The 94,488-nt window shown below is 67.6% G+C and carries 74 protein-coding genes and 1 riboswitch; of the genes, 34 read left to right on the top strand and 40 right to left on the bottom strand.

Annotation, left to right across the window (positions count from 1 at the left end):
• Positions 1-121: 121 nt before the first annotated feature.
• Positions 122-982 (bottom strand): pyridoxal kinase PdxY, encoded by an 861-nt coding sequence (gene pdxY / locus VK92_RS29690; RefSeq protein ID WP_042977705.1) that lies wholly within the window; start codon positions 980-982, stop codon positions 122-124.
• A 173-nt stretch (positions 983-1,155) separates the two neighbouring features.
• On the opposite strand from pdxY, the gene VK92_RS29685 reads away from it, so the two are divergent.
• Positions 1,156-2,217, top strand: a complete 1,062-nt coding sequence (locus VK92_RS29685; RefSeq protein WP_042977701.1) for an alpha/beta fold hydrolase — start codon at positions 1,156-1,158, stop codon at positions 2,215-2,217.
• A gap of 27 nt (positions 2,218-2,244) precedes the next feature.
• On the opposite strand, the gene VK92_RS29680 is transcribed toward VK92_RS29685, so the two are convergent.
• Positions 2,245-3,243 (bottom strand): LLM class flavin-dependent oxidoreductase, encoded by a 999-nt coding sequence (locus VK92_RS29680; RefSeq protein ID WP_048024384.1) that lies wholly within the window; start codon positions 3,241-3,243, stop codon positions 2,245-2,247.
• 639 nt (positions 3,244-3,882) lie between these two features.
• On the opposite strand from VK92_RS29680, the gene hpnI reads away from it, so the two are divergent.
• From hpnI to VK92_RS29600, 16 genes are all read left to right on the top strand, one after another.
• Entirely contained in the window at positions 3,883-5,058 is a 1,176-nt protein-coding gene (hpnI, locus tag VK92_RS29675; RefSeq protein WP_048024386.1) for a bacteriohopanetetrol glucosamine biosynthesis glycosyltransferase HpnI, read from the top strand.
• Positions 5,059-5,194: 136 nt separating this feature from the next.
• On the top strand, positions 5,195-6,637 hold the full coding sequence (gene hpnJ, locus VK92_RS29670) for a hopanoid biosynthesis associated radical SAM protein HpnJ (protein ID WP_309301883.1): 1,443 nt from the start codon (positions 5,195-5,197) through the stop codon (positions 6,635-6,637).
• Positions 6,638-6,640: 3 nt separating this feature from the next.
• Positions 6,641-7,525 carry a hopanoid biosynthesis-associated protein HpnK gene (gene hpnK / locus VK92_RS29665; RefSeq protein WP_048024388.1) on the top strand — a complete coding sequence of 295 codons (885 nt, stop codon included), beginning with the start codon at positions 6,641-6,643 and terminating at the stop codon, positions 7,523-7,525.
• Positions 7,522-8,571, top strand: a complete 1,050-nt coding sequence (locus VK92_RS29660; RefSeq protein ID WP_048024390.1) for an HpnL family protein — start codon at positions 7,522-7,524, stop codon at positions 8,569-8,571. The genes hpnK and VK92_RS29660 overlap by 4 nt, the downstream gene beginning before the upstream one ends.
• A gap of 87 nt (positions 8,572-8,658) precedes the next feature.
• Positions 8,659-9,216, top strand: coding sequence for a lipoprotein (locus VK92_RS29655; RefSeq protein ID WP_048024392.1), 558 nt, complete (start codon positions 8,659-8,661; stop codon positions 9,214-9,216).
• A 270-nt stretch (positions 9,217-9,486) separates the two neighbouring features.
• Positions 9,487-10,176, top strand: a complete 690-nt coding sequence (locus VK92_RS29650) for an ABC transporter permease (RefSeq protein WP_021163190.1) — start codon at positions 9,487-9,489, stop codon at positions 10,174-10,176.
• Complete coding sequence (locus VK92_RS29645) at positions 10,173-10,886, top strand: ABC transporter permease (RefSeq protein WP_048024394.1); 714 nt, start codon at positions 10,173-10,175, stop codon at positions 10,884-10,886. Before VK92_RS29650 ends, VK92_RS29645 begins: the two co-directional genes overlap by 4 nt.
• Before the next feature lie 20 nt (positions 10,887-10,906).
• Entirely contained in the window at positions 10,907-11,707 is an 801-nt protein-coding gene (locus VK92_RS29640; RefSeq protein WP_021163192.1) for an ABC transporter ATP-binding protein, read from the top strand.
• 22 nt (positions 11,708-11,729) lie between these two features.
• Positions 11,730-12,770: a GlxA family transcriptional regulator gene (locus VK92_RS29635; RefSeq protein ID WP_027787973.1), complete on the top strand. Its 1,041-nt coding sequence runs from the start codon at positions 11,730-11,732 to the stop codon at positions 12,768-12,770.
• A gap of 1,058 nt (positions 12,771-13,828) precedes the next feature.
• Positions 13,829-15,061 carry an aspartate aminotransferase family protein gene (locus VK92_RS29630; RefSeq protein ID WP_048024396.1) on the top strand — a complete coding sequence of 411 codons (1,233 nt, stop codon included), beginning with the start codon at positions 13,829-13,831 and terminating at the stop codon, positions 15,059-15,061.
• A gap of 30 nt (positions 15,062-15,091) precedes the next feature.
• Positions 15,092-16,144 (top strand): arginine/ornithine succinyltransferase subunit alpha, encoded by a 1,053-nt coding sequence (gene aruF / locus VK92_RS29625; RefSeq protein ID WP_048024398.1) that lies wholly within the window; start codon positions 15,092-15,094, stop codon positions 16,142-16,144.
• Positions 16,141-17,175 (top strand): arginine N-succinyltransferase, encoded by a 1,035-nt coding sequence (astA, locus tag VK92_RS29620; protein ID WP_048024400.1) that lies wholly within the window; start codon positions 16,141-16,143, stop codon positions 17,173-17,175. Before aruF ends, astA begins: the two co-directional genes overlap by 4 nt.
• A gap of 7 nt (positions 17,176-17,182) precedes the next feature.
• The gene (astD, locus tag VK92_RS29615; protein ID WP_048024402.1) at positions 17,183-18,646 is read left to right on the top strand and encodes a succinylglutamate-semialdehyde dehydrogenase; all 1,464 of its coding nucleotides are present in this window, start codon (positions 17,183-17,185) and stop codon (positions 18,644-18,646) included.
• Between the two features lie 14 nt (positions 18,647-18,660).
• Positions 18,661-20,001, top strand: coding sequence for an N-succinylarginine dihydrolase (gene astB / locus VK92_RS29610; RefSeq protein ID WP_021163198.1), 1,341 nt, complete (start codon positions 18,661-18,663; stop codon positions 19,999-20,001).
• Between the two features lie 7 nt (positions 20,002-20,008).
• Positions 20,009-21,052 (top strand): succinylglutamate desuccinylase, encoded by a 1,044-nt coding sequence (gene astE / locus VK92_RS29605; RefSeq protein ID WP_048024403.1) that lies wholly within the window; start codon positions 20,009-20,011, stop codon positions 21,050-21,052.
• A 365-nt stretch (positions 21,053-21,417) separates the two neighbouring features.
• A complete protein-coding gene (locus VK92_RS29600) occupies positions 21,418-22,212 on the top strand; it encodes an ABC transporter substrate-binding protein (RefSeq protein WP_048024404.1) in 795 nt (264 codons plus the stop codon).
• Positions 22,213-22,312: 100 nt separating this feature from the next.
• On the opposite strand, the gene VK92_RS29595 is transcribed toward VK92_RS29600, so the two are convergent.
• A complete protein-coding gene (locus VK92_RS29595) occupies positions 22,313-23,812 on the bottom strand; it encodes an HDOD domain-containing protein (protein ID WP_048024406.1) in 1,500 nt (499 codons plus the stop codon).
• 25 nt (positions 23,813-23,837) lie between these two features.
• Positions 23,838-25,580: a cyclic di-GMP phosphodiesterase CdpA gene (cdpA, locus tag VK92_RS29590; protein ID WP_194290282.1), complete on the bottom strand. Its 1,743-nt coding sequence runs from the start codon at positions 25,578-25,580 to the stop codon at positions 23,838-23,840.
• A 279-nt stretch (positions 25,581-25,859) separates the two neighbouring features.
• Between cdpA and VK92_RS29585 the strand changes: the two genes are divergently transcribed.
• Complete coding sequence (locus tag VK92_RS29585) at positions 25,860-26,411, top strand: peroxiredoxin (RefSeq protein WP_021161764.1); 552 nt, start codon at positions 25,860-25,862, stop codon at positions 26,409-26,411.
• Positions 26,412-26,511: 100 nt separating this feature from the next.
• On the opposite strand, the gene VK92_RS29580 is transcribed toward VK92_RS29585, so the two are convergent.
• The gene (locus tag VK92_RS29580; RefSeq protein ID WP_027787962.1) at positions 26,512-27,141 is read right to left on the bottom strand and encodes an NAD(P)H-binding protein; all 630 of its coding nucleotides are present in this window, start codon (positions 27,139-27,141) and stop codon (positions 26,512-26,514) included.
• 239 nt (positions 27,142-27,380) lie between these two features.
• Here VK92_RS29580 and VK92_RS29575 point away from each other — a divergent pair, with 239 nt between their 5' ends.
• Entirely contained in the window at positions 27,381-28,865 is a 1,485-nt protein-coding gene (locus VK92_RS29575) for an NYN domain-containing protein (RefSeq protein WP_048024408.1), read from the top strand.
• Positions 28,866-29,024: 159 nt separating this feature from the next.
• On the opposite strand, the gene VK92_RS29570 is transcribed toward VK92_RS29575, so the two are convergent.
• The 8 genes from VK92_RS29570 to VK92_RS29535 all read right to left on the bottom strand — a co-directional run bounded on the left by VK92_RS29570 (position 29,025) and on the right by VK92_RS29535 (position 43,063).
• Positions 29,025-29,417 (bottom strand): VOC family protein, encoded by a 393-nt coding sequence (locus VK92_RS29570; RefSeq protein ID WP_048024410.1) that lies wholly within the window; start codon positions 29,415-29,417, stop codon positions 29,025-29,027.
• 105 nt (positions 29,418-29,522) lie between these two features.
• On the bottom strand, positions 29,523-32,831 hold the full coding sequence (locus tag VK92_RS29565; protein ID WP_048024411.1) for an efflux RND transporter permease subunit: 3,309 nt from the start codon (positions 32,829-32,831) through the stop codon (positions 29,523-29,525).
• A gap of 104 nt (positions 32,832-32,935) precedes the next feature.
• Complete coding sequence (locus tag VK92_RS29560; protein WP_048024414.1) at positions 32,936-36,049, bottom strand: MdtB/MuxB family multidrug efflux RND transporter permease subunit; 3,114 nt, start codon at positions 36,047-36,049, stop codon at positions 32,936-32,938.
• A 15-nt stretch (positions 36,050-36,064) separates the two neighbouring features.
• Positions 36,065-37,432 (bottom strand): MdtA/MuxA family multidrug efflux RND transporter periplasmic adaptor subunit, encoded by a 1,368-nt coding sequence (locus VK92_RS29555; protein WP_048024416.1) that lies wholly within the window; start codon positions 37,430-37,432, stop codon positions 36,065-36,067.
• Between the two features lie 254 nt (positions 37,433-37,686).
• Positions 37,687-38,511 carry an IclR family transcriptional regulator gene (locus VK92_RS29550; RefSeq protein WP_048024418.1) on the bottom strand — a complete coding sequence of 275 codons (825 nt, stop codon included), beginning with the start codon at positions 38,509-38,511 and terminating at the stop codon, positions 37,687-37,689.
• Between the two features lie 635 nt (positions 38,512-39,146).
• On the bottom strand, positions 39,147-41,111 hold the full coding sequence (locus VK92_RS29545; protein ID WP_048024420.1) for a PhoX family protein: 1,965 nt from the start codon (positions 41,109-41,111) through the stop codon (positions 39,147-39,149).
• Positions 41,112-41,270: 159 nt separating this feature from the next.
• Positions 41,271-42,464: an ammonium transporter gene (locus VK92_RS29540; protein ID WP_048024422.1), complete on the bottom strand. Its 1,194-nt coding sequence runs from the start codon at positions 42,462-42,464 to the stop codon at positions 41,271-41,273.
• 263 nt (positions 42,465-42,727) lie between these two features.
• On the bottom strand, positions 42,728-43,063 hold the full coding sequence (locus VK92_RS29535) for a hypothetical protein (RefSeq protein WP_048024424.1): 336 nt from the start codon (positions 43,061-43,063) through the stop codon (positions 42,728-42,730).
• A gap of 193 nt (positions 43,064-43,256) precedes the next feature.
• On the opposite strand from VK92_RS29535, the gene VK92_RS29530 reads away from it, so the two are divergent.
• The 4 genes from VK92_RS29530 to VK92_RS29515 all read left to right on the top strand — a co-directional run bounded on the left by VK92_RS29530 (position 43,257) and on the right by VK92_RS29515 (position 45,716).
• A complete protein-coding gene (locus tag VK92_RS29530) occupies positions 43,257-43,685 on the top strand; it encodes a hypothetical protein (protein ID WP_021159399.1) in 429 nt (142 codons plus the stop codon).
• A gap of 90 nt (positions 43,686-43,775) precedes the next feature.
• Entirely contained in the window at positions 43,776-44,231 is a 456-nt protein-coding gene (locus VK92_RS29525; RefSeq protein ID WP_021159400.1) for an Rrf2 family transcriptional regulator, read from the top strand.
• A gap of 128 nt (positions 44,232-44,359) precedes the next feature.
• Positions 44,360-45,001 carry an NAD(P)-dependent oxidoreductase gene (locus tag VK92_RS29520; RefSeq protein WP_048024426.1) on the top strand — a complete coding sequence of 214 codons (642 nt, stop codon included), beginning with the start codon at positions 44,360-44,362 and terminating at the stop codon, positions 44,999-45,001.
• A 244-nt stretch (positions 45,002-45,245) separates the two neighbouring features.
• Positions 45,246-45,716 carry an Lrp/AsnC family transcriptional regulator gene (locus VK92_RS29515; protein WP_006484401.1) on the top strand — a complete coding sequence of 157 codons (471 nt, stop codon included), beginning with the start codon at positions 45,246-45,248 and terminating at the stop codon, positions 45,714-45,716.
• Positions 45,717-45,758: 42 nt separating this feature from the next.
• Here VK92_RS29515 and VK92_RS29510 read toward each other — a convergent pair whose 3' ends face one another.
• From VK92_RS29510 to VK92_RS29500, 3 genes are read right to left on the bottom strand one after another with little or no spacing between them, the layout of a single operon-like run.
• The gene (locus tag VK92_RS29510) at positions 45,759-46,532 is read right to left on the bottom strand and encodes an ABC transporter ATP-binding protein (protein ID WP_048024429.1); all 774 of its coding nucleotides are present in this window, start codon (positions 46,530-46,532) and stop codon (positions 45,759-45,761) included.
• Between the two features lie 4 nt (positions 46,533-46,536).
• Positions 46,537-48,225, bottom strand: a complete 1,689-nt coding sequence (locus VK92_RS29505) for an ABC transporter permease (RefSeq protein WP_048024430.1) — start codon at positions 48,223-48,225, stop codon at positions 46,537-46,539.
• The gene (locus VK92_RS29500) at positions 48,215-49,258 is read right to left on the bottom strand and encodes a Fe(3+) ABC transporter substrate-binding protein (RefSeq protein ID WP_021163380.1); all 1,044 of its coding nucleotides are present in this window, start codon (positions 49,256-49,258) and stop codon (positions 48,215-48,217) included. Before VK92_RS29500 ends, VK92_RS29505 begins: the two co-directional genes overlap by 11 nt.
• A 255-nt stretch (positions 49,259-49,513) precedes the next feature.
• Between VK92_RS29500 and VK92_RS42105 the strand changes: the two genes are divergently transcribed.
• Entirely contained in the window at positions 49,514-49,675 is a 162-nt protein-coding gene (locus tag VK92_RS42105; protein ID WP_006476417.1) for a hypothetical protein, read from the top strand.
• A 148-nt stretch (positions 49,676-49,823) separates the two neighbouring features.
• On the opposite strand, the gene VK92_RS29495 is transcribed toward VK92_RS42105, so the two are convergent.
• Positions 49,824-51,191: an amino acid permease gene (locus VK92_RS29495; protein WP_048024431.1), complete on the bottom strand. Its 1,368-nt coding sequence runs from the start codon at positions 51,189-51,191 to the stop codon at positions 49,824-49,826.
• Positions 51,192-51,482: 291 nt separating this feature from the next.
• Positions 51,483-53,774 carry an FUSC family protein gene (locus VK92_RS29490; RefSeq protein ID WP_048024433.1) on the bottom strand — a complete coding sequence of 764 codons (2,292 nt, stop codon included), beginning with the start codon at positions 53,772-53,774 and terminating at the stop codon, positions 51,483-51,485.
• Positions 53,775-53,955: 181 nt separating this feature from the next.
• Here VK92_RS29490 and recC point away from each other — a divergent pair, with 181 nt between their 5' ends.
• From recC to arfB, 4 genes are read left to right on the top strand one after another with little or no spacing between them, the layout of a single operon-like run.
• Positions 53,956-57,300: an exodeoxyribonuclease V subunit gamma gene (gene recC / locus VK92_RS29485; RefSeq protein ID WP_048024434.1), complete on the top strand. Its 3,345-nt coding sequence runs from the start codon at positions 53,956-53,958 to the stop codon at positions 57,298-57,300.
• Positions 57,297-61,007, top strand: coding sequence for an exodeoxyribonuclease V subunit beta (recB, locus tag VK92_RS29480; RefSeq protein WP_048024435.1), 3,711 nt, complete (start codon positions 57,297-57,299; stop codon positions 61,005-61,007). Before recC ends, recB begins: the two co-directional genes overlap by 4 nt.
• On the top strand, positions 61,004-63,295 hold the full coding sequence (locus VK92_RS29475) for an AAA family ATPase (protein WP_048024436.1): 2,292 nt from the start codon (positions 61,004-61,006) through the stop codon (positions 63,293-63,295). Before recB ends, VK92_RS29475 begins: the two co-directional genes overlap by 4 nt.
• A complete protein-coding gene (arfB, locus tag VK92_RS29470) occupies positions 63,292-63,696 on the top strand; it encodes an alternative ribosome rescue aminoacyl-tRNA hydrolase ArfB (RefSeq protein WP_021162067.1) in 405 nt (134 codons plus the stop codon). Before VK92_RS29475 ends, arfB begins: the two co-directional genes overlap by 4 nt.
• Before the next feature lie 58 nt (positions 63,697-63,754).
• Here the strand turns inward: arfB and VK92_RS29465 are convergent, their stop codons facing one another.
• The 5 genes from VK92_RS29465 to thiC all read right to left on the bottom strand — a co-directional run bounded on the left by VK92_RS29465 (position 63,755) and on the right by thiC (position 69,394).
• Complete coding sequence (locus VK92_RS29465; RefSeq protein WP_021162066.1) at positions 63,755-65,035, bottom strand: sensor domain-containing phosphodiesterase; 1,281 nt, start codon at positions 65,033-65,035, stop codon at positions 63,755-63,757.
• Positions 65,036-65,495: 460 nt separating this feature from the next.
• Positions 65,496-66,422 (bottom strand): DMT family transporter, encoded by a 927-nt coding sequence (locus tag VK92_RS29460; protein ID WP_048024438.1) that lies wholly within the window; start codon positions 66,420-66,422, stop codon positions 65,496-65,498.
• 143 nt (positions 66,423-66,565) lie between these two features.
• Positions 66,566-66,805 (bottom strand): hypothetical protein, encoded by a 240-nt coding sequence (locus VK92_RS29455; protein WP_021162064.1) that lies wholly within the window; start codon positions 66,803-66,805, stop codon positions 66,566-66,568.
• Between the two features lie 195 nt (positions 66,806-67,000).
• Positions 67,001-67,213: a glycine zipper 2TM domain-containing protein gene (locus tag VK92_RS29450; RefSeq protein WP_021162063.1), complete on the bottom strand. Its 213-nt coding sequence runs from the start codon at positions 67,211-67,213 to the stop codon at positions 67,001-67,003.
• Between the two features lie 249 nt (positions 67,214-67,462).
• On the bottom strand, positions 67,463-69,394 hold the full coding sequence (gene thiC / locus VK92_RS29445; protein WP_048024440.1) for a phosphomethylpyrimidine synthase ThiC: 1,932 nt from the start codon (positions 69,392-69,394) through the stop codon (positions 67,463-67,465).
• 124 nt (positions 69,395-69,518) lie between these two features.
• A riboswitch (TPP riboswitch) is annotated at positions 69,519-69,635 on the bottom strand.
• A 269-nt stretch (positions 69,636-69,904) separates the two neighbouring features.
• Between thiC and VK92_RS29440 the strand changes: the two genes are divergently transcribed.
• The 3 genes from VK92_RS29440 (at position 69,905) to VK92_RS29430 (ending at position 71,723) form a co-directional block, all read left to right on the top strand.
• Complete coding sequence (locus VK92_RS29440; protein ID WP_027787940.1) at positions 69,905-70,180, top strand: pentapeptide MXKDX repeat protein; 276 nt, start codon at positions 69,905-69,907, stop codon at positions 70,178-70,180.
• Between the two features lie 92 nt (positions 70,181-70,272).
• Entirely contained in the window at positions 70,273-70,905 is a 633-nt protein-coding gene (locus VK92_RS29435) for a cytochrome b/b6 domain-containing protein (RefSeq protein ID WP_027787939.1), read from the top strand.
• A gap of 29 nt (positions 70,906-70,934) precedes the next feature.
• Positions 70,935-71,723 (top strand): molybdopterin-dependent oxidoreductase, encoded by a 789-nt coding sequence (locus VK92_RS29430; RefSeq protein ID WP_021162060.1) that lies wholly within the window; start codon positions 70,935-70,937, stop codon positions 71,721-71,723.
• Positions 71,724-71,763: 40 nt separating this feature from the next.
• Here the strand turns inward: VK92_RS29430 and VK92_RS29425 are convergent, their stop codons facing one another.
• Together VK92_RS29425 and VK92_RS29420 are read right to left on the bottom strand one after the other, a co-directional pair.
• Complete coding sequence (locus VK92_RS29425; protein ID WP_021162059.1) at positions 71,764-72,045, bottom strand: helix-turn-helix domain-containing protein; 282 nt, start codon at positions 72,043-72,045, stop codon at positions 71,764-71,766.
• The gene (locus tag VK92_RS29420; RefSeq protein ID WP_042976757.1) at positions 72,042-72,395 is read right to left on the bottom strand and encodes a type II toxin-antitoxin system RelE/ParE family toxin; all 354 of its coding nucleotides are present in this window, start codon (positions 72,393-72,395) and stop codon (positions 72,042-72,044) included. Before VK92_RS29420 ends, VK92_RS29425 begins: the two co-directional genes overlap by 4 nt.
• Before the next feature lie 504 nt (positions 72,396-72,899).
• Between VK92_RS29420 and VK92_RS29415 the strand changes: the two genes are divergently transcribed.
• Positions 72,900-74,072, top strand: coding sequence for an EamA family transporter (locus tag VK92_RS29415; RefSeq protein ID WP_048024442.1), 1,173 nt, complete (start codon positions 72,900-72,902; stop codon positions 74,070-74,072).
• 21 nt (positions 74,073-74,093) lie between these two features.
• On the opposite strand, the gene VK92_RS29410 is transcribed toward VK92_RS29415, so the two are convergent.
• From VK92_RS29410 to VK92_RS29370, 9 genes are all read right to left on the bottom strand, one after another.
• The gene (locus VK92_RS29410; protein ID WP_048024444.1) at positions 74,094-75,293 is read right to left on the bottom strand and encodes an MFS transporter; all 1,200 of its coding nucleotides are present in this window, start codon (positions 75,291-75,293) and stop codon (positions 74,094-74,096) included.
• Between the two features lie 235 nt (positions 75,294-75,528).
• Positions 75,529-76,353: a phosphodiesterase gene (locus VK92_RS29405; RefSeq protein ID WP_021159580.1), complete on the bottom strand. Its 825-nt coding sequence runs from the start codon at positions 76,351-76,353 to the stop codon at positions 75,529-75,531.
• Positions 76,354-76,440: 87 nt separating this feature from the next.
• Positions 76,441-77,472 carry an ABC transporter ATP-binding protein gene (locus VK92_RS29400; RefSeq protein ID WP_048024446.1) on the bottom strand — a complete coding sequence of 344 codons (1,032 nt, stop codon included), beginning with the start codon at positions 77,470-77,472 and terminating at the stop codon, positions 76,441-76,443.
• A gap of 13 nt (positions 77,473-77,485) precedes the next feature.
• The gene (locus tag VK92_RS29395) at positions 77,486-78,394 is read right to left on the bottom strand and encodes an ABC transporter permease (RefSeq protein ID WP_048024448.1); all 909 of its coding nucleotides are present in this window, start codon (positions 78,392-78,394) and stop codon (positions 77,486-77,488) included.
• A 10-nt stretch (positions 78,395-78,404) separates the two neighbouring features.
• A complete protein-coding gene (locus VK92_RS29390; RefSeq protein WP_048024450.1) occupies positions 78,405-79,229 on the bottom strand; it encodes an ABC transporter permease in 825 nt (274 codons plus the stop codon).
• Between the two features lie 16 nt (positions 79,230-79,245).
• Positions 79,246-80,274: an ABC transporter substrate-binding protein gene (locus VK92_RS29385; RefSeq protein WP_021159576.1), complete on the bottom strand. Its 1,029-nt coding sequence runs from the start codon at positions 80,272-80,274 to the stop codon at positions 79,246-79,248.
• Between the two features lie 60 nt (positions 80,275-80,334).
• The gene (locus VK92_RS29380) at positions 80,335-81,360 is read right to left on the bottom strand and encodes a LacI family DNA-binding transcriptional regulator (protein ID WP_021159575.1); all 1,026 of its coding nucleotides are present in this window, start codon (positions 81,358-81,360) and stop codon (positions 80,335-80,337) included.
• A gap of 911 nt (positions 81,361-82,271) precedes the next feature.
• Entirely contained in the window at positions 82,272-83,915 is a 1,644-nt protein-coding gene (locus tag VK92_RS29375) for a serine hydrolase domain-containing protein (RefSeq protein WP_048024452.1), read from the bottom strand.
• A gap of 19 nt (positions 83,916-83,934) precedes the next feature.
• The gene (locus tag VK92_RS29370; RefSeq protein ID WP_048024453.1) at positions 83,935-86,316 is read right to left on the bottom strand and encodes a TonB-dependent receptor; all 2,382 of its coding nucleotides are present in this window, start codon (positions 86,314-86,316) and stop codon (positions 83,935-83,937) included.
• A 263-nt stretch (positions 86,317-86,579) separates the two neighbouring features.
• Here VK92_RS29370 and VK92_RS29365 point away from each other — a divergent pair, with 263 nt between their 5' ends.
• A complete protein-coding gene (locus VK92_RS29365) occupies positions 86,580-87,572 on the top strand; it encodes an ATP-binding protein (protein ID WP_048024465.1) in 993 nt (330 codons plus the stop codon).
• 126 nt (positions 87,573-87,698) lie between these two features.
• Positions 87,699-89,165, top strand: a complete 1,467-nt coding sequence (locus VK92_RS29360; protein WP_048024455.1) for a M81 family metallopeptidase — start codon at positions 87,699-87,701, stop codon at positions 89,163-89,165.
• A gap of 33 nt (positions 89,166-89,198) precedes the next feature.
• On the opposite strand, the gene VK92_RS29355 is transcribed toward VK92_RS29360, so the two are convergent.
• From VK92_RS29355 to VK92_RS29330, 6 genes are all read right to left on the bottom strand, one after another.
• Positions 89,199-90,866 carry a serine hydrolase domain-containing protein gene (locus VK92_RS29355; RefSeq protein ID WP_048024457.1) on the bottom strand — a complete coding sequence of 556 codons (1,668 nt, stop codon included), beginning with the start codon at positions 90,864-90,866 and terminating at the stop codon, positions 89,199-89,201.
• A gap of 9 nt (positions 90,867-90,875) precedes the next feature.
• Positions 90,876-91,895, bottom strand: coding sequence for a dipeptide epimerase (locus VK92_RS29350; RefSeq protein ID WP_048024458.1), 1,020 nt, complete (start codon positions 91,893-91,895; stop codon positions 90,876-90,878).
• A gap of 22 nt (positions 91,896-91,917) precedes the next feature.
• Positions 91,918-93,279 (bottom strand): MFS transporter, encoded by a 1,362-nt coding sequence (locus VK92_RS29345; RefSeq protein WP_048024460.1) that lies wholly within the window; start codon positions 93,277-93,279, stop codon positions 91,918-91,920.
• 24 nt (positions 93,280-93,303) lie between these two features.
• Positions 93,304-93,732 carry an ExbD/TolR family protein gene (locus VK92_RS29340; protein WP_048024461.1) on the bottom strand — a complete coding sequence of 143 codons (429 nt, stop codon included), beginning with the start codon at positions 93,730-93,732 and terminating at the stop codon, positions 93,304-93,306.
• 28 nt (positions 93,733-93,760) lie between these two features.
• Positions 93,761-94,192, bottom strand: a complete 432-nt coding sequence (locus VK92_RS29335) for an ExbD/TolR family protein (RefSeq protein WP_048024462.1) — start codon at positions 94,190-94,192, stop codon at positions 93,761-93,763.
• Positions 94,193-94,195: 3 nt separating this feature from the next.
• Positions 94,196-94,488, bottom strand: a 293-nt coding sequence (locus VK92_RS29330; RefSeq protein ID WP_048468214.1) for a MotA/TolQ/ExbB proton channel family protein, incomplete at its 5' end; no start/stop codon positions are given.

Raw genomic sequence — 94,488 nt, 5'->3', positions numbered from 1 at the left:
AGGAAAGCAGGAAAGCAGGAAAGCGGGAAAGCGGGAAAGCGGGAAAGCAGGAAAGCAGGAAAGCAGGACAACGGGACAACGCGGAATGCACGCCGCTGAAGCGGTGGGCGATGCCGCTACGTCAGGCGTCCGTCACCCACGCGCCGAACCATTCGCTCGGGCGTGCGATCTCGTCCTGCGCGGCGACGAGCTCGAGCTCGTAGCGGCGCGCATCGTAGGTCGCCTTCACGACCGCATGCACGGCTGCGAGCGTGTGCTCGAACGCGGCGCGCACGGAGTCGCCGCGCAGCCGGCATGCGACGAAGATCGCGCTGGTCAGGTCGCCGACGCCGACCGGATGGCGCGGAAACGCGTACAGCGGGCGCTGGCCGATCCATGCCTCGGTTTCGGTGACGGCGAGCATGTTGAAGCGATCGGCCGGGCTGTTGCGGTCGTGCAGGTGCTTGACGAGGATGATTTGCGGGCCGCGGCGGATCAGCGCGCGGCACGCTTCGACGGCTTCGGCGACGGTTTCGATGCGTCGCCCGGCCAGCTTCTGCAGTTCGGTGTGGTTCGGCGACATGCCGTCGGCGAGCGCCGGCATTTCCTGGACCATGAATTCCTCGACGCCGGGTTCGGGCCGGATGCCGCCCGTCTGGCCCATCGCCGGATCGCAGAAGTACCACGCGTTCGGGTTCATCGCCTTCACCGAGCGGACGATCTCGACGGCCGCGCGCGCCTGCGGCGGCGAGCCGAGGAAGCCGGACAGCACGGCGTCGCAGCGCTTGAGCGCGCCGATCGCGGCGATGCCGTCGACGAGCTGCTCCATCTTCGCGGCATCGATCGCGCTGCCCGCCCAATGGCCGTACTGCATGTGATTCGACAACTGGACGGTATTGAGCGGCCAGACGTTGACGCCGAGGCGCTGCATCGGGAACACGGCCGCACTGTTGCCGGCATGGCCGTAGATGACGTGCGACTGAATGCTGAGGACGTTTTTCATGGGAATCGCCTGCACGCGTTTCAGGGTCACGTCACACGATACCCGAGTTCGTCGCGCGCGCGGAAGTCGCGCGGCCCCGGAGTGTTGCGCGCCGTCGTCAGCGCGACCGCGTAGAATCGCGGGGCGCGAGGCGGCCCGGCTGCCCGCGTGCGTCTCCAATCACCGTGATCGCCATGCTTTCGATTCGCAAGATGTTGTATGCCGTGCGCGCCGTCGTGCTCGGCGCGGGTGTCGCCGCCGCGTGCGCCATGCCTGTCGCGGCGGCCGCCGCATCGGCCGCCGGCAACGACGGGCCCGTGTACGGCCCGCGCCTGGAAGGGTTCACCTATCCGGCACCCGTGCATGTGTATACGTTCGTGTCGCAACGCGAAACGCTCGAGATGGCCTATCTCGACGTGCCGCCGGCGCACCCGAACGGCCGCACCGTCGTGCTGCTGCACGGGAAGAACTTCTGCGCGGCGACCTGGGAGGACACGATCGGCGTGCTGAGCCGGGCCGGCTATCGCGTGATCGCACCGGACCAGATCGGCTTCTGCAAGTCGTCGAAGCCCGATCGCTACCAGTACAGCTTCCAGCAACTGGCGCGCAACACGCACGCGCTGCTCGAATCGGTGGGGGTGAAGTCGGCGACGATCGTCGGCCACTCGACGGGCGGGATGCTCGCGATGCGCTACGCGCTGATGTATCCGAAGGCGACCGAGCAGCTCGTGCTCGTGAACCCGATCGGCCTCGAGGACTGGAAGGCGCTCGGCGTGCCGCCGCTGCCGGTCGACTACTGGTATGCGCGCGAGCAGAAGACCACGGCCGACAGCATTCGCCGCTATGAGCAGGGCACGTACTACGCGGGCAAGTGGTCGCCGTCGTACGAGCGCTGGGTGCAGATGCTGGCCGGGATGTACCGTGGCGCCGGCCGCGACGCGGTCGCCTGGAACTCCGCGCTGATCTACGACATGATCCTCACGCAGCCGGTGGTCTACGAACTCGGCGCGATCCGCGTGCCGACGCTGCTGATGATCGGCGACAAGGACACGACCGCGATCGGCAAGGACGTGTCGCCGCCCGACGTGCATGCGAAGCTCGGCCGCTACCCGGAACTCGCGAAGCGGACGCAGGCCGCGATCCCCGGCGCGCAGCTCGTCGAATTCCCGGCGCTCGGGCACGCGCCGCAGATCCAGGATCCGGACGCGTTTCACAAGGCGCTGCTCGACGGGCTGGAGGCCGCGCACCCGCAGTGACGCGGGGGCGGCTGCGGGCGTGTGCCGTCAGCGCACCTCGCTCGCGAGCTCGTCGCGGATCTGCGCGGTCAGTTCGAACGAACGCAGCCGTGCCGCGTGATCGTAGATCTGCGCGGTGACGATCAGCTCGTCGGCCCCCGTCTGCGCGATGCGGTCGCGCAGCTTGTCGCGCACGGTGTCGCGCGAGCCGACCGCCGCGAACGACAGCGAATGCGCGACGGTCGCGAGCTCGAGTTCGTTGGCCTCGAGCACGTCGACGGGCGGCGGCAGCTTGCCCGGCGTGCCGCGCCGCAGATTGATGAACTGCTGCTGCAGCGACGTGAACAGGCGCCGCGCCTCGTCGTCGGTATCGGCGACGAACACGTTGACGCCGACCATCGCATGCGGCTTCGGCCACGCGGCCGACGGCCGGTACTGCGCACGATAGATCTCGAGCGCGCGCATCAGGTAATCCGGCGCGAAGTGCGACGCGAACGCGAACGGCAGCCCGAGCATCGCCGCCAGCTGCGCGCTGAACAAACTCGAACCGAGCAGCCACACGGGCACGTCGAGCCCCGCGCCGGGCACCGCGCGCACGCGCTGGCCGGGCACCGGCTCCGCGAAGTAGCGCTGCAGCTCGGCGACATCGTCCGGAAACGAATCGGCGCTGCCGATCAGGTCGCGGCGCAGCGCGCGCGACGTGGTCTGGTCGGTGCCGGGCGCGCGGCCGAGGCCGAGGTCGATGCGCCCCGGATACAGCGACGCGAGCGTGCCGAACTGCTCGGCGATCACGAGCGGCGCGTGGTTCGGCAGCATGATGCCGCCCGAGCCGACGCGGATCGTCTGCGTCGCGCCCGCGACATGACCGATCACGACGGCGGTGGCCGCGCTCGCGATGCCCGGCATGTTGTGATGCTCGGCCAGCCAGTAGCGCTGGTAGCCCCACCGTTCCGCGTGCTGCGCGAGATCGACGGTGTTGCGGAACGCCTGGGAGGCGTCGGCGCCGGCCGGAATGGGGGCGAGATCGAGTACGGAAAACGGAGTCATCGGTTGGCCTTCGAACAGGGGGGCTGGGTGATGCGCTTACGCAACAAATGCCAGGGATTTTGCCAAAGGGTTCCGGAACGTGCTGGGAGCGGCGCGATACCCATGCGCGTTTCAGGGGTGCAGGGCCGAATCCGGCGATCGTTGCAAAAATCAATCTAATCGGCGATTAATTACCAATCTTTACGGCGATTGGATGTGAATCCGCATCGACGTACAAATTTGCACGAAACGATTGATTTTCAAGACTGCAATACGCCTGCAAACCGCTTACGCTAACGTGAACGCGGGTGCGCTCAAATGGTTCGCCGACTGCGCAGCTTTGCCGGAAATGCACAAGTCCGTTTCTCGTAGCGCCGAGCGCGGGGTGCCGCAGACTGCTAAAATCCGGCGCCTGCCCATGTTGTGCCGAAGGTAGCCATACGAGTCTTCCCGCATCTCGCCCGGGTTTCCCGCGGAGGTGCACCACGCGAAACCGGGCATGGCCATACCCGAAGGATGGGTCGAGCCTTCCTCATATACAGACGCTGCTGGAACAAGGAGTCGGGTCGTGCCCGCGTTCGTCGTTGTCGGAATACCGAATCACGCTCAATCGCGTTCAAGCGTTCTCCATGGCGTTCAGGTCGCCGGGAGGCGTCGCGCATGACGGCAACCGCAACGATGCTCGACTGGCTCCTGATCGTCTTCACGCTGGCCGCGGCCGGTTATGCGCTCGTCGCCGCGTTCGCGCCGCGGCCGCGTACGCCGCGCACGGCCGCGCGCGACGGCTTCGAGCCGGTCAGCGTGCTCAAGCCGCTGTGCGGCGCGGAGCCGCACCTGTACGAAAACCTCGCGACGTTCTGCGAGCAGCGCCATCCGCGTTACGAAGTACTGTTTGGCGTCGCGTCGGCGGCCGATCCGGCCGTCGCCGTGGTCGAACGGCTGCGTGCCGATTACCCCGAGTGCGACATCACGCTCGTGATCGATGCGCGCGTGCACGGCAAGAACCTGAAGGTCAGCAACCTGGTCAACCTCGCCGAACGCGCGAAATACGGCCGCATCGTGATCGCGGACAGCGACATCGCGGTGACGCCCGATTATCTGGAGCGCGTGACGGCACCGCTCGCCGACGTGTCGGTCGGCGTCGTCACGTGCCTGTATCATGCGCGCAGCGTCGGCGGGTTCTGGACGCGAATCGGCGCGCAGTTCGTCGACGCCTGGTTCGCGCCGTCGGTCCGGATCACGCATCTCGGCCGCTCGAGCCGCTTCGGCTTCGGCGCGACGCTCGCGCTGACGCGCGACACGCTCGACCGGATCGGCGGTTTTCCCGCGCTGAAGGACGAACTGGCCGACGATTTCTGGCTGGCCGAGCTGCCGCGCCGCCTCGGGCGCCGCACCGTGCTGTCGGAGGTCGAGGTCGCGACCGACGTGATCGAGCCGTCGTTCGGGCCGCTGTGGCACCGCGAGACGCGCTGGCTGCGCACGATCCGTTCGCTGAACCCGGCCGGTTTCGCGTTCCTGTTCATTACGTTCACCGTGCCGTGGCTCGCGATCGGCGCGGCGCTCGCGCTGCGCCTCGACGGAACCTTCGCCGGCTCGCTGGCGGGCGGGGCGGCCGTGGTGGGCGCGTTCGGGCGGCTCGTGCTGCACGCGCGCGGCGAGGACGGCTGGCGCGCATTCTGGCGCGACTTGCCGCTCGTCGCGGTGCGCGACACGCTGCTCGCGCTCGAGTGGCTCGCGGCCGTGTTCGGCACGCATGTCGTGTGGCGCGGCGCGAGGATGACGGTCGTCGGCGGCGAGCGCGCGACGGCGGCCGTGGAAGCAGTGGACGGCCGCTAGGGCCGTTCCGGTCGAACCCGGCCCGAGGGCCGACACGCGCTGCGCGGCGAGGCCGCGCGGCGCGACATGACAGAGAGGCGGGCGCCGGCAAGGCGGCCCGCGGTTTTTTGACTGAATCGTTGTAACGAAACGAACTATGCAGGCTACCGGAGCATTCATGAAAACGCTGTTCTTGCAGGCCCCTTCGTATGACGGCTTCGACGGCGGAGCCGGCTCGCGCTATCAGGCGAAGCGCGAAATCCGTTCCTTCTGGTATCCGACCTGGCTCGCGCAGCCGGCCGCGCTCGTACCGGGCAGCCGCGTCGTCGACGCGCCGGCCGACGGCCTGTCGGTCGAGGAAACGCTGAAGATCGCCAACGACTACGATCTCGTGATCATCCACACGAGCACGCCGTCGTTCCCGACCGACGCGATGTTCGCGCAGGATCTCAAGAAGATGAAGCCGTCGATGCTGGTCGGCATGGTCGGCGCGAAGGTGATGGTCGATCCGCACAACTCGCTCACGGCGAGCGAGGCGATCGACTTCGTGTGCCGCGAGGAATTCGACTACACCTGCAAGGAAATCGCCGAAGGCAAGCCGTTCCCCGAGATCAAGGGCTTGAGCTGGCGCGCGAAGGACGGCTCGATCGAGCACAACGAAGCGCGTCCGATCCTCGAGAACATGGACGAACTGCCGTTCGTCGCGCCCGTCTACAAGCGCGACCTGAAGATCGACAACTACTTCATCGGCTACCTGAACTACCCGTACGTGTCGATCTACACGGGCCGCGGCTGCAAGTCGCGCTGCACGTTCTGCCTGTGGCCGCAGACGGTCAGCGGCCATCGCTACCGCACGCGCTCGGTCGAGAACGTGCTCGCGGAAGCGAAGTGGATCCGCGACAACATGCCGGAAGTGAAGGAACTGATGTTCGACGACGACACCTTCACCGACGACCTGCCGCGCGCCGAAGCGATCGCCATCGGCCTGGGCAAGCTCGGCATGACGTGGTCGTGCAACGCGAAGGCGAACGTGCCGTACAAGTCGCTCAAGATCATGAAGGAAAACGGCCTGCGCCTGCTGCTGGTCGGCTTCGAATCCGGCGACGACCAGATCCTCGTGAACATCAAGAAGGGCGTGCGCACCGATTTCGCGCGCCGCTTCAGCGCGGACTGCAAGAAGCTCGGCATCAAGATCCACGGCACCTTCATCCTCGGCCTGCCGGGCGAGACGCAGGAGACCATCAAGAAGACGATCGAGTACGCGAAGGAAATCAATCCGCACACGATCCAGGTCTCGCTCGCCGCGCCGTATCCGGGCACGACGCTCTACAAGCAGGCCGTGGAAAACGGCTGGATGGAAGAGAACAAGACCATCAACCTGGTGAGCAAGGAAGGTGTGCAGCTCGCGGCGATCGGCTACGCGCACCTGTCGCGCGACGAGATCTACCACCACCTCGAGCAGTTCTATCGCCAGTTCTACTTCCGTCCGTCGAAGATCTGGGAAATCGTGCGCGAGATGCTGACGAGCTGGGACATGATGAAGCGTCGCCTGCGCGAAGGCGTCGAGTTCTTCCGCTTCCTGCGCGCGCACGAGGCGTAAACCGTGGCGACGCAGCGGGCGGCGCGGGCGCTGATCTTTACCGCGGACGACTTCGGGCTGCACCCGCGCGTCAACGCGGCAGTCGAACGCGCGCACCGCGACGGCGTGCTGAACGCCGCGAGCCTGATGGTCGGCGCGAGCGCCGCACCGGATGCGATCGAGCGTGCGCGGCGCCTGCCGTCGCTCGCGGTCGGCCTGCATCTCGTGCTCGCGGACGGGCCGGCCACGCTGCCCGCGCATGAGATTCCCGCGCTCGTTGGCCCCGATGGGCGGTTCGGCGACGCGATGGCGAAGGACGGCTGCCGCTTCTTCTTCCTGCCGCACGTGCGGGCGCAGCTGCGCCGCGAGATTCGCGCGCAGTTCGACGCGTTCGCGGCGAGCGGCCTGCCGCTCGACCACGTGAACGCGCACAAGCATTTCCACCTGCATCCGACCGTGCTGTCGCTGATCATCGAGATCGGCCGCGACTACGGGTTGCGCGCGGTGCGGCTGCCGTACGAGACGAGCGCGCCCGCGCTGCTCAAGCCGTGGATCGCGCTCGTGCGCGCGCGGCTCGACCGGGCGGGGCTCGCGCACAACGACTACGTGGTCGGGATCGAGCATACGGGCGCGATGGACGAGGCCGTGCTGCTCGACGCGCTGGCCAAGCTGCCGCCGGGCGTCGGCGAGATCTACTGCCATCCGGCCGAGGCCGGCGATGGCCCGATCACGCCGACGATGGCCGGCTACCGTCCGGTGGACGAACTCGATGCGCTGCTGTCGCCGCGCGTCGCGGCCGCGCTGAAGGCCGCGGGCGTCGCGACCGGCGGCTTTGCCGACGTGTTCGGCCAGCTCGCGGCGCAGCGCGGCGGGCTGGCGTCGCGCGCACCGGGAGCGCAGCCGTCATGATCAAGTGGATCAAATGGCTCGGCTGGCCGCTCGGCATCGGCATCCTGCTGGCGCTGGGGCTGCACGAAGGCATCGGCGACGTGTCGCAGATGCTCGCGCGCGCCGGTTACGCGCTGCTGTGGCTCGTACCGTTCCACGCGCTGCCGCTGCTGCTCGACGCCTACGCGTGGCACCTGCTGCTCGACAGGCGCTCGTCGCTGCCGTTCCTCTGGTGGATCGCGACCGTGCGCGAAGCGGTGAACCGGCTGCTGCCGGTGGTCGGGATCGGCGGCGAGCTGGTCGGCATCCGGCTCGCGCGCTGGCAGGTGCCCGACGCGAGCCGCGTGACGGCGTCGGTGATCGTCGAGGTGCTCGTGACGATCGTCGTTCAGTACGCGTTTGCCGCGCTCGGCCTCGTGCTGCTGCTCGCGACGACGGACAACATGGGCGGCGGCACGATCGGCCTCGCGCTGCTGCTGACGCTGCCGCTGCCGGTGCTCGGCGTCGTGCTGATGCGCCGCGGCGGGATCTTCCATGCGATCGAGCGTTTCGCGGGCCGCCTGCTCGGCGATTCGCACCGGCTGCTGCAGGGCGTCGACGGCAAGCGGCTCGACGCCGACATCGATGCGCTGATGTCGCGCACGGGCCTGTTGTTCAGCGCGTTCTTCTGGCAGCTGGCCGGCTACGTGCTCGGCGCGCTCGAGATCTACTGGGCGCTCGCGCTGCTCGGCCATCCGGTGTCGATCGGCGGCGCGATCGCGATCGAGGCGATGACGCAGGCCGTGCGCCATGCGGCGTTCATGGTGCCGGGCGGCCTCGGCGTGCAGGAGGCGACCGTCGTGCTGCTCGCGCAGATGTTCGGCGTCGACCGCGAGACGGCGCTGTCGCTCGCGCTGGTCAAGCGTGGCCGCGAGGTGCTGTTCGGCTGCCTCGCGCTCGGGTCGTGGCAGCTTGCCGAACTCGTGCGCACGCGCCGCAGCATCGGTGCGCCGCCGGCCGTGCCGCGCGCGCCGCAAGCGACGGGCCGCGTGGCCGAAACCGAATCCGAAACCGAAACGATGCATTGACCACCAGACGGGCCGCGCGCCCGTCTCGCGCTTTTGGCGTCGCGCGGGTATCCTTGCCGCGTGTTTTCTCGACGCGCATTTCTTCCGATGAATTTCCGTTTCCGGCTGCTCCCCGTGACGATGCTGGCCGCCGCGCTGGCGCTGACCGGCTGCGACGACAAGCAAGGCGACCTCGACGTGCAACGTATCAGGGACTTCTTCAACGCGATCAAGCCCGCGCCGCTGCTGCTGAAGGGGCTGAAGGCCGGCGAATCGACCGAGGCCGACGTGCGCGGCACGATGGGCAAGCCCGAGACCGAGCGCGACTTCACCGACGGCTCGAAGCGTCTCGAATACCCGCGCGGCCCGATGGGCAACCAGACGTGGTTCGTCGACCTCGATGCGAATGGCCGCTACACGGGCGCGACGCAGGTGCTGACCGCCGAGAATTTCGCGAAGGTGCGCCCGGGGATGAACGAGGACGAGGTGCGCCGCCTGCTCGGCAAGCCCGGCGACATCGCGCAGTATCCGCTCAAGCCCGAGACGGTCTGGAGCTGGCGCTGGCTCGAGGACGGCGTCAACACCGACGCGTTCTTCAACGTCCATTTCGGCCCGGACGGGCTCGTCTACACGACTTCGCGCTCCGACATCCTGAAGGGGCGGTAAGCCCGACCGTCTTCGGCGCTATATCGAAAAAGCGACCGGAAAATTGCAAAAAGTCCGCTTCCCCGGCCGTTATCCGGTTGTCAGGGAGCGGCTTTTTTCCTTTTGAAACAGCGGTGTAGGTCGCGGTTGAAAATGATGGGGCGGATTGTTGCGACGCAGCAATCACGTGCCGGGTGATTTGAGGCAATCAATTTCGCTTGCGACTATCCGCGTCAGCCCGGCGCGGGACAGGCAGACGCGTCGGCATCCATTCCAACTCTGGAGACGCGCGTGTTCCTTTACGGCTTTGGTCCTGTCCTCTGGGCCGGCACCGTGCAGACCATCGAGCTGTCGGTGCTGTCGCTCGCCACTGCGGTGGCGCTGGGGCTGATCGGCGCGGTGGCGAAGCTGTCGCACAACCGGGTGCTGCGAGCGATCGCGACCGGTTATACGACGCTGATCCGCTCGGTGCCCGATCTCGTCCTGATGCTGCTGCTGTTCTACAGCATCCAGATCTGGCTGAACCAGTTCACCGACTTCGTCGGCTGGGACCAGATCGACATCGACCCGTTCGTGGCCGGCGTGCTCACGCTCGGCTTCATCTATGGCGCGTACTTCACCGAGACGTTCCGTGGTGCGTTCCTGTCGGTGCCGCGCGGCCAGCTCGAAGCCGGTGCGGCTTACGGGATGAGCGGGATGCGCGTGTTCGTGCGGATCATGTTTCCGCAGATGATGCGTTTTGCGCTGCCGGGCATCGGCAACAACTGGCAGGTGCTCGTGAAGGCCACCGCGCTAGTGTCGATCATCGGTCTCGCGGACGTCGTGAAGGCCGCGCAGGACGCCGGCAAGAGCACGTTCAACATGTTCTTCTTCATCCTCGTCGCGGCGCTGATCTATCTCGCGATCACGACCGTTTCCAACCTCGTGCTGATCCAGCTCGAGAAGCGTTATTCCATGGGCGTGCGGCACGCAGAACTATGATCGAGATCCTCCAGGAATTCGGCCAGGCGTTCCTTTACTGGGACGGCCAGCGCCTCTCCGGCCTCGCGGTGACGCTGTGGCTGCTCGTCGCGTCGATTTCGCTCGGCTTCGTGTGCGCGGTGCCGCTCGCGGTCGCGCGCGTGTCGAAGAACAGGTGGGTGTCGACGCCGGTGCGGTTCTACACGTACGTGTTCCGCGGCACGCCGCTCTACGTGCAGTTGCTGCTGCTGTACACGGGCATGTACAGCCTCGAGTTCGTGCGTTCGCATTCGCTGCTCGACGCGTTCTTCCGCAGCGGCTTCAACTGCGCGATTCTCGCGTTCGCGCTGAACACCTGCGCGTACACGACCGAGATCTTCGCGGGTGCGATCCGCGCGATTCCGCACGGCGAGGTCGAGGCGGCGCGGGCATACGGGATGTCGCCGTTCACGATGTACCGCCGCGTGATCCTGCCGTCGGCGCTGCGCCGCGCGCTGCCGCTGTACAGCAACGAGGTGATCCTGATGCTGCACGCGACCACCGTCGCGTTCACGGCGACCGTGCCGGACATCCTGAAGGTCGCACGCGATGCGAATTCCGCGACCTACATGGCGTTCCAGTCGTTCGGAATCGCCGCGCTGATCTATCTTGCGGTATCGTTCGCACTCGTCGCGGCGTTTCGCCGCGCGGAGCGCCACTGGCTCGCGTATCTCGCGGCCGCCCGTCATTGATTCACTTCGAGGAGAGCCAGTTGGCCGAGATCACTCAAACGAGCGCGTCCGCTTCCACCAAGCTTGCCGCGGTCGACATTCACAAGCGCTACGGCGACAACGAGGTGCTCAAGGGCGTATCGCTGAACGCGAAGGCCGGCGACGTCATCAGCATCATCGGCGCGAGCGGCTCGGGCAAGAGCACGTTCCTGCGCTGCATCAATTTTCTCGAGCGGCCGAATGCGGGGCAGATCGTCGTCGACGGCGAGACCGTGCGCACGAAGACCGACCGCGCCGGTGCGCTCGAAGTCGCCGATCACAAGCAGCTTCAGCGCATCCGCACGAAGCTCGCGATGGTGTTCCAGCACTTCAACCTCTGGGCGCACATGAACGTGCTCGAGAACGTGATGGAAGCGCCGGTGCACGTGCTCGGCATTTCGAAGAAGGAAGCCGAGGAGCGCGCGCGCGAGTACCTGGAGAAGGTCGGTTTGCCGCCGCGCGTCGAGAAGCAGTATCCGTCGCATCTTTCCGGTGGCCAGCAGCAGCGCGTGGCGATTGCGCGTGCGCTGGCGATGCATCCGGACGTGATGCTGTTCGACGAGCCGACGTCGGCGCTGGACCCGGAACTGGTGGGCGAAGTGCTGAAGGTGATGCAGAAGCTCGCCGAGGAAGGCCGCACGATGATCGTCGTCACGCACGAGATGGGTTTCGCGCGCAACGTGTCGAATCATGTGATGTTCCTGCATCAGGGGCGGACCGAGGAAGAGGGCGATCCGAAGGAAGTGCTGGTACGCCCGCAGAGCGAGCGGCTGAAGCAGTTCCTGTCGGGCAGTCTCAAGTAACGCGACAGGGCGGGTTTCATACGTGGTACCGGTGTCTCGTCCCGCAGGCGCCACCCGCACGATGCAGGTGGCGATCGTTGCATTGCCGCCCGTGTCGATGTCGGGCGTGGGTCCGATCGTCGATGCGCTGAACCTCGCGAACGAGATCGACGGGCGGCTGCTGTATCGCTGGCAGGTGTGTTCGTGGGACGGGCGGCCCGTGCCGCTTGCCGGCGGTGCGCAGTGGCATGCCGATGCGGCGTTCAACGATGCGATCGCATGCGACTGGGTCATCGTCGTGTCGGAGCGGTTTCAGCAGTTTGCCGACTATCGGTTGTTTCTCGCGAGTCTCGCGCGGGTCGGGCAGCGCACGCCGCTCGTGACCGGAATTCATCATGGCGTGTGGTGGCTGGCGATGGCCGGGCAGCTTTCCGGGTACCGGGTGAGCGTGAACTGGGAGACGTATCAGCAGTTCGCCGAACAGTTCGAGCGGTCGATCGTCACGCAGCAGATCTTCGAGATCGACCGGGACCGCGCGACGTGCGCGGGTGGGCAGGCTACCGTGGATTTCATGCTGGCCATGATTGGCCGGGAACATGGGGCGGACCTCGCCGAGCGGATTGCCGACGCACTCGGGGTCGGGACTTTGCGGAGCGGCGAAGAGCGGCAGCGGATTCCTTTTGTGACTGCGCCGGGCGAGCGGCATCCTCGGTTGAACGATGCGTTGCTGCTCATGGAAGCCAATGTCGAGGATCCGTTGACGACCGACGAGATCGCCGAACTCGTCGGCGTTTCACGCCGGCAGCTCGAGCGGCTCTTTCGACAGTATCTCGGGGCGATGCCCTCGAAGTATTACCTCAACCTCCGGTTGCTCAAGGCCCGGACTCAGTTGCAGCGGACCAGCAAGTCGGTTGTGCAGGTTAGCCTCGCCTGTGGGTTTTCTTCCGCTGCGCACTTTTCCAACGCGTATCGCGAAAGGTTCGGGGTCACGCCTCGGGAGGATCGGCGAGCGTGGCTCGAGAAGCAGACCGGCGGGGGCAGTGAACCGCGGGGTGGGGCGCTCGTCGAGCGCGGGAAGGATTGATTTCAGGTTTTTTGCGGTGTGCTTGCCTTTTTCGTCGTGAAGCACCTGTGATCTCGTCGGTCTATTAGCGTCGCCCCTGCGCGGGGCGGCGGTTACTTTTCTTTGTCTTGCCAAAGAAAAGTAACCAAAAGAAAGGCGCCCGGAAAACGCATGACTTCCCGGTGCCGTGGTCGTCAGAGTGGTTCGCACCTAAGTGTCCGCGCCAGTCAGGAGACCGGAGTGGTTCGAGCAATGGTTCTGACACCACTCCCTACCCAACAGAGCGGTATACCGCCCGCCAGCTCCATCCTCGCTTCGCTCGGCTGCAAGGTACCTCCCGTCGCGTTTCATGCGCTTGCTGCTTTTGCCAGCGCTGATCAGCAAATCGACACTCTTTACTCACACCATTCGTACCTGTCGGACTGCTTGTCATCGGTACTTGTTTGATAACGACCGTGGCCGTGTGTTTTCGTGATTGATTGCTGCGTCCCTTTTTCCTGCGAACGCATGTGTCCTTGATTTGCTGAATTCGGGGTACTTGCGCGCGCGATTGCCGGGAGGATTGACCTTATGCGCTGCTGGAGGGGGTGTACCTGTCGGCCGAGCGAAGCGAGGGCGGAGCTGGCGGGCGGTATACCGCTCTGTTGGGTAGGGAGTGGTGTCAGAACCATTGCTCGAACCACTCCGGTCTCCTGACTGGCGCGGACACTTAGGTGCGAACCACTCTGACGACCATGGCACCGGGAAGTCATGCGTTTTCCGGGCGCCTTTCTTTTGGTTACTTTTCTTTGGCAAGACAAAGAAAAGTGACCGCTGCCCCGCGCAGGGGCGACGCTAATAGACCGACAAGATCACAGGTGCTTCACGATCACAGGTGCTTCACGACGAAAAAGGCAAGCACACGCCCCCAAGCCGCAAAACCAGCGACGCTTCCACGAAACCACCCGCCCGGAGAGAGGGCAAAATAAAGCGCACTATCCGCTTCCGATAGAACCCGTCGCAATTCCGCAAGACGCTTGCGTCACCCTTACCTAAACTTGATCCTGTTGAACCCTCTTACGAAACCGAAAGGAACGACCATGACGACCTCGACCGTGACCCGCCAGACATTCGACGAAGTGATGGTGCCGGTATTTTCTCCCGCGCCGTTCGTGCCGGATCGCGCAGAGGGCTCCCGCGTGTGGGACACGGCCGGCCGCGAGTACATCGATTTCGCGTGCGGCATCGCGGTGACGTCGCTCGGCCACGGCCACCCGGAACTGCTGAAAGTCCTGGACGAACAAAGCCGCAAGCTCTGGCACATCGGCAACGGCTACACGAACGAGCCGGTGCTGCGCCTCGCAAAGCGCCTCGAATCGCTGACCTTCGCCGACCGCGCGTTCTTCGCGAACTCGGGCGCGGAAGCGAACGAAGCCGCCCTGAAACTCGCGCGCCGCGTCGCGTTCGACCGCCACGGCGCCGACAAGGCGGAAATCATCTCGTTCGTGCAGTCGTTCCACGGCCGCACGTTCTTCACGGTCAGCGTCGGCGGCCAGCCGAAGTACTCGGAAGGCTTCGGCCCCGTGCCGGCCGGCATCACGCACCTGCCGTACAACGACATCGAAGCCGCGAAAGCCGCGATCGGCCCGCAAACCTGCGCAGTGATCGTCGAGCCCGTGCAAGGCGAAGGCGGCGTGATCCCGGCCGATCCGGCATTCCTGAAGGCACTGCGCGAAGCCTGTGACGCGCACGACGCACTGCTGATCTTCGACGAAGTGCAAACGGGCGTCGGCCGCACGGGCCAGTTCTACGCGTACATGGACACGGGCGTCACGCCGGACATCCTCACGACCGCCAAGGCGCTCGGCAACGGCTTCCCGATCGGCGCGATGCTGACGACCAACGAACTGGCCGCGCACTTCAAGGTCGGCGTGCACGGCACGACGTACGGCGGCAACCCGCTCGCATCGGCGATCGCCGACAAGGTCGTCGAACTGATCGGCGACCCGGCACTGCTCGAAGGCGTGCGCGAACGCAGCGTGCGCCTGAAAGGCGCGCTCGAGCGCATCAACGCACGCTTCGGCATCTTCAAGGACGTGCGCGGCAAGGGCCTGCTCGTCGGCGCGGAACTCACCGCCGCATTCGATGGCCGCGCGAAGGACTTCGTCACCGCGGCAGCAGAAAACGGCCTGATCATGCTGATCGCCGGCCCGAACGTGCTGCGCTTCGTCCCGTCGTTGGTGATCCCGTTCGACCTGCTCGACGAAGGCGTCAAGCGCTTCGAGAAGGCCGTCGAACAAGTGCTCGCCGCCCAGGAAGCCACCGCGCGCTGATCGGCGCACCCATCGCAGACAGGAACGACGATGCTATTTGTTCGCCCCGGCAAACTCACGGATCTCGATGCGCTCGCGCACATGGCGCGCACCGCGCAACCGGTCCTGCACTCGCTGCCGCACGACCGCGCGGCGCTCGAAGCGCGCGTGGCGCTCTCGGAGGATTCGTTTCGCGCGGACGTCGACTTCGCCGGCGAGGAGTTCTATCTCTTCGTGCTCGAGGATTCGTCGACGGGCAAGTTGCTCGGCACGGCGAGCATCGTGGCCGCGGCCGGTTACTCGGAACCGTTCTACGCGTTCCGCAACGACGCCCTGATCCACGCGTCGCGCGAGCTGCACGTGAACCGCAAGATCCACGCGCTCACGATGTCGCACGAGCTGACCGGCAAGAGCCGGCTCGCGGGCTTCTACGTCGATCCGTCGCTGCGCGGCGACGCGGCCGCGCACCTGATCTCGCGCGCCCGGATGATGTACATCGCCGCGAACCGCCGCCGCTTCACGCTGGAAGTGTTCACGCTGCTGCTCGGCGTGAGCGACGACACGGGCGCGTCGCCGTTCTGGGAAGCGGTGGGCCGCAAGTTCTTCGGCCGCAACTTCACCGACGTCGACATCGCGTCGGGCGGCCGCAGCCGCACCTTCATCGCGGAAGTGATGCCGGCGTATCCGCTCTACGTGCCGCTGCTGCCGGAAGCCGCGCAGCGCGTGCTCGGCGAGCCGAACCAATCGGCACTGCTCGCCTACGACATCCATCTCGAGGAAGGCTTCGAGCCCGACCGCTTCGTCGACATCTTCGACGCGGGCCCGGTGCTCACCGCGCAGGTCGACCGCACCGCGTGCGTGAAGCACGGCACGGAGCGCGTCGTGCGCGAAGCCGCGCACCAGCAGGGCGACGTTGCGTACATGGTGTCGACGGGCAGCGGCGAATCGTTCCGCTGCGTGCTGGCCGACCTGCCGGGCGATGCGGCCGACGCGCCGCTCGCCGGCGACGTGCGCGCGGCGCTCGATGTGAAGGATGGCGATGTCGTGCGCTGCGTGCCACTGCACCGCCGCGACGATGAAGATTTGAAGGGAGACGCAGCATGATCGTCGTTCGGGTCGTACAAACGGGCGACGTCGACGCGCTCGTGTCGCTCGCGAAGGAAACCGGGCCGGGCCTGACCACGTTCAAGCCCGACCGCGACGCGCTCGCCGCGCGCATCGAGCGCACGCGCCGCACGCTCGAGGGCGAGGCAGCGCCCGGCGAGGCCGGCTACTTCTTCGTGATGGAAGAATCGAAGACGGGCGACATCGCGGGCGTATGCGGGATCGAGTCGCAGGTCGGCCTCGAACAGCCGTTCTACAACTACCGCGTGAGCACGGTCGTGCACGCGAGCCAGGAGCTCGGCGTGTGGACGCGCATGCACGCGCTGAACATCTCGCACGACCTGACCGGCTACGCGGAAGTGTGCTCGCTGTTCCTGAGCCCGCGTTATCGCACGGGCGGCGTGGGCGGCCTGCTGTCGCGCTCGCGCTTCATGTTCATCGCGCAGTTCCGCGAACGCTTCCCGGAACGCATCTGCGCGGAACTGCGTGGCCACTTCGACGAAGACGGCACGTCGCCGTTCTGGCGCGCCGTCGGTTCGCACTTCTACCAGATCGATTTCAACGCGGCCGACTACCTGAGCTCGCACGGCCGCAAGTCGTTCCTCGCGGAACTGATGCCGCGCTATCCGGTGTACGTCGACCTGCTGCCGCAGGACGCGCAGGACGCGGTCGGCCTCACGCACCGCGATACGCTGCCGGCCCGCAAGATGCTCGAGGCGGAAGGGCTGCGCTACCAGAACCACGTCGACATCTTCGACGCGGGCCCGGTGCTCGAATGCCACGTGAACGACCTGCGCACGGTGCGCGAGAGCGTCGTCGTGCCGGTCGCGATCGGCGTGCCCGACGCGCAGGGCGACCATCCGCCGACGTCACTCGTGTCGAACACGTCGCTCGCCGATTTCCGCGTCGGCGTCGCGCCGGGCGTGGTCGCGAACGGCTCGTTCGTGCTGTCGGCCGACGATGCCGCCGCGCTCGACGTGAAGGCCGGCGATCCGGTCCGCGTGCTGCCGCTCAAAGTCAAACAGGGATAAACGAATCATGACGGAACTCTTCATCGACGGCGCCTGGGTCGCAGGCTCGGGCCCCGTGTTCGCTTCGCGCAACCCGGGCACCGACGAGATCGCATGGCAGGGCGAAAGCGCGTCGGCGGCCGACGTCGACCGTGCGGTCGCGAGCGCGCGTCGCGCATTCGCCGGCTGGTCGGCGCTCGACTTCGAATCGCGCTGCGCGATCGTCAAGCGCTTCGCCGCATTGCTCAACGAACGCAAGGAAGCGATCGCGACCGCGATCGGCCGCGAGACGGGCAAGCCGCTGTGGGAAGCGCGCACCGAAGTCGCGTCGATGGCCGCGAAGGTCGGCATTTCGATCCAGGCCTACCAGGAACGCACCGGCGAAAAGCGCCAGGACATGGCCGACGGCGTCGCGGTGCTGCGCCACCGCCCGCACGGTGTCGTCGCGGTGTTCGGCCCGTACAACTTCCCCGGCCACTTGCCGAACGGCCATATCGTGCCCGCGCTGATCGCCGGCAATGCGGTCGTGTTCAAGCCGTCGGAGCTCGCGCCGGGCGTCGCGCGCGCGACGGTCGAGGTGTGGCAGGAAGCCGGGCTGCCGGCCGGCGTGCTGAACCTCGTGCAGGGCGAGAAGGACACGGGCATCGCGCTCGCGAATCACCGGCAGATCGACGGGCTGTTCTTCACCGGCAGCTCGGACACCGGCACGCTGCTGCACCGGCAGTTCGGCGGCCGTCCGGAAATCGTGCTCGCGCTCGAGATGGGCGGCAACAATCCGCTCGTGATCGGCGAAGTCGAGGACATCGACGCGGCCGTCCATCACACGATCCAGTCGGCGTTCCTGTCGGCCGGCCAGCGCTGCACGTGCGCGCGCCGCATCTTCGTGCCGCAGGGCGCGTTCGGCGACCGCTTCCTCGCGCGTTTCGCCGACGTGACGTCGAAGATCACGGCCGACGTGTTCGATGCCGATCCGCAGCCGTTCATGGGCGCGGTGATCTCGGCGCGCGCGGCCGCGAAGCTCGTCGACGCGCAATCGCGCCTGATCGAGCGGGGCGCGAAGCCGATCATCGCGATGACGCAGCGCGATCCGCGCCTGGGCTTCGTGAACGCGGCGATCGTCGACGTGACGGGCGTGGCGAACCTGCCCGACGAAGAACACTTCGGCCCGCTCGCGCAGATCGTCCGCTACGCGACGTTCGACGAAGCGATCGAGCGCGCGAACGACACGGCATTCGGCCTGTCCGCCGGCCTGCTCGCCGACGACGCGAACGCATGGGACCACTTCCGCCGCACGATCCGTGCGGGGATCGTCAACTGGAACCGTCCGACCAACGGCGCATCGTCCGCCGCACCGTTCGGCGGCACCGGCCGCTCGGGCAACCATCGCCCGAGCGCGTACTACGCGGCCGACTATTGCGCGTATCCGATGGCGTCGGTGGAAAGCACGCAACTGACTTTGCCCGCGAGCCTGTCGCCGGGCCTGCACTTCTGATCGAGGGAACGACGATGAACGCACAAGAAGCCAATTTCGACGGGCTCGTCGGCCCGACCCACAACTACGCCGGCCTGTCGTTCGGCAACGTGGCGTCGCTCAACAACGAGAAGTCGGCCGCGAACCCGAAGGCCGCCGCGAAGCAGGGGCTGCGCAAGATGAAGCAGCTCGCGGATCTCGGCTTCGCGCAAGGCGTGCTGCCGCCGCAGGAGCGGCCGTCGCTGCGCCTGTTGCGCGAGCTCGGCTTCTCGGGCAAGGACGCGGACGTGATCGCGAAAGCCGCGAAGCAGGCGCCCGAACTGCTCGCCGCCGCGAGCTCGGCATCGGCGATGTGGACCGCGAACGCGGCCACCGTCAGCCCGTCGGCCGACACGAGCGACGGCCGCGTGCACTTCACGCCGGCGAACCTCTGCAGCAAGCTGCACCGCGCGATCGAACACGAAGCGACGCGCCGCACGCTGTCGACGCTGTTCGCCGATCCCGCGCACTTCGCGGTGCACGAAGCGCTGACCGGCACGCCGGCACTCGGCGACGAAGGCGCGGCGAACCACACGCGCTTCTGTGCCGAATACGGCAAGCCGGGCATCGAGTTCTTCGTGTACGGCCGCGCGGAATATCGCCGCGGCCCCGAGCCGAAGCGCTTCCCGGCACGCCAGACCTTCGAGGCGAGCCGCGCGGTCGCGCATCGCCACGGGCTCGCCGAAGAAGCGACGGTGTATGCGCAGCAGGACCCGGACGTGATCGACGCGGGCGTGTTCCACAACGACGTGATCTCGGTCGGCAACCGCGACACGCTGTTCACGCACGAGCGCGCGTTCGTCAACAAGCAGGCGATCTACGACACGCTGACCGCCGCGCTCGACGCACGCGGCGCGCGCCTGAACGTGATCGAGGTGCCCGAAGCGGCCGTGAGCGTGAACGACGCGGTCACGTCGTATCTGTTCAACAGCCAGCTGCTGTCGCGCGCGGACGGCTCGCAAGTGCTCGTCGTGCCGCAGGAATGCCGCGAGAACGGGAACGTCGCGGCTTATCTCGACGAACTCGCGGCCGGCAACGGCCCGATTCACGACGTGCTCGTGTTCGACCTGCGCGAAAGCATGAAGAACGGCGGCGGCCCGGCATGCCTGCGCCTGCGTGTCGTGCTCAACGACGCGGAACGCGCGGCCGTCACGTCGAACGTGTGGATCAACGACACGCTGTTCACGTCGCTCGACACGTGGATCGACCGGCACTATCGCGATCGCCTCGCACCGGAAGACCTCGCCGATCCGGCGCTGCTCGACGAATCGCGCACGGCGCTCGACGAGCTCACGCAGATCCTGCGCGTCGGTTCGCTGTATGACTTCCAGCGCTGAGGCACGGATGCCGGCCAACGTGCTGCTCGACGACTTCCTTGCGTTCACGCTGGCCGGTAGCGCGCCGTCCGTGACGGACGGCACCTGCGCGGCCGGCGCCGTGCGCTGGTCATGGCGCGGCGACGGTCTGTTCGCGCTCGAACCGGCCGCGGCCGCCGGCGCGGCGCGCCCGAGCGTGCTCGTGTCGGCCGGCGTGCACGGCGACGAGACGGCGCCGATCGAGCTGCTGTCGATGCTCGTGCGCGATCTCGCATCGGGCGCGCTGCCGCTCGCGTGCCAGCTGCTCGTCGTGCTCGGCAACGTGCCGGCGATGCGTGCCGGCGAGCGTTATCTCGACGACGACCTGAACCGCCTGTTCAGCGGCCGTCATGCGCAGGTGCCCGCCAGCCGCGAAGCACCGCGCGCCGCGCAGCTGGAAGCGGCCGCCGCCGCGTTCTTCGCGGACGCGCCGGCCGGCGCCGCGCGCTGGCACATCGACATGCACACGGCGATCCGCGCGTCGGTGTTCGAGCAGTTCGCACTGCTGCCGCACACGGGCACGCCGCCGACGCGCACGATGTTCGAATGGCTCGGCGACGCGCGCATCGCGGCCGTGCTGCTGCATACCGCGAAGGGCAATACGTATTCGCATTTCACGGCCGAGCACTGCGGCGCGCTCGCGTGCACGCTGGAACTCGGCAAGGTGCGTCCGTTCGGCCAGAACGACCTGACGCGCTTCGCATCGGCCGATCGCGCGGTGCGCCAGCTCGTGTCGGGCGCGGGCGGAGATGCGGTCGCGCAGGGCGATCATCCGCCGCTGCCGCGCGTGTTCACGGTGATCGACCAGATCACGAAGCAGAGCGACGCGCTGGAGCTGTTCGTCGCGGCCGACGTCGCGAACTTCACCGCGTTTGCACGCGGCACGGTGCTCGCGCAGGACGGCGACTACCGCTACACGGTGACGCACGACGAGGAACGGATCGTCTTTCCGAACCCGACCGTGAAGCCGGGCCTGCGCGCGGGCCTGCTCGTCGTCGACACGACGCGCGAGACGATCGCGGCGCTCGTTTGAGCGCATGTCCCGACCGGCTGCCGATTGCGCTGCTGCGACGGCACGCGGCCCGTGCCTGACCCGCAACCCGTCGGTATCCCGTCGTCGCCCGCATGCCGGGGCTGACGGCACGCGCCCCCGGCTTGCGTATTTGCGACACCGTTTTGCAAGTTCGGCGGATCGCCTGACCGGCGCCGCGCGCGCAGCGCAGCATCGCGCGACGTCGCCCGCTTTGCCATATCGGGCCGCGCGGATTGGTACAATCGCGGCCTTGCGGCTGTTGCGCCGCATCACGGCGTGGCATCGCGATTGTCGTGGTCATCCGACCCTGCAATGATGCAAGCGCCCGTAGTTCCGGAACATTCGAGTATCGAGGAGAGCACCTGATGAAGTTGGATTGGCGTAAAGTGGCCGCGCATGCGGTGGTGGCGGCATCGGCGGTGGCGGCAGGCAGTGCGGTTGCCGCGGATCTGAAGGAGATCCGGTTCGGCGTCGAGGCCTCGTACGCACCGTTCGAATACAAGACGCCCGACGGCAAGCTGACCGGCTTCGACATCGACATCGGCAACGCGGTGTGCGCGAAGCTGAAGACGAAGTGCGTGTGGGTCGAGAACGACTTCGACGGCCTGATCCCGGCGCTGCAGGCGCGCAAGTTCGACGCGATCAACTCGGACATGACGATCACCGACCAGCGCAAGCATGCGATCGCGTTCACCGATCCGATCTACACGATTCCGAACCAGCTGATCGCGAAGCAGGGCAGCGGCTTGCTGCCGACCCCGCAATCGCTGAAAGGCAAGCGCGTCGGCGTGCTGCAGGGCACGATCCAGGAAGCGTACGCGAAGAAGAAGTGGGCGCCGGCAGGTGTCGAGGTCGTGCCGTACCAGACGCAGGACCTGGCCTACGCCGACCTGAAGTCCGGCCGTCTCGATGCGACGTTCCAGGACGCGGAAGCCGGTTCGAAGGGCTTCCTGGCGAAGCCGCAGGGCCAGGGCTTCGCGTTCGCGGGCGGCACCGTGAGCGACGCGGAGATCCTCGGCTCGGGCGTCGGTTTCGGCCTGCGCAAGAACGACGCGGCGCTGAAGACCGCGCTCGATCAGGCGCTGAAGGACCTGAAGGCCGACGGCACGATCGACAACCTCGCGAAGAAGTACTTCAGCGTGCCCGTGACGCTCAAGTAAGCGTTGCGCTCGATCGCACGACGCAAGCAAACCGGCCGCTCATGCGGCCGGTTTGCTTTTGGAGGCGGGAAGGGGAGGAAAGCGGCGGGGGGCCGCCGCGTCACGCCGGAAAGAACCGGCCCAGTTCGCGCGCGAGCTCGTTGAGCACGCCCATCTCCTGCTGCGTGATCTTGCGCGCGGGCTGCGCGCCGGCCCAGTCGCCGTACAGCAGCGCGACGGTCGTCGTGCCGACGCGCACGGGCAGCAGCACGAACGCGCGCGTGTCGTCGAACGCGTCGAGATACCACGCGGGCAGGCGCTTGAGCATCTTCGGCTCCCGTGCCTGCTCGATGAAGATGCCGACCGAGTTCGAGATCGCGAGATGAAACACGTCCGGCTCGAAGCGCTCGTCGAAGCGCAGCCGGTCGAGCATCGTGTCGACGCCGGGGCCGAAGCCGAGGCGCGCGGCGAACATGCCGTCGTCGTGACGCACGAACATCACGGTGCGCGTGAACGCGAGGCCGGCCAGCAGGCTTTCCGACGCGAGCGCGAGTACCGGCGTCAGCACGTGCTCGGACGGCAGCGCGCGCAGGTCCGCGAGGCCGGCTTCGAGGCACGCCTCGGGTTCGGCTTGCGCGCGCGCGATCGCATCGGCGTTCGCGCGCAGCTCGACGATCTCGCGCATCATGGTGTCGCTCGCTTCCTCGCGCGCGAGCCGCTCGGCGATCTCGACGAGCGCGTCGGGTTCCATGCCGAGTTCCGCGCCGTAGTGCTGCGCGAGCGCGGCGATGCGCGCGTCGCGCTGCGGGCTCGCGGGCATCACGAGCGCACCCGCGACGTCGGTCGAGCAGCGGCTGATCTCGCGCAGCCAGCGGACGCGCTCGGTCGGGCCGTCGTCGGACACCTCGCCCGCATCGAGGTCGTCCTCGTCGTGGCCGAACGCGTCGGTGCGGACCAGGTGGTCGTGGTCGGCCATCCCCGCGCGGATCACGTCGGGCAGCCGCCAGCGCGCGGCCGCCTCGAGCCCGATCTCGTCGAAACCGACACCGAGCACGTCGATGCAGGCGGCCGCTTCGTCGCCGTTCAGTTCGGCCGCGCGGCGGCGGATCCGGTCCCATTCGCTGTCGAGATAGCAGACCACGAGCAGCTTGCCGACCTGGCGCATCAGCGTGCAGACGACGGCTTCCTCGCCCGCGCGCAGCTCGACGCGTTCGGTAAGCTTGCGTGCGACGCAGCCGGACAGCAGTGCGCGGTTCAGTTCGAGCTTCGCGTCGATGCGCCGCGGCGTACTGTGGTGGAAATGGTCGACGAGCTTGAGCCCGACGACCAGGTGGCCGACGGCATCCATGCCGAGCACCATCAGTGCGCGGGTCACGGTCGTGATGTTGCCGCCGAACGCCATGTACATCGCGGAATTCGCGAGCCGCAGCACTTTCTGCGTGAGTGCGAAGTCCGACAGCACGACGCGCACGAGCGCGGTGAAGTCGAGGTCGTCGTTCTTCATCGCGGCCATCGTCGCGCGCAGCGATTCCGACAGCAACGGGAAATCGCCCCGTTCGTTCATCCGGGCCCACAGCTTGTCGAGCAGCGCGGTGCGGGGCAGGTGTTCGGTGATTGACATACGGATCTGTCCGGTTCGCCGCGCGTCAGGCGGCGGCGTGCAGGTGCAGCTGATGGGCCTCGAAGCGCCGCGCAAGCTCCTCGGACGGCAGCGCCTGGCAGACGAGCCAGCCCTGGATATGGTTGCAGCCCATTTCCGTCAGCAATTCGCGCTGCGCTTCGGTCTCGACGCCTTCCGCGACGAGCTCGAGATCGAGCGTCTGCGCGAGGCCGACCACGGCCGACACGATCGCGCGGTCATTGCGCGAGGTCAGCAGGTTCTCGACGAAACTGCGATCGATCTTCAGCTTCGCGAGCGGGAAGCGCTGCAGATACGCGAGGCTCGAATAACCGGTACCGAAGTCGTCGATCGCGAAGCGGATGCCGAGATCGGTCAGCTCCTCGAGCAGGCCCTTCGCCTGCGCGGGATCGTGCATCAGCAGGCTTTCGGTGATCTCGAGCACGATGCGGCGCGGGTCGATGCCCGTCAGCGCGATCGCCTCGCGCACGCTTTGCGTGAAACGCGGGTCGCGGAACTGCTGCGGCGACACGTTGACCGCCACGTACTGCAGTGCGAGCCCCTGGCGATCCCACGCGACGAGCTGCATGCACGCGGCCTTGAGCACCCAGTTGCCGAGATAGTTGATCAGGCCGATCGATTCGGCGAGCGGAATGAAGGTCGCCGGCGGCACGAGGCCGTGCACCGGATGGCGCCAGCGGATCAGCGCCTCGACGCCGACCACCGCGCCCGACTGGCTGCGCGTGATCGGCTGGAAATGGAGCGAAAACTCGCCGTTGCGCACGCCGTCGTACAGGTCGGCCTCGAGCTTCAGCCGTTCGGCATCCGCCGGGTCGTCGACGGGCGCGTGGAACGCGAGCGCGTTGCCGCCCGACGCCTTCGCCTGCGCGAGCGCGTGGTCGGCACGGCGCAGCAGCGGGCTGTGGTGCTGCGCGCGATGCGGGGCGGCACGCTCGTCAGGGTAGAGCGCGATGCCGATGCTCGCGGACAGGTGCACGGTCTGCCCCTGGTACACATAGGGCTGGCGCACCGCGGCCTGCAGCCGGCGTGCGAGTGCATCGGCGGCATTGCTCGCCTGCGTGCGGTCAGGCGCACTGAGCACGACCGCGAACTTGTCGCTCGCGACGCGCGCGAGCTGTTCGTTCTGCGTGACGAGCGCCTTCAGCCGCTGCGCGGTTTCGCGCAGCAGCGTGTCGCCCGCGTCGTAGCCGAGCGCGCGGTTGATCCGCTGGTAATCGTCGAGGTCGAGCAGCAGCAGTGCCGCGCAGGTGCCGCCTTCGTCGGCGGCCTGCTGCGCGCGCATCAGCGCGGGCACGAGCGCGGACAGGTTGTCGAGGCCCGTCATCGGGTCGTGGTGCATCTCGTAGGTCAGGCGCGCCTCGAGCGCGCGCCACGACGACACGTCGAACGCCGCGATCGCGAACCCGTCGACGCCATGGTGGCGGCTCTTGAACGCGCGGATCTCGACGTCGAGCGGGTAGGTCAGCGATTTCACGATGCACATCGTCGCCTTCTCGACCTGGCCGGAACGCGCGGCGCGCGCAAGCAGGCCTTCGAGCGCCGCGGTATCCTGTTCGGCGATCAGGTCGCGCAGCGTCAGCGTGTGCAGGTAGTCGCGGTGGTAGCCGATGAAGCGCAGGCTTGCGTCCGACACGTAAAGAAAACGCAGTTCGCGGTCGACATGGGCGAGGAAATCCACCGTGCCAACCGTCTGTTCCAGCCAGTTGCGTACGGAGTCGTCGCGGCGCGGGGCGCCGGCGCGCGCGGGCATCAGCGCGCCGCCCGACCAGGCGAAGCGGCGCAGCGTATGCAAGGCGCTGCGCCAGGAGCCCTTGCGTGACGTCTGTTTCCTGTTGGCTTCCATGTTTCTCGCTGACGTGAAGGGCTGGAACCGGTTGTCCGGAAGGAATAACGGCAGACTGTGCGGAATCTTTAACGGGCCGGGCGCGGGTGGCGCTGCCGCGGCTCCGAATCGGCCACGCAAGTGTTCGACAGGCGAACGCCAGCGTGACCCACATCGAGGCTGACTTTATAAGAAATGAGGATGCAGATGAAGCGAAAACTGTTGCTGGGCGCCGCCGTGGCGGCGCTGGTGGCCGGTCATGCACTGATGGCGCAGGCGGAACTGAAGCCGGGCGCCGCGGCGCCCGATTTCACGACGCAGGCGTCGCTGGGCGGCAAGACCTACACGTACGCGCTCGCGGACGCGCTGAAGCAGGGGCCGGTCGTGCTCTATTTCTACCCGGCCGCGTTCACGAAGGGCTGCACGATCGAGGCGCACGCGTTCGCGGACGCGGTCGACCGTTACAAGGCTTACGGCGCGACGGTGATCGGCGTATCGGCCGACAAGATCGACACGCTGACGAAGTTCTCGGTGAGCGAGTGCCGGAGCAAGTTCCCGGTCGCGGCCGATCCGGACGCGAAGATCATCCGGGAATATGACGCGAAACTGCCGGCGATCGACCGCGCGAACCGCGTGTCCTACGTGATTTCGCCGGAAGGGAAGATTCTCTACGAATACACGAGCATGTCGCCCGACAAGCACGTCGAGAACACGCTTGCAGCCGTGAAGGCGTGGGCCGACGCCCATCCGAAGCAGTAAACGGGCACCGGGGAACCGGGGCACCGCGTGCGTCAAGCGTCGAGGCGGCCCGTCGTGCGGGCCGCCGGTACGGATCGACGCGGCGGCGCGCGTGAGGGCGCTAGGCGCGCAAGGCCTGCTCGATCGGCACGCTGCCGCCGACGAAGCCGACGATCTTGCGCGAGATGCCAAGCTTGATCGCCTCGATCGCGGCCCAGGCGACATCCTGGCGCGACACGGGCGGGGCGCCGTCGAACCACGCGTCGGTCAGCGCGATCTTGCCGACGCCCGGATCGTCCGTGAGCGGACCGGGGCGCAGGATCGCGTAGTCGACGCCCGATGCGATCACGCGATCGTCGCCTTCGCGCTTCATCTGCGAATAGTGGCGCAGCGCGTCCGGGCCGAGTTCGGGCCGGTACGCGGACAGCGAGCTGATCACCACGAGCTTCTGTGCGTTGTAGGCCAGCGTGTATTCGGCCGCACGGGCGACCGCGTCGCGGTCGACCTGCTCCTCTTCGGCCGCGCCTTCCGATTCGGCCGATCCGGCTGCGTAGATCACGTGCGTGATGCCCTGGAATGCGTGCGAGAAATCGTTCGTCAGATCGGCCTCGACCACCCGCGCGCCCGCCAGCGCATAGCCGTGCCGGCGCACGAGCGCCGTGACCTCGAACTCCGGCTGCTTGAGCAGCAGATCCGCGCAGGCCTGGCCCGTTCGGCCGGTCGCGCCAATCAGCAGTACCTTCGTCGTCATGAAACCGCTCCTTGCTCGATGCGTCGTCCTCCCAGATAGGGACGGACGACCGATAACTCAAGTGTAATGTCGATTTGCCCGTGCGGCGGGTGTGTATTAAGGGGCGTACCGGCGGCGGGCCTTCCTGCGGTCATTCGTTCACACGGATGCGGGAATGACGCGCCGACCGGCTATCATGTGCGCGATGCATTTTTCGCCGCTATGTCATACAACGCAGCGGCCCACCGGTTGGAGTACACATGGCATTACCCCTGGACAACGTCAGCATGGCCGTGTTCTGCGACTTCGAGAACGTCGCGCTCGGCGTGCGCGACGCGAAGTACGAGAAGTTCGACATCAAGCCCGTGCTGGAGCGCCTGCTGCTGAAGGGCAGCATCGTCGTGAAGAAGGCCTATTGCGACTGGGATCGCTACAAGGGCTTCAAGGCGTCGATGCACGAAGCGAGCTTCGAGCTGATCGAGATTCCGCACGTGCGCCAGTCGGGCAAGAATTCGGCCGACATCCGGCTTGTCGTGGACGCGCTCGACCTCTGTTACACGAAGTCGCACGTCGATACGTTCGTGATCATCAGCGGCGATTCGGATTTTTCGCCGCTGGTGTCGAAGCTGCGCGAGAACGCGAAGAAGGTGATCGGCGTCGGCGTGAAGAAATCGACGTCGGATCTGCTGGTCGCGAACTGCGACGAATTCATCTTCTACGACGATCTGGTACGTGAGCAGCAGCGCACGCTCGCGAAGCGCGAACAGCAGCAGCGCGCGGGCAACGGCGGCGCGAAGCGGCCGGACGAGCCGTCGGCGTCGCGCAAGCACGACCTGGACGCGCGCAAGGCCGAGGCGATCGCGCTGGCCGTGGAGACGTTCGACGCGCTCGCGTCGGAGCGGGACGACGTCGGCAAGATCTGGGCGTCGGTGCTGAAGAGCGCGATCAAGCGTCGCAAGCCGGATTTCAACGAGTCGTACTACGGATTCCGCGCGTTCGGCAACCTGCTCGACGAGGCGCAGGCGCGCGGCCTGCTCGAAGTGGGGCGTGACGACAAGTCGGGCGCGTTCGTGTCGCGGGCACGCCAGTCGGTGGCCGCGGAGCAGGTGGCGCACGCCGGCGAAGGCGGGGCCGCACACCACGGCGGTCACCACGGCGCGCGCGCGGCGGAGCCGGCGCGGGCCGGCCGCGAGCCGCGACGTCGCGAGCAGCGGGCGGACGCCGTCGTGCACGAAACCGCGCAGGTCGACGCGGACGACGCGGCGATGGCCGAATCGGCCGGAGCCGCCGAAATCGCGGCAGTCGTGCCGGCTGAAACGACCCAAGCCGTGGAAGCGGTGGAAGCAGCCGAGGCGCACGGCGACGCGAAGGATGGCCGCAAGCGTGCGCGCAAGAGCGCGGCGAAGAAGACCGGCGCGAAGAAGGGCGCCGCCGCGAAGAGCGCAGGCCGTGAGTCGGCCGGGAGGCCGGACGACGCCGGGCATGGCGCGGCGAAGCACGGCGGCGACCAGCACGCGCACGGCAAGCATGCGGGCGACACGCATCGCGACCCGGAGCAGGGCGACATGTGGCCCGCCGCGGTGACGCACACCGAGCCGTCGGCCGGCGACGTCGGCGGCGAGGTGGCTGCCGCGCCGGCCGAGGCGGCTGTCGAGGCGCCCACCGAAGCCAAGCCGAAGAAACCGGCCCGCAAGGCGGCACCGCGCGCGCGGCGTCCGCGCAAGACGGCGGCAGCGGCCGAGTAATGGTCGAGTAGTGGCCGAGGTAACGGCCGAACAACGGCCGAGCCGGGTAATGGCCCGTTAATGGCCCGGTAACGGCCGCCGGCCGGGTGTCGTCCGAAGCAGGTCGGCACGCGGGCCGGTTTCTCGCAGTGCAACAGCGGCCGGCGCAATGCCGGCCCTTCAGCCGAGCTGACCGTTCAGCGCATAAGGCTGCGTCATCACTTCGAGGAAGTGGCCGTCCGGATCGTCGAAATACACGCCGCGGCCGCCGTTGTGGCGGTAGATGTCATCGGGTTGCCGTTTCGCGGGATCGGCCCAGTACGGCAGCCCGCGCTCGCGGATGCGTGCCAGCACACGATCGAAGCCGGCTTCGTCGAGCAGGAACGCGTAATGCTGCGACCGGATGTCCCCCGCCTGTTCGTAGAAATCGAGCGACACGCCGTTGTCGAGCGGCACAACCAGCATCGCGCCGAACGGCGTCGGCGGCGGCAGTTCCAGAAGCTGGGTTAGGAAGCGGCTCGACGCACGCTTGTCGCGACACCAGACGATCGTATGGTTGAGCTGGACGTTCATGGCGTGTCCCCGTGAAGGGTCCCGCGGTGGGCATGGACTCACGATAGCCGATCGCTGCCGATGCGCAAGCGCGGCAAGCGGCCGCCCGGCGGGCGGCCGCTTCCGTCACTCCCCGGCGACGGCCGGCCCGCCGGAATTCCCGCGGCGGTTGCGCCGCTTCTCGGCCCAGACGCGGAAACGGTCCATGTACAGGTAGACGACCGGCGTCGTATAGAGCGTCAGCACCTGCGACACGATCAGGCCGCCGGCGATCGCGATCCCGAGCGGCGCGCGCAGCTCGGCACCGTCGCCGCTGCCGAACGCGAGCGGCAGTGCGCCGAACAGCGCGGCCATCGTCGTCATCATGATCGGCCGGAAGCGCAGCAGGCACGCCTCGTGGATCGCGTCGAGCGACGATTTGCCGTAGTTGCGCGTCTGGTCGATCGCGAAGTCGACCATCATGATCGCGTTCTTCTTCACGATACCGATCAGCAGGATCACGCCGATCAGCGCGATGATGCTGAACTCGGTCTTGAACAGCAGCAGCGCGAGCAGCGCACCGACACCGGCCGACGGCAGCGTCGACAGGATCGTGATCGGGTGGATGTAGCTCTCGTACAGGATCCCGAGCACGATATAGACGGCCAGCAGCGCCGCGAGGATCAGGATCGGCTGGTCGTTCAGCGACTGCTGGAACGCCTGCGCGGTGCCCTGGAAGCTGCCGACGATCGTCGGCGGCACGCCGACCTGCGCCATCGTCTGGTAGATCACCTGCGTCGCCTGCGACAGCGACACGCCGGGCGGCAGGTTGAACGAGATCGTCGTCGCGACGAACAGCCCCTGGTGGTTGACCGACAGCGGTGTCGTGCTCGGCCCGAACGTCGCGATCGCCGACAGCGGGATCATCGTCGACTTCGACGTCGACACCGACGCACCCGACGACGCGCTCGACTTGCCGCTCGCCGCGATCGCGTTGAGCGCCTGGTTGCGCGCGGAGTCCGACGCGATCGCCGCGGCGCTCTGCGCGGCCGTGCCGGCGCTCGACGTGCCGGCCGACGTCGCGACGTAGGTGCCGGCCGCCGCGTTGGTGGTCTGCGAGCCGTTCGCACTGCCTCCCGACGTGCTGACCCACACCTGGTTCAGCATCTCGGGGCTCTGCCAGTATTTCGGCGCGACTTCCATCACCACGTGGTACTGGTTCAGCGGGTTGTAGATCGTCGAGACCTGGCGCTGGCCGAATGCGTCGTACAGCGTATTGTCGATCTGCGCGGGCTTGATGCCGAACCGCGCGGCCGTCGCGCGGTCGATCGTCACCATCGCCTCGAGGCCGCCTTGCTGCTGGTCCGAATTCACGTCGGTCAGCTCGGGGCGCTTCTGCAGCGCCTCGGTCAGGATCGGCCCCCACTTGTACAGGTCGGCGCTCGAATCGCCGAGCAGCGTGAACTGGTACTGCGCGTTGCTCTGCCGGCCGCCGACGCGGATGTCCTGTGCCGCCTGCAGGAACGTGCGCGCACCCGCGACGTCCGCCAGCGGCGGGCGCAGTTGCTGGATCACCTGGTCGGCCGTCAGCTTGCGCTCGGTACGATCCTTCAGCGTGACGAACATGAAGCCCGAGTTGGTCTGCGTGCCGCCGGTGAAGCCCGCGACGCTCTTCACGTTCGGGTTGCCCTGCACGATCCGCATCATCTCGGAGAACTTCAGCTTCATCGCCTGGAACGACGTCGACTGGTCGGCCTGGATGCCGCCGATCATCAGCCCGGTGTCCTGCTGCGGGAAAAAGCCCTTCGGCACGACGACGTACAGGTAGGCGTTCAACACGATCGTTGCGACGAGCGTCAGCAGGATCAGCAACGGCCGGCGCAGCGCCCACGACAGCGAGCGTTCGTAACCGCGCTGCATGCGGCTGAAACAGCGTTCCAGGAATCGCGCGAAGCGGCCTTCGCTCTGCGGTTCGTGCGACTCGGGGAGCAGGCGCGCGCACATCATCGGCGTGACGGTGAGCGACACCGCGAGCGACACGGCGATCGCAAGCGACAGCGTCAGCGCGAACTCGCGGAACAGGCGCCCGACGATGCCGCCCATCAGCAGGATCGGGAGGAACACCGCGACGAGCGAAATGCTCATCGACAGCACCGTGAAGCCGACCTCGCGCGCGCCGTCGAACGCGGCCTGCATGCGCGACTTGCCGTTCTCGATATGCCGCGAGATGTTCTCGAGCACGACGATCGCATCGTCGACGACGAAGCCTGTCGCGACGATCAGCGCCATCAGCGACAGGTTGTCGATCGAGAAGCCGAGCAGGTACATCGCGCCGAACGTGCCGACGATCGAGATCGGCACCGCGACGCTCGGGATCAGCGTCGCGCGCCAGTTGCGCAGGAACAGGAACACGACCATCACGACGAGGCTGATCGCGATCAGCAGCGTGTGCTCGGTGTCTTTCAGCGACGCGCGAATGGTGGTCGAGCGGTCGAGCACGGGCGTGACCGTGATGTCGGCCGGCAGCGACGCGGTGAGCTGCGGCAGCGCCGCGCGCACGCGGTCGATCGTGTCGATGATGTTCGCGCCGGGCGAGCGGTAGAGGATCACGAGCACCGCGCGCTTGCCGTTCGACAGGCCGAGGTTGCGGAGATCCTCGACCGAATCGACGACGTCGGACAGGTCGGACAGCCTCACGGCCGCGCCGTTGCGATACGCGACGACGAGGTCGCGGTATTGCGACGCCTCGGACGCCTGGTCGTTCGTATACAGCTGGTAGCGCTGCGGGCCGAACTCGATCGCGCCCTTCGGCGCGTTGGCGTTCGCGGAGGCGAGCGCCGCGCGCACGTCCTCGAGGCCGATCCCGTAGTGGAACAGCGCCTGCGGCTCGAGCTCGACGCGCACGGCCGGGTTCGCGGAGCCGCTCACCGACACCTGGCCGATCCCGTCGATCTGCGACAGCGACTGCTGCAGCACCGTCGACGCGGCGTCGTACAGCTTCGCGGGCGACGAGGTTTCCGACGTCAGCGACACGACCATGATCGGCGAGTCGGCCGGGTTGACCTTGCGGTAGGTCGGGTTGCTCTTCAGCGCGGCGGGCAGGTCGGCGCGCGCCGCGTTGATCGCGGCCTGCACGTCGCGGGCGGCGCCGTCGATGTCGCGGTTCAGGCCGAACTGCAGGATGATCCGGGCATTGCCGACCGTGCTCGTCGACGTCATTTCGGAGACGTCGGCGATCGAGCCGAGGTGCCGCTCCAGCGGGCTCGTCACGCTGGTCGCGACGGTCTCGGGGCTCGCGCCGGGCAGCGACGCCTGCACCGAGATGGTGGGGAAGTCGACCTGCGGCAGCGGCGACACCGGAAGCTTGACGAACGCGAACAGGCCCGCGAGCGCGACGCCGATCGCGAGCAGCGTCGTCGCGACGGGGCGCGTGATGAAGGGGCGCGACAGGTTCATGTCGGCACTCGCTGGGCCGCCGCGTGTTCCGACGGATGCGTTTTCGGGAGATGGGAGGGCTGCGCCCCCCCACGCGAACGAAGTGTGCGTGAGGGTCGTGTCATTTACGCATCCGTGCGCGTGCCGGCTTGCGGGCCGTGGCGCTCGAACCAGCCGCGCACGCGGCGCGCGAGCGAGTCGAAGCCGAGGTAGATCACGGGCGTCGTGAACAGCGTCAGCACCTGCGACACGATCAGGCCGCCGGCGATCGCGACCCCGAGCGGCTGGCGCAGCTCGGAGCCCGCGCCGGCGCCGACGATCAACGGCACCGCGCCGAGCAGCGCGGCGAGCGTCGTCATCAGGATCGGCCTAAAGCGCAGCAGGCATGCCTGGTAGATCGCCTCGCGCGGCGGCTTGCCTTCGACACGTTCGGCCTCGAGCGCGAAGTCGATCATCATGATCGCGTTCTTCTTCACGATACCGATCAGCAGCACGATGCCGATGATCCCGATGATGTCGAGGTCGTGCCCGGTGATCATCAGCGCAAGCAACGCGCCTACGCCGGCCGACGGCAGCGTCGACAGGATCGTGATCGGGTGGATGTAGCTCTCGTACAGCACGCCGAGCACGATGTACATCGTGACGACCGCCGCGAGGATCAGGAACAGCTGGTTCGACAGCGATGCCTGGAACGCGAGCGCCGCGCCCTGGAAGCGCGTCTGGAACGACGCGGGCAGCCCGATGTCCTTCTCGGCGGCGTCGATCGCCTTGACCGCCTCGCCGAGCGACGCACCCGCCGCGAGGTTGAACGAGACGGTGGTCGACGGGAACTGCGACAGGTGCGCGACCAGGAGCGGCGACGGCCGTTCGTGGAACGACGCGATCGACGCCAGCGGCACCTGGCCGCCGCCCGCCGACGGCAGGTAGATGTCGTTCAGCGATTGCGCGTAGTGCTGCTCCTTCGGCTCGGACTCGAGAATCACGCGGTACTGGTTCGACTGCGTGAAGATCGTCGACACGATGCGCTGGCCGAACGCGTCGTACAGCGCGTTGTCGACGGTCGCCGGCGTGATGCCGAAGCGCGCGGCGCTCGCGCGGTCGATCTCGATGTAGACGGACTGGCCGTTGCTCTGCAGGTCCGTCGCGACGTCGGCAAGCGACGGCTCCTGCTGCAGCCGCGCGACGAGCTTCGGCACCCAGGTCGCGAACTCTTCCGAGTTCGGGCTCGTCAGCATGAACTGGTACTGCGTCGGGCTGACCGTCGAGTCGATCGTCAGATCCTGCACCGGCTGCATGAACAACGAGATGCCGGTGATGTTCGCGACGCGCTGCTGCAGGTCGCGGATGATCTGCGCGGCCGTTTCGGAACGTTCGTCGCGCGCCTTCAGGTTGATCAGCATCCGGCCGCTGTTCAGCGTGATGTTGCTGCCGTCGACGCCGATGAACGACGTGAGGCTCGCGACGTTCGGATCCTTCAGGATCTCGGCCGCGAGCGTCTGCTGGCGCTCGGCCATCGCGCCGTACGAGATCGACTGCGGCGCCTGCGTGATCGCCTGGATCACGCCGGTGTCCTGCGCGGGGAAGAAGCCCTTCGGCACGTACACGTACAGCAGGCCCGTCAGCGCGAGCGTCAGCAGCGCGACGACGAGCGTCGAGCGCTGGCGGTTCAGCACCCATTCGAGCGCGACCGCGTAGCGCGCGATCACCCAGTCGATCGCCTGGTGCACGCGCGCCTCGAAGCGGTGGCTCTCGGGCGGCGGCGAATGGCGCAGCAGCTTCGCGCACATCATCGGCACGAGCGTGAGCGACACGATCGCCGAGATCACGATCGTCACCGCGAGCGTGATCGCGAATTCATGGAAGAGGCGCCCGACCACGTCGCCCATGAACAGCAGCGGGATCAGCACCGCGATCAGCGACACCGTCAGCGAGATGATCGTGAAGCCGATCTGCTTCGAGCCCTTCAGCGCGGCCTCGAGCCCCGATTCGCCTTCCTCGACGTAGCGCGCGATGTTCTCGATCATCACGATCGCGTCGTCGACGACGAAGCCGGTCGCGATGGTGAGCGCCATCAGCGACAGGTTGTTCAGCGAGAAGCCGGCCATGTACATCACCGCGAGCGTGCCGATCAGCGACAGCGGCACCGACAGGCTCGGGATGATCGTCGCGTAGATGTTCGCGAGGAACAGGTACATCACGAGCACGACGAGCCCGACCGCGACCAGCAGCTCGAACTGCACGTCGCGCACGGCGGCGCGGATCATCGTCGTACGGTCGGTGACGATCTGCACGTCGAGCGCGGCCGGCAGCGTTTCCTGCAGCTTCGGCAACTGCGCCTTGATCGCGTCGACGGTCGCGATCACGTTCGCGCCCGGCTGGCGCTGCACGTTCAGGATGATCGCGGGTTCCGAATTCACCCACGCGCCGAGCTTGGTGTTCTCCGAGCCGGCGACGACCGTCGCGACGTCGGTGAGCATCACCGGGCGGCCGCCCTTGTACGCGACGACCGCGCTGTTGTATTGATCGGCGCTCGTGAGCTGGTCGTTCGCGTTGATCGTGTACGCGCGCGTCGGGCCGTCGAAGTTGCCCTTCGGCGTGTTCACGTTCAGGTTCGAGATCGTCGTGCGCAGGTCGTCGAGGTTCATCCCGTACTTCGCGAGCGCGGTCGGGTTCGCCTGGATCCGCACGGCCGGGCGGTTGCCGCCCGACAGGCTGACGAGGCCGACGCCCGCGATCTGCGAGATCTTCATCGCGAGGCGCGTGTCGGCGAGGTCCTGCACCTGCGTGAGCGGCAGCGTCTTCGACGTGACGGCGAGCGTGATCACCGGCGCGTCGGCCGGGTTGACCTTCGCATAGATCGGCGGGGCAGGGAGGTCGGACGGCAGCAGGTTGCCGGCCGCGTTGATCGCGGCCTGCACTTCCTGTTCGGCGATGTCGAGCGGCAGGTCGAGCGAGAACTGCAGCGTGATCACGGACGAGCCGGCCGAACTCTGCGACGACATCTGGTTCAGCGACGGCATCTGCCCGAACTGCCGTTCGAGCGGCGCGGTGACCGACGAGGTCATCACTTCAGGGCTCGCGCCCGGGTAGAAGGTCTGGACCTGGATCGTCGGATAGTCGACTTCCGGCAGCGCGGCGAGCGGCAGGAAGCGCAGCGCGACGAGACCTGCCAGCATGATCGCCGCCATCAGGAGGGCGGTGCCGACCGGCCGGAGAATGAAAAGGCGGGATGGATTCATCGAGTGGCCCGCGCGTTACTGGGCCGCGGGGGCCGCTGCCTGCGACGCGCCGTGCCGGTGTCCGCCGCGCTGGCCGCCGGCGCCCGATGCACCCGACGCCGCGCCGGCGCCGCGCGTGCCCGATGCGCCTTTCGGCTTGTCGGCCGGGATCGAGATCTTCGCGCCTTCGCGCAGGCGGTCGGAGCCGTCGGTCACCACGCGTTCGCCGAGCGACACGCCGCTGACGATGCTCGTGCGTTCGCCGTCGACCGGGCCGACCGTGACCTTGCGCACCGTCACCGTGTTGTCGGGTTTCACGACGTAGACGAACTGGCCGATCGAGCCGGTCAGCACGGCGGAGGTCGGCACGATCGTCGCGTTGCGCATCACGTCGACGAGCAGCCGCGTGTTCACGAACTGATTCGGGAACAGCATGCCTTCCTTGTTATCGAAGTTCGCGCGCAGCTTGACCGTGCCCGTGCTCGTGTCGATCTGGTTGTCGAGCGTCGCGAGCGAGCCCGTCTCGAGCGGCACCGTGTTGTTGCGGTTGTACGCGGTGACCGACAGCTTCTGGCCCGCGTTCACCTGCTTGAGGATCTGCGGCAGGTTGTCTTCCGACGTCGTGAAGATCACGCTCATCGGCTGCAACTGCGTGATCACGACGATGCCGTTGGTATCGCCCGGCGTCACGTAGTTGCCGGGGTCGACCTGGCGCAGGCCGACGCGGCCCGACACCGGCGCCGTGATGCGCGCATACGTGAGGTTCAGCTTCGCGGAATCGATCGCGGCCTGGTCGGTCTTCACCGCACCTTCGTATTGCTTGACGAGTGAGGCCTGCGTATCGACCGTCTGCGACGCGATCGAGTCCTGCGACAGCAGCGTCTGGTAGCGCTTCAGGTCGAGGCGGGCCGTCGCGAGCAGTGCCGCGTCGCGCGCATGCGTGCCTTCGGCGTTCTCGAGCGCGACTTGGTACGGGCGCGGGTCGATCTGCGCGAGCACGTCGCCTTTCCTGACGATCTGGCCTTCCTGGAACGAGACCGACTGCAGGTAGCCCGACAGCTGCGTCTTGACCGTCACGTTCGCGAGCGGCGTGACGGTGCCGAGCGCGGACAGCACGATCGGCATTTCGCCCTGCGTCGCGGTCGCGACCTGCACGGGCTGCGGAATGTTCGCCATCGCGGCGGGGCCGCCTCGGCCGCGGTGGCCGCCGCCACCGGCGGCGCTTGCACCCGCGCCCGTCGCGGCACTGCCGGCCGCCGGCGTGCGGTTCCACGGGTGCCACCACAGCAGGCCGCCGATGACGACGACCGCGAGCGCCCCGGCCATCAGCGTGCGGCGCGGGCGTCGTGCGGCGGGAGACGCGGGGTCGTTCGAAGGAGGCGTGGGCTTTTGTTCGTTATCCATCGTGATCTGTCAGGAAGACGGCGCGGCGGGCCGGAAATCGGACTGCTGGGCTGCGCGTGGGCGAGCGGTGCCGGGGAGGGGACGCCCGGCTCGGTCCGGGCCCCCGCCGGTCTGCGCGGGAAAAGAGCGGTGCGCACCGCGAGTGCGGCGCGACGATGGGCATGATCCTACGTCCCGTCCCCGTTACAGTCCAGTGGTCTATCTTTCAACGGGTTACGGTCGTTACAGAACGCGACAGTACGATGACGGAACGATTACACGCCGCTGCGACGGGCCGGTGCGCCGCCGATCTCGCGGGTGATTTTCGCGATGCATTCGTGCAGCGCGGGCACCACGTGTTCGTGCAGCCATTCGGGCGGGCACTGGTGCGACGCGCCACCGCAATTCACCGAATAGCGCTGGCCCGACGGACCGACGAAACCGGCCGCGACGGCATTCAGGCCCTCGCGCCATTCGCCGATCGCGATCGCGTGGCCGTCGCGCATCGCATCGTCCAGCGCAGGGGTCAGGCGGGCGGACACATGCGGCCAGTCGTCGCCCGCCGTGGTGCGCAGCGACTCGAGCAGCAGGCGGCGTTCGTCGTCCTCGAGTGCGGCGAGATACGCGCGGCCGACCGCGGTGCGCGCGATGTCCATCCGCGAGCCGATCTCGAGGCGCGTGACGAGTACGGCCGAACGCGGACGGATCACGTCGATCGCGACCATGTCGAGCCGGTCGCGCACCGCGAGGTGCACGGACAGCGACGTGCGTTCGGCCAGCTCGATCATGAACGGCCGCGAACGCGCGCGGATGTCGAAGTTGCGCAGGAAGCCGTGGCTCAGTTCGAGCACCGACGCGGTGAGCACGAAGCGCTCGCTGTCGGGCAACTGGAACAGGAAGCCGGCGCTGACGAGCGTCGCGGTGATGCGCGAGACGGTCGGCTTCGGGATGCCGGTCAGTTCGGTCAGCTCGCGGTTGCTGACGGGCGCGTCGGCCGCCGCGATGCGGCGCAGCACGGCGAGGCCGCGGGCGAGGGCGGTGATCTCGTCGGGCGACGATTCACGGTCCCGCGACGCGGGAGGGGTTACAGTTGTCGACACGAGGGATTCTCTCTAATTCCGAAACTCGATTTCAATTTTGTTGGAATTGTAGGACTATTGTCAAAGGATGCATGTTCCGTGGGTGAACCGGTCATTGGATGAGATTTTACGGGTTCACCCTTGGTTTATTAGGAAAACGCTCAACTGAGCGTTGCCAGAAAGTGCATGAATCGGTGCAAATACCGCTTGACTTGTCGGGCGGAAACGGAAAGAATGTCTCACGTTTTCGAAACATCGTTTCAAGAGTTTAACCGGCAACGATGTTTCGCGCAGTCTCTCAGGTTCTAGCACGGCCCTCGGAATGGCTAGAACTTTTTTAGCGCCACGGTCTCCGTGGCGCTTTTTTTTGCCCGTTTTCCTGCTCGCCCGCCCGGACGCGTCAGGCCCGTATTATCCCCCGATCGTCGAACCCCCCCGTTTTTACCCGCGCGGCGTCTGCCCGCGCGTGCGCGTGACGCGATTCGCACGCGCAAAAAAAAGCGCGATGTCCGCACTGGGCATCGCGCATCAAACGGCGTGGAGCGCCGACGAATGATCGGTGATGAAGAAAGGGACGTTCGGTTGGGGACGCCCGGTCAGGGACGCCCCCGGCCGGGCCACCCGGCCGGCGGGCGGCGCCTCCTCGCGCGGCCCGGTCAGGCCTTCGCGAGCTTGATGCTGGTCTGCTCGGCCGTCAGGTAGCCGACGCTCGCGCCGAAGCGGTCCTTGAAGTTCGCGCGCACGAGCGGGTCGAGCGTCGGCTTGACCTTGTCGTGCAGCGGCGATTCCCAGTCGCCCGCGTGCTGGAAGTTGCTCATGATGTACGTCCAGCCGTTGATCTCGTCGACCGCGTGCAGGCCGGTCGATTCCGCGCCGGCCGGGCACGACAGCACGCGCACCAGCGACTTCGTGTCGACGTTGTAGGCCCACAGGAAGTTGTTCACGTGCATGCCCGAGTCTTCGCCGATGAAGAGCGTGCGCAGCTTTTCGGAGAACTTCAGGTTGTCCGGGTTCGCGATCTTGTCCGGGTTCGCGAGGTTGCCGAGCCCGTCGGCCGCGGCGAGATCCTCGCCGACGAGCGCGGCCGGCGCGCCCATGTCGACCGGCACCCATTCGCTGTCGATCGCGCTGCCCGTCGTGTCGCGCTGGCTGCCCTTCAGGTTCAGCGCATAGACGGCGCCCGCGGCGATCTTCTTGTCGACCGCGACGTCGCGCGACGCCGCATTACCCTTGACCATCGACGTCTCGATCCGCGACATCGCCGTGTAGACGATCTTGTCCTTCGCGTTCACGGTCGTGCCTTCGAGCTTCGTGAAGCCCATGCTGCCGCCGAGCAGTGCCGCGTAGCGGTGCGTCTCGAGGAACGCGGCCGCCTTTTCCATCCCCGGCTTCACGCGCATCCAGTTGAACTTGCCGCCGAAGTGGACCTTCGTGTAGCTCGCATCGTTCGGGTCGGTGGTCATCAGGTCCATGATGTCCGATGCCTTCAACGTGTTCGCGAGCGCCTCGATCTCGCTGCTCGTCGCGTGGCCGATCCTGATCCACGTGAGCGTCGCGGTGCCGGCGCCAGCCGACGAGGTCTGCGTCCACTTCGCGACATACAGCGTGCCGGCCGACAGGTCGGCGGCCTTGTCGGCGACGAACATGAACAGGCCGCCGTTGGTGGCGTCGTCACCCATCATCACGGTGCGCTGGTCCGGCATCACCTGGATCAGCTCGTGCGAGATGCGGCCGAGGCAATAGTGCTTCTTCACGGTGCCCGTGCCGTCGGGATTCACGGTGATCTCGGGCAGGTGGCCGTAGTGGTAGGGGTTCGCCTTCGTCTCGTCGCCGAACGTGTTCTTGCTGAACGCCTTGAACTGCGCATCGGTCGCGGCCTTGGTCGCGTCCGGCTCGTACTCCTCGCTCGACAGGTGCGTGCCCCACGGCGACAGGCTCGCGCCGCACGTGATCCACAGGCCGTGCGCCTTCGACGTGTCGACGTTGTGGTACTTGACGACCTTCAGCGCGCCGTTGGCCGGATCCTGGTCGAGCGTCAGCACCGCGATCGGCGACGGCAGCTGGCCGTACTGCGATGCGCTCGCCTGGTCGCGCGTCGTGTATTCGAACTGCACGACGGCGAAGACCGTGTTGCCTTTCACGCCGGGCACGTTCGCGTTCTTCAGCGTCAGCAGCGAGCTGCCGTCCGGGCAGTCGGAATAGAACTGGCGCTCCTTGCCGGCAACCGAGCGGTCGATGATCGGCTGGTTGTTGATGTCGTAGTAGCCGCCCGCGAGCGTCGTGCCGCCCTTGCCGTCCGGCACCATGTCGCCCGTCACGAAGAACGGCCGGTACGCCAGCTTGAAGTTGCGCGCCGAGCCGTCCGAGAACGACACCGACAGCGTCGAGCCGACCGTCGTCGTGGCCATCGCGGCCGCGTTGTCGAGCGTCGGTGCGGCCATCGCCGAGAACGTCGCCGACGTGTACGCGGCGGCGACCGGGGCCGGCGTCGACGCCGGATTGTCGTCGCCGCCGCAACCCGTCAGCAGGGCAGGCAGCGCGAGGCCGGAAAGGGGAAGCATCGGCGCGCCGGCGAGGATCTTCAGGGCCTGACGACGGGAAGCATTGGGCAACGCGGGCATGTGGAGTCCAGTTTCAGTTGTTGGAAGAATGGCCTTCGCGAAGCAGGCGCTCGGCAAGCTCCGCGAAGGCAAATTGAAAACTGGACGGAAGTGTAAGGACGCTCGATGAAAGTTTTTTGAATTGAAAACGTAATGGCGAGCCGGGCGTTCGTCAGGGGCTCAATCGCGTTCGGGCGTCGCCGAGATGCGGTGGATCGACAGGTCCGCGCCGTCGAACTCGGCTTCGCGGTCGAGGCGCAGCCCGACGGTCGCCTTCAGCGCACCGTACACGAGCGTGCCGCCCGCAGTCGCGATCGCGATGCCGCCGAGCGTGCCGACGAGCTGCGACATGAACGACACGCCGCCGAGGCCGCCGAGCGCGGGCAGGCCGAACACGCCGGCCGCGAGGCCGCCAAGCGCGCCGCACATGCCGTGCAGCGGCCACACGCCGAGCACGTCGTCGATGCGCCACTTGTTCTGCACGCAGGTGAACATCGCGACGAACAGTGCGCCGGCGGCCGCGCCCGTGACGAGTGCGCCGATCGGGTGCATCACGTCGGAGCCCGCGCAGACCGCGACGAGGCCCGCGAGCGGCCCGTTGTACGTGAAGCCCGGGTCGTTGCGGCCGGCCATCCACGCGGCGAGCGTGCCGCCGACCATCGCCATCAGCGAGTTCACGGCGACGAGGCCGCTGATCTTGTCGAGCGTCTGCGCGCTCATCACGTTGAAGCCGAACCAGCCGACCGCGAGCACCCACGCACCGAGCGCGAGGAACGGGATGTTCGACGGCGGGTGCGCGGCGATCCGGCCGTCCTTAGCGTATCGGCCATGGCGCGCGCCGAGCAGCAGTACGGCCGGCAGCGCGACCCAGCCGCCGAACGCGTGCACGACGACGGAGCCCGCGAAATCGTGGAACGGCGCGCCGAACGCGTGCGTGAGCCAGGCCTGCACCCCGAAGCGTTCGTTCCACGCGATCCCTTCGAAGAACGGATAGATGAAGCCGACGATGATCAGCGTCGCGACGAGCTGCGGATTGAACTTCGCGCGCTCGGCGATGCCGCCGGAGACGATCGCGGGAATGGCCGCCGCGAAGGTCAGCAGGAAGAAGAAGCGCACGAGCGCGTAGCCGTTGTGCTGCGACAGCGTGCCGATGTCGTCGAAGAACTCGACGCCGTACGCGATCGTGTAGCCGATGAAGAAATACGCGAGCGTCGACACCGAGAAGTCGACCAGGATCTTCACGAGCGCGTTGACCTGGTTCTTCTTGCGGACCGTGCCGAGTTCGAGAAATGCAAAGCCCGCGTGCATCGCGAGCACCATGACGGCGCCGATCAACAGGAACAGTGAGTCGACGCCGGATTTCAGACCATCCATGCCGTGGCTTCCTTGCGCAAAAAACGGGCAAGGAATGCAAATATCGAGCCAACTTGGTGAGCCGACGCATGGAGTTGGTGCCCGGGCGCCGCGTGGTGAGGCATTCCGATGAATCGTGCACGGGAAGAGGGCGTAGCCGGCGCAGCCCGAGCGCGATGCCGGGTGCACGTGTGTGGTGCGGCGCGTACGGAACTGGTGCGTGCGACGAGCCGGTTGGTGCGGCGTGGTGCGCGATGGTGCGTCGCGGCGCACCAGCCGGCGCGTCAGTGGCGCGCGAACAGCGGGGGCGGCCGCCGCAGCCGTAGCGCACACACCGACCAGTAGGCGGCGACGGTTGTCAGCCCGAGCGCGGCGAACGCGAGCGCCGCGAAGCCCGTGAGCGACTGGCCGTCGGCGTCGGGGCCGAGGATGCCTTGCGCGACGATCAGCGCGGCCGTCCAGAAGCCGATCACGGCCTGCGCGAGCAGGCGCGCGGCTGCGACGCGGCGCGGGCGCCCGGATTCGGCCAGGCGGTGCGCCGACCGCGGGCGCAGACACAGGAACAGCGTGGCGGCGAGCAACGCGGCCAGGGCGATGAGCCAGTTGACGAGGAAATCCATGAGAAAAAGGGGGCACGTCCGAAGCGGGTTGAAGCTCGCCCACTTTAGAGTCCTCGCGTGTGCGATTGAATCAGACAAGTCCGAAATTGAAAGCCATTTTTAATGGCGGGGCGTGATTGGCCCTGTTCAACAGGCGGTATCATCGACGTCGGTCCAACCACGAGGCCGCGCCACGCGCGGCCGGAGATTGCTGATGAAGATGAAGACATCGCGGGCGCGTCGCGTGCCCGGGTCCGTACTGGCGGCCGTGGCCGCCGGTGCGCTGCTGTTGCTCGCGGGCTGCGAGAAGTCCGGTGCGCCGGTCACGCAACCCGATACGGCCGCGAGCGCGGCCGCCGATGCCGCGAACAATGCGGCCAAGGCGCTCGACCAGGTGGCGAGCACCGTCAACCAGCAGATCAACGCCGCGAAGGCCGGCATCGCGTCCGCGGCGTCGGCCGTGCCGCCGCTGTCCGCGAGCGGCCTCGCCTCCGCCGCGCAGGCGCAGATCGACGCGGCTGCTTCCGCGGTCGTCGCGCATGCGGCTTCCGAAGCCGGCGCGAAGATCGCCGAAGCCGGCAAGAAGCTCCAGCAGTGGAGCCAGCAGAATGCGTCGGGCGCCAAGCCCGCGAGCGGAGAGTGACGCGGGCTTGCATGATCCGCGAAATGTAATTATGATGGTTACACATGTCGCCGGCCGCAGGATGGGCCGGCGTCGTCAAGTGGGTGAGGAATGAATACCAGCAGCCGGTTCGCGTTTGCCGTCCACGTGCTTGCCTTGCTGTCGATGCAGGAAGGCGTGCCGCTGTCGTCAGACATCATCGCGGGCAGCGTGAACACGAACCCGGCGCTGATCCGCCGCCTGCTGTCGATGCTGGCGGCTGCCGGGCTGACCACGTCGCAGCTGGGCGCGGGCGGCGGTGCGCTGCTGGCGCGCGAGCCCGGCGCGATCACGCTGCTCGACGTATATCGTGCGGTCGACGATGCGCAACTGTTCGCGCTGCACCGCGAGGCACCGAATCCCGCGTGTCTCGTCGGGCGGCACATCCAGGGCGCGCTGACCGACTACATCGGCGACGCGCAGCGCGCGATGGAAGCCTCGCTTGCCACGCGCACGCTGGCCGACGTCACGGCCGACGTGCTGGATCTGGAACAGCGTACGCAACATGACGTGCGCGCCGGCGGGTAACCGGCGGCAGGGCAGGAAGCCGGACGGCGCGCATGCGCGGTGTCCGGCGCAACGGGGGCTTTGCCCCGTTTTTTTCGATCTTATCTGTAATTGACGTCGTTACATATTTTGCTTACTGGAGAATCGACATGACGCAACGTACCCTGAATATCGCGCTGTTCGGCGCCACCGGCACGATCGGCTCGCGCATTGCCGCGGAAGCCGTGCGACGCGGCCATCGCGTGACCGCGCTGTCGCGCCATCCCGGCGCGGCCGGCGACGGCATCACCGCGAAGGCGGCCGACCTGTTCGACGCGGCCAGCATTGCGGCCGCGCTGCCGGGTCATGACGTCGTCGCGAGCGCGTACGGCCCGAAGCAGGAAGATGCGGCGCAGGTCGTCGCGGCCGCGAAAGCGCTGGTCGCCGGCACACGCGAGGCGGGCTTGAAGCGGCTCGTGGTGGTGGGCGGTGCAGGTTCGCTCGAAATCGCGCCGGGCAAGCAGCTGGTCGACAGCGAAGGCTTTCCCGAAGCATACAAGGCGCAGGCGCTCGCGCACCGCGATGCGCTCGCCTACCTGAAGACGGTCGACGATCTCGACTGGACGTTCTTCGCGCCGGCCGCGATGATCGCCCCGGGCGAGCGCACGGGCACGTTCCGCACGGGCGTCGGCAAGCTGATCGCGGATGCGCAGGGCAACAGCAGGATCTCGACGGAAGACTACGCGGTCGCGTTCGTCGATGCGCTCGAGCAAGGCAGCTTCGTGCGCGAGATCGCGACGGTCGCGTATTGAGCGGCGCGCCGGCCGGCGCGTGAGCGCCGGGCCGGCCGCGACGTGCAGGAACGCCAGGCGATTCCACCTTGACGGGCGGGATCGCCTGTTTCGTCTGGAGCGGGCTGCGTGCCGGCAGACGCGCACGACCCGCGCGTGTACCGGATCGGTATTTACACTGGTCGACGCGGCGAGGCGGTTTTCATATTGTTCCCCGTTGTGCAGGATGAATAGAATAAATTTCTATCTACGAGGGGCTGGAGAAATGGACGCCATCGATCGCAAGCTGCTGGAGCTGTTGCAGGCGGATGCCACGCTGCCGATCGCGGAACTGGCACAGCGCGTGAACCTGTCGCAGACGCCGTGCTGGAAGCGCGTGCAGCGGCTCAAGGAAACCGGCGCGATTCGCGCGCAGGTTGCGCTGTGCGATCCGCGCAAGCTTGGGGTCGGCACGACCGTGTTCGTCGCGATCCGGACGAACCAGCACACCGAGGAATGGGCGCAGCGGTTCACGCAGGCCGTGCGCGACATGCCGGAAGTGGTCGAGGTGTACCGGATGAGCGGCGAGACCGACTATCTGCTGCGCGTCGTGGTGGCCGGCATCGACGATTACGACCGCGTCTACAAGCAGCTGATTCGTACGGTGCCGCTGTTCGACGTCAGCTCGTCGTTCGCGATGGAGCAGATCAAGTATTCGACCGCGCTGCCCGTGCGCGACCTTGCCGAGCCGGCGTAGCGCGGCAACGAAACGGCGCGGGCGTGCAGCGCGCCCGCGGGTTCAGCGGCCGCGCGCCAGTGCGCGTGCGCGCTCGTCGGCCAGTGCGTCGCGGCGCACGAAATCCGCGACGAACGGGCTGGCCGGATGGTGATGCAGTGCGTACGGCGTATCCCATTGCGCGAGCCGGCCATCCTTCATCACGCCGATCCGGTCGGCGATCGCGAACGCTTCCGCCTGGTTGTGCGTGACGAGGATCGCGGTGTGGCCCGTGCGTTTCAGGATGTCGCGCAGCTCGAACGCGAGCCGCTCGCGCGTATCGACGTCGAGATTCGAGAACGGCTCGTCGAGCAGCAGCAGTTCCGGTGACGGCGCGAGCGCACGGGCGAGCGCGACGCGCTGCTGCTGGCCGCCCGACAGCTCGTGCGGATAGGCGCTGCCTGAATCGGCAAGGCCGACCAGATCGAGCATTTCCGCGACACGCATGCGCCGTTCGGTCTTCGGCGTGCGCCGCAAACCGAACGCGACGTTGTCGGCCGCACTGAGGTGCGGAAACAGCGCGTAATCCTGGAACATCATGCCGATGCGGCGCCGCTCGGGCGGCACGTCGAGCGATGGCGCCGCGACGGGCGCGCCGTCCAGCACGATGCGCCCCATGCGCACCGGTTCGAAGCCGGCGATCGCGCGCAGCACGGTGGTCTTGCCGCAGCCCGACGCACCGAGCAGGCAGCCGATGTCGCCGCGCGGCAGCGCAAGGCTCAGGCCGTCGACCACCGTGCGGCGGCCGTGCGGCGTGTCGTAGGCGAGGCAGAGGTCATCGAGTTCGAGCAGGTTCACGGTGTCAGGCTCCGATCTTGTGGCGGGTGCGGGCGAGCAGGATCACGGGTACGAGCCCGGCCAGCACGATCGCGAGGGCGGCGACCGCGCCTTCCTCGTAGGTGCCGCGCGCCGCTTCCGCATACAGCCAGGTGGCGAGCGTGTCGAAGTTCAGCGGACGCAGCAGCAGCGTCGCCGGCAATTCCTTCATGGCGTCGACGAACACCAGCAGTGCGCTCGTGGTGAGCGCGGGCCGCAGCAGCGGCAGGTGCACGCGGCGCAGCGTGCCGCCGGCCGTTTCGCCGAGCGAACGCGCGGCCTGTTCCAGCGACGGCGGGATGCGCGCGAGGCCGGCCTCGATGCTGCCGGCCGGGATCGCGAGAAAACGCACCGTGTAGGCGATCACGAGCGCGGCCGCCGAGCCCATCAGCAGCAGCCCGTCGCGGCCGAGTGCCGCGCCGAACAGCCGGTCGGCCGCCGCGAACGGGATCAGCAGGCCGATCGCGAGCACGGTGCCGGGCACCGCATAACCGAGGCTCGCGATTCTCGCGCACACGCGGGCCGGGCCCGCGCCTGCGCTGTCGCGTTGCGCGCGCGCGGCCCATGCGACGACGAGCCCGCACGCGAGTGTCGCGACGGTGGCGGCGGTGGCGATCGTCAGCGTGTTCGCGAGCCCCGTCATCAGTTGCGCGGACACGCCCCCGACGAGATGCAGCCGCTTGGCCGTCTCGACCGCGAGATACGCGGCCGGCGCGCCGAAGCCGAGCAGCACGGGCAGCCAGCCGAGCACGGCGGCGCCCCATGCGGCCGTACCCGCCAGGCGGCGCGGCGCGATCGGCCGCATGCGCCGGCCATGCGCATAGCGCTGGCGGCGGCGCCCGTAGCGTTCGAGCACGATCATGCCCACGACGATCGCGAGCATCGCGAGCGCGATCTGTGCGGCGCCGGCGAGATCGGACCGCGTGATCCATGTCGTGTACACGGATACCGTCAGCGTCTGCACGCCGAGGAATTCCGATGCGCCGATATCGTTCAGCGTTTCGAGCAGCGCGAGGCTCACGCCGACCGCGATCGCGGGCCGCGCGAGCGGCACGACGACGCGCCAGAACGTGGCGGTGCGTCCCGCGCCGAGCGTGCGCGCGGCTTCGAGCAGGCTCGCGGACTGCGTGACGAACATCGCGCGCGTGCTCAGGTAAACATAGGGATACAGCACGAAGCCGAGTACGAAGATTGCGCCGGGCAGCGAGCGCAGGTCGGGCAGGCGGAACTGGCGCGGGCTGTCGAAGCCGAGCAGCCAGCGGATCGCGCCCTGTACGGGGCCGATCGGGTGCAGCAGGTCGAGGTATGCGAACGCGACGATGTAGGTGGGCACCGCGAGCGGCAGCAGCAGTGCCCATGTGAGCACGCGGCGGCCGGGAAAGTCGTATGCGGTGACGAGCCACGCGCAGCCGGTGCCGACGATCGACACGATCGTGCCGACGCCCGCGAGCAGCAGCAGCGTATTGACGAGCGCCTGCGGCAGCACGAATTCGGCGAGATGCCGCCAGTGCGCGAGATCGGCGTCGAACGCGGCGGCCACGAGCACCGCGAGCGGCGCCGCGACCGCCGCGGCGATCGCCAGCGCCGCGAGCAGCCACACGCTGCCCGCGCGCGGCAGCAGGCGCGGCCGGCACGCCACGCGGCGCGCGCCGGCGATGGTTGCGTCAGTTGTCAAAACCGACCTTGTCGACGAGCTGGCTCGCCTGCTTGCGGTGCTTCGCGATGTCCGCCAGCGGCAGCGGGTCGATCTTCAGCGTGCCGAAGCCGGCGATCACCGGATCGAGTTTCACGTTCGCGCGCACCGGGTATTCGTAGTTCGCCTGCGCATACAGCGCCTGCGCTTCCGGCGACACGAGGTATTCGAGCAGCTTCACCGCGTTGGCCTTGTGCGGCGCATGCTTCGCGACCGTCGCGCCGCTGATGTTGACGTGCGTGCCGCCGCTCTTCGCGTTCGCGAACGTCGGCCGCACGACCTTGATCGCATCGCCCCACTTGCGTGCGTCGCTGCCGGGCTCCGCATTCTTCATGTGGCCGACGTAGTACGCATTCGCGAGGCCGACGTCGCAGATGCCGCCGAGGATGTCGCGTGCGACGTCGCGGTCGCCGCCCGTCGCCTTGCGCGCGAGGTTCGCCTTCACGCCGCGCAGCCATTTCTCGGTCGCGGCTTCGCCGTCGTGCGCGATCATCGCCGCGACGAGCGCCGTGTTGTACGGATGCTGGCCCGAGCGGATGCAGACCTTGCCCTTCCATTTCGGATCGGCGAGATCCTCGTAGCGGAACGCATCGACCTTCAGGTCCTTCTCGACGTACAGCACGCGATCGCGCAGCGACAGCGCGTACCAGTCGCCGTTCGCGCCGCGCAGGTTCGCGGGAATCGCGTCGTCGAGCGTCTTCGAGCGCACCGGCTGCGTCAGCCCGCCGTCGACGAGATCGAGCAGGTTGCCGACGTCGACCGTCATCAGCACGTCGGCCGGCGACTGCGCGCCTTCCGCCTTCACGCGCTCGAGCAGGCCGTCCTTCACGAACACCGTATTGACCTTGACGCCGCTCTGCTTGGTGAACGCCTCGATGAGCGGCTGGATCAGCTTCGGTTCGCGGGTGGTGTACAGGCTGACTTCCTCGGCCGCGTGGGCCGGCGGCGCGAAGGCAGCGGCGGCAAGGGCGAGGGCGCCGGCGAGCGGCAGCAGGCGGGTGCGCGGATTCGACATGAAGACTCCGGAGGGGCAGGTGGACGAAGGGAGCGTTCCGGGGCGCGCCTGCCGCTCGATCGACCCGGAACATTACAAAATGAAAGACTCGGAATTCTAGATCGAAATGGGAACCGTTATCAAATGAAAGATAACGGCGGGCAGGCGGAGGACGGGAAAGGGGAGCGGAAACAGGGAGCGGAAACGGGGCGTCGCGGGACGGGCGCAAGCGCGTAGAATGCCCGCTTCGATGAATTTGACGGAGTCGCCCCGACCATGAACGATCAGCGCAAGAAGAACCCAGTCCGCAACGTGAGCATCCTGATCGTCGTGGCCGTGCTGCTCGTGATCGGGACGATCCTGTACAACGCGATTTCGCAGAAGCACGCGTACGACGAAGCCCATCCGGCCGAGGCCGCGAGCGCCGCGTCGCACTGACGAGCCGATGCGCGGCCCGGCGGGCCGCGCACGTGGCGTCGATGTGAAGGGGATGAGTGCCCGGCTGCTGGCGCGGCTGATGCAGCGCGGAGCCGGGAATGACGCGGGCGCCGGAACCGGCGCGCCGCGTACGCAGGTCAGCCGTGCGTCAACGTGACGCAGGTGCGAATTTCGGGCGGATCCGTGCGTAGAACACGGCCGCGAGCAGCGCGAGCCACGCCGCGCCGACATACAGCGCGACACGCGTGTCCTCGAACCAGCCGAGCATCACGATCACGAAGCCCATGAACGCGATCGTCAGCGCCGGCGCGACCGGCCACAACGGCACCTTGAACTTCAGCGCCGCGACTTCGGCGCTCGACAGCCGGCGGCGCATCGCGACCTGCGACAGCAGGATCATCAGCCAGACCCACACGGTCGCGAACGTCGCGATTGCCGCGACCATCAGGAACACGTCCTTCGGCATCAGGTAGTTGAGCAGCACGCCGGCGAGCAGCGCGACCGCCATCACGAGCACCGTGACCCACGGCACGCCGTGCCGCGACGTCGTCATCAGCACGCGCGGTGCCTGGCCCTGGCGCGCCATACCGAACATCATCCGGCCCGCGCCGAAGATGTCGCTGTTGATCGCGGAGATCGCCGCGCTGATCACGACCAGGTTGAGGATCGTCGCAGCCGACTTCACGCCGAGCGCGGAGAAGATCTGCACGAACGGGCTGCCGTCGCTGCCGACACCCGTCCACGGGCTGATCGACATCAGCACGACCATCGTCAGCACGTAGAACAGCAGGATGCGCGCGGGCACCGCGTTGATCGCGCGCGGAATCACGCGCTCCGGATCCTTGGCTTCGCCGGCGCTCATCCCGATCACCTCGATCCCGCCGTACGCGAAGATCACGACCGACAGCGACGCGATCAGCCCGCCGACGCCGTTCGGCAGGAAGCCGCCATGGTTCCACAGGTTCGCGAACGTCGGCACGTCGGCCGAATGGCCGAAGTGCATGCCGGTCAGCAGGATCGCCACGCCGCCGCCGATCATCGCGACGATCGCGCCGACCTTGATGATCGACAGCCAGAACTCGAGTTCGCCGAACACCTTCACGTGGCACAGGTTCAGCCCGCAGATGATCGCGACGACGCCGAGCACCCAGATCCATTGCGGGACGTCCGGAAACCAGAAGCCCATGTAGATGCCGAACGCGGTGATGTCGGCGATCGCGACGATCACCATTTCGAGCGTGTAGGTCCAGCCGGTGACGAAGCCGGCAAACGGGCCGAGGTTCTCGGTCGCATAGTGGCCGAACGAGCCGGCGACGGGTTCGCGCACGGCCATCTCGCCGAGCGCGCGCATCACCATGTAGACGGCCGCGCCGCCCAGGATGTACGCCAGGATCACGGCCGGGCCCGCGAGCTGGATCGCGGACGCCGAACCGTAGAACAGGCCCGTGCCGATCGCCGAACCCAGCGCGAGAAAGCGGATGTGCCGCGCGCTCAGGTGGCGCTGCAAGTTTTTCATCGTGTCTCCGATATCGTTATGCGACGGACCGGGCGAGCGGGACCGGTCCGATTGCCTCAAGTTGTATAGACAACTTGAATGTGAACGAATGATAACAAGCCGGGCCGGGTGACCGGAATCGGGTATTCCCTGACTGGCGCGACGGGCGCAACAGGGGGACGGGCGGTCGCGCATGGAAGGCGCGGGCCGCCGGGAACGCTCGGATCATGCTTCGAGGATCGCTGAATCGGGGAGCGCCGGCGGCCGATCCGCGGCATGCGCGGGCCGGCCACCGGCGGGGTAAATCCGCGGTCAGGCGGGCAGGCGGATCACGCTTGCATCCTTGCGGATCAGCAGCGACGACGCGAGCATCTGCTTGCACTGATGTGCGAGTACCTTCAGGTCGTGCGTGAGCTCGGCACCCACCGCATCGGATTTCTCCGCGGACACGACCATCGCGTCGAGGTCGCGCGTGATCTGCTTCGACGCGTCGAGCTGATCGGCGGGCGGCGGCTCGCCGGCCTCGGCCTTCTCGAGATTGTCGAGCACGGCGGCGAGGCCGCGGTGCAGCGCGTCGTCGTGAAGGATGTTGCCGTCGGCTGCGCAGGCCGTGCGGATCAGCGGCGCGGCGGCCGTGATCTGCGCGCCGAGCACGTGGGTCTGCACGAGCAGGTCGTTCAGTTCCGGCACGAAGCGCTGGTGCGCCTTCGGCTCGATCATCATCCGCTGGAACGCCTGCCCGAGATTCGCGAACGCGATGTGTACGTCCTTGCGCGCGAGGCGGTAGCGGTAGTCGTCGTCGAGGGTCGTGGCCGGCGCCTCGATGGCCGCGGCGACGACCGGCACGACGGCCGCGCCGTCGGCGGCCGGCACGGGCGGCGGCGACACGCCGCGCCCGGCCCGCCACACGGCCTCGAAATACTTGCGGGTCGCGGTGAGCATGTCGGCCACCTGCTTGCCCATCAGCCGGTATTCCCAGTAAGGGAACAGCCGGCTCGCGGCGATCGCGATCATGCAGCCGACCACGGTGTCGATCGCGCGCTCGCCGATGATCCGCATGCTGCCCGGCGCGAGCAGGTGGAACATCAGCAGCACGTACGACGACGTGAACACGACGCTCGCCGCGTAGTTGAACAGCAGCAGGCTGTAGCTCATCACCATCGACCCGAACATGATCGCGATCAGCAGGTGCGGCTCCTTCACCGTATAGATCAGCGCGATGCTGGCCGCGCAGCCGATCAGCGTGCCGATGATCCGCTGTGCGTTGCGCTGCTTGGTGAGCGAGTAGCCGGGTTTCAGGATGATGATGGTCGTCATCACGATCCAGTACGCGTTCGTGAGCGGCAGCAGCCGGCCGAGCCAGAACCCGACCGCCACCGCGATCGTCACGCGCAGCGCGTGGCGGAAGCTCGGGGAACGCATGTTCAGGTTCGAGAAGATCAGGAGCGGCGACATCCGGCGGCGCTGCAGGAAGCGCGTGAGCGCCTTGTCGATCTTCAGTTCGGTTTGCTGCGGATCGGCGTGGCCCGACAGGTTGCGGCGCATCCGGTCGATCAGGCGCGTCGCGCTCCAGATGCGCCGGAACGTGGCGAGCACGGCCGCATACGCCTCCGCGTTGGTGGCCGGGAAGTTCTTCTTGCGCATCAGCTCGATCTCGTACTCGATCGCGCGCAGCTCGGCCTTCACGCTGATCCGCGAATGCGGGGCGCGGTTTTCGAGCACCGCGAGGCCGATCTCCTCGAGATCGGCGGCCGCCTTGCGGATCAGGTCGCGATAGAAGATGATCAGGTCCGAGCCGCCGAACGTGTTGCGCACCAGCGGGTAATCGGTGTGCGCGCCGACGAACAGCTCGTGCAGGTCGACACTGTTGATGAACAGGTTGTACATCGTCGTGCGGCCGGGATCGAGCTTGCCGCGGCGCAGTTTCGGCAGGTTGCGCAGCACGATGTCGCGCGCGGTTTCCTGGGTTTCGACCGCCGTGATCTGCTTGGCGACGAGATTGCGGTAGCACTCGTCGAGATCGGCATCGAGGTCGTAGAACTGCGCGCGCGCGAGCAGGTAGTCGGCGCAGGCGAACAGGCTCTCGGCCAGCGCCTGCTGCTCGATCCGGCGCGCCTGCCATCGCGACACGAGCGTGGCCCAGTACGTGTACCAGAGGCCGCCCGCGAGAATCCAGCCGGCGTTGATGAACGCCTGCAGCGGCGTGAATTTCTCCTCGAGCGTCATCACCATCATGAACAGCGTCGCGAAGCTGATCTGCGGCCAGCGGTTGCCGTAGACGACGATCAGCGACAGCACGAAGGTGAGCGGCACGATGGTGAGCCACAGCACGAAGATGTTCGGTGTGGCAAGGCCGGTCGCGAGCGCGGCCAGAAAGCCGATCACGCTGCACGCGAGCATTTCGTTGTGCTTGTACTTGAGCGGGCCCGGCATGTCGACGACGCAGGCGCCGAGCGCGCCGGTCGAGATCGTGAAACCGAGCTCGCGGTTGTGAAACACGATCAGGCACAGCACGGCCGGCAGCGACACGCCGACCGCGATCCGCAGGCCGCCGAAAAAGTACTGGCTGTAGAAAAACTTTCTGATTTCGACCGAATAGCGCATCGATGGACTGAATGGCTGACGAAGACGCCCGGGGCGGCGTATTGACTGGCGACGAGTCTATCGTATTTCGCGGTCCGCAAAACCTGGCTTTCCGGCCGAGGTTCACGGAGGCGGTCCATTTGCTATCCTTGGTGATCCTGTTCGCCCGGCCCTGCCCGCGCGAGGTTCCGACGCCTGCTTCATGCTCCATCTCTTCTATTCGAACCGTCACGAAACGCTGGCCGACGCGCTGCTCGAGGATCTGGCCGCGTTCCCGGCCCGCAACGGCCCGTGGGCGCCGCAACAGGTCATCGTGCCGAGCGCGGCGCTGCGCCGTCGCCTCGAGCTCGACATCGCCGCGCGCAACGGCGTATGCGCGAACGTCGAGTTCACGTATCTCGCGCAGTGGCTGTGGGCGCAGATCGGCCGCGTGCTGACGGTGCCCGCCCGTTCGCCGTTCGCGCCCGACCGCCTTGTGTGGCGCTGCTACCGGCTGTTCGCGCAGGCATCCGACGGTGCACCGTGGCTCGCATCGCCGCGGCTGGCCGCGTATCTGTCCGCGTCCGACGATGCGATGCGCTACGAGCTTGCCCACCGCGTCGCGGCCGTGCTCGACCATTACCTGACCTATCGTCCCGAGTGGCTCGCCGCGTGGCAGGCCGGCGAGTCCGTGCTCGCGGGCGACGGCGCGCCGCGCGGGATCAGCGACGCCGCGCGCGACGACGAGCGCTGGCAGGCCGCGCTGTGGCGCGCGCTGCTTGCCGAGCTGAGCGACAGCGGCACGCCGCCGGCGCACCGCTTCCTCGTCGAGGCGCGCCATCTCGATCCCGAAACCGTCGCGCGCGCACGCACGCACTGGCCGGAATCGGTCAGCGTGTTCGCGCTGCCGACGATGCCGCCGCTGCACGTCGCGTTGCTGCGCGAGCTGTCGCGCTGGATCGACGTGCGCGTCTACGCGCTGAACCCGTGCCGCGAATTCTGGTTCGACATCGTGACCGCCGCGCATGCCGAGGCGCTCGACGCGGCCGGGCGTCTCGACTACCAGGAGGTCGGCCATCCGCTGCTCGCCGAATGGGGCAGGCAGACCCAGGCGCAGCTGCACATGCTGCACGAACTGACCGAAAGCGCCGCGTCGGGCGACGCGTCGCGTTTCGTCGAGAATCCCGCGCCGACGTGGCTCGCGCGTGTGCAGAACGCGATCCTCGAGCTGCGGCCCGAGGCCGAAGCCGGCGATGCCCCGGCCGAGCGCGGCATCGAGGTGCACGTATGCCACAGCCTCGCGCGCCAGCTCGAGGTGCTGCACGACCGGCTGCTCGCGTGGTTCGACGCGGACGCGAGCCTGCAGCCGTCCGACGTGCTCGTCGCGGTCGCCGATCTCGCGGCGGCCGGCCCGCTGATCGACGCCGTGTTCGGCACGGCCGGCAGTGGCGGTGCACGCGTGCCTTACCGCATCACCGGCCTGCCGCCTTCGCAGGCGAACCCGGTCGCGCGCGTGCTGCTCGACTGGCTCGCGTTGCCGGAGCGGCAGGTCGGTGCGCCCGAGCTGGTCGAATGGCTGCGCGTCGACGCGGTGGCGGCACGCTACGGCATCGATGCGACGGCGCTCGAGACGGTGCAGACCTGGCTCGCGGCCGCCGGCGCGCGGCGCGGGCTGTCGCCGCTCGCGAGCGACGATGCGGCCGTGCCGTCGCCGCGTCATACGTTCTCCGATGCGCTCGCGCGGCTCTTTCTCGGTTACGCGATGCCGGAAGGCGCGGCGCCGGTCGGCGCGTGGCTGCCGATCGAGGCGGCCACCGGCAGCGAGGCCGAGCTGCTCGGCCGGCTCGCACGCTTCACCGACGATCTCGACGGCTTCGCGCGGCGGCTGGCCGAATCGCATACGCCGCACGGCTGGAGCGAACTGTTCGCCGACACGCTCGCGCGTTTCTTCGATTCGGGCGCCGCGTATGCGGATGCGCTCGCGGGCGTGCGCGACGCGCTCGACGCGATGCTGGCCGCGATGACGGAGGGGGCGCCCGACGAAGCGCTGCCGGCGGCCGTCGTCCGGGCCGGGCTGGCCGCCGCGCTCGACGATCCGGCGCGCGGCGGGGTGCCGTGGGGCGGCGTCACGTTCTCGTCGCTGACGAGCCTGCGCGGGCTGCCGTATCGCGTCGTCTGCCTGCTCGGGATGGACGACGGCGTGCTGCCGAGCCTCGCGCGCGCGGACGAATTCGACCTGATGGCCGTGTTGCCGAAGCTCGGCGATCGCCAGCGCCGCGACGACGAGCGCAACCTGTTTCTCGACCTGCTGCTCGCCGCACGCGACCGGTTGCTGATTGCCTATACGGGCCGCAGCATTCGCGACAACGCGCCGTTGCCGCCCGCGGCACTCGTCGACGAATTGCTCGACCATCTCGCGCTCGTCACGGCGGGCCCCGACGCCGCGCCGGACGCAGTCGATGCCTCGCGGCGCGCGTTCATCGTCGAGCATCCGCTGCAGCCGTTCGCGGCCGCGTATTTCCAGCCCGGCAGCGCGCTCGTGTCCTATGACGCCGAGCGGGCGACGCTCGCGTCGCTGCTCGCCGCCGAAGCGTCGCGCGACGGCCCGCGCGAATTGCCGTTCTTTGCGCAGCCGCTGCCGGCCGAGCCGGTCGAGCCTGTCGCATTCAGCGAATTCGAACGCTTCTGGCGCCATCCGGCGCGTGCGTTGCTGCGCGGCCGGCTCGGCATCGTGCTTGCCGACGCGCAGGCCGAACTGCTCGATACGGAACCGTTCGCGCTCGACTTCGCCGGCAGCGATGCGCTCGCCGAGCGCGTGCTGCCGCTGCTGATCGAATCGGACGAGGGCGGCGTGCACGATCATGCGCTGCGCATCGCGGACGCGAGCCCCGAACTGCCGGGCGGCGCGACGGGCGCCGTGTGGCGCGACCAGGCGCTCGGCTCGATGACGCAGCTGGCATCGAACGTGCGTCGTGCGCTGGCCGACGGGATGGAGCGGCGGTCGTTCTCGCTCACCGTCGTGCCCGCGTGGCCCGACACCGAGCAGACGCTGTTCGGCGCGCACGACGCGCTGCTGTCGGGCGACGCGGTGAGCGCACCGCTTGAACTGCACGGCACGCTGAACCGGCTGACGCAGGCCGGGCAGATCATCTACCGTTATGCGAGGCCGAGTGCGCGCGACTACCTGTCCGCGTGGCTTGCGCATCTCGTTTACTGCGCGATCGAGCCCGGCGGCCCGCGCCGCACCCTGTGGTTCGGCAGCGGCGGCGCATTCGAGCTGACGCCGGTCGCCGCGCCGCTCGAGCAGCTCGCACCGCTTGCCGCGCTGTTTCGCGCGGGGCGGCGCATGCCGCTGCGGTTCTTTCCGCGCAGCGCATGGGCGCGGGTGTCCGACGGCGAGGCCAAGGCCGCGAGTGTCTGGATCAACGAGCGGGTCGTGAGCGAAGCCGACGATCCGGCCATCGCGATCGCATGGCGCGGCGCGCATGCGTCGCTCGACGAGCCGTTCGCCACGCTCGCGCGGCTCGTGTTCGATCCGCTCGTCGAGCATCTGAAGGAGGTCGCATGAGCGCCGTGTCGCAGCCGCAGCAGGCGCTCGAACTCGACGTGTTCGCGTGTCCGCTCGACGGCGTCAACCAGATCGAGGCATCGGCCGGCACCGGCAAGACCTGGAACATCTGCGCGCTCTATGTGCGCCTGCTGCTGGAAAAGGATCTCGGCGCGGACGAAATCCTCGTCGTGACCTTCACGAAAGCGGCGACCGGGGAGCTGCACGAGCGGATTCGCGGCCGGCTCGCGCAGCTTGCGCATGCGCTCGACACGGGTGACGACGGCGGCGATCCGTTCATCGAGCGCCTGCTCGAGACGACGCTCGGCGAAGGTGGCGAGCTCGATCCCGAAACGGCCGCGAAACGGATCCGGCGTGCGCTGCGCGCATTCGACCAGGCGGCTATCCACACGATTCACGCGTTCTGCCAGCGTGCGCTGCAGGAAGCGCCGTTCGCGGCCGCGATGCCGTTCGCGTTCGACATGGAGGCCGACGATGCGTCGCTGCGCTTCGAACTCGCGGCGGATTTCTGGCGCACGCGCGTCGAACCGGCGGCCGCGCGCTGGCCGGGTTTCGCGACCTGGCTCGTCGAATCGGGCGCCGGGCCGGCGGCACTCGATGCGCAGCTCGCGCGCCGGTTGAAGAAGCCGCTCGCCGCGCTGCGCTGGGACGGCGTGACCGAGCCCGACGAATCGGCCGAGGCCGCCGCGGCCGAATGTTTCGCGGAGGCCGGGCGGATGTGGGCGGCCGAGCGCGAAGCGATCGATGCGTTGCTGCGCGCCGCGCAGCCCGCGCTCAACCAGCGTTCGCACAAACCCGAAGCAGTTGCCGATGCGCTCGCCGCATGGGCCGCGCATTTCGCGCAGGGCGACGCGACGGCTGCGCTGCCGAAGGCCGCGCTGAAGCTCACGCGCACCGCGCTCGTGAAGGCGACGAAAAAAGGCGGCGCGACGCCCGAACACGCGTTCTTCGACGTGGCGGACGCGCTCGAGGCGGCCGTGGCGGCGGCTGAAGCCGCGCAGCGCGCGCGCTGGCTCGCGCTGATCGCCGAATGGCTCGACATGGCGCCGGGCGAGCTGGCCGAGCGCAAGCGCACGCGGCGCATCGTGTCGTTCGACGATCTGCTGGCGAACCTGTACCACGCGCTGCATGCGCATCCGTGGCTCGCCGAGACGCTGCGCGCGCGCTATCCGGCCGCGCTGATCGACGAGTTCCAGGATACCGACCCGCTGCAGTTCGCGATCTTCGACCGGATCTTCGCGCCGGGCGGCCCGTTATTCCTCGTCGGCGATCCGAAGCAGGCGATCTACAGCTTCCGCGCGGCCGATCTGCATACCTATCTGGCGGCGCGCGCGCGGGCGAGCGCGTGCTACACGCTCGCGGTCAACCAGCGTTCGACGCCCGCGATCGTCGATGCGTGCAACCGCTTTTTCATGTCGAATCCGCGCGCGTTCGTGCTCGACGGGCTCGACTATTACGCGGTGCGTGCCGGCACGCGCGTGCGCGCGCCGTTCGTCGACGAAACCGATCCGGGCCCGTCCGGCGACTTCCGGGTGTGGGCGTTGCCTGGCGGTGAAGGCACGTTGCTCAAGCGTGATGCGCAGGCACAGGCCGCGCAGGCCTGCGCCGCCGAGATAGCCCGCCTGATGCGGGGCGCGCGCGAAGGGCGCGTGCGGCTCGGCGAGTCGCCGCTGTCGCCGGGCGATATCGCGGTGCTCGTGCAGACGCACCGGCAGGGCAGTCTCGTGAAGCGCGTGCTGGCCGCGTGGGGCATCGGCAGCGTGGAACTGGCGCAGGCCTCGGTGTTCTCGACCGGCGACGCGGAGCAGCTTGAACGCGTGCTGGCGGCGATCGATGCGCCGGGCGACCTGCGGCGGCTGCGCGCGGCGCTCGCAGCCGACTGGTTCGGCCTCGATGCCGGCGCACTGTGGCGGATGGAGCAGGGCGACGGTGATGCGTCACACGAAGCGTCCGCGGCCGACAGTGCCGACGCGATGAGCTGGGTCGAGCGCTTCTCGCGGTACCGGCTGCTGTGGCGCGAACGCGGTTTCGCGGTGATGTGGCGCACGTTCACGCGCGAATTGCGGATCGCCGAGCGGCTGATGGCCGGCGCGGACGGCGAGCGTCGCGTGACCGACATCAACCATCTGGCCGAATTGATGCAGGCACGCGCGTCCGCGCAGCCGGGCATCGCGCCGACGCTGCGCTGGCTTGCCGCGCAACGGCTCGACGGCGGCGGCGAGGAAGCGCAGTTGCGGCTCGAATCCGATCGCAACCTCGTGCAGATCGTCACCGTGCACAAGTCGAAAGGCCTCGAATACGCAATCGTGTTCTGTCCGTTCCTGAACGACGGCGGGTTGCGCGAGCCGCCCGCGTCCGCGTTGCCCGATGCGCGCGAATACCACGACGATGCGGGCGACGCGGTGCTGCATTACGGGTGCGACGACGAGGCGGCCGCGCACGCGGCGCGGCAAGCGCTGCGCGAGCAGGCCGCGGAGCGCGCACGGCTCGTCTACGTGGCGCTCACGCGTGCGGTCTATCGCTGCTACGTCGTCGCCGGGCCGTACCTGTCGTCGCGCTCGACGCGCGAGGCGCGACGCAGCGTGCTGAACTGGCTCGTCGCCGGCGCCGGCCAGGCGTTCGATGCGTGGCTCGACGAGCCGCCCGATGAAGCCGCGCTCGATTCGGCGTGGCATGCGCTCGCGGGCGGCCCCGTGAGCGTCGCGCCGCTGCCGGCGCCTGCGCGCCCCGAGCGTCTGGCGGCCGGGCACGACGCGTCGCAAACGCTCGCGGCGCGCCATGCGACGCGCGTGCTGCGCGATGCCTGGCGGATGGCCAGCTTCAGTTCGCTGACCGCGTCGATGGCGCGCGAGGAGGCGGGCGTCGCGGCCGTGCCGGATGACGAACTGCGGCCCGACCACGATGCGCTTGCCGCGGTCGCGCCGGATGCCGAATGGCTGTTGGCCGATACGGTTGCGCCCGAACCGCCGGACGACGACATCCTCGTGTTCCCGCGCGGCGCGGCGGCCGGCGAGTGCCTGCACCGCCTGTTCGAGCTCAGCCGGTTCACGGAGCCCGAGTCGTGGCCGAAGGCCGCGCTCGGTGCGCTGCACGACCGGCCGGTCGAGGCCGGGCCCGAACTCGCGACACGTCTGCCGGCGATGATGGCGCAACTGGTCGATGACGTCGTGCACACCGAGCTCGTGCCGGGCATGCGGCTCGTCGATCTCGATCCCGCGAAGCGGCTCGACGAAATGGGGTTCCTGTTCCCGGCGCCGTCGCTCGACCTGATGGCGCTGCGCCGCCTGCTGGTCGCGCACGGCTACCCGGACGTTGCACTGGAGGCGGGCATGCTCGCCGGTTTCATCAAGGGTTTCATCGACATGATCGTCGAACACGACGGCCGCTTCTGGATCGTCGACTGGAAGTCGAACCATCTCGGCACGACGCCGGACGCCTACGGCCCGCGCGCGCTCGACGTCGCGATGGCCGACCACGCGTATCACCTGCAGGCGCTGCTCTATACGGTCGCGCTGCATCGCTACCTGCGCGGGCGGCTGCCCGATTACGACTACGACACGCATGTCGCGGGCTACCTGTACCTGTTCGTGCGGGGTGTACGGCCCGGCTGGCGCAGCGGCGGCGAGCCGGCCGGCGTGCATGCGCGGCGGCCCGCGCGTGCGCTTGTCGACGCACTCGACCGGATGATGGAAGGGGGCCGAGGATGAACGCGCAGGACGATACGCTCGAATTCACCGGCGGCCTCGTCGCGCGGCTGCCCGAGCCCGCCGATTTCGGCATCGCGCTCGCGGAAGGTTTCGCGCGGCGGATCGGCGATCTCGCTCGCCGCGCCGGCGCGCCGGCCGCGGCCGCGCGCTGGGCGGCGCGCGCCGCGTTCGCGACGAGTCGTGCGACCGCGGGCGGCCACGTGTGCGTCGCGCTCGGCGCGCTCGCGCAGCGCTACGAGACGCCGCTCGACGAGGTTCGCGCGGCGCTCGCCGCGAGCGGCGTGGTCGCGTTCGGCACGCTCGCGCGTGGCGACGAGCGGCCGCTGATCGTCGACCGCCACGACCACCTGTACCTGTCGCGCTATTTCGACTACGAACGGCGGCTCGCCGATGCGCTCGTCGCGCAGGCCGGTGCGACCATGCCGGACGAAGGTCTGGCGCCCGACCGGCTGCGCGACAGTCTCGCGCGTTACTTCGGTCCGGCGAACGGCGAAGTCGACTGGCAGCGCGTCGCGGCGATCGTCGCGCTGACCGGCCGCGTGACGATCGTCAGCGGTGGCCCGGGCACGGGCAAGACGACGACCGTCGTCGGCGTACTGGCCTGTCTGCTCGATGCGCATCCGGGGCTGCGCGTCGCGCTGGCCGCGCCGACCGGCAAGGCCGCGCAGCGGATGCAGGAAGCACTGCATGCGCGGGCCGGCGACCTGCCGCCCGAACTCGCGGCGCGCCTGCCCGATACGTCGTACACGCTGCACCGGCTGCTGGGCGGCGGCGGGGCGGCCGGTTTCCGGCATCATCGCGACAATCCGCTGCCGTACGACCTGATCGTCGTCGACGAGGCATCGATGATCGACGTCGCGCTCGCCGCGCATCTGCTCGATGCGCTCGCGCCGGGGGCGCGGCTCGTGTTGCTCGGCGACAAGGATCAACTGGCCGCGGTCGAGGCGGGTGCCGTATTCGCGGAGCTGAGCGCGCGGCCGGCGTTTACCGCCGCGGCGCGCACGCGCATCGCGCAGGCGCTCGGCATCGACGAGGCGGCATTCGTCGCGGCGCTGCCGGTGCAGGACGAGGCCGCGACCGTGGCCGCGGCCGTTCCCGCTGCGCATCCGGTTTCCGCCGCGTCCCGCGCCCCGGTGCCGCCATCGGCGCTTGTCGCCACACGCAAGCCGGCGTCGCGACGGAAGGCCGATGCGAGACAGGCATCGCTCTTCGACGACGAACCGCAGGATGACGAAGTTTCGTCGTCCAACGTCGCGCCGCCGCCGGCCGAAACCGGTGAAGCAGGCGATGCAGGCGAGCCTTCCGCATGGATCGAGGTCGACGAACTGGCGTGGCTCGACGCCGTCGAGCTGCCGCCGTTCGACGCAGGCGACGTGGCGCTTGCGTCGGTCAAATCGAACCCGCCGGGCGAACCCGCCGCCGCGTCCGCCGCGCCCACCCCCGCACCCGCACCGCTCGCCGACTGCGTCGTCTGGCTCGAACGCAACTACCGCTTCGGTCTCGATTCGCCGATCGGGCGGCTGTCGCTCGCGATCCGCAGCGGCGACGTACAGGCCGCGCTCGACGCGTTGCCCGCCGACGATTCGGCGGCCGCGTCATTCCATGACGATGCGGGCGAGTCGCTCGCGACGTCGACGCTCGAGCGGCTCGCGCGGCGGTTCGGTGCTTACCTCGACGCGTTGCGCGACGCGCTGGCCGCGCCGGTGCCCGATCCGCTGCCGCTGTTCGACGTGCTCAACCGTTTCCGGATCCTGTGCGCGACCCGCAGCGGCTTGCGCGGCGCGGAGCACGTCAATGCCCTCGTGGCCGCGCACGTGCGCCACGCGGCGCGCGTGCCGCTGGCGGTCGGCGCGCACTGGTTCACGGGGCGGCCGATCATGGTGACGCGCAACGACTACGCGCTCGGGCTGTTCAACGGCGATATCGGCATTGCGCTGCCCGACGCGCACGGCGTGCTGCGCGTGTGGTTCCGGCGTGCGGACGGCACCGCGCGCGCGGTGTCGCCGGCCGCGCTGCCGCCGCACGAAACCGCGTTCGCGCTGACGGTCCACAAATCGCAGGGCTCGGAATTCGACGAAGCCGCGCTCGTGCTGCCGGCATCGTTCGGCCGTGTGCTCACGCGCGAACTCGTCTATACGGCCGTCACGCGTGCCCGTACGCGCGTGCAGGTGATCGGGCCGCGGCGCGTGCTGGCGCAGGCGGTCGCGACGCGCACGCAGCGCGATTCGGGGCTCGCGGCACGCGTCGACGAGGCGCTTGCACGGCGCCGCATGGAGGCGTCGCGATGATGATCCGCTATACGCTCGATCCGGCCGAGGTCGAATGGACGGCCGTGCGCGCACAAGGCGCCGGCGGGCAGAACGTGAACAAGGTGTCGAGCGCGATCCACCTGCGCTTCGACATCCGTGCGTCGTCGTTGCCGCCTGTCATCAAGGAGCGGCTTCTCGCGCTGTCCGACCAGCGCATCACGCGCGACGGCATCGTCGTGATCAAGTCGCAGGAATACCGCACCCAGGAGAAAAACCGCGAGGCCGCGCTGGCGCGCCTCGATGCATTGATCGCCGGCGTTGCGTTCACGCCGCGCGCACGGGTCGCCACGCGGCCGACGCGCGCGTCGAAGGAGCGGCGGCTCGAGCACAAGTCGCGCCGCAGCGCGGTGAAGTCGGGAAGAGGGAAGGTGATCGACTGACGAATGGCCGGGCGGACGAACCGCGGGTGCGGCACCCGGGCGCTCGCACCCGCGCCGGTTACCGCATCACGGTGCCGGCGCTGTCGAGTACGAAGTCGACGCAGAACACGACGAGCCGGCTCTGCGCGCGGATCGCGACGGCGGCCGTATAGCAGTCGCGGCCTTCCGTCAGCGAGAAGTGCGGGCCCATCAGCGCGACGCGTCCAGGCGCGGCGATCGCGCGTTGGAAATACGGGCGCCGCGACCAGTTGCTGTGGGTCTCCGGAAAGAGCGGTGCGAGGCGGGTGACGCCGGCCTGGCCGTCGTCGGCGGGCGCGCCGATCGACGGCAGGAACTGCTCGCCGGTTTCGTCGGTGACGAACACGCGGCGGGCGGCCGGCACCGTGAACACGCGTTGCGCGGCGTCCTGCAGGTTGCCGCTCGCGGAAAACGCGGCCGCGCCGGTCAGCACGAGCCGCTCGATCGCATCGAAGCCCGGCTGCTCGGCGACGACCGGCGTGTGCCGGCGGGCGATGAAGCGCTGCCACGCGGCGTCGAGCATCGCGGGTGCTGCCGCGCTGGCATGGGCGATCGATGCGTCGGGCTGGCCGAACTGGAAACCCTGCACGAAATCGATGTCGGCTTCCATCAGCGCCTGCAGCGAATCGTCGTTTTCGACGCCCTCGGCGAGCACCATCGCGCCGGCCTGGTGCAGCATCGACACGAGGTGATGCATGATGCGGCGATCGTCGGCCGAACCGGTCGCGCGTTCGACGAGCGAGCGATCGAGCTTGACGATGTCCGGGCGCGCGCGCCACACGCGGTCGAAGTTCGAGAATCCGGTGCCGAAATCGTCGATCGCGATCAGGAAGTCGCGATGCTGGATCATGTCGATCGTGCGGGCGAGCGCGGCTTCGTCGCGCGACGGCTGTTCGACGACCTCCAGCACGATGCGGTTCGGCGGTAGCGCGAAATGCCGGCACAGCGCCTCGACGAATTCGCGCTGCACGAGGCCCGAGTCGAGCACGCGCGGCGTGACGTTCAGGAACAGCCAGCCGTCGCCGATGCCCTGCGCGACGAAGTTGGCCGTATGCAGGCAGCGCGCGAGCCGGTCGAGCAGCAGCGCGTCGGCGTCGGCGCGCGTCTTGTCGAACAGCGCGGCGGGCGAGATCAGTGCGCCGTTCGCGTCGACGACACGCAGCAGCGCCTCGTAACCGACGACCCGCTTGTGCGTGATCGACAGCACGGGCTGGAACACGCTGCGCAGCGTCGTGGTGCGATAGGTGGCGACCCAGCCGCCAGGCGTCGGCGTGAGACGGTCGAGCAGGGAGTCGAGCGAGAGGTCGCGGGCGGGCTTCATGTCAACGGAGCCCGGGGGCGAGCGGCGGGGCGGTAGCGCGCCGCCGCGCTGAAGCGGTCGCACGCGCCGGCGGACGCGAAAGGACGTGAGACATCGAGGCCGCCTTCTGCGGGTAAGTGTTCGGAGTGTAACGGGAACGGGGCCGCTCGCGTATCAGGGAAACTCCAGACGCACGCGGGTATGCGGCTGCGGCCGGCGCGGCGCGCATGCGTGCCGCGCATCACCGCCGCGACGCGAAGGGCGCCGCCGCACATGACGACCCGGCGGTTTGGCGAGCATGGTGAGCGCGATGAGGCGACGCGGGAAATCCCGGCGGCCGGCAGGGCCGCGAGCGCATGTCGCCGTCAGACGAATGCCGGCGGTGCTGCGGCACCCTCCACGGCGACGCGGAGAACGGCCGGCACCCGGTCGGAACGCATCACGGCCCGACCGATGGCGATACGTGCACCCGAATGAATCGTCAGGTCGCTTCGCCGCTGCGCGGCCGGATCCCGGGAATCCGCTTGATCACGCCGGTCGCGAGCGCGGTGCCGACGAGCACGATCGCGCAGCCTTCGATCATCACGGCCGACACGTGTTCGCCGAGGAACAGCGCGCCCCACAGCAGGCCGAACACCGGAATCACGAACGTCACGGTGATGGCGCGGGCGGGGCCGACATGCGCGATCAGGTAGAAGAAGATGAAATACGCGATGCCCGTGCAGGCGACGCCGAGCGCGAGCACCGAGCCCCACGCGTGCGCGCTGACCGGCGCGGCCGGCCAGGTGGCGATCGCGAACGGCAGCAGCAGGACGGTCGAGCCGATCATGCTGCCGGTCGCGTTGACGAGCGGATCGACGCCGGTCAGCTTGCGCTTCGTGTAATTGGCCGCGATACCGTACAGCAGCGTCGCGCCGAGCGCCGCGACGGCGGCGAGCGCGGTCGCCGCGGCGCCCGTTTCGCCATGCGCACTCGCGATCTGGTTCCACACGAGCGTGAGCACGCCGGCGAACCCGATCACGAGGCCGAGCGCACGCGGCAGCGACAGCTTGTCCTTCAGCCACAGGTAGGCCACGAGCGCGCCCCAGAGCGGCGTCGTCGCGTTGATCACCGACGTCACGCCGGCCGACAGCGTCAGCTCGGCGAACGCGAACAGGCAGAACGGGATGCCCGAGTTCAGTGCGCCGACGACGAACAACGGCCACGCGTGACGGCGCAGCCGGGTGCCGAGGTCGGCGGGTTTGAAGCGCGTCAGCGCGAAGCCCGCGAGAAACAGCGCGCCGATACCGACCCGCAACGCCATCAGCGGCGCCACGCCGAGATCGACGACGCCGATCCGGATAAACAGGAACGACGCGCCCCACAGGGCGGCGAGCACGGTCAGCAGAAGGGCGTTCTTGGGCGACATCGAGTGTGAGGGGCGGGGAAGGGATGCGGAGAATCTTACACCCCGTTACCAGCCCGTCGTTTCACGTTTCGATGAAATGACAAGAAACGGGAATGTCGCCGGTTGCCGGCACGGGATAGCCGCGTGCCGGCGGTCGAGCCCGGTCAGTGATGGCGCCAGCCGCCGCGTCCGCCGAAGCCGAAATTGAGCGATACCGCCGGTCCCCAATAGCCGCCCCATGCAGGCGCATAGGCAGGTGCCGGATAGTAATAGGCGGGGCCCGGATCGACATAGACCGGGGCCGGTGCAGCCGTGTAATAGCCGCCGGGATAATAGCCGTACGGGTAGTAGCAGCCGGCGAGCGTCACGCAGGCGAGCGCCGCGGCGACGAGGGTCCTGTTCATGATGTCTCTCCGGCGGAGCCGGCAATCGGCAGATGCTTAAGCTTAGGCCGCGCGCCGATGACACGGTGTGCAGAACGGTAACGGATCATTTCCGCACGGGCGGCCGGCCACGTTGCGGCGCCGCATGCGAAAACGGCGCTTCCGCACCGCGAAAACGCCGTCTGGCCGACTGTCGCGGCGCGCTCGCCGCCTCTTTTACTTGCCGACCTGGTTGCCGATGATGCCGCCGGCCGCTGCGCCGCCGAGCGTCGACAGCGCGCTGCCGCCGATCGCCGCGCCGGCGACGCCGCCGACACCCGCACCGATTGCCGTATCGCGCTGGCGTCGTGACATCGAATCGCAGGCCGACAGGCTGGCCACCGTCGCGACGAGCAGAGCGCATACCCCAAAACGCCGAATCGAATTCATGATCGTTGTCCTTGTGGTAGTGAACGGAGGTCGCGCGACCGGCTGGCGACCGCGCATGACCCCAATCTACGCGCCGTCCCGTGGCGCAGCTGTAAGGACTTGTTAAGGCTCGGGCGGTTTCGTAATCATTTGTTTCCCTCGCGCCGGCAGGCACGCGGTGTGCACACGCGCAAAAAAGCCCGCTCGAAAGCGGGCTTGCGCAGCGCCTGAGCGCGACACGGAGCGGTCCGGGCGGACCGCCGCGCGTGCTTATTGACGGTGATAGATCTCGGCGCCGGTCTTGACGAACTCGACTGCCTTGACTTCCATCCCCTTCTTCAGCGCTTCGGTTTCCGACACACCCTGCTGCGCCGCGAACTCGCGCACGTCCTGCGTGATCTTCATCGAGCAGAAGTGCGGGCCGCACATCGAGCAGAAGTGCGCGACCTTCGCCGAATCCTTCGGCAGCGTTTCGTCGTGGAATTCGCGCGCCTTGTCCGGATCGAGACCGATGTTGAACTGGTCTTCCCAACGGAACTCGAAGCGCGCCTTCGACAGCGCGTTGTCGCGCACCTGCGCACCCGGGTGGCCCTTCGCCAGGTCGGCGGCGTGAGCGGCGAGCTTGTACGTGATGATGCCTTCCTTCACGTCGTCCTTGTTCGGCAGGCCGAGGTGTTCCTTCGGCGTCACGTAGCACAGCATCGCGGTGCCGAACCAGCCGATCATCGCGGCGCCGATGCCGGACGTGATGTGGTCGTAGCCCGGCGCGATGTCGGTGGTCAGCGGCCCGAGCGTGTAGAACGGCGCTTCCTTGCACCAGTCGAGCTGGAGATCCATGTTCTCCTTGATCAGCTGCATCGGCACGTGGCCGGGGCCTTCGATCATCACCTGCACGTCGTGCTTCCACGCGATCTGCGTGAGTTCGCCGAGCGTCTTCAGCTCGCCGAGCTGCGCTTCGTCGTTCGCGTCGTAGATCGAGCCGGGGCGCAGGCCGTCGCCGAGCGAGAAGCTCACGTCGTACGCCTTCATGATCTCGCAGATCTCTTCGAAATGTTCGTACAGGAAGCTTTCCTTGTGATGCGCGAGGCACCACTTCGCCATGATCGAGCCGCCGCGCGACACGATGCCCGTCATCCGGTTCGCGGTGAGCGGCACGTACTGCAGGCGCACGCCCGCGTGGATCGTGAAGTAGTCGACGCCTTGCTCGGCCTGTTCGATCAGCGTGTCGCGGAAGATTTCCCAGGTAAGGTCCTCGGCCTTTCCGTTGACCTTTTCCAGCGCCTGGTAGATCGGCACCGTGCCGATCGGCACCGGGCTGTTGCGGATGATCCACTCGCGCGTTTCATGGATGTGCTTGCCGGTCGACAGGTCCATCACCGTGTCGCCGCCCCAGCGGATCGCCCACGTCATCTTGTCGACTTCCTCGCCGATCGACGACGTGACGGCCGAGTTGCCGATGTTCGCGTTGATCTTCACGAGGAAGTTGCGGCCGATGATCATCGGCTCGGATTCCGGGTGGTTGATGTTCGCGGGGATGATCGCGCGGCCGCATGCCACTTCCGAGCGCACGAATTCCGGCGTGATCTCGGCCGGCGCGTTCGCGCCGAAGGCCGCTGCGCCGAACGCCTGGCCCGGGTGCTGGCGGCCCATCATCGCGGCGAGCTTCGCGCCGTTCGGGCCGCTCGCCTTCAGGCTCTCGAGGTACTCGGCGCGGCGCTGGTTCTCGCGGATCGCGATGTATTCCATTTCCGGCGTGATGATGCCCTGGCGCGCGTAGTGCATCTGCGTGACGTTCTTGCCGGCCTGTGCACGGCGCGGATTGCGGTGCAGGCCCGGGAACCGCAGGTCGGCGGTGGCCGGGTCGGCCGCGCGCTCGAGGCCGTACTGGCTCGACAGGCCGCCGAGCACTTCGGTGTCGCCGCGTGCCTCGATCCAGCCCTGGCGCAGCGCGGCCAGGCCCGCGCGGATGTCGATCTTCGCGTCCGGATCGGTATAGGGGCCCGACGTGTCGTACACGTAGATCGGCGGGTTCTTTTCGCCGCCGAAGCCGGTCGGCGTATCGGCCTGCGTGATTTCACGCATCGGCACGCGGATGTCGGGCTGCGAGCCGGTTACATAAACCTTGCGCGAATTGGGCAGCGGGGCGACAGCGGCGGCGTCGACGTGTGCGTCGGCGGACAGAAACTTCGGATTGGCGTTCATGCAATCTCCTGTATGAGCGCCGGACAGGCGCTTCGGCGCTTGCCCGGAGCCCTTGACGAATGTGGGGCTCGAGCTAAGCAGGAGACGAGGCTTGGTGAGGCGGCGGATTTCGTCAGAAGGATGGCGGCGAAATCCGTACGCTTCCCTGCGCTGGCATTATCCAGATCAGGTTCAAAGGGTATTTCTCACCCGCAATGCCGGTTGTTTGACCGCGCGCATTGCAGGACCCCCGCGTTAGCAGCGCACACGATACACTGGCTTCGCGGCGGTTTCAACCGGGAGAGGATCGGCTGCCCCGGTGCGGCCGCAGCATGGCGGGCGGTGCGATGGCCCGTCGAAATGGCAGCGCGCGTCGTCGCCGCATGGCCCCACGGCTTGGCCGGCCGGGGTGAAGCGGTGCAACATGGCGCGCTTTCGCGCAACTTCAAAAAAATTTTTCGCAGCGGCTGTCATTTCCCGCGACGTCGTCCGTCTATTCGGCTCCTTAAACCCATGTTTTGGAGAGATGTCATGAAAAAAGTACTGATCGCCGCTTGCGTCGCCGCTATCGCCACGATCGCCACGGGCGCGTATGCGCAGAACGACGCGATGTCGCAGCCGGGTTCGTCGATGTCGAAGGACGCGATGGGCCACGACGCGATGGCCAAGGATGCAATGGGCCATGACGCGATGAAGAAGGACGGCATGAAAAAGCATGCGATGAAGAAAGACGCGATGAAGAAGGACGCGATGTCGCACGACGAGATGGGCAAGCCGTCGGGCGACAAGATGGCGCCGTCGAACTGACGGAAGCGGACGCGGCGCGGCCGGCGCGTGCGTCGCACGGCGGCCGCCCGCACCGCATCCTGTCTCGTCGACTCATTCCCGGAGTCTTCATCATGCAAACCGTTCCCGCTACCGGCCGCGCGACCGCCACGCCGCCCGCGCGCCCGATTCATCCGCTGTGGGTGCGCGCGAGCCACTGGCTCAATGCGCTCGCGGCGATCCTGATGGTGCTGTCCGGCTGGCGCATCTACGATGCGTCGCCGATCTATCCGCCGTTCGTGTTTCCGCACGGCATCACGCTGGGCGGCTGGCTTGGCGGCGCGCTGCAATGGCATTTCGCGGCAATGTGGCTGCTGGTCGGCAACGGGCTGTTCTACCTCGCGATGTCGATCGCGACGGGGCGCCTCGCACGCAAGATGCTGCCGGTCACGCCGGCGTCGATATGGCGCGACGTGCGTGCCGCGCTGGGCGGACGGCTGTCGCACGACGACCTGAGCGTCTACAACGCGGTGCAGCGTGCCGCCTACCTGACCGCGATCGTCGATCTCGTCGTGCTGGTGCTGTCGGGGCTCACGATCTGGAAATCCGTGCAATTCCCGCTGCTGCGCGAATTGTTCGGCGGCTACGACAACGCGCGTGTCGTGCACTTCTGGGCGATGTCGCTGCTCGTCGCATTCGTTGTCGTTCACGTCGCGATGGCGCTGCTGGTGCCGCGCTCGCTGCTCGCGATGCTGCGCGGTCGCTGACCCGCGAGCCGCGGGCGAAGGAAATCATCATGTCGGAATCCGAATACAAGCGCGACGGTTCGCGCTGGACGCTCGACCGGAAGTCGCTCGAGCTCGACGTGCGCCGCGAGCTCGAGATGCCGTCGCGGCGCCTCTTCAACCGGCGCATCCTGACGCTCGGCGGCCTGACGATGCTGACCGGCTGCACGTTGAAGGACGACGCGTCGGTCAACACGTTCCTCGAGACGGTGTCGCGCATGAACGACCGCGTGCAGGCGTGGCTGTTCAGCGGCGAACGGCTCGCACCGACCTACACCGAAGCCGACATCACGCGACCGTTCCCGTTCAACGCGTACTACGGGATCGACGACGTGCCGCACGTCGATGCGTCGACGTACCGGCTCGTGCTGTCCGGCCGCGTGACGGGCAAGCGCGTGTGGACGCTCGACGAACTGTATGCGCTGCCGCACGCGGAGCAGATCACGCGACATATCTGCGTGGAAGGGTGGAGCGCGATCGGCCGCTGGGGCGGCACGCCGTTCGGCGCGTTTCTCGCACGGGCCGGCGCCGATACACGGGCGAAGTACGTGGGCTTCAAGTGCGCGGACGATTACTACGAGAGCATCGACATGCCGACCGCGCTGCATCCGCAGACGCTGCTCGCGTTCGACTACGACGGCCGCCGGCTGCCGCCGGAATTCGGCTTCCCGATGAAGCTGCGGATGCCGACCAAGCTCGGCTACAAGAACCCGAAGCACATCATGGAAATCTTCGTGACCGATACGTATCCGGGCGGCTATTGGGTGGATCAGGGGTACAACTGGTTCGGCGGATCGTGAGCGATGCGTGGCATGCGGTGGCGGCGCGTGCCGCGACGCATCACGCGGATTCACGCACCTGGAGGTCGACGCGCAGGCCGACAGCCGCTGCCATGTTGACGAGCGCGTCGAGCCCGAACAGGTTGATCTTGCCGCGCAGCAGGTCGGAGACGCGCGGTTGCGTGACACCCAGCTGTTTCGCGGCCTGGGCCTGGCTGAGCTCGAGCTGCGCGATGCGCTGCTTGAGTGCGATCATCAGTTCGGAGCGCAGCTTCATGTTCTCGGCTTCGGCCGGCTGGCCCTCGATTGCGTCCCAGACGCTCTCGTAACGTTCGTTGGTCATCGTTTCCTCTCCATCATCAGCGCGCGATAGCGCCGGGCGGCCAGATCGATATCGGCCCTGGTCGTGCGCGCCGATTGCTTCCGGAAGCAGTGAAGCACGTAGACGGCGTCGGCGAAGGTCGCGACGTAAATGATCCGGAATGCACCGCTCGTTTCGCGCAGGCGAATTTCCCGCACGCCGACGCCGACGGTGCGCATCGGCTTCCAGTCGTCCGGCGCCAGGCCGCGTTGCACCTGGTCGATCTGGTGGCCGGCTTCGCGTCGCGCGGGCAGCGGAAAACCGCGAAGATCGGCGAGGGCGCTGCCGACGAAAACAACCGGCTTCGGCGGAAGAATGGTCGAATTATACAAAATTTTGTATGGGTGTGGCGGGTTTTGAACGAAGGTCGCGCAGGGCACGCGGCGCGTGAGTCGACCGTCACGATAAGGGGGAAGCCATGGCCGGTGTGCAGGACTGGCCGTTCGGCCGATGCCTGGCTCGCGCGCGGCGGATTGCCGTTGGCAGTGGGGCGAGCCGGCACCGGCAGCGCATGCGCGCGGCGTATCCGGCCCCCGATTTCACCCGCCCGCCGGCCGTAAAATGTCGCGCGGAAACATCATTCGCGATCCTTTCAGACAGGTCCGATGATGCTTTCGAATCCTTGATGCCATAATGCCGAGCGTGCGCAGCCGAAGCGGTTGCGCGCATTTTTTTTGTCCCTCTGCCGCCGCCTGCCGGTTCTCTTTCGTCGCCGTTCGCACTGCCATGTCGTTCCGCACGTTCGCTCTGCCTTCCCGGTCCCGCCAGGGCCGTTTGCCGGCATCGCCGGCGTCTTTCAGCGGAGCACGCGGCGCGACGTGCGGGCAGGCTGCGCAATGACGCCGCTCGACCGTCTCCTCGATTTCCTCGCCCGCTTCTCGTTCCGGATCCGCCTGCCGCAAAGCCGCGGCGGCCGCGTCGCGCTGGCGCTCGTGTTCATCTATTTCGTCTGGGGTTCGACCTACAGCGGCCTGCATTTCGCGCTGCAGTCGTTCCCGCCGCTGCTGCTGTCGGGGCTGCGCAACCTGCTCGGCGGGATCGGCCTGTTCATCTTCGCGCTACGGCGCAAGCCCGAATGGCCGACGCTGCTCGAAATCCGCAATGCGGGGATCGTCGGCACGATGCTCGTCGCGCTGTCGTCCGGCACGATCGCGCTCGGGATCAGTTCGGTCAGCAGCGGCTCGGCCGCGGTGATGGTGGCCACGGTGCCGCTGTTCGCGACCGTGATCGCGGCGGTCGCCGGGCGGCCGGTCACGAAAGGCGAGTGGGCGGCCGTCGCGCTCGGCATGGTCGGCATCGTCGTGCTGAATTCGGGCGGCGCGGCCGCGCAGAATTCGGCGCTCGGCACGATCTGCGTGCTGGCCGGCGCACTGTTCTGGGCCGGCGGCGCGCATCTCGCGACGCGGCTCAAGCTTCCGTCCGACCTGTTCCTGTCCACGTCGCTGCAGATCGGCCTGGGCGGCATGATCTCGACGCTCGTCGCCTGGCTGATCGGCGAGCGCATCGAGCACGTGATGGTGGGGCCGGTGTTCGCGTTCCTGTACCTGATGGTGTTCTGCACGATGGCCGCGTACGTTGCGTACGGCTACCTGATCCGCCACACGAGCCCGATCATCGCGAGCAGCTGCATGTACGTGAACCCGATCGTCGCGGTCGCGCTCGGTGCGCTGCTGCTGGGCGAGCCGGTGACGATGGCGACCGTGGTCGCGACCGTCGCGATCCTCGGCAGCGTCGGGCTGTCGTTCGTGTTCGATCCGGCGCGCCGGCCCGCGGCGCGCGCGGCAGCGGCCGGTTCGGCGACCGCGGCAGCCACGTCGGCGGCGGAGGCTTCGTCCGCGCCCGAGCAGATCGCGGTGCCGGATCCGGCGCCGATCCTGGCGCCTTCCGCCGTTCCGCTGGCCGTGCCGACCCCGGCTGCCGTGATGGACCCCGCCGGGGTCGTGGATCCGGCGCCGGCGTTCGCGCCGCCGCCCGCCGCCGAGCCGGCAGCGCCCCGCAGCGACGCGTGACGCTGCCGTGGCCGGTCGCGTTCAGTCGCGCCGGCCGCCGCGATGGTGGAACCAGCCCGCCAGCGCGGTGAACGCCAGCCCGGTCGCGCACAAGCCGATCCAGCCGAACGCGTGCCACGCGGCCACACCGGCCGACGAGCCGAGCGCGCCGCCGATGAAATAGCACACCATGTACACCGTGTTCACGCGGCTGCGCGCCTCGGGCTTCAGCGCATAGATGCGCGACTGGTTCGAGATCTGTGCGGCCTGTACGCCGACGTCCAGCACGATCACGCCGATCACGAGCCCGACGAGGCTCGAGCCCGACAGCGCGAAGATCACGAACGACAGCGCGAGCAGCGCGATCGCGAGCGAGATGATCGCGCGCGGGCCGCGCTTGTCCGCGAAGCGGCCCGCGTAGGGCGCCGCGAGGGCGCCCGCCGCCCCGACGATCCCGAACAGGCCGGCCGCCTGCGGGCCGAGATGGAACGGCGCGCCGGCGAGCAGCAGCGTGAGCACGGGCCAGAACGCGCTGAATGCCGCGAACAGCGCGGCGCCCGTCAAAGACGCCTCGCGCAGCCCGCGCAGTTCGACCGCCAGATGCCACATCGAGCCGAGCAGCTTGCCGTACGACAGCGTTGAAGTCGGCGAGCTGCGCGGCAGCCGCAGCACGATCACGGCGGCGAGCGCGACGAGCGCCGCGACCGACGCGGCGAAAACCGCGCGCCAGCCGAAATATTCGGCGACGAAACCGGCGGCGGTGCGCGCGAGCAGGATGCCGAGGAGCAGGCCGCTCATCACGGTGCCGACCGCGTGCCCGCGTTCGGCCGGCGGCGCGATCTCGGCGGCGAACGGCACGGCCTGCTGCGCGATCGTCGCGAGTACGCCGATCGCGAGGCTCGCGACGGCGAGCACGGCCAGCGACGGCGCGGCGGCCGCGACGATCAGCGCGACCGACAGGCCGGCGATCTGCATCAGGATCAGCCGGCGGCGGTCGAAGCGGTCGCCGAGCGGCGCGAGCAGGAACATGCCGGCCGCATAGCCGAGCTGCGTCGCGGTCGGCACTGCGCCGATCCACGAAGCGCCGTCGGGAAACGCGGAGCGGAAGCTGTCGAGCAGCGGTTGGTTGTAATAGATGTTCGCGACGGATACGCCCGCGATCGTCGCGAGCAGCAACAGCAGGCTGCGCGAATAGTGGGGCGAGGCGGCGTCGGTCGGATGGTCGGTGGAGGCGGTGGACATGGCTGCGCGGACGGAGTGGGGCGGCGCGGCGCGCGGCGCACGCATCGGGTGCGCAGGCGCGCGGGGCGCCGGTCAAGGCTGCCGATCATACCGGAGCGGCGTGAATCCTGCCGGGCGCGCGGCGGGGCGGCGGACCGGCGAAGCCGGCAGAGTCGGCAGAGTCGGCAGAGTCGGCAAACCGGCAAACCGGCAAACCGGCCGTCCGCCGCCTCGTCACCGCGCGCGCTTCACTCCGTCAATCGACCAGCTCGCCCGTCGGCTCGTAGAACGGATAAGGCCCGGCGCCTTCATCGACATACACGTGATGCGACGTCATCCCCGTATCGGGAGCATGACGGTGAACCGCGAACGCCGGTGGCTCGAGCCGGAATGCGGACGGCGCATCGGTTCGCAGGTCGAAGGCGACCTGATGCGCGGGCGACGGCACCGCGGACGCGAGCGTGCCGCCGAAGCGCGTGAACATCGTGCGATGCACGTGGCCGCACAGCACGCGCTCGACGTTCGGATGAGCGCGCAGCAACGCGTCGAGTTTCGCGGCGGCGGCGGGCGCGAGGCGCAGCTTGTCCATGTGGCCGATTCCCGCCGCGAACGGTGGATGATGCAGCGCGACGATCACGGGCCGGTCGCGCGCGGCGTCGAGCTGCGCGGCGAGCCACGCGAGCCGTGCGTCGCACAGGTCGCCGTGGCTTGCGCCGGGCACCTGCGAATCGAGCGCGAGCACGCGCACCGCGCCGACGTCGAGCGCGTACTGCACGAATTCGCCATCCTGCAGCTCGGCGCGATCGGCAAACGCGCGGCGCAGCCCGGCGCGGTCGTCGTGATTGCCGATCATCAGGTAGTACGGAATCTCGAGCGCCGCGAGCAGCCCGCGCAGGTTGCCGTACTCTTCATCGTGGCCGAAGTCGGTGAGGTCGCCGGTGACGAGCACGGCGTCGGGGCGCGGCACGAGCGCGTTCAGTCTGTCGATGCAGCGCGCGAGCGCGGCCGCGGTGTCGACGCGCCGGTACGCGAGCTGGCCCGGACGCTTGATGTGGAGATCGCTGATTTGAGCAAGCAGCATCGTCGTTCCTCGGAATCGTCTGGTTGTTGTCGCGGCGGCGTCGCGCGCCGCGGTAGGGGGCTGCATGAATGATGCCCGAACGACCGATTACGCGCCGAGCGCGATCAGGCCTTCCGGTGCGATCGCGAGGCCGACAGCCGTACCGCGTGCGAGCGCGATGCGGCCCGGCACGTCGATCACGAGCGCATCGGGGGCCGCGTGCTCGATCATGAGCCGCGTGCGTTCGCCGAGGAACGCGCACGCGCTGACCGCGCCGCGCAGCGGCGCATGCGCGGGATCGGCGAGTTGCGCATCCTCGGGGCGGAAGAACCACTCGTCGGCCGCGTGCGGCGTGGTGATCGCGCCGCCCGTGGTCACCAGCGTGCCGTCGCGCCACTGCCCGGCGAGCCGGTTCAGCGTGCCGATGAACTGCGCGACCGTGCGGTTCGCCGGGTGGTAGTAGATGTCGCGCGGCGTGCCGATCTGCTCGATGCGGCCCGCGCCCATCACGACGATCCGGTCGCCGAGCTCCATCGCTTCGGCCTGGTCGTGCGTCACGTAGACCGTCGTCACGCCGAGCTCGCGCAGCAGCGCATTCATCTCGCGACGCAGCACGTCGCGCAGCTTCGCGTCGAGCGCGGTCAGCGGCTCGTCGAGCAGCAACACGCGCGGTCGCACCGCCAGCGCGCGGGCCAGCGCGACGCGCTGCCGCTGGCCGCCCGACAACTGGTCGACCGGCTTATCCGCATGCGCGTCGAGCCGCATCATCGCGAGCAGCTCGTCGACGCGCGTGCGCAGCGCACGCGGCTCGGTCTTGCGGATCTTCAGCCCGTAGCCGACGTTGCCGCGCACCGTCAGGTTCGGAAACAGCGCGTAGTTCTGGAACACCATGCCGACCTGCCGGCGCTCGATCGGCAACGCGGTGACGTCGTCGTGGCCGAAGGCGATCGTGCCGCCGGCATCCGGCGTGTCGAGGCCCGCGATCAGGCGCAGCGTGGTCGTCTTGCCGCAGCCCGACGGCCCGAGCAGCACGAGCGTTTCGCCCGCGCCGATCGACAGGTCGAGCGGTTCGAGCACGCGCGTGCCGCGGAACGTCTTCGCACAGCGGGTCAGGGTGATGGGAGTGGAATCGAGTTTCATGTCTGCGAGAGATTCAGCGCGGGCGCTTCTTGAGCGCGCGTGAGCCGGATGGATCGACACCGAGCCACTGCATCGCGACGAGCAGCGGCAGCGTCATCAGCAGGAACAGGATCGTGTACGCGCTGCCGACTTCGAGGCGCAGCGACGCATAGGTATCGGCGAGCCCGACCGGCAGCGTCTTGGTGTCGGGCGTGTGCAGCATCCACGTGAGGTTGAATTCGCCGATCGACAGCGTGAGTACCGCGAGCGCGCCCGCAACGATGCCAGGGCGCAGGTTCGGCAGCACGATCGTGACGAAGCGCGTGACGAAGGATGCGCCGAGGCTGGCCGCACCTTCCTCGAGCGTGCGCAGGTCGGCACCGGCCGCGACGGCTGCCACCGCGCGCACCATGAACGGCAGCGTGAACACGACGTGGCCGGCGACGATGAACCACAGGCTCATCCGGAACGCGGTGAAGCCGCCGTAGACGACCAGCAGCGCGAGCGCCGACGCGAGGCCGGGCAGCGCGACGGGCAGCACCAGTGCTTCCTCGATCGCGCGTGCGACGCGGTGCTTGCTGCGCGCGAGCGCATAACCGGCCGGCACGCCGACGACGAGCACGATCGCGAGCGTCGCGAACGCGACGTAGAGCGACAGCGCGACCGAGCCGTGATACTGCTGCCACACTTGTTCCAGCCAGCGCAGCGTGAGGCCGCTCGACAGGCCGCGAAAGTAGTTGACGGTGAGGCCCGCGAGCACCGACATCACGACGGGCACGATCAGGAACGCGCACAGCAGCAGCGTGACGCCCCATTGCAGCGCGGCGATCATGCGCGCGCCGGTGACGCGCGGCGCGCGGCGGGCGAAACCGTTCGCTTGCGCGGGAGCAGGTGCCGGCGAAGGCGAAGGCGACGGCGCGGAAGAGCCGGAAAGCGATTGCATGCGGAAATCCTCAGGCCGCGGCGGCGGCGGTGTGGCCGGTGAAGCGGCGCGCGAGCGCGAGCACGGCCCAGGTGACGATCCCGAGCACGATCGACAGGCCGGCCGCCGTCGCGATGTTCGCGTTCAGCGTGAACTCGGTGTAGATCGTCATCGGCAGCACGTTCAGGTCGGTGGCGAGCGTGAATGCGGTACCGAACGCGCCCATTGCGGTCGCGAAGCAGATCGCGCCGGCCGCGATCAGGCCCGGCGCAAGCGCCGGCAGCACGATGTCGACGAAGATGCGCCACGGCGACGCGCCAAGCGAACGCGCGGCTTCCTCGAGCGACGCGTCGAGCTTCGATGCGGCCGCGATCACGGTGACGATCACGCGTGGAATCGAGAAGTACAGGTAGCCGACGAACAGCCCGGCGACCGAGTACGCGAACACCCACTTGTCTCCCGTGAGCTTCGCGGACAGCATGCCGATCAGCCCCTGCCGGCCGGCGAGCATGATCACCATGAAGCCGACCACGACGCCCGGGAACGCGAGCGGGAACGTGAGCAGCGCGAGCAGCACGCGCTTGCCCGCGAATTCGCGGCGCGCGAGCAGGAGGCCCGAGATCGTCGACAGCGCGAGCGTCGCGAGCGTGACGCCCGCGGAGAGCGCGACGGTCTCGCCGAGACTTTTCATGTAGCGTGCATTGCCGAGCAGGGCCGCGTAGTGCGGGAGGAATGCGCCGTCGGCGGACACCCGGACGAGCGCCGCCATCGGCAGCAGCCAGAAGGCGGCGAACACCGCGAGCGCCGGCGCGACGAGCGCGACGCGCCAGCGCAGCGGGAAAGTCAGGTCGAGCATCGGTGCGTCCTGGCGCTTACTGCATCACTTGCAGGTACTGCTGGCCGAATGCCTGCTGGCCGGCCGCCATCTTGCCGAAGTCGACCGATTTCGCGCGGGCGTATTCGCTCGCCGGCAGGAACTTCGACGCGACGTCGGCGCCGAGCGCCTGTGCGCGCACCGGGCGCAGGTACGCGTTGGCCCACAGCTTCTGGCCTTCGTCGGACAGCACGAAATCGAGCACCTTCCTGCCGTTCGCGTCGTGCGGTGCGCCCTTCACGAGACTCATCACGTACGGCACCGCGATCGTGCCTTCCTTCGGAATCACGAACTCGACGTTCGCACTGTCCTTGTACTTAGCGCGATACGCATCGAAGTCGTAGTCGAGCAGGATCGGGATCTCACCCGACAGCACGCGCGCATACGCGGTCTGCTTCGGCACGATCGGTGCGTTCGCCTTCAGCTTCCTGAACCAGTCGAGCGCCGGCTTGAAGTTGTCGAGGCTGCCGCCGAGCGCCTGGTTCACGGCTACCGCGCCCGCATAACCGACGAACGCGCTCGACGGGTCGAGATAACCGACCATGCCCTTGTATTCCGGCTTCAGCAGGTCGGCCCACGAGCGCGGCACCGGCTTGCCGTCGAGCGCGTCCTTGTTCACGAAGAAGCCGAGCGTGCCCGAGTGGATCGCGAACCAGTAGCCTTGCGGGTCCTTCAGGTTCGCGGGGATGTCGTTCCAGTGCGCGGGCTTGTACGGCGCGATCACGCCCTTGTCCTTCGCCTGGAACGCCGACGACACGCCGAGGTAGACGACGTCGGCCACCGGGCTCTTCTGCTCGGCGATCAGCTGCGCGATCGACTGGCCCGAGTTCTTGTTGTCGAACGGCACGCGGATGCCGGTCTTCTGCTTGATCGCGGCGATCTGCGCGGCCCAGTCGGCCCATTCGGGCGGGCAGTTGTAGCAGATCGCCGTTTCGTCGGCGTGGGCGGCGGGCGCGCCGGCGATAAGCGCGGCGCAGGCTACGGGAGCTGCAAGCGCGCGCAGCAGCGAGGTCAGGCGAAAGGACACGGTAGGTCTCCGGGCGAGGGTGAGGCGCTGGGGTGAGGCGATCAGGGGCGGTGTGCGCGTTCAGGCCTTGCGCAGTTGCAGGTCGGTGGCTGGCGGGGCGACGGTTGCGCCGTCGCGCACCACGTGCGGCAGGATCAGCGACGAGCGTTCGATTGCCGCGCCGCCGATGCATTCGACGAGACGTTGCCATGCATGGCGACCGATGTCGCGGTTCGGCGTCGCGACGCTCGCGAGCGGCGGCGCGAGCAATTCGCCGATCGCGATCCCGTCGAAGCCGAGCACCGACAGGTCGTCCGGGATCGAGAAGCCCGCGCGGCGCAGGCCGCGCATCACGACCATCGCGAGCAGGTCGTTGCTGCAGAAGAGGGCGGTCGGGCGCGTCGCGTGTGCGGTGAGATGGGCGAGCACCGCATCGGGCAGCTCGGGCGCGTTGAAGTCGACTTCGACCGGAGGCAGCGTGGCAACGCCGCTTTCCTCGAGTGCCTGCGCATAACCGAGATGGCGCTGGCGCGCGCGATCCGACGCGGCGAGCGAGCCGGCCAGCATCAGCACGCGGCGGTGACCGCGCGCGGTCAGCAGGCGCACGCCGTCATAGGCGGCGCTGCGGTTGTCGACCGACACCGACGGGCGGCGCTGCGTGTCGTTGTGCATCAGCACGTAGTGCGGGCCTTCGTGGTCGAGCATGTCGAGCAACGGGTGCGTGTCCGCGTCGGCGACGGTGAGGATCAGCCCTTCGACGCGCTGCTCGCGCAGCGTCTCGATCGCGTGACGCTCGCGCGCCGCATCGTATTCGGTCGTCATCAGGATCAGCTTGAAGCCGGCCGCGGTCGCGAGCTCGTCGATGCCTTGCAGGCAGTCGGCGAACACGGGGTTCGACAGCGTCGGCACGACGACGCCGACGAGCCGCGTGCGCTCGCCGCGCAGTTGCCGGCCGAGCGGGCTCGGGCGGAATTGCAGCGTGTCGATCGCGGTGCGGATGGTCTGCAGCGTCGCGGGGCTGACGGTATGCGGTGCGTTGATCGCGCGCGAGACGGTGGCGATCGAGAAGCCCGCGAGGGCAGCGACGTCCTTGATGGTCGAGGTCATGAAATAACGCGATGTAAACGTTTTCGGCCGGGAAATTATCGAAAACGTTTGTGACTTCGCGATGACGCAAGCGATGCCTGTTTCGCAAAAAGCGCGATACAAACATCTGACGGATGGGGCCGCCGGACGACGCGGATCCGATTGTATCGGGGATGTTGCGGCGCGGGAGAAAATCGTGGGCGGCGCTGTTCCGGCGTCGATTGCACAGGATGAATCCGTGCGGCGCCGGGAGATGTCGCCATGCGGCGGCGCAGAATAAGGGAACGCATGCGCAAGCAATGGTAGAATCGCGTCCGCCCTCTTGCCGGGGTGATGAAATTGGTAAACATAGCGGACTTAAAAGATTGAGTGCCCGGTCGGAAACGGTCGGTGCAGAACCCTTCAAATTCGGCGAAACCCCTGATGCGCGCATCGAGGCAACGCCGAGCCAAGCCTCGCGGCATCCGCGAGGAAGGTGTAGAGACTAGACGGGGGGCGCCTAAGGCGCACGGGCAGCAGGCACGCCCGCGCGCGACGGTGAAGGCATAGTCCAGCGCACGAACGGCATCGCGTCCGCGACGCCGGCTTTGAAAGAAGCAGTGTGACGAAAATCCGCCGCCTTAACTGGCTTGCCGGTTCGAGTCCGGTCCCCGGCACCACGATCGCTTTCAGCGCGATTCGATGACGGTACGAAAGCCCGCGAGAAGCCATATGCTCGCGGGTTTTTTGTTTTTGCGGCGCGCGTCGAGTGTGATTGCCGACGACCGAACGGCGCCGCCACCGCCAGCAGCGACTCATCAAATGGACGAGCAGACCGGTCTCCGGCGGCGTCAGGCCGGTCACCGCCGGCGCGTGGTGCAACCCGCGTTTCCTGACGACGCCGCGAGCCGCGCCACGCGACCAAAACGTCGCACCAGGAAGTGACGGGATGTCTATGAATCAAGCCGGTCGCGCATGAAGGTCAGGTTGCGCGTGCGCGACGTGTCGATGCGAACGCGCGTCACCTCGTTACCCGAGCGTTCCACCGTCAAGACACCGTACATGACGGCCAGCTGACCGGCGGGGTCGAACGTGAAAATGTCGTCGGCTACCGGCTCAAGCCGATAGCCGACACTGCCTGCGACGCCGTGCATGGTCATGGTGAGTTCACCGTTCGTGACGGCGATCGTCGCGCGTGCCGCGGCATCGTGACCGTGATACGTGCCCGTCAGGCCCGCCGACGCACTGGAGAGCGGCGGCGCGTGATCGGGCAAGCGCTCGAGCGTCTCCGCGAGACCGCTGTCCACCAAGTCGATAGCCGTTACACGTGCCGCTGCCGTCGATGCGCGAGGTTTGATCAGCAGCGTCGCGCCTGTCCCTTCGTCGACCCGCAATCCGGCTTCCGTCTCGATGAGCGGCTTGGGCATCTGTTTTGCGTTATGGAGGATCGCGTTGACGTGCCCGTTGTGATCACCGATCACGCAATACGTCCCGGACACGCGCGAGTAGTACTTGCCGAGCAAGGTTTCGTGCCCGGCTGTTTGCAGGGGAGCGGCGGGCTTCGCGCTAAGGATGTCATCGCCCAGAACGATATCGACTACCTGCGTAGCCAGTTCAACCGGATTGGCTGCCGCGCCGTTGGTGAGAATGATGACATCCAGCGCCTGCTCCGACACGGTCAACATCTGACAAGCGCCACCGAACACCCCGCCGGCATGGTGCAGCACTTCCACGTCGCGATGGGGGGTGCGCATCAGCCCGAGGGTGTAGACGCCTTCCGCACCGCTCGAATAGTGCGGCCTGGTCAGCATCTGGCGCCAGCTTGCTTCGCTGCCGACTCGCTTGGGGCCGCGCAGATGCGCGAGCCAGAGCAGCATGTCATCGACCGTCGATACGATCCCGCCTTCACCGAGCACTTCCCACGTCGGGAAAAGGCCGCGCATGAATCCGCCTTTTCCGTCCGGCACATGCTGGGTCGCCATGCGCGGGCGGATGCGCATGTCGTCGGCGACCGACTCCGTGTCGACCATGCCCATCACATCGAAGATGCGTTCCTTCAGAAAGGTCTCGAAGGGGATTCCGCTGACCCGTTCGATCGCGAGCGACAGCAGGTGATATCCACCGTTGCAGTAGATCATCCGCTCGCCCGGCGGGAAATTGACGTCGCGTTGCCGGACTTCGGCCGCCAGCGCGCCGCCACGCGGCAGCGTCGCCACGCCTTGCGCGAGCAGCGTGAGGTCGAGATAGCAGCGGTAGCCGCCCGTATGCGTCATCAGCTGGCGCAAGCTGGGGTCGCCCGCCAGTAGCGGCAGTTCAGGCAGGTAAGTGCGGATTCCGGCGTCGATGTCGAGCTTGCCGTCTTCGGCGAGCAGGAGTGCGGCGAGGCAGGTGAAGTGTTTGCTCGTCGAGCCGATGCGCAAGCGTGTGGCCGGCGTATTGGCTACGCCGTGTTCCAGGCTTGCCATGCCGAAGCCTCGCCGGTAGAGGACTTCTCCCCGATGCGCCACGGCCACGACGAGGCCGGGTTCATCGCACTTGTTGAAACGTTCGAACAGGGCGTCCAGTTGCTTGACGACGTCGTGCGATTCTTGTGTCATTTTAAGTTATCCCTATGATTTAGAACGGAACGGTAAGCGCCGCGCCGATCGTGCGAGGCTGAATCACGCTGACGAGCGCCGGGCCGCCCATCGGCATCAGCGAAGTACCGGCCGCGATCAACGCGCGACGGTCGAACAGGTTGCGAACGTAGAACGCCAGGCTGAACTTCCTGAAGTCCACGCCCGCCTGCAGATCCGTGATCGCGTAGCCGGGCAACGGGTAATCCGGCCGGCCCGAGCTGGCGTCGAACCCGCTATGACGCCGGCCGACAAATCGTTGCGTAATACCCGCATACGACGGATACCCTTGTGCGGTGAACAGATAGGTGCCCGAGAACGTGGCGGAGACCTTGGCCGAGTTCGGCAATGGCGCGCCCGCCGTCGTACCCGCGTTCGCATTGCCCGTCGTCAGGCTGGCGTCGATGAGCGACAGGTTCGCACTGAAATTCCAATGCGGGTTGGGACGGAACGTGCCCGAGAACTCGAGGCCCTTGATTCGTGCGTTGCCGGCGTTGATGACCTGGTTGACGCCATCGACCGTGCCGAGTTGCTGGATGTTCTTCCACTCGATGTCGTAGACAGACGTCTCCAGCGATAGACGCTTGTCGAGCAGGTCGGCTTTGTAGCCCGCCTCATAACTCCACAACGTGTCGGGCGCGAAGGTCGGGCTACCCGCCGCGCGCATGCCGGTGAGTGGATCGATCAGCAGTGCATTCGGGCCACCGGGCCGGTATCCGCTGGCGACGCGGACATACGCGTTGCTGTTGGAAGTCAGCGCATAGCGCGCGGTGAACATGTAGGTCTTGCTGGTGTCCGACGACGGTGCCGAGACGGTCTGGGTCGGGCCGGCGAGGGTACCGAAGGTCGTCTGTTCATAGGTCTGGGTGTTGTGGGCGATCCGGACGCCGCCGGTCAGCGAAAGGCGCGGCGTGAGGTGATAAGTCAGGTCGCCATATGCCGCGTACTCGTTGTACGTGCTGGGCGCCTGAATCTCCGACAGGTTCGGGCCGGGCGTGCCGTCGGGCAAGGTCGTCAGAAAGCCTTCGCTCAAATGGCTGCGCTCGTGCGTATAGAAGAGTCCGGCCAGCCACTCGAGTCGCTGGTTGCCCGGCGAAGTCAGGCGAAACTCCTGGGTAACCTTGTTCGTGGTGGCCACATCCCCGGCGACCACCGAACCCAGGTCCAGCCCCTGGGCGGCAAATAGCGGCCCATATACGCCGGTCAGGTCTTGCGGTGCGCTCGAGTTGATCCTTTGATACGACGTGATCGAGTTCAGGCGTGCCCAGCCGAGTTCGTATTCAATCCCGGCCGAATAGAGCTGGATGTTTTGATGAAACGGCTGCGGGGCGAACTGTCGCGTTGTCAGGTCCCCCCAGACCGGCTGCCCGTTGGAGCCATATTCAACGTAGTTCGGATCGTTGCGATTGATGTTTTGCGAGACCGCGGTCAGCCGGACCGTCAAGTCCCTGGTCGGCGTCAGCAGCAACGACGCGCGGGCACCGTAGGTATCGCCGCGATCGATGTGCGAGTCCGCCTTGGGCCCCACTGCGTCGACATAGCCGCCATCGTGCTGGCCGAACACGGAGACGCGCAGCGCGGCAACATCGGTCTTCAGCGGGATGTTCAACGCTGCGTTGGCCGTACCGCTCACACCGCCATGCGCCGTTCCCGATACGCCGGTGCCGACCTGTCCGGAAAACTGCCCCGAGTCCGGTTCGTTGGTCACGTATTTCAGCAACCCGCCCATCGCACCTGCGCCATACAACGTACCCTGCGGACCTCGCAGGATTTCCACGTGGTTGAGGTCGAGCAGGCTCATGTCGAGCGCGAACGTTGCGCTCTGGGAGAACAGGGTGCTGCCGCCAAACGCGACGTCGTCGACATACATGCCGACCGTCGGCCCTGTCTGAATACCTGTCGTCACGCCGCGGATACTGACCTGACCGGACCCGCTGCCACCACTGGCGTTCAGGTCGACACCCGGCTCCGCAGACAGGTAGTCGGACATCGTTTTCGCGCCGCTCTTCTGCAGTTCCTCGGCCGACAGTACATTGACCTGCATGGGGACTTCCCGGGCCGGTTCACGTCGGCGTGTCGCGGTCACCACAACGGTATTGAGCGTCGCGCCATCCTTGCCTTGCGCTTTCGACGTTTCGGCAGCCGGTGGGGCGTTCGGCACCGCGGCGCCGGGCGCGGCGCCAGGCATCGCAGTGGACGCCGCATCGGGCGCGGCGATCTGCCGAGTCTGCATTGGCGCTTGAGCCTGCTCTTGCGCGTGCACGCCCAACGATGCCAACCCGAATACCGGCCCGACGAAGAGAGGGGCGTAACGCCTGCCATGCTTCAGCGATAACGTTGCCGAAACCGCTGTGTGCTTCGTCCTTTTTTTCATCTTCACCATTGTCTCCTCCTGATTTTGCAATCCACGGAACGCGGTGCCGCGTAGCGCAACTCAGGGGGAACGGTAAGTGCCGGTTATTTCTGGTTCATGTGGCGTTTGTATCGTTGCTGATACAAACGATCGGTGGCGGTGAAGGGCAGCAGGGCCGGCAGGCGAGGCGGAACCGGGGCGAGGACTTGTGTCGGGTTTGCAATAAACGGCACACATGGCCCCTACATTCACGGGCGATAATCGAAAATCATCGCTCGCTGTTGGCCACGACCATGCACAGACCCCGCTTCGATTCAGCTTTCTATCGCCTGTTCTTCGTGATGATCGCGATCATCCTCGTGATGCAGATCAGCGCCGGCCTGCTGCTCTTCAAGCTTTACAGCACCGCTCCCTTCAAACCGCCGCCCGGGATGAGCGCATCGTTGCAGTGGTGCGCCGCTGTGATGATTCAGGTCATGCCGGCACTGATCTCGTCCTGGATCGGTGCGCGCATGCTGGCTGCCCCGTTTCGCACGCTGGCCTTAGGGGCCGCTGAACTGTCGAGGAATATCGATGCGCCGCCGATCAGGGAAATCGGCCCTGTCGAGGCGCGTCAGGCCGCTAGCGTGTTCAACACGATGCAGGCGTCGTTGCGGCGGCAAATGAGTGAGCGCAACCGCTTTCTCGCCGCCGTGTCTCACGATTTGCGCACCCCCCTGACACGCATGAAACTGCGCCTTCGATCCGCTCAGGATACCGAATTGAGTGAGCGGATCAGAGACGATATCGACGAGATGACGCAGCTTCTCGAGGCCACCCTGTCGTTTCTGCGCAATGAGGAAGTGGTCGAGGCGTTCAGTCCGGTCGATGTCAATGCGCTGGTGGATGCAATCGCGGAAGATGCGGCCGAGCACGGTCAAAAGGTGACGATCAGCGGTGAGGTGCCGCCGATATCGGCGCAACCCCTGGGTCTCAAACGCTGCCTGACGAATCTGGTTGCCAACGCGATTCGATACGGTGAAGACGCGCACATCCGCCTGATCGACGCGCCTTCGTGTGTGCGCATCCAGATCGTCGATCGCGGCCCGGGCATACCGGAGTCGCAACTGGAGCGGGCCCTGGAGCCGTTCTACCGGGTGGAGAGTTCGCGCAACAGGAACACGGGCGGGACGGGACTTGGCCTTGCCATCGCGAATGATGTCGTGAAGCGTCACGGCGGGGAACTGGTGTTGCGCAACGGTCCGGAAGGCGGACTGGTGGCGCAGGTCACGTTGCCGCGTCGATAGGTCGGGCGGTCGGAGCGACCGTTGGCGCAGCTCTGTTTCACGCTTGATACAGATTGCACACAAAGCGGAAACGGCGCGCGCATATAGTCGTTCAACGCCCTTCAATCCTATTCGGCAGACCTCGTCATGAAGATATATACGGCTCAGCTTTCGACGGAAACCAATACATTTGCCCCGTGCCCCACCGGTTGGGGCGGCTTCGAAGAGAGCACGATTTTTCACGGCGATGCGAGTGTGCGCGAGCCCGACGGCATGGGTCACGTGATCGCGGAGGTGCGGCGCCTGGCGGAGGATGACGGTCACGAAATCGTTGAAGGTCTGTGTGCCGAAGCCCAGCCGTCCGGCCGCACGATTCGCGCAGTCTACGAATCCTTGAGGGACGAAATTCTCGATGGCGTAACGGCCGCATTGCCGCTGGATGCCGTGATTCTGCTGCTGCACGGCGCGATGGTGGCGGAGGGCTACGACGATTGCGAAGGCGATCTGCTCGCCGGCGTTCGCGCCATTGTCGGCCCGGACGTTCCGATCTCGGTCACGCTCGACCCGCACTGTCATTTCACGCAATTGATGAAGGCATCGGCCGATGTCCTGATCGCTTACAAGGAGTATCCGCATATCGACGCCATCGATCGGGCGCGCGAAGCCTATCGGCTGGCGCTCGAAATGGCTGCCGGACGCATCCGCCCGACGATCGGCGTGTTCGACTGCCGGATGGTCGGCGCCTGGCACACCACCAGCGAACCGATGGCGGGGTTCGTCCGGCGCATGAAGTCGTTCGAAGGGCACGACGGCGTGCTGTCGGTGTCGCTCGGCCACGGGTTCCCGTGGGGCGACGTGCCGGAAGCCGGTGCAAAACTCTGGGTGGTGACGGACGACGATCCCGCCAGGGCCGAGGCGCTGGCGGCGCAACTGGCGCGAGAGTTCTGGGAACTGCGCGACGCGACACGCCCCGCATGGCTCGATATCGATTCCGGACTGGATCGCGCGCTGGCGGTCGACGGCGGCCCGGTCGTACTGGCGGATGTGGCGGACAATCCCGGCGGTGGCGCGCCGTGCGACAGCACGTTCATTTTGCGTCGCGTGGTCGAGCGACGGATTGCCGATGTCGCGATCGGGTGCTTCTGGGATCTCGGTGCGATTCAGATCTGCAAGGACGCGGGTGTCGGGGCCACGCTGGATCTGCGCATCGGCGGCAAGTGCAGCGTGTATTCCGGAGACCCGATGGACCTGCGCGTGACCGTGCGCGGTGTGGTCGAGCGGCATACGCAAAGCATCATGGGTCTTGAACAACCGCTTGGCCGGGCGGTGTGGGTGGAAGCGGACAACGGGCTCGACATCGTGCTGATTTCCGTGCGCACCCAGGTGCTCGGCGTGGACGCGTTCACCGGCCTTGGCATCGACTTCGCCCGAAAGAAGCTGGTGGTCGTGAAATCGACGCAACATTTCCAGACCGATTTCGCGCCGCGTTCGAAGGCCATCTTTCATGTCGCTGCGCCGGGTGCGCTCACGATGAACTTCGCCGAACTGGACTATCGTCACCGTGACCTCAACTACTGGCCGCGTGTGTCGAATCCGTTCGCGTCGGCGATGTGAATACGTGCCGGCGCTGTTCTGCGCCGGCACGTATCAGGCGTCAGCGCCGGCGTGCACCCGTGTAAAGACCAGGCGCCGGGTACGCGCGGTATCGACGCGAAAACCGGTGACGTTGTCGCGCATTGCGTCGCGCGACAACGTGACGATGCCGGTCATGATGTCCATCGGATCGACCGGAACCAGTCCGAAAGCATCGTGGGCCAATGGCGTGAGGCGGTAGTCGCAATGGCCCACCGCGCCGCGCATGCGAAGTACGAGTGCATCGTTGTCGAATCCAATGATTGCATGGGCATCGGCGTCGTGGCTTGCGTATATGCCGGACATCGCGACGGCGAGGTGCGGCGTCATCGCGGGCGCTTCGCCGAGGCGTGCGAATGTTTCGACATGGCCGCAATGCGCGATGCGCAGGCTGGAGGGGTCGGTCGGTGTGCAAGACGATCCCCACCGCAACGCCAGCGGCCCGTCGCCGCTCGCTTCGACCTGAACGTCGTTCAGGCCGTCGGTGCTGTCGTAAAGCTTCATCGACGGCTTCGGGCAAAGCGGTCCGGTCAACACCAGTGCGCCGTCACGATCTTCGAGTGCATACACGGTGCCGGTGCTGGACGACCGGTAGCTGCCGAGACGCGCCGCATGATCGGCGGCGCGCGCCGCGACTGGTGGGCCATCGCCATCGAGCTCGTCCGCGAGCACGATGTCGACGACACGCTTCGACAGTTCGAGCGGCGTGTCGAGCGCGCCGTTGCCGAGCAATACGACGTCGAGCCCGTGCGCGATCGACAGTAGCATCTGGCAAGTCCCACCGACGACGCCACCGGAATGGTGTATCAGCTCGACACCTCGATAGGTGCTCTGCGTGAGACCGAGCGAGTATTGGCTGCGCTGACCGCTGGAGAATACGGGTAACGCCAGCATCTGGATCCAGGTATCGTCGTTGCCGACGATCTTGTTGCGGCATCTCAGGTGCGCGGTCCATCGCAGCATGTCGTCGACGGTCGAGACGATCGAGCCTTCACCCAGCACATCCCACGACGGAAAGATACCGCGCCGGAATCCACCCTCGCTGTCGGGAACATGCATCGTCGCGATGCCAAGCGTGATTGTCATGTCGTTGGGTACGCACGCCGTGTCGTGCATGAGCAAGGGGCTGAAGACATGCGTCGTGAGGAATGCGTCGAACGGCATCCCGCTCGCGCGTTCGACGGCGAGCGAAAGCAGGTGATAGCCGCCGTTCGAATACATCATGCGTTCCCCAGGCGGAAAGTTTTCGTCGCCTTGACGTTGCTGCGAGGCCAGGAGCGCGCCATGCGGCGACATGGCGAGACCTTGCGTCAGTAGTGCAAGGTCCAGGGCGCATCGCTGGCCGCCGCGATGCGACATCAACTGCCGCAGCGTCGGTCGGCCCGCGGCTGGCGGGAGCTCCGGCAGGTATGCGCCGATGGGCCTGTCGGCATCGAGTGCGCCGCGCTCGCACAGGAGCAGCACCGCGAGGCAAGTGAAATGCTTGCTGACCGAGCCGATGCGCATGCGTGTGGCCGGTGTGTTGGCGATGCCGTGCTCGAGGCTGGCCATGCCGAAACCGCGCCGATACAGCAGTTGGCCGCGATGAACAATGCCGGCGATCAATCCGGGTGCATCGGTGCGGTGATAAGGCATGAACAGCGCATCGAGCTGCGTTGCCGTGGAGGATGAATCCGATGTCATGGCGATCGCTCAGCGGGAGGGCGCAGTGATATCTGCGTGGCCCCACACCTGGGGCGGGCAGTGCAGCAGGCCGTCGATGTAGGCGACACCCGGTTCGCGATCGCGTGCGAGGAAGATCGGTCCGTCGAGATCGACGTGATCGCACTGTTGCCCGAGCAGAAACGCGGGAGCGATCGCCAGCGAGGTGCCGGCCATGCAACCGACCATCACGGACAAGCCAGCTTCGCGGACATGCGCGGCGAGGCCGAGCGCGCGTGTCAGGCCGCCGCATTTGTCGAGCTTGAGGTTGACGATGTCGTAGCGGCGCGCGACGGCGGACAGGTCGTCGAGATCCTGGAACGATTCGTCGGCCGCGAGGGGGATCGGACAATCGATGTGTTCGAGGCAGGCGTCCGCACCGATCGCAAACGGCTGTTCGAGCATGCAGACATCGAGCTGTTGCAGCACGGGGAGCATCGCGTCGAAGTGCGCGCGCGACCAGCCCTGATTCGCATCGACGGCGAGCGGTATGTCCGGGCGGACCTCACGGATGGCGGAGAGGCGCGCGGCGTCGGCGGCGCTGCCGTCCAGCTTGACCTTCAGCGCCCTGGCGTGGGGCAGTCGCTGTGCCGCCCCGGCCATTGCATTCGGCGTATCCACGCCGATCGTCATCGTGGTCCGCAACGGGCGCGGCGCGCAGAGGCCCGCGATGCGCCAGACAGGCATGGCTTGCCGTTGTGATTCGAGTGCCCACAACGCCGCGTCGACCGCGTTGCGCGCGCCGCCGGGCGGCAATATGTCGAGCAACTGCGCGCGTGTGGCCCCTGCTTCTATCGATGGTCGGACGCGCTCGATTTGCGCGGCGATGGATTCGGGTGTTTCACCCAGGTAAAAGACCCCGGACGCTTCGCCGTGGCCGGCGTGGTGTCCGTCGTCGACGGTAACGCACACGAGGCGAGCGGTGTCGATGACGTGGCCGGTGATACGGAACGGGGCAGCCAACGGCCACCGTTCGATGTGCAGCGAGAGTGAGCGCGCGCGGGGTGACATGGGAGAGGGAGGAAGAGGAGCGTTATGCATAGCGTTCGATTGCCTCGCGGACACCACGGCCGGCCGCACGCATCAACATGCAGGCGGCGAAGAAGCCGAACGCCGCCACGCAGACGATCGACCACAGCAAGCCCTGGCTGAACGCGTGCAGACGATCCGACATGAAACCGATGAACACGGGGCTGCCGGCCTGCACGACGATCGACGTCAGGGCGCCGATCGCCGCCACGCGCGAGCGCAGGTGGGCAGGGCAGATGTTCTGCATGATGGTGGGAAACAGCACCATGCCTGCGACCATGCAGGCGAGCTGTGCGCCGAAGAGCGCGTAGACCGGCGTCAGCGAGCCCACCGCCAGATAGAGGAACGACAGGCCGCCGGCGACCAGCGCGCCGCATTCACAGACACGCAGCGGCGCGAGCACGCCGAAGCGCGCTCTCATGCGTCCGGCAACGAGTCCGCTGAGCACGCAACCCGCGATGCCGCCGGCCATCGCCGCCACGCCCATGCCGCCGCCGGCTTCGGCCGGCGTAGCGCCGAAGGTTCGCACTGCCACGACCGGCATCCATGTCGCGACACCGCCGAACGACAGATTGACCAGTCCGATGGCACCGAAGAACTTGAGCATCATGATGGCTTCGCGCCGGAAGTAGACCGGTGCGGACGGCAGCGGTGCGGAAGTCCGGTGACGGGCTGCGGATGCTTCCGTGTCACCGTGTTTTCCGGGTCGAATGAGTAGAACCAGCACGGCCAGCACGGGGGCAGGCAGGGCAACGGCAAAAAACGCGAGCCGCCACGGCGCGAGATCGGCGAGCCCGGCTGGCAACGCGCCGAGCACCGCCGTGATGCCGTTCATCAGTGCGCCGCCGAGCGCCATCCCCGCGCCTGCGCCCAACAGGTTGGCGAGCGCGAAGATCGCATTGGCGAGCACGCGCTGGCGCGCGGGGAAGAGGTCGGGAATCAGCCCGTAGATCACCGGCACCAGTCCGGCTTCGCCGATCCCCAGCCCGACGGTGGCGATGAACAACTGCCAGAAGTGGGTAGTCACGCCGCAGATCGCGGTGGCGGCGCTCCAGACGAGGACACACGCGACCAGCACCACACGGCGGTCCACGCGATCGGCGACCCAGCCGATCGGCAACGAAGCCACGCCCGCGAACAGGGCGATCCCCGCGCCTTGCATCAGGCCGATTTGAGTATCGGTCAGCCCGAAATCGTGGCGGATGGGCTCCGTCAGCAGGATCAGCATCTGACGGTCGACGAAGGCGAAGAACGCCACGATCACGAGAATCGCCAGGCCGAACCACGCGAGTGGTCCGGCGCGTGAATCCGATGGCGGGCTTTGGCCTGCCACGGGGGCGAGCAGGTCAGGGTTGGAGTCGAACATGAGGGCTCCGTGATGAGAAGGCGGTTACTGCATGAATTGCTCGTTGCCCACGAGCCCGATGCGGTTCGCGCCGAGCCGCTGCGCGGAGGCCATGACCATGGCGACGGCGCGGTAAGGCGCCGCCTTGTCGGGCCGCAAATGCAGCTCGGTCGGCGCGGGGTTGGCCGCGACGTCACGCAATCGCGTTTCCAGTTGCTCGCGCGAACCCAGCGTCTCGCCATTCCATGCGATGGCGCCGTCAGCCGCGATATCGATCTGCACCACCGGCGGTGTCCGTGGTTGCGACGGCGGCGCACCGGTCGGCATGTCCAGCTTGACCGCGTTCGTCTGAACGGGAATGGTGAGGATCAGCATGATGAGCAGCACCAGCATCACGTCGATGAGCGGTGTGGTGTTGATCTCGATCATCACGTCGGCTTCGTCGGCGTTGCCGGTGGGCATCGTCATTGCCATCTCGGGTCTCCTTGTCGGCGTGGAGGGGTCATTGGCGCGGGGGCGGTTCGGTGATGAAGTCGACCTTGACGATGCCCGCCCGCTGGCAGGCAAACACGACCCGGCCGATGGCGGCGTAGCGCGCGTCGAGGTCGCCGCGGATGTGGACTTCGGGTTGCGGCGACTGCGCGGCAACCGCCTTGAGTTTCTCGACGAGCGTTGCCGCGTCGGGGACGCGCCGTTCGTCCCAGAACACGTCACCCTCTTTCGTCACGGCGAGAATCACGTTCTGCGGGGTCGTCTGCAGCGGCTGCACGGCTTCCCTGGGCAGCGTGACCGGCACGGTGTGCGATACCACCGGAATCGTGATGAGGAAGATGATCAGCAGCACCAGCATCACGTCGACCAGTGGCGTCGTGTTGATGGACGACATGGTCTCGTCGTGATCGTCGCCGTCGCGGGGCCCTACGGTCATCGCCATGGCTCACCCCACGCGGGTGAGGGCAGCGGCCTTGGTCGCGGCGGCGGCCCCGGCCGTGGTCGTGCCGGTCAGGATGACGATGTGCAATTCCGTCGAAAACCCGCGCACGCGCTCCATCACCGCCTTGTTGCGGCGCACGAGCCAGTTGTAGCCCAGCACGGCGGGCACCGCGACCGCCAGACCGATCGCGGTCATGATCAGCGCTTCGCCGACCGGCCCCGCGACCTTGTCGATGGAGGCCTGGCCTGCGATGCCGATGGCAGTCAGCGCGTGATAGATGCCCCACACGGTGCCGA

The organism is Burkholderia sp. LK4, from assembly GCF_001043615.1.
Lineage (GTDB): Bacteria > Pseudomonadota > Gammaproteobacteria > Burkholderiales > Burkholderiaceae > Burkholderia > Burkholderia cepacia.
This window is presented reverse-complemented; position numbering and strand designations above follow the sequence as displayed.

Coding starts and splice junctions, on each gene's coding strand:
- pdxY (WP_042977705.1), bottom strand. CDS start 982: ATGAAAAACGTCCTCAGCATTCAGTCGCACGTCATCTACGGCCATGCC.
- VK92_RS29685 (WP_042977701.1), top strand. CDS start 1,156: ATGCTTTCGATTCGCAAGATGTTGTATGCCGTGCGCGCCGTCGTGCTC.
- VK92_RS29680 (WP_048024384.1), bottom strand. CDS start 3,243: ATGACTCCGTTTTCCGTACTCGATCTCGCCCCCATTCCGGCCGGCGCC.
- hpnI (WP_048024386.1), top strand. CDS start 3,883: ATGACGGCAACCGCAACGATGCTCGACTGGCTCCTGATCGTCTTCACG.
- hpnJ (WP_309301883.1), top strand. CDS start 5,195: ATGCAGGCTACCGGAGCATTCATGAAAACGCTGTTCTTGCAGGCCCCT.
- VK92_RS29660 (WP_048024390.1), top strand. CDS start 7,522: ATGATCAAGTGGATCAAATGGCTCGGCTGGCCGCTCGGCATCGGCATC.
- VK92_RS29655 (WP_048024392.1), top strand. CDS start 8,659: ATGAATTTCCGTTTCCGGCTGCTCCCCGTGACGATGCTGGCCGCCGCG.
- VK92_RS29645 (WP_048024394.1), top strand. CDS start 10,173: ATGATCGAGATCCTCCAGGAATTCGGCCAGGCGTTCCTTTACTGGGAC.
- VK92_RS29630 (WP_048024396.1), top strand. CDS start 13,829: ATGACGACCTCGACCGTGACCCGCCAGACATTCGACGAAGTGATGGTG.
- aruF (WP_048024398.1), top strand. CDS start 15,092: ATGCTATTTGTTCGCCCCGGCAAACTCACGGATCTCGATGCGCTCGCG.
- astA (WP_048024400.1), top strand. CDS start 16,141: ATGATCGTCGTTCGGGTCGTACAAACGGGCGACGTCGACGCGCTCGTG.
- astD (WP_048024402.1), top strand. CDS start 17,183: ATGACGGAACTCTTCATCGACGGCGCCTGGGTCGCAGGCTCGGGCCCC.
- astB (WP_021163198.1), top strand. CDS start 18,661: ATGAACGCACAAGAAGCCAATTTCGACGGGCTCGTCGGCCCGACCCAC.
- astE (WP_048024403.1), top strand. CDS start 20,009: ATGCCGGCCAACGTGCTGCTCGACGACTTCCTTGCGTTCACGCTGGCC.
- VK92_RS29600 (WP_048024404.1), top strand. CDS start 21,418: ATGAAGTTGGATTGGCGTAAAGTGGCCGCGCATGCGGTGGTGGCGGCA.
- VK92_RS29595 (WP_048024406.1), bottom strand. CDS start 23,812: ATGTCAATCACCGAACACCTGCCCCGCACCGCGCTGCTCGACAAGCTG.
- cdpA (WP_194290282.1), bottom strand. CDS start 25,580: ATGCCCGCGCGCGCCGGCGCCCCGCGCCGCGACGACTCCGTACGCAAC.
- VK92_RS29585 (WP_021161764.1), top strand. CDS start 25,860: ATGAAGCGAAAACTGTTGCTGGGCGCCGCCGTGGCGGCGCTGGTGGCC.
- VK92_RS29580 (WP_027787962.1), bottom strand. CDS start 27,141: ATGACGACGAAGGTACTGCTGATTGGCGCGACCGGCCGAACGGGCCAG.
- VK92_RS29575 (WP_048024408.1), top strand. CDS start 27,381: ATGGCATTACCCCTGGACAACGTCAGCATGGCCGTGTTCTGCGACTTC.
- VK92_RS29570 (WP_048024410.1), bottom strand. CDS start 29,417: ATGAACGTCCAGCTCAACCATACGATCGTCTGGTGTCGCGACAAGCGT.
- VK92_RS29565 (WP_048024411.1), bottom strand. CDS start 32,831: ATGAACCTGTCGCGCCCCTTCATCACGCGCCCCGTCGCGACGACGCTG.
- VK92_RS29560 (WP_048024414.1), bottom strand. CDS start 36,049: ATGAATCCATCCCGCCTTTTCATTCTCCGGCCGGTCGGCACCGCCCTC.
- VK92_RS29555 (WP_048024416.1), bottom strand. CDS start 37,432: ATGGATAACGAACAAAAGCCCACGCCTCCTTCGAACGACCCCGCGTCT.
- VK92_RS29545 (WP_048024420.1), bottom strand. CDS start 41,111: ATGCCCGCGTTGCCCAATGCTTCCCGTCGTCAGGCCCTGAAGATCCTC.
- VK92_RS29540 (WP_048024422.1), bottom strand. CDS start 42,464: ATGGATGGTCTGAAATCCGGCGTCGACTCACTGTTCCTGTTGATCGGC.
- VK92_RS29535 (WP_048024424.1), bottom strand. CDS start 43,063: ATGGATTTCCTCGTCAACTGGCTCATCGCCCTGGCCGCGTTGCTCGCC.
- VK92_RS29530 (WP_021159399.1), top strand. CDS start 43,257: ATGAAGATGAAGACATCGCGGGCGCGTCGCGTGCCCGGGTCCGTACTG.
- VK92_RS29525 (WP_021159400.1), top strand. CDS start 43,776: ATGAATACCAGCAGCCGGTTCGCGTTTGCCGTCCACGTGCTTGCCTTG.
- VK92_RS29520 (WP_048024426.1), top strand. CDS start 44,360: ATGACGCAACGTACCCTGAATATCGCGCTGTTCGGCGCCACCGGCACG.
- VK92_RS29515 (WP_006484401.1), top strand. CDS start 45,246: ATGGACGCCATCGATCGCAAGCTGCTGGAGCTGTTGCAGGCGGATGCC.
- VK92_RS29500 (WP_021163380.1), bottom strand. CDS start 49,258: ATGTCGAATCCGCGCACCCGCCTGCTGCCGCTCGCCGGCGCCCTCGCC.
- VK92_RS42105 (WP_006476417.1), top strand. CDS start 49,514: ATGAACGATCAGCGCAAGAAGAACCCAGTCCGCAACGTGAGCATCCTG.
- VK92_RS29495 (WP_048024431.1), bottom strand. CDS start 51,191: ATGAAAAACTTGCAGCGCCACCTGAGCGCGCGGCACATCCGCTTTCTC.
- VK92_RS29490 (WP_048024433.1), bottom strand. CDS start 53,774: ATGCGCTATTCGGTCGAAATCAGAAAGTTTTTCTACAGCCAGTACTTT.
- recC (WP_048024434.1), top strand. CDS start 53,956: ATGCTCCATCTCTTCTATTCGAACCGTCACGAAACGCTGGCCGACGCG.
- recB (WP_048024435.1), top strand. CDS start 57,297: ATGAGCGCCGTGTCGCAGCCGCAGCAGGCGCTCGAACTCGACGTGTTC.
- VK92_RS29475 (WP_048024436.1), top strand. CDS start 61,004: ATGAACGCGCAGGACGATACGCTCGAATTCACCGGCGGCCTCGTCGCG.
- arfB (WP_021162067.1), top strand. CDS start 63,292: ATGATGATCCGCTATACGCTCGATCCGGCCGAGGTCGAATGGACGGCC.
- VK92_RS29465 (WP_021162066.1), bottom strand. CDS start 65,035: ATGAAGCCCGCCCGCGACCTCTCGCTCGACTCCCTGCTCGACCGTCTC.
- VK92_RS29460 (WP_048024438.1), bottom strand. CDS start 66,422: ATGTCGCCCAAGAACGCCCTTCTGCTGACCGTGCTCGCCGCCCTGTGG.
- VK92_RS29455 (WP_021162064.1), bottom strand. CDS start 66,805: ATGAACAGGACCCTCGTCGCCGCGGCGCTCGCCTGCGTGACGCTCGCC.
- VK92_RS29450 (WP_021162063.1), bottom strand. CDS start 67,213: ATGAATTCGATTCGGCGTTTTGGGGTATGCGCTCTGCTCGTCGCGACG.
- thiC (WP_048024440.1), bottom strand. CDS start 69,394: ATGAACGCCAATCCGAAGTTTCTGTCCGCCGACGCACACGTCGACGCC.
- VK92_RS29440 (WP_027787940.1), top strand. CDS start 69,905: ATGAAAAAAGTACTGATCGCCGCTTGCGTCGCCGCTATCGCCACGATC.
- VK92_RS29435 (WP_027787939.1), top strand. CDS start 70,273: ATGCAAACCGTTCCCGCTACCGGCCGCGCGACCGCCACGCCGCCCGCG.
- VK92_RS29430 (WP_021162060.1), top strand. CDS start 70,935: ATGTCGGAATCCGAATACAAGCGCGACGGTTCGCGCTGGACGCTCGAC.
- VK92_RS29425 (WP_021162059.1), bottom strand. CDS start 72,045: ATGACCAACGAACGTTACGAGAGCGTCTGGGACGCAATCGAGGGCCAG.
- VK92_RS29415 (WP_048024442.1), top strand. CDS start 72,900: ATGACGCCGCTCGACCGTCTCCTCGATTTCCTCGCCCGCTTCTCGTTC.
- VK92_RS29410 (WP_048024444.1), bottom strand. CDS start 75,293: ATGTCCACCGCCTCCACCGACCATCCGACCGACGCCGCCTCGCCCCAC.
- VK92_RS29405 (WP_021159580.1), bottom strand. CDS start 76,353: ATGCTGCTTGCTCAAATCAGCGATCTCCACATCAAGCGTCCGGGCCAG.
- VK92_RS29400 (WP_048024446.1), bottom strand. CDS start 77,472: ATGAAACTCGATTCCACTCCCATCACCCTGACCCGCTGTGCGAAGACG.
- VK92_RS29395 (WP_048024448.1), bottom strand. CDS start 78,394: ATGCAATCGCTTTCCGGCTCTTCCGCGCCGTCGCCTTCGCCTTCGCCG.
- VK92_RS29390 (WP_048024450.1), bottom strand. CDS start 79,229: ATGCTCGACCTGACTTTCCCGCTGCGCTGGCGCGTCGCGCTCGTCGCG.
- VK92_RS29380 (WP_021159575.1), bottom strand. CDS start 81,360: ATGACCTCGACCATCAAGGACGTCGCTGCCCTCGCGGGCTTCTCGATC.
- VK92_RS29375 (WP_048024452.1), bottom strand. CDS start 83,915: ATGACACAAGAATCGCACGACGTCGTCAAGCAACTGGACGCCCTGTTC.
- VK92_RS29370 (WP_048024453.1), bottom strand. CDS start 86,316: ATGGTGAAGATGAAAAAAAGGACGAAGCACACAGCGGTTTCGGCAACG.
- VK92_RS29365 (WP_048024465.1), top strand. CDS start 86,580: ATGCACAGACCCCGCTTCGATTCAGCTTTCTATCGCCTGTTCTTCGTG.
- VK92_RS29360 (WP_048024455.1), top strand. CDS start 87,699: ATGAAGATATATACGGCTCAGCTTTCGACGGAAACCAATACATTTGCC.
- VK92_RS29355 (WP_048024457.1), bottom strand. CDS start 90,866: ATGACATCGGATTCATCCTCCACGGCAACGCAGCTCGATGCGCTGTTC.
- VK92_RS29350 (WP_048024458.1), bottom strand. CDS start 91,895: ATGTCACCCCGCGCGCGCTCACTCTCGCTGCACATCGAACGGTGGCCG.
- VK92_RS29345 (WP_048024460.1), bottom strand. CDS start 93,279: ATGTTCGACTCCAACCCTGACCTGCTCGCCCCCGTGGCAGGCCAAAGC.
- VK92_RS29340 (WP_048024461.1), bottom strand. CDS start 93,732: ATGGCAATGACGATGCCCACCGGCAACGCCGACGAAGCCGACGTGATG.
- VK92_RS29335 (WP_048024462.1), bottom strand. CDS start 94,192: ATGGCGATGACCGTAGGGCCCCGCGACGGCGACGATCACGACGAGACC.